This is a genomic window from Olsenella sp. Marseille-P4559 (assembly GCF_900605015.1).
Lineage (GTDB): Bacteria > Actinomycetota > Coriobacteriia > Coriobacteriales > Atopobiaceae > Tractidigestivibacter.
This window is the reverse complement of sequence record NZ_LR027573.1, coordinates 924,727-1,038,411: the sequence shown is the minus strand read 5'-3', so window position 1 is coordinate 1,038,411 and position 113,685 is coordinate 924,727. Positions and strand designations below refer to the sequence as shown.

The window sequence follows — 113,685 nt, the reverse complement described above, 5'->3', positions numbered from 1 at the left end:
CAAGATGGGGTAGGTTGCCTTTAGCTTGCTAAGCTTATTAGAAAGCTCTGTTGCTGGCGAGATGACGCTTCCTGAGAGCTGCGTAACCGCCACTACGCTGCCGATAGTCACAAAGCCCTTTACCACAAAGATGCCCGTGATGCCCATGATGATGAACTGTACGGCTACGCCAACGACACCTGAGAATCCACTGATACACACCGTCGTTCTGGTGAGACTCTCTTTATGACCCTGTAGAAATTTAGCGGCTTCATTCAGCTTCTCGAGGATAAACGACTCTGCGTGGAACGATTTTATAACCTCGTTACCTTGGGCTGTGTCGCGCACTCGTCCGTTGTAGGCTGCAGTGTCGGAGATAATTTGTTGCTGCTGGTCAGCTAGACGCTTGCTAAATAGCTGCGGAACCAGGGTAGGGAGAGCCATTCCTATGAGTGAAATCAATGCAATGAGCGGATTAAGGCATACCAGCAGAACGCAACCGATTGCTATGCTGAAAGCAGCATTCAATATGTCTGCCATTCCTCCCAGCCAGTCATTCTCAAGCGTGTCCATACTCTGTCCGAGAAGTGTGAGTTGATCTGCGCTACTGGAGGTCCCTGCAGTATTTTTGAACAATAGACCACGGGAAGCACCTTCGCGAATGCCAACCATGACATTCTTAATAATGGATGCCTTAAGATAGCCCACAATCACGCTTAGAATCCCAACTATAAGGGTATACAGGCAGGCAATAAAGATGAGGCGCAGCAATGCAGAGAGGTCACCCGTTGTTGCCGAATTGGAGATGGTGTCAAGCAGCAAGCTCAGCAGAAGGGCGACGCCCATAACCATGGCGCAGAGTAGAAAGTTGAGAAGACAGAGACCTGCTAGCTTACCGGCGCTGGCGTATCTTCTGATGTATGACAATCCCTGCATGGTCTCCCCTTCAGTCGCTAAACATAAATGCAGTTGTATGCCGTTAGGAATCCACTGGCAGAGAGAGGCCTTGCCAGCGGATTGATGAAGCTAATGCTTGATGATAATGATGACCCAGCCACTATTGACTTGCCCTGACAGATGCTCTGCTTGCCCCCTCATGTTCAACGCCCCCTTACGCCAACAATGGAATCATCGCAAGGAGGCATGCCTCACTCCATATCAGAGCATGTAAGTTTTAAATTACTCGAGATGTTAAGTACTGGATACTGAGCACCTAGTATCTCTGAGCATCGCCGCCTAGAGCTCTACATCCATGTGCTCTTGAGCCCATGAGCGGATGTCTTGTGTATAGTCGTCTTTGTCGCAGAGATCAAGGTAGTCGGCAACCGTGCGCATCATGTGCGTAGCTGCGGCAACGTCGCCTTCTCTGAACTTTGCACGGGCAAGGCCGGCAAGAATGATGGGCATCATAATGAGTTCTTCCTCGTCGAGGCTTCTTCTTCGTGCCTGCTGCAGGTAGAGGGTAGACTCGTCAAAATGCTCGCGTTTCTCTTCGATAATCGCAAGATTAACCATTACGTTGAGCCATGCAGTAAGGAACCGGTGGCCTTGTGCCTGTTGTCGTTTTAACGAGAGAAGTATTTCCTCGCTAAGACGAACTGCTTCAATGTCACGTCCTGCATAGTACAGGGCTGCAACCATGTGCGAGAGAATCTGCGCCTCGGTAGGAGAGAGCAATTCGTCGCGTAGGTCGCTTGGATCAATACCTGGCTTTGTGAGTCTTAGCCCCTGCTCTAACAGGGTAAGGGCGCGCATGGCATCGGTGGGGGTGCAGCCATTTCTAAGCATAGATGCACCATCGACTTCAAGGAGTCTTTGTCGTTCGGTGGCAGGCGAGCCATCGTCGATACTTGTCTGCAGCTCCTCAAGTAGAGCTCTGCCGCGCCTTGCGTCGAGACCATCGAAAGCGAGCCATGCATTCTGAATGCGCCTGTCAAATTCTCGCTGCTCTTTGCTGCCGGCGTTAACGTCAAAGAGCTGGTAGCTGCTCATGCCCAAGCGGTCCATAAGTGCATCGAGCACTGCCTTCGAGGGTGTTTGTAGCCCATTCTCTATGCGCGACACCGAGACGGGCGAGCAGATGCCCTCTGCAAGCTGTTCTTGCGTGAGCCCGCGTTCTTTGCGAAGCGTGCGAATGATGCCTCCAAGTGAATTCGCTGTCATATGCATGCCTCCCTTCGCGTGAGTGAAATGAGTGTGGGCCCATGCTTTTGACGGAATGGCCGTGCTTGACGCAATAGAACGTCGTTGCATCTCTACGATACGCTACTCTTGGAAATATGAGTCTTGCGCCAAACCAATTCCCTTGGAGGAGCCCGGGAGGAAAGATGCTGGACGGATTCGTGAAGGTCGCGGCAAGGACGCCCGAGGTCCGTGTTGCCGACGTGGAGTACAACACCGCCTCCTGCCTGCGTCATATTGAGGCCGCCGCCAAAGACGGCGCGCGCGTCATCGTGCTTCCGGAGCTCTGTACAACGGCCTACACCTGTGAGGACCTCTTCTGGCAGGGCGCCCTTCTCAACGCGGCCGAGAAGGCCGTGGCTACCATTGCCCGGAAGACCTCCCACCTGGACGCCCTTGTGCTTCTCGGCGCACCCGTGCGCGTGAATGCCAAGCTCTACAACTGCGCCGTTGTCCTCGCGCATGGATGCGTGCTGGGCATTGTTCCCAAGCGGGCCATTCCTACCTATAACGAGTTCTATGAGTCTCGCCACTTCTCGGTGGGGCCAGATGCCTGCGTGTCTGTGGATTTTGCGGGCTTTTCGGGCGTGCCTTTTGGCACCAAGCAGCTCTTTGCCTGCAGCGAGCTCCCACAGCTGGTAGTTGCCGCCGAGATTTGCGAGGACCTCTGGATTCCCAATCCGCCCTCAACCGAGCACGCACTGGCGGGCGCCACGCTGATCTGCAACCTCTCGGCCTCTAACGCAATCGTAGGCAAGGCAGGTTACAGGCGCAGCCTCGTGAGCGGGCAGTCTGCGCGCCTCATCTGCGGCTATGTGTACGCCTCGGCTGGCGGCGGCGAGTCCACGCAGGATTTGGTCTTTGGTGGGCACGACATGGTTGCCGAGAACGGCCGTATGCTCGCGGAAGCTCAGCCCTTTGGTAGCGGTGCCGCCACAAGCGAGGTGGACGTGGCCTTCCTCTGCGAGGAGCGCCGCCGCATGTCCACCTTTGTCGCTGCGCCGGCACCCGAGGCGGCGGGCTACACGGTCACGCACTTCTCGCTTACGCCCAGCCGCACCACGCTCACGCGCTTTGTTGACCCCCATCCGTTTGTGCCCGCAGATGCCGAGCGTCGTGCCGAGAGGTGCGAGGACGTCCTGAGCATCCAGGCCCGCGGCCTAGCCAAGCGCCTTGCGCACACACGCTCGAGCCACGTGGTGATTGGCGTCTCGGGCGGACTTGACTCCACGCTTGCCCTCTTGGTGTGCGTTCGCGCGTTCGACCTGCTCGACCTGGACCGTACGGGCATCATTGCGGTGACCATGCCCGGGTTTGGCACTACGGGCCGCACGCATGGTAACGCCACCATGCTTGCGGCTGCCCTTGACTGTGACCTGCGCGAGGTCAACATTTCCGACGCCGTGCGCCAGCACTTCTCCGACATTGGCCACGACGAGTCCATGCACGACGTCACGTATGAGAACTGCCAGGCGCGCGAGCGCACCCAGGTGCTCATGGACATTGCAAACCAGGAGGGTGGCCTGGTGGTTGGAACCGGTGACCTCTCCGAGCTGGCGCTTGGCTGGGCTACGTACAACGGTGACCACATGTCGATGTATGCGGTCAATGCCAGCGTGCCCAAGACCCTTGTGCGGCATCTTGTTCGCTACGTGGCCGATACCTGCGGAAACGACGAGGAGTCCCACGTTCTCTACGACGTTCTGGACACACCTGTCTCGCCAGAGCTTCTGCCTGCCGAGAAGGATGGCACCATCGCCCAACGCACAGAAGACCTTGTCGGTCCCTATGAGCTGCACGACTTCTTCCTGTACGAGGTCCTGCGCCGGTGCACGCCGCCGCGCAAGGCGTATCGGCTGGCGCGTCATGCGCTTGGGGACACCTATGACGATGCCACGATTCTCAAGTGGGAGAAGACCTTCTACCGGCGTTACTTCGCGCAGCAGTTCAAGCGCAGCTGCCTGCCGGACGGACCGAAGGTAGGTTCGGCGGCTGTCTCCCCCAGGGGAGATTTGCGCATGCCGTCCGACGCTTGCGCCACGCTTTGGCTGCGCGAACTCGAGGGGCTGTAAGAAGACGGGCCCACGGCGATGTGGGCCCGCGCTTCTCGGTGTGGGGTGTGTCGCGTGCGGCGCTACTCAAATACGATCGCGCCGGTCTCTGCGTCCATGGACCTCACGACGGCCAGCGACTGAACGTCGAAGCCCCTCTCGCGCAGGCGCGTGCCGCCGGGCTGAAAGCCCTTCTCGACGGCGATGCCGATGCCCTCGACAATGGCGCCTGCCTGGTCGCAGATCTCGATGAGGCCGTCGAGCGCGCATCCGTTGGCGAGAAAATCGTCGATGATGAGGACGTGCTCACCCTTGTCGAGGAAACGCTTGGCGACAATGACCGTGTTGTCGTTGCCGTGGGTGTAGCTGTGCACGCGTGCCACGTACTGCTTGCCATCGAGGTTGATGGACTGCGACTTGCGCGCAAAGACCACCGGAGCGTTGCCAAAGCGCGTGGCTGCGACGCAGGCGATGCCAATGCCAGACGCTTCGATGGTCAGAATCTTGTCGACGGGCCTGCCGGCAAAGCGTCGCGCCCACTCGTCACCCATATCCGCGTAAAGCGCGACATCGCACTGGTGATTGAGAAAGCTATCGACTTTGAGTACGTTGCCCTCGCGGACGATGCCCTCCTGCTTGATCCTCTCCTCGAGCTCACGCATGCAATCCCCGTTCCCTTGGCGCCTAACGTGCGTTCCATTGTACGCATTACGAGCATAGTTAATACCTGCGAGCTGCGGCATGTGAGAATGCGCCTCCGGCGTCACCGTGCCCGACGCACGTCTGCGCCCGACGCGACCCGCATCCATGGTTCCAACCCAGTTAGAAAATCTAAGTCTCAATTGGAAGATTTTTCTCATCGCGACGGTATAACCTCAATCGGATGGGTACATAGATGGACGTTGGATTGGATGACAGGACCACACGTCCGTCGTCACAGGTTCAAGCGCCGCACGGCGCCCTAAAAGGAGGTTCTTGGTTATGACTCTTAAGCCGCTGGGAGACCGCGTTCTCGTCAAGCCCGCACCCAAGGAGGAGAAGACCTCTTCTGGTCTGTACATCTCCTCGGGCGCTCAGGAGAAGCCGCAGCGCGGTAAGGTCGTCGCCGTGGGCGAGGGCAAGCGCGATCAGGATGGCAACCGCATCCCCGTTGACGTCAAGGCGGGCGACGAGGTGTTCTACGGCAAGTTTGGTGGCAACGAGGTCAAGGTCGACGACGAGGACTTCCTGCTCCTCCGCGCGGATGACATCTACGCCATCATCGAGGAGTAGCTCGCATAGAGTCGAGATGCTAGCTGGTAATTCACCCATCAGGGTTTATCTGGAAGGACAAGCACAACATGGCTAAGGACATTGTTTTTGGCACCGACGCCCGCACGAAGCTGGCCAAGGGCGTGAACACCCTCGCTGACGCCGTCACCACCACGCTCGGCCCCAAGGGTCGCTACGTCGCGCTCCAGCGCTCCTATGGCGCCCCCACCATCACCAACGACGGCGTTTCTGTCGCCAAGGAGATTGAGCTCACGGACCCCATCGAGAACATGGGCGCCCAGCTGGTGAAGGAGGTCGCCACCAAGACCAACGACACCGTCGGTGACGGCACCACCACCGCTACGCTGCTCGCGCAGGTCATCGTCAACGAGGGCCTGCGTAACGTTGCCGCCGGTGCCAACCCCATTGCCATCCGTCGCGGCGTCGACAAGGCCGTTGACGCGGTTGTTGCCGAGATGAAGGACTCCGCGATGGAGATCTCCACCAAGCAGCAGATCGCTTCCGTGGGCACCATCTCTGCTGGCGACCCCGAGATCGGCGAGAAGATTTCTGACGCCATGGAGGTCGTGGGCAAGGACGGCGTGATTACCGTCGACGAGTCCCAGACCTTCGGCATCGACATCGACACCGTCGAGGGCATGCAGTTTGACAAGGGCTACATCTCCCCGTACTTTGCCACCAACAACGACAACATGACGGCGGAGCTGGATAACCCTTACATCCTGATGACCGATCAGAAGATCTCCAACATCCAGGATGTCCTGCCCATCCTCGAGGCTGTCTCCAAGCAGGGCGCACCGCTGCTCATCATCGCCGAGGACGTGGACGGCGAGGCCTTGGCCACGCTGATTCTCAACAAGCTCCGTGGCACGCTGAACGTCGCTGCCGTGAAGGCCCCCGGCTACGGTGACCGTCGCAAGCGCATGCTCGAAGACATCGCCATCCTCACCGGTGGCCAGGTTGCCATGAAGGAGCTTGGCGTCCAGCTCGCCGACGTTACTGCCGAGATGCTCGGTCGTGCCAAGTCCGTCAAGATCACCAAGGACAACACCACCATCGTCGGTGGCGCCGGCTCCAAGGACGCCATCGAGGAGCGCGTTGCCCAGATTAAGAACGAGATTGAGAACACCACCTCCGACTTCGACAAGGAGAAGCTCCAGGAGCGTCTGGCCAAGCTCTCCGGTGGCGTCGCAGTCATCAAGGTTGGTGCCGCTACCGAGGTCGAGCTCAAGGAGATCAAGCACCGTATCGAGGACGCCCTGCAGGCCACCCGCGCGGCTGTCGAGGAGGGCATCGTCGCTGGCGGTGGCGTGGCGTTCCTGGCCGCGGCCCCCGCACTCGACTCCGTCAAGACCTCTGATGCCGATGAGAAGATCGGTGTCGATATCATCCGCAAGGCCCTCGAGGCTCCCGTGAGGACCATCGCGAGCAACGCTGGCTTCGAGGGTTCCGTTGTGGTCGAGAAGATCAAGGGCCTGTCCAAGGGTCAGGGTCTCGACTCTGCAACCGGCAACTATGGCGACATGATCGAGATGGGCGTTCTCGACCCTGTCAAGGTTACTCGCACCACGCTTCAGAACGCCGCCTCCGTGGCGTCGCTCATCCTCATCACTGAGGCCACAGTCTCCGATGAGCCCAAGGACACCACCATCGAGGAGGCTATCTCCAAGGCCGCCGCTGCTGGCGGCCAGGGCGGCGGTATGTACTAAGGGCTAGGGTAGCCCCGCGTACCGCTCCTTGGTCATACAATTTGACCGAGTGAACTTTCGGGCCCCAGGTGCCATGTGCACCTGGGGCCCCGCTTATTCTCGGCTCCGCAGAAAGGCTGTGAGGGCCCAATGACGGCTCGGCGCGGCGTGGTTTTGGAGGGCTGACGACGGTCATCGAGGTGCCCTTGGTCTACTTTTTCGGTTGGTGGCAGTTTTTCAGGCAACTCAGAAGTAGATACATTGGCTAACTTTGCAAAGCCGCAGCTAGAGAATTGTTACTATGGTTGTGATACAAGAGGTAATCGCAAAAAACTGCCACCAACCGTCAATATGAGACTCTGAATAGTTGCAAAAGGCTATCTAGAGGTTTCCGGCGAAGGGACAGGCTTCCTTCCGCGTGGCGCGCGCCTTCTCCGCTGTATACTTAAAATGCTGTGTGCTCACTAGCGCACCAGCGCAAACGTAACAAGCCGACAGGAGAGTCAATGGCCCAGAAGCGCGACATCCTCGATGATCTCATCGATATCCAAGATAGCTGGCAGGCAGTTCAGAACCCGTTTGCGGGCATTGCGGACTCGCTTGCCCAGGACCCTGGCCAGCGCAAAGTCTTCGATCCGGCGGACTACAAGGAAAAGCCCTGGTGCAACTCAAGCCGCTGCCTGCGTTGTGCTGCAGATCGCGATGACGTCTGCTCCACCTGCCTGGACGTATGCCCCACTAACTCGATTGGCATCCACAACAAGTCCGTGACCATCGCGGACAACTGCCGCAAGTGCGGTCTTTGCCAGGCGGCCTGCCCCACCGAGGTCTTCAATACGCGCCGTCACATGGCAAAGCAGCTCTATGACAACATTGCCCGTGCGGCCTCGGCATACGAGCAGTGCTATGTCACGTGTACGCGTGCCCTCAAGCGCCTGCCCAGGCCCAACGAGATACTCCTCCCATGTGTAGGCATGATTTCTCGTGACCTGTGGTTCTCCATTCTCGTGGACTACGCCAACGTGTCCGTCTACCTGCCGCTGGGCATCTGTGACCGCTGCCGAACCACGACGGGGGAGGCGTTTTACACCGAGGCCATCGGCACGGCGGAGGAGTGGGCAAAGTCGGCCGTGGGCCTCGAGGTCGACAAGGACAACCTCACGCACGAGTTCACGCGCGAGTATCGTCGCAGCCAGTTTGTGAGCTCGGCCATCCACGCCACAGAGGGCCTCGTGACGCGTTCTAACCCGGCCCTTGCCGGCGCACAAGCGGTGGCCAAGAAGATTACCGACCATGCTACCCGCCTGAACGAGCTGCAGCGTCAGCTCGAGAACGCCGTTGGCGCCAAGACCAACCAGAACCGCCAGCGCATTCTCACCCAGAACCGCAAGCTCATGATGGGCGGCCTTCAGCACGATCCGGAACTGGCAGCAGGCATTATGCTGGACGTGCCTGTGGTTGACCCCGATCTCTGCACATCCTGCGGTGATTGCGCCAAGGCTTGCGTTACCCATGCCATCGATCTTGATGACAGCGGCCACGTCCACACCATGGCTGCGTACTGCGTGAACTGCGTCGCGTGCGTGAGGGCCTGCCCCGAGGGTGCACTCTCCATGCAGGCCCAGGATGCCCGCGACCTGGTGATTCCCGACAAGAACGCTGAGGAGCTTGCCCGTCAGAAGACAAAGGCCAAGCAGGAGGCCCAGCGCCTTATGGAGCAGGGCAAAAAGCAGCTCGCCAAGGCAGCCGACACCCTCGAGAAGTTTGATGACAGCGAGAGGAAGTAAGAGGCCATAGGCAAAAAGCCGCAGGTCAAGAAGGAGAAGCATCGTGTCACTTTCCATTGGCATCGTGGGACTTCCCAACGTGGGCAAATCGACCCTGTTCACTGCGCTTACCCGCAAGGGCGGGCTGGCGGCAAACTATCCCTTTGCCACCATCGATCCCAATGTGGGCGTGGTCGACGTTCCTGACGAGCGCTTGCAGGAGCTTGCCAAGATCGTGAACCCTGCACGTATCGTACCGGCCTCCGTCGAGTTCGTTGACATCGCGGGCCTCGTGAAGGGTGCAAACGAAGGCGAGGGCCTGGGCAACCAGTTCCTGGCGAACATCCGCAACTGCGATGCCATTTGCGAGGTCGTGCGCTTCTTCAAAGATCCCAACGTCATGCGCGAGACGGGTAGGACTGGTGCATTTGTCGACCCCGTGGCAGACGCTGACACCATTCAGACCGAGCTTGTCCTCGCGGACTTGGGCTCACTTGACCGCTCAATTCCCAAGCTGGAGAAGGAGGCCAAGCGCGACAAGGAAGTGGCCCCGCGTCTCGAGGTGGCCAAGCGCCTGCGGGCGTGGCTCAACGAGGGGCATCGCGCGGCGGAGATGGACATGAGCGACGACGAACGCGTTGCTGCCCGCGACCTCTTCCTGCTCACCATGAAGCCCGTCCTCTACGTTGCAAACTGCGACGAGGACCAGCTGGGTGAGAAACCCCAGATCAACGACCAAGACGCTATTCCCATCTGTGCCGAGGTCGAGGCCGAGCTGGCTGACCTTGATCCGGAAGAGGCGGCTGAGTACCTCGAGTCCATGGGGCTTGAGCATTCCGGCCTCGAGGTGCTTGCGCGTGCGGCTTACCACCTGCTGGGCCTCCAGAGCTTCTTCACTGCCGGGCCCAAGGAGGTTCGTGCCTGGACGGTGCGCATCGGTGCCAAGGCTCCCGAGGCGGCAGGCGTCATCCACTCTGACTTCGAGAAGGGCTTCATCAAGGCCGAAACGATCAGCTACAGGGACTACGTCACGCTGGGTGGTGAGTCCGGTGCACGCGACGCTGGCCGTCTGCGCATGGAGGGCAAGGACTACGTAGTTCAGGACGGGGACGTGATGGTCTTCCGCTTCAACGTGTAGCGCTGCGGTGGCGCGACTGCCTTCACGAGGGACCCCGGGACATTCGTCTCGGGGTCCCTTGTTTGTGTGTATGCACTGCTCTACCGTTTGCCGAGTCGTCCGGAGCGGGGGGCGTTGCAAGCGCTGGATTCAGGTATTTTTAATGCATTAACCAGTGGCATCGGAGGCTGCTATGACGTATTGCAGGCTTGTGCTGAAGGTGCTGCTTCGAGAGCCTGTCCTCTGGGCAGCGACAGCATCATTTGCACTGCTCCTGTCGCTCAGCGCCTTAGTTCCATATCCCTTGTATGGACCTGGGCTCCTGCGGCAGGTACTGAGGATGAACCACGAAAGCCTGTCAACAAATCTGGCGAGCGGCGCGTTTGATGGAGCTCCCAACAGGTTGATCGATGATATTAACCAGCAGCTTGCTTATATGGAGGACGCCCTCAGCGCCGATACAAGCTCTGGCTTCTACGCCACGCTTGCAGAGTTGTATCGCGCGAACGAGGAAGAAGTGTCATCCGGGACGCTCGTGGGGTCAAGCGCACTAGAAGCCGAGGTGAATGTCAGATACGCCGAAGCCATGAGCGAGGCAGGGGAGACCCCCGAATACGACTCCTCGACTCAATTGCCGGCTCTTCTCTTGGCATCCGTGGCCCCGAGCACGCTGCCCCAGTTCGTATTGGTCATCCTGCCTCTGTTAATTGGCCTGTCGGTGTCTATGGTCACCGACTGGCGAAAGCTTCTTGGTAGCAGCACGGTCTCGAGAAGCATTGCTGTGCTCTCAAGGTGCATTGTCGGAGTCATTGTTTGTCTCGTGACCTTCGCGCTCTCCTGTCTACCGTTCCTCGCAATATCAACTTTGAAGAACGGACTTGGAAGCCCAACATATCCCATTGTGTTTCTAAGAGGGGGGGAGATCATACAGACGACTGCAGGTCAGGCCGCCTTGTGGACGGCGGTGCTCGTGTTCCTCTCCTGGCTGTTTCTCTCATCTGTGTGCATCTGTGTGTCATGTGTTGCGAGAAGTTCAATTGCTGGATTTTGCTGTGCCCTCGTGCTCGCACTTGTCCCGAGCGCTCCCTCTTACTACCTGTCTGACTCACTCCTGGGCTTTCCCTTGGCGTATATGCCGCTCTCATATTTCTGTCCATGGGTAGTTGCCGGAAGCGTGGGCTTGTTCCCATACGTGGACCTTACGCCTTCGATTTCTCTGGATCCATGGGTTGGATGTAGGGTTCTTGTTGTGTGGGGTGCTGGGGTAATCGCGTTTTCAGCCTTGCTTGCCCTGGTTAGGCAGAGCGTGGCTGCGAGGCAGACTCGGCCCTCTTTGGGAAATGGGATTTCTCTTCAGGAAGCGACAGTCTCCTACGGAGATGAAATCCTACTGTCGGATGTCTCATTCCGAATGGGGAAAGCGGAGGTGGTAGGGCTCATTGCCCCCAACGGAGCGGGGAAGACAACCCTGCTAGAAATTCTTGCTGGGCGAGAACGTCGCCTCAAAGCAGGTGTCGTGAGTATTGAGGGGGTCTCCCCAAAAGATGAGCAGGCATACGCATCCCAGATGTTCTATGCACCTAGTGACAAGAGGCTGATGTATCCCCATATGAGCGCAAGGTTTCATATTGAGGCAGTTCAAGCGCTCTATAACCATAAAGTTGGCACAGAGAGAATCGCGGAGTCTGTTGGCGCATCCGATTTTCTCGATAAGCCCGTGAGGGCCTTGTCGCAGGGAATGGTCCGCCAGCTTTCTTTGTGCATGGCTGCTGCATCTGGTACGCCATTCGTACTGCTAGATGAACCGCTCAATGCGCTTGACCCAAACAAGTCAGAGCTTGCCGAGAGTTGCGTCAGGGGTATGGCAGAGACAGGCTCCGGTATCGTCATTTCGTCTCATCAACCGGAGGAGATGGACCGCATCTGTGATAGGTTCCTCTTCCTTGAAAACGAGAACCTTACAAGTGTAGAGGTAGATGGCAAAGAGACGTGCAGGGACTTGTACCACAAGTTCTTTGGCAGCTTCGCGTAGGGGGAGCGATGTAATGGTTTCTTTTGCAGCCTAAAGAGGGGGAAAGAGAGATGAAGATAACCCTGTTCAAATGTCAGTATAACGTCTGGTAGAGAGCAGAGTTAACCCCTACGCGAGCCTTACGGTGCCCCCAGAGCTCTGTTCGGGGCACCGTTTCTTCCTCAGCAACGAGTTCTGGCGCACAAGATTGCGCCATTCAATGCGATTACGGAAAGGGGTGAACTGCGAGAAAGATGGTGTCGCGAACCTCGTTGTGCGGCCCGCGGCACCGCACCTACTTCCCCTTGTAGTCAGTTCCCAGCACAACCACTACGTCGTAGTTGTCAGAGTACGTACCGGGGTTCTCCATTGGCGTGACAGAAAGTCCCAGCGTATTGGCCACACCAAGGGCCTCTTCGTATGCGGTAGAACTCTTCGAGCTGCTGTACACAATCGTCGTGGTCGTGTGGGCGCTCGAGTCGGCATTGCCCGCAATCGAGGAGAATCCAGCGTTGGCCAGGACATCCGAAGCGTTCGAGGCGATGCCCTGGGTGGCCGTGCCGTTGAGTACCAGCACACTGCCAGTGTATACGGGCTCAGAGCTCGTGGTGGATGATGACGAGTCAGGGCTATCCACCCCCGAACCCACGGAGCCCGCAACGCCGGCAGTGAAGTCCTGCGAGGAGTCCGAGTACGGAGCCTCGCCCGCATTGACGCGCTGCATCATCGTCTTCCATGCGTCCGCATCGACGACCTCGTACCAAAGGTTGTTGATGTACTGCGAGGTCGTAGGTACAGAGCCGGAATAGATGTCATTGTCGGTGTCGAGGTCCTTGAACTGGTTGGCAAGGGACAGAATGTCTGTGGCGGAGAGGTCCGTGGTGACACTGCTTGCCAGCTCGTTGATAAGGTTGGGCCACTGGGTCGGGTCGCTCTCGAGCACCTTGCGGATAATGGCCGCGATGACCATGCGCTGGTTGGCGGAGCGGTAGTAGTCGCCACCACCGTAGGCGTCGTAAGCATGACGGCTGCGGCAGAGGCCAAGGGCCTCCTCGCCGTTAAGGGTCTGGGTGCCGGCAGGCAGGTCTATGCCCGCATATTCCATGTCAGAGGCAGCGACGGGAAGGGTGACCTCTATGCCGCCAAGGGTGTCCACGACAGAGGTGAACTCCTCGAAGTTAAGCTCTGCATAGTGGGAGATGTTCACGCCCGCAAACTCGGAGACCACCTGGACCATGTAGGACGCACCACCAAACGAGTATGCGGCGTTGATCTTTTGCGTCCCGTGTTCGCCCATGTCGACCATGGTGTCGCGGGGTATCGAGATGAGCGTGATCTTCTTGTTGGGAGGGTCAACGCGTGCAAGGATGATCGAGTCGGTGCGGTAGTTAGACTGGTCAGAGCCCCACTCCTCTGTACGCTCGTCATCCTGGTCAACGCCAAGGAGCAGCATATAGAAGGGGTCGTCGGTCTTTGTCGGCGCGACAAGCTGGCTGATGAGGCTCGAGTCGATGCCTGCGGATAGCTTGCTGTTGATGTTGCTGATGTACCAGGCAAGCGCCGTGCCCGCCACGGCTAAGACGGCAATCAAGGAGATGGCGACTGCCTTGAGCACTCGGTGGCCTTTCTTTGCCTGCTTGCGCTTGGAGACATAGTAGCCAACGCCATCCGCGCGGGACGCGGCGTGGTCCATCTCGTCCGAACCGCCTCCGCGCATGTGGCTCGCGTGGGTGCCGTTCGAGTTGTGGCTGGCACGGGAGCGGGAGCTTGCTTCGGCATGACGGCCCTGCACCAGCGGCGTGCTGTGGAGCTGGCGCGCGTTGGAGTGGGAGGAGCTGTGGTCGCTGTCCGTGCCGTAGCGCTCTGAGGAGAGACGGTCCTGCTCCTCGGATGACATGCTCCGGTGGTGCCTTCTTCTCTCGGCCAAGGGCCCCCCTAACCGTGTCTTGGCGGACATCGTGCGTTTCTGGCATGATACTGGTGCCGTTTGGGACATCACTACAACTGGGACATCATACGTGACGTGCGTGAACGCTCCATGAAGGGCGAGGAATAACGTCGAAGGACATGCAGCGTCCTCATTCCTTGGGGGACTTTTGGGGTGGTAAACGGTAGTATCCTCTAGAACGAATATGAATCTTGTCCGGCTGCAGCCGGAGATGGGAGACGCGCATGTCCGAGGCAAGGCCCAAGCAGTTTGTGGCGGTCTTCGACTTTGGTGCCCAGTATGGGCAGCTCATTGCTCGCAGGGTTCGTGACCTGCACGTCTACTCGGAGATTGTGCCCTGCGACATCTCTGCGGACGAACTTGCGGCAATGAAGCCCTCCGCCATCATCCTCTCTGGCGGCCCTGCCTCGGTTTACGCCGAGGATGCGCCTGACATGGACGCGCGTGTCTTTGAGCTGGGCATTCCCATTCTGGGCTTCTGCTATGGTGAGCAGATCATGGCCGTCAAGCTCGGAGGCGAGGTTGCTCACACCGACAAGGGCGAGTACGGTCCGGCAGCGCTGGTGCGCCTCGGCTCCTCGGCCCTTCTCGACGGCACACCCGAGGGCAGGCAAACGGTGTGGATGAGCCACCGCGATTCCGTAAGTCGTGCTCCCGAGGATTTCATGGTTACCGGGCGCACTGATGCCTGTCCAGTTGCCGTCATGGAGTGCCCGCACCGGCGCCTCTTTGCCACGCAGTTCCACCCTGAGGTGCGCCACACCGAGTACGGTACGCGCATGCTCGAGAACTTCCTCTTTGGCGTGTGTCACCTCGAGAGGAACTGGACCATGGAGGGCATCATCGACCAGAAGGTCGAGGAGATTCGCGAGCAGGTGGGTTCGCGCAAGGTCATTCTCGCCCTCTCTGGCGGCGTGGACTCGTCCGTGGTGGCCGCGCTTGTGCACCGTGCCATTGGTGATCAGCTTACCTGCGTTTTTGTCAATCATGGGATGTTGCGCAAGGGCGAGCCCGAGATGGTCGAGGAGGTCTTCCGCGAGCAGTTCCACATGCCGCTTGTGCACGTGCATGCCGAGGAGCGCTACGCCAAGATGCTCGCTGGCGTGACCGACCCCGAGAGGAAGCGCCGCCTCATTGGCACCGAGTTTTGGAAGGTCTTCTTTGATGAGGCCCAGAAGATTGGTGATGTGGAGATGCTTGCGCAGGGCACCATCTACCCGGACATCATTGAGTCTGGTGCGCGCAAGACCGGCGGCAAGGCAGCCACGATCAAGAGCCACCACAACCTGATACCGTTCCCCGATGGTGTGCACTTCGACCTCATCGAGCCGCTTGATCACTTCTTTAAGGATGAGGTCCGTGAGCTGGGCATCGCGCTCGGCCTGCCCGCAAAGATGGTATGGCGCCAGCCATTCCCTGGTCCCGGCCTTGCCATCCGCATCATTGGCGAGGTGACGCCCGAGAAGCTCGCCACCCTCAAGGATGCCGACGCAATCGTGCGAGAGGAGCTGGATGCGTACAACCAGCGACTCTTTGAGGAGACTGGCGACTGCAACCCTGAGCACGCCTGCTGGCAGTATTTTGCCGTGCTGCCGGATATTAGGAGCGTTGGCGTGATGGGAGACGAGCGCACGTATGCCAGGCCGGTGATTGTGCGCGCGGTTGAGTCCAGCGATGCCATGACTGCGGACTGGGCGAAGCTGCCCTACGACGTGATTGGCCGCATCTCGAGCCGCATTGTGGACGAGGTCGACGGCGTGAACCGTGTGGTGTACGACGTTACGCCCAAGCCACCGGCGACTATTGAGTGGGAGTAGGCTGATAGGGTTCTGACCTGCATTTTTGAGTGCCGCACTGTGCCGCTGAGTTTCGTTTCGTACGAGAGTCATGGCAAAGCCGCCAGCGATGTTGGTGAGTAAATACGATAACCGAGCCTCCGTTCCCGCGTTGGGACGGAGGCTTTTTCTTTGTCGTTTTACTCCCTTTCACCTGCGATTTCGCAATTTACTCCCCCGTGTTTCAAGACGGCAAGGCACGGTGCGGCATTCGGAGGAACGGGAGTAAGGATTCATCCCAAGTGAGTAGACGCGCGATTTTTGTCTCCGAGAGCCAAACGGGGCCGTTTCGGGGCCTGTGAAACTCAAATCGAACTCAATAGGCTTTTCGGCGGTCTTCTCACAGCGTTTTCCCAGGTGGTTAATGGGGAGTAAAGAATCTCGCCGCCTCAATGAAAACGGGAGTAACCAGGGGAAATGCCGCGGCGTACTGCCGCGTGCCGCCGTGTAAGCCACCGCGTCATTTACTCCCCAGGTGCGCCGGAAATGCCTTGGCATGCAATGGGGAGTAAAAACTCAGCTTACGCAGGCCCGAGCGGCGCTCGCCGCCTGGTCCACCGTCCTGATTCGGTTGCGTTGATCGCGAAATGCGGAGAGCCGCTACAGCGAGGCTTTCCAGTCCTCGTATTCGTCGGCGTCGATCTTGCCGTTTTCGAGCTGCGCGCGCTTCTCTGCCCACAGTTCGATCGCCATCGCGGCTTTGGGCGCGTGCGGCGCCTTGGGGTTCAGGGAGAGGCCCGTGCCGTCGGCTGCGGGCACGATGCCGAAGGAGTCCTCGAGCCGCACGAGCAGCGACATGAGGTCGCCCGCAGTCTCGACGCCGTAATCCTTGAGGGCGTTGACGGACACGCCGAGCGCCGCGGAGATGGACTCGAGCAGCTCGGGCTTCACGGCGCGGATGCCGCTCTCGTAGTGGCGCACGGCCCCCTCGGTCAGGCCGACCGCCTCGGCGAGCTGCGCCTGCGTCATGCCGCGCGACTTGCGGTACCGCCTTATGTTCTCGCCTACGGACATGAGCCCTCCTCCTGGAATTACGTACCAGCACATCTTATCAGCGTACGCAAATGTACGCAATTCTATTGACAGTACAGATATGTACGTTTACTCTGAATCTGTGAACCGTACGTATCCGTACGCCATTGATTGGAGGAGCCATGGACGAGAAGGTGGCGAAGACGCCGAGGCCGCACATGCTGGACGCCGACGAGGTCGCGGAGCTGCTGAGGATCAAGAAAGGCAGCGCCTACGAGGTGATCAGGAAGATAAACGCCGAGCAGGAGGCGCGCGGGCGCGTGGTCATCCGCGGGCGCGTTCGAAGCGACGTCTTCGACGCCCTGTACTTCCCGGAGGTGGACTGACATGCCCGTGTACAAGGACGACGGCAACGGCACGTTCTACGTGCAGTGCTACTACCGCGACGCCCGCGGCTCGAAGCGCCACAAGACGAAGCGCGGCTTCTCCTCCGAGGTGGAGGCCGCAGTGTGGGAGAGCCAGTTCAAGAGCCTTAACGGCGGGGCCATGGACATGACGTTCTCCGAGTTCGTCGAGGTGTACGCCTCCGAGGTGAAGCCGCGCATACGCGAGCACACGTGGATCACCAAGGAGTACATCATCAACGACAAGCTCGTGCCGTTCTTCGGGGACATGCGCATGTGCGACGTGAGGCCGATCGACGTCATCAGGTGGCAAAACGAGCTCACCGAGCACCGGGACGCCGACGGGAAGCCCTGGGCACCGACGTACCTGCGCACAGTGAACAACCAGCTCAACGCCATCTTCAACCACGCCGAGCGCTACTACGGCCTCAGCGACAACCCGGTGCGCAGGGTCGACAAGATAGGCTCGAAGAAGGGCGGCGAGATGCAGTTCTGGACCAAGGACGAGTACCTGAGGTTCAGCGAGGCCGTCATGGACAAGCCTCTCTCATTCCACGCCTTCGAGCTGCTTTACTGGACGGGCATACGCTGCGGCGAGCTCCTGGCGCTCACGCCGTCCGACTTCATGCTGGAGAGCTCGCGGCTGCGCATCAACAAGTCGTACCAGAGCCTCAACGGCGTTGACACCGTGACCGACCCCAAGACGCCCAAGTCCGTGCGCACGATCGTCATGCCCGCCTTCCTGCGCGACGAGATGGCGGACTTCATCGAGATGCGCGACGACGTCGCCCCCGACGAGCGCCTGTTCGCCGTGACCAAGCACTTCCTGGCCCACGAGATGGAGCGCGGGTGCAAGGCGTCGGGCGTGAAGCGCATCCGCATACACGACATACGCCACAGCCATGTGAGCCTGCTGATAGAGATGGGCTTCTCCGCGCTGGCCATCGCCGAGCGCATGGGCCACGAGGCGGTGGACATCACCTACCGCTACGCGCACCTGTTCCCCACGAAGCAGGACGAGATGGCCGCCGCGCTCGACGGGGCGAGGGGGTAAGAAGGATGCCGTGCGAGAACAGCGCCCGCAAGCGCAGCAAGACGATGGCGTTCCGCTGCACGCCCGAGGAGCGCAAGCTCATATGCGAGATGGCAGCCTGGAGCGGCATGAACAGGCAGGACTACATCATCGCCAAGCTCACCGATACCCAGGTCGAGGTGAGGCCCTCCGTGAGCGTGCAGAAGGCACTGAGGGACTCGATGGCGGAATTGGCCAAGGAGGTGCGGCTGGCGGCCTCCTACGGCGAGCTGAGCGAGTCCCTGCAACAGAGAATTGAGCACGTGATGAGGTTCTTCCTAGCGCTCGGCGAGCCTCTTGACGCGCCGACGGAAGAGACATCGCCACGAACTACGTTTTTGGAAGAGCCGGTTCCATCCGTCATCGATGCGGGTTCCGACACCGCAAGCATCTTCGAGATGGGACGCAGGTAGGGCCTAGCGCCAGACCTCCAACGCCTTGTCCGCAAGCCATTCGGCGCGATCGGCGATATCGCCCTCGTTCCAAGACTCCTTCTCTAGGGCGCCGGCCATGGTCGCAAGGCCGGCGGCGCAGAGGGCAAGGCCGTCCTTGTATCCTTTTCCCTGCTTCTTGGTGGGCCAATCGGCATCGCGGATGGAGGCGTTGAGCGAATGCGTGATGATGGCGAGGTTGCCGAGCGTGAGGAGCTTCCGGTCCCTTCGCGTGGCAGCCTCATCGTCGAGGGCTCCCCATTTGTTGCGCCACTTCTTGGGCATCATGTGCTCGAGGGTGTACTGGTTGAACCCGAGCAGGGCCGTGCTGCTCATGCCCGGACGAATGGCGCTTTCCAGCAGATAGAGGACGCCCTTGGACTGGAGGTTGTACAGACACGATTCCTCGAATGCCGCTCGAACCTCGGCGTCGCCGGGCATGTACGTCGTCGCCTCGTCATTGGCTTCGAGAGCCTTCCTCAGCGCCTCCGCGTCCTTCACCTCGTTCAAGATCAGCGAGGTGAACAGCCTGTTGTAGTTCTTCGTGGTCGCCTGAACCAGCATTCGGCGGACGATGTAGCTCTCAAGCAGGGCGTAGATCTTAGATTCCTCGCTCGAAGACTCCGCGTTCTTTCGAACGTAGAGCACGTACGGGATGAGCGTCGAGTTCTTGAGGCCGAATATCAGCACGTTCAGGCGCTCGACGCCGGAAGCGGAGGGGATGTCCGCGTCGCAGTAGCCAGGGTCGAACGTGGACTCGAACGCCTCGGCATACGCCTTCATGTTGTCGAGAATCTCGACCTTGTCGCCGTTGCAGTACCTGCCGATGAAATCCTTGTAGGACTGGAAGAGGTTCGAAGTACGCGAATAGAAGAGCTTGTCCTCGGTCGTGACGCCACGCCTCTTGTCCTGGACCAGAATCTGGAGGAACGCGTCGAAGAAGAGGTCGACGAGCGTGCGCTTGATGCGCCCGGTAACGATCTCCTGCTCCCAATACTCCCTCTTCTCAGCCGTGGGCTCGAAGACGTCTTCCCAGCACTCCTTGAACGCCTGCTCGTTCTCGCGGTTGAAGAAGTAGTTCTTAAGGAGCTCCGCCGTCGTCAGGTGCACCCCGAGCGAGTTGATGGTGTCGAATATCTGCTGCTCGTCCTCGCCCTCGGTAAGATCGATGCAGACGAACTGGACGTTCGACTTGATCGTGTTCCTGTCGACCTTCTCCGGGTCGATATTCTTGAGGAAGTAGTTGTAGGCAAGGACGATGGCCGAGGAGCCCTCGAGGGGTTCGCAGCCCGTGGCGCTGACGACCTTTTCGAAATCCTGCCGGTCGTACTTGCCGTGCCGCAAGGCGACATCGCCGGTCTCCAGGACGAAATCTCGCTCAAACAAATTGTTGGTGCCGTTTTTTGCACAGAGTGCCTTGAAGAAGATGACCATGGTCGTGAGTCGCTGCTGGCCGTCGATGACGGTGCGAACCTCGGAGACCTCGGACCAGGTGTTGCCGGAGGAGGCCTGCTTCAGGATGATGGAGCCCAGGAAATAGGGCCGCTTCGAGGCCGTGACGAACTCCATGTCGCCGAGGAAACGCTCCCATTGCTCTTCTCCCCAGACGTACGCCCTTTGGTAAAAAGGTATTTCGAGCAGGCGCGATCCGTTGAACACGCCGCTTATCGTTGCTTTTCCTGCATCCATCCTTAAAGCCCTATCTATCCTTTGCGGTTATTGCTGGCGGGGTCAATTTTATCAATACGCTGCTTGACCCTTTAATGTTCCCGGTCCTTGCCGTCTTCTCCCCAGAAGGTGCTCGAAGATGATGCGCAGGTCCTCGTCATCAAGGCAGCCGCCCTCGAGGCAGCCACGGTCGATGGTATCGATCATCGTCTGCCCCTTCTTCTTCGAGCGGTCGTAGATCACTGTGTCGAGGGATAGCTCCCTGCCGTCGCGCGTGAACATCTCGTGCATGAATTCGGCACTGTTCGCTTGACTTCAATCGCGTACCGCGTGCTCGAGCGGGCCGCTTCCCCTCGATATGGCGACATCCCAATGCTCGCAGTTAAGCAGAAGAAGTCGGTTCATGAACTCGACGCCCGAAAAACCGAGTCTCGCAAACGGCGGAAATAGAGGGTCATCTGAAAAGACCGCAGCATACTCACTGCTCAACGGCATATACGCGAGATGAAAATCGTACGAGTCGTCCTCGGGCCCGATGATGAACATAGGCATCGACGTCGTAACGAACCCTGAGCCGACGGGTGCCCTAAGGATGGAGAAGCTCTTCTCAAAAAAAGCCTTTCGAATACGGTTAACTGGCACAATATCATCGTTGGAGAAGAGCATGGTTGCGGCGGCGGCAAGCTCGACCACCGCTTGGGAATCCCCGCGCCAATCCGACCAATCGAGCAAGCCGAGCTCATAGGGTGTCAGATGAACGTTTCTGAGCAGCTCTTCGGCAGTCTCGCGTGACCATTTCTTGTCGACGCGCATACTGATAGGGTGCCGGACGATGATATTTGCTGCCAGCTCGCAAACGGCGGCTTTCCCATCAGAATACCCTTCGTCTTCGCACTGGTCTTCTTTCTGGCGTTCCAAAAAGCGATCGTAAAGCGGCGCGATGCGGCTCTCGAGCTCAGATAGCTTAACCTCGATGAGGTTCTGCGCATAGAATCTGTCTGTCGCATCGCCTGTCGCATCGGCATGCTCGACCTCATAAAGATCGCGCATGCTGCAAAGGTTCTCGCAATTCGTGCGGAAGAAGGAGCCCTTCTGTCTGCTGTAGGCATGAAGCTGCCCGGAGGAATCCGCGAAATGGCGCAGGTAGAACCGCGGCACCCAGTGCTGCTTTCGCGTCATCTTTCCGGGCAGCTTCGACATCCTAAGCCTTCACCGCCTCGTATTGGTAGGTCGTGCGCACGTTGTAATGGAAGTCGTTTCCGAGGTCCAGCGCCTCGAAGTGCTTCTTGGCGCAGCCGATCTTGATCTTCTCCGCGTCGCGCAGGGCGGGCTCGCCGTTCTTGCCGCCCTTGGTCTCGGTCACGAAGTACACGCGGCGCTCGCCGTCGGCCTCCTCGACGTACGCCCAGTCGGGGTTGTAACTGCCGAGCGGCGTGTCGATCTTGAACGCCGAGGGCAATTTCGCGAACACGAGAACCTCCTCCTGCTTGTCTAGAGCCTCGGCAAAGGAGCGCTCGACCCCCGCCGAGTCGTAGACCACGTAGTTGTACAGGCTCTTGCTCGTCATGTCCGGCTTCCACGCGTTCTGCCCAAGGTAGGCCGTGTAGTCGTCAAGCTCGAGGTCGCGCATGGTGTACCACTCGTCCTCGGGAAGGCGCACGTACTTGATGCCCTGGGCGATGAGGTCGTTCTTCACGCGGTTGATCTTGTCGCCGACCTGCGCGAGGAAGGTCGCGGGGTCGATCTCGAACTCGTCGAGGCGGCTGCAGCCCTCGAGGATCGCCTTGATGGTGCCGCGGGTGAGCCCGACGGCGTCCTGCAGCTCTGCGATCGGGTCGGGAAGGTCGTATTTCACCTTTCCCGAAACGGACACCACGGAGGTGCCCGTGCCCTCGGCGCTCACGCCCGCGTCGTCGATGCCCAGCGAGGCACGCTCGCTCGTCACCTGGGGCGGGCGCACGGCGAGCATGCCGTCGACAGCTTCGATGGCATGTTCGATGAGCTTGCCGGAGTCGACCTCGACCTGGAAGCGCGTGCGCTGGCGGATGCGGTCCCACAGGGCCTGGAACGCAGGGTCGAGCGTGACGTCCTTCTGCAGCTCGACCGAGACCTCCTTGGCCTTGTCACGGATCTGGACCCTCTGGGACTTGTGGATGATGATCGCCTCGACCTGCTCCTTGGCAGGCTCGAGCTCGGCGGGGAGCTCGACCTTGCCCTCCTCGGCGGCCGCCTTCAGCTCGGGCGTCACCGCGCCCTTGTCGTCGACCATGCCGGTCGCGACGAGGTGGTCGTAGACCTGCTTGGACTTCTCGTAGCCCAGGCGCTCCTCGACGCCATCATCGCCCTTGACCGTGACCTTCGTGAAGCTCTCCGGAGTGATGACGCCGAACTTGAAGTCCTCAGCCTCAAGCTCCTTCTGCAGGCCGTTGGCGAAGTCGTCGTAGCTCTCGTTCGCGATGACGGTGAGCACGTTCGCCTCTGGGTCGTACAGGCGCTCGCCATCCTGGTTCACGCACAGGCGCAGACCGCGGCCGATCTTCTGGCGCTTGGTCAGGTTGTCCTTTGTCTCGACGAGCGTGCAGATCTGGAACACGTTGGGGTTGTCCCAGCCCTCCTTGAGCGCGGAGTGGCTGAAGACGAAAGAGACGTCCTTGTCCGCGTCCTTGCCGTCCGGGAAGGAGATGAGCGTCTCCTTCTTCTGCATGATGAGCTCGAAGGCCCCGGCGTCGTCGGCGGTGCCGGCGGCTCCCTTGGAGTCCTTGAACTTGCCCTTCTTGTCCTTGGCGAAGTATCCCTGGTGCACGGCGTGGGGGTCGCGCACCAGCGGGGCGCCGACGGCTTCGTAGCACTCGAGCCACGTGCCCTTGCCGATCCCCGCCGCCTTTGCGATGCGACGAGGCGCCTTCGAGTTCAGGGCACCTGCGTACTCCTCCTCAAACATCAGGGCGTACAGGCCGCCGTGGACTTCGGGCTCGTAGACGCGGTATCGGTCGACGCGGTCGATGAAGAAGAGCGAGAGCACCTTCACGCCGCGCGGCCACAGCTCGAACTGGCGGGCCAGGTGGTCCTCGATGGTGCGGCGGATCTGCGCGCGCTTGACGACCTCCTCGTTGACGTCGCCCAGCGCCTCGCCGAGCTCGAGCACCTCGCCGTTCTGGAACTCTATGAACTCGTCGCCCACTGCGGCGCCGATGTTGTTGACCACCCAGCCGCTCTCGTAGTCGCTGTTCTCGCCGCTCTTCTGGTAGAGGTCGTTGCCGGTCTTCACCGTGACGGCCTTGCGCTTCTGCGTGCCGTCGGCCTGGCGCACGTCGATGGACACCTTGGCGGAGAACGGGTCGGACTTGACGGACTCGAGCCTCACGTACGCGCCGTTGAGGTTCGCCTCGGCCTTGATCGAGTCCACGCAGATGCCCTTCACCAGGTGGCGCTCGAAGGCGTCGACCGGCGTGAGGCGGTAGATCATGTTGTAGGCCTGCTTGTGCGTGGCCGAGTAGCGCAGCACGAACAGCGGGTTCAGGCTCTTGATGGCGGCCTTGGCCTGCTTGGTGTTGTCGACGCTCTGGGGCTCGTCGATGATGACGACGGGCTTGCAGGCGCTCACGAGCTCGCGAGGGCTGAAGCCGCCGGTGAGCTTCTCGCTGGGACGGTGGAAGAGGTTGCCCTCCTTCGCGGTGCCATCCTTCTCGAGGCCCTTGTTGAACGCGTCGATGTTGATGACCATGACCTGGATGGAGCTCGACGTGGCGAAGTTACCCACCGGCCCCATGTCCTTCGAGTCGTACACGAAGTAGTCGAGCGGCGTGCGGTCGTAGAGCGTCTCGAAGTGCCTGCGGGTGGTCTGGAGGCTCTTGAGGACGCCCTCGCGGATGGCCACGCTCGGCACGACGATAACGAACTTGGTGATGCCGTAGCGGCGGTTTAGCTCGTAGATGGAGCGGATGTAGACGTAGGTCTTGCCGGTGCCGGTCTCCATCTCGACGGTGAAGTCTCGCAGGCGCCCATCGGTGAGGACGTCGGTTGCCGGGAGGCAGCCCTCCTCCTGCACGGCGTGCAGGTTGTCGAGGAGCTGGCCCGGCGCCACGCGAAGCTCGTTGCCGTGGCCGACCATGAGCTCGCCGATTGCCGTCTGGCCTTTGCGGCCGGAATCGGCGGAGAATACGCTGCCAATAAATTGTTGTCCGCGGAACAGGTCGCAGGTTGCTTCGATGGCCTCCAGCTGGTGCTGCTGGTCGGATGAGAACTTGAACTCGAGCGCCGCCATGCTAGACCGTCCTCAATTCGATCTCACAGCCCATGCGCTCGCCGGCGTGCTTGAAGATCTGCACGGCGTTGAGCTTGAGGGTGTCGTCGAGGACGGAATCGAGGATGAGAACGCGCCTGGGCTCCATGTCGGCGATGGCCTCGAGCGCCTCAATGGTGAGGCCTCGGGACATGCAGCAGACGAGCTCGTCGCAAGCGACGGACCAGATGGGATAGCCCGCGGCTTCAGACTTCTCGACGGGCAGCGTGAGCTCGAGGCCCCATTTGAGCATCATCTCGAAGACGATATCCATATCGGAGCGATCGGGCTTGACCACGTCGAAGAGGAGCTGACCGGGCTCGGGCTTCTCAATGCCGGACTCATCGAGCTCGAACACACGGAAGCCGATGTCGGGAAGCTGCTTGGGTCCCTCGCCAAGCTTGAGTTGACGGTTGGATTCCTCGAGCTCGGTTTTGATTTTGTCGCCTGCGCGGCGAATGCGTCCTTCGCCTATGTCGCAGAGAGTCTCATACCCGTCCTTGTAGGCGTCGCGTTTCGGGTCACAAGGCTCTGGAAGCTGGACAAGGATAAACTGATAGCGATCATCTTTTCCGAGCTCCTGCAGGAACATGGCATGGGCGGTCGATGCTGAGCCTGAGAAAAAATCAAGCACAATATCACCCGTGCTTAAATGCTCATGTACGGTAAAGAAGCAAGCAACCGAAAACAATAGATAGACCGCCAGCACTACACTATTCCGAACCAAAGACCAAAAGATAAGCATTTTGAGAAAATCTAAACTTTTGGATTTTCCTACAATGCCGACTACGGCGGAATCCCTCCCACTCCTTATATATTTCTTTCTGTATACATTGAATTTGTATTTAGTAAAATGCAGACAACACCACGGATCGGCTTTTGGCTGGACAATTCCAACCAAACACCGCAGCAGACAGTAGAAACCATTCTGAACGTTAGGAAGCCGGTATGATTGTTACATATAAGGGGAAGAAAAATTTCTTTTAGATACTTGTTTTCCTAAAACTGATGTGATATAATAATTCAAGTCCAGAAAAGGAGTAAAAAATATGCGGCAAGGTATTCTTAAATAAAACTATAATCAAATAGTGGGAACAAAGGATTATGATAGTCCCTTTTGTAGGGGCTTAGTTTTTTGTACCCAATTTAAGAATACTTTTGCCTTATCAATTTTGACATATCCCCAAAAACAGCACTCACAAACAGGTGTATGCTGCATATGTGTATGTCCGCAAATTATCATCCCCAGTGGTAAAAGTATTTTACTGCTGGGGATTTTTATGCCCTTCGGGGCAGTAAAGGGAGGACAATCACATGAAAATAATCAATATTGGAATTCTTGCCCATGTAGACGCTGGAAAGACGACCTTGACGGAGAGCCTGCTATATGCCAGCGGAGCCATTTCAGAACCGGGGAGCGTCGAAAAAGGGACAACGAGGACGGACACCATGTTTTTGGAGCGGCAGCGTGGGATTACCATTCAAGCGGCAGTCACTTCCTTCCAGTGGCACAGATGTAAAGTCAACATTGTGGATACGCCCGGCCACATGGATTTTTTGGCGGAGGTGTACCGCTCTTTGGCTGTTTTAGATGGGGCCATCTTGGTGATCTCCGCTAAAGATGGCGTGCAGGCCCAGACCCGTATTCTGTTCCATGCCCTGCGGAAAATGAACATTCCCACCGTTATCTTTATCAACAAGATCGACCAGGCTGGCGTTGATTTGCAGAGCGTGGTTCAGTCTGTTCGGGATAAGCTCTCCGCCGATATTATCATCAAGCAGACGGTGTCGCTGTCCCCGGAAATAGTCCTGGAGGAAAATACCGACATAGAAGCATGGGATGCGGTCATCGAAAATAACGATAAATTATTAGAAAAGTATATCGCAGGAGAACCAATCAGCCGGGAAAAACTTGTGCGGGAGGAACAGCGGCGGGTTCAAGACGCCTCCCTGTTCCCGGTCTATTATGGCAGCGCCAAAAAGGGCCTTGGCATTCAACCGTTGATGGATGCGGTGACAGGGCTGTTCCAACCGATTGGGGAACAGGGGAGCGCCGCCCTATGCGGCAGCGTTTTCAAGGTGGAGTATACAGATTGCGGCCAGCGGCGTGTCTATCTACGGCTATACAGCGGAACGCTGCGCCTGCGGGATACGGTGGCCCTGGCCGGGAGAGAAAAGCTGAAAATCACAGAGATGCGTATTCCATCCAAAGGGGAAATTGTTTGGACAGACACCGCTTATCCGGGTGAAATTGTTATCCTTCCCAGCGACAGCGTGAGGTTAAACGATGTATTAGGGGACCCAACCCGGCTCCCTCGTAAAAGGTGGCGTGAGGACCCCCTCCCCATGCTGCGGACGTCGATTGCGCCGAAAACGGCAGCGCAAAGAGAACGGCTGCTGGACGCTCTTACGCAACTTGCGGATACTGACCCGCTTTTGCGCTGCGAGGTGGATTCCATCACCCATGAGATCATTCTTTCTTTTTTGGGCCGGGTGCAGTTGGAGGTTGTTTCCGCTTTGCTGTCGGAAAAATACAAGCTTGAAACAGTGGTAAAGGAACCCACCGTCATTTATATGGAGCGGCCGCTCAAAGCAGCCAGCCACACCATCCATATCGAGGTGCCGCCCAACCCGTTTTGGGCATCCATCGGACTGTCTGTTACACCACTCCCGCTTGGCTCCGGTGTACAATACGAGAGCCGGGTTTCGCTGGGATACTTGAACCAGAGTTTTCAAAACGCTGTCAGGGATGGTATCCGTTACGGGCTGGAGCAGGGCTTGTTCGGCTGGAACGTAACGGACTGTAAGATTTGCTTTGAATACGGGCTTTATTACAGTCCGGTCAGCACGCCGGCGGACTTCCGCTCATTGGCCCCGATTGTATTGGAACAGGCATTGAAGGAATCAGGGACGCAACTGCTGGAACCTTATCTCTCCTTCACCCTCTATGCGCCCCGGGAATATCTTTCCAGGGCTTATCATGATGCACCGAAATACTGTGCCACCATCGAAACGGTCCAGGTAAAAAAGGATGAAGTTGTCTTTACTGGCGAGATTCCCGCCCGCTGTATACAGGCATACCGTACTGATCTGGCCTTTTACACCAACGGGCAGAGCGTATGCCTTACAGAACTGAAAGGGTATCAGGCCGCTGTCGGCAAGCCAGTCATCCAGCCCCGCCGTCCAAACAGCCGCCTGGACAAGGTGCGCTATATGTTTCAGAAGATAATGTAACGTCTTGCGCAATGCAAGCGTTCATTGCTGGCTATTGCGAAATATCATTGATAAAATCAGTATCAGAGAGGAGAAACTATTTTGAACCAGGAACAGACGAATAGAACCGCAAGCAGGACTGTTATATCTGCGGCAGCTACAAGAAGCGTACCCGTGACTGTACGGCACACTTTATCCGCACCGACCTTTTGACGGCGGGCGTGCTTTCCAATCTCCGGCAAGTGACGGAATACGCCGCCAGGCATGAGAGCCGCTTTGTAAAGCTGCTCATCCAGCAGAACGAAATCGGCGGCAAGAGAAAGACCGCCGCAGCCACGAAGCAGCTTGAACAGGCCCAGACACGCATTGCCGAAGTGAACCGCATTATCAAGCGGCTGTATGAGGACAATGTAAGCGGCAAAATCAGCGACGAGCGTTTCATGGAGCTGTCGGCGGACTATGAGCAGGAGCAGCGGGAACTGAAAGACCGGGCTGCCGCTTTGCAGGAGGAACTTTCCAAGTCGCAGGCCGCCACCGTCAACGCCGAGAAATTCATGGGGATTGTGAGAAAGCACCTTGCTTTTGAAGAATTGACCCCCACCCTCTTGCGGGAAATGATTGAGAAAATCGTCGTGCATGAGTGCAGCTATGACGAGAACGGCACCCGCAGGCAGGACATTGAGATTTATTACAGCTTTGTCGGCAAGATAGACTTGCCGGAAGCCTAACGCCTGACCTATCCGACACAGCCCTAAGTGCCGGATAGGAACGGCAAAATTTTTTACACTTCTATTACTTCTTTATCGCACATTAGCAGATTCGCAAGGGTTATCAGGCGCTGAAGTAGTTTCGTCGGTTTCGGTCCATCGAAATAGCCCTTTCCGTCAAATAGAGATACGAGCTCCTTGGCGCCTTCCTGGCTGTGACCCACTTCTTTGTAAAACATGATTGAAGTTGGAGCCATTCCATCATATTTGAGCTCTGTTAGGAAACGCTTGATGCAAGGGACGCTGTCGCCGTTTGGGCCAAACCAAATGCGGTTATCCTGGAGTCTCTCGCGAAACGCGTTTCGCGAGAGACTCCAGCAGCGTCCTGCTGGAGGCTCTACAACACGCCCCGAGGGCGTTGTGATTGGATAGTCGGAATCTGGGCTGTAAGTCTTTACACTGAGGTCGCTTGGCTTCCAAACGCCTCGAGGGTCGTTGTCTGGATTCTTGTAGCGGGCGTTTGCCTCGTCTGTTCTCGGCAGGCGTCCAATCACAAAGCGCTCAATGGATTTGGCGTATACGAGAACATAATCATGGCTATTTGAAACGTATTTGGCGTCATTCTTGGGCGAGTAAGCTCGTTCCCAGATTAGCTGAGAAACGAAATTTGCCTCTCCGAACACCTCGTCACAGAGGATGCGCAAATTGCGGTCTTCGTTATCGTCAATCGAAATGAAAATGACGCCATCGTCGGTTAGGAGCTCTCGAGCCAGTCTCAACCTAGGGTACATCATCGAGCACCAGTCGCTATGGTAGCGGCCACTTGTGTCGGCGTTGGACTGGCCGGCGAGTCCCGCCTGCTCCTTATAGTTATCGACAGAGTTGCCGAAATTGTCCTTGTAGACAAAGTCGTGACCCGTGTTGTAGGGTGGGTCGATGTAGATCATCTTGACCTTGCCGTGGTAGCCGCGCTGTAGGAGCTTCAGCACCTCGAGATTGTCGCCTTCGATATAAATGTTGTCCGAGTCGAAGGACCCATCCTCTCCATCGCGGCTGCGGCTTTTCTCGATACGGGGACGCAAAGTAGCAGTGCTGGACATCTGCGACTGGCGGATGGCATCGGCCTTGCCGGGCCACGTGAACGCATAGCGCTCCAGGCCCTCGTCTACCTCGTCGCCAAGCTCCAGCCGCAGTTTGTCGAAGTCGATTCCGCTCTCGGAGAACACTTCGGGCATCAGCTCCTTGAGCTTATTCAGGCGGTCGTCAATAAGACTCTCCGATTCAAGAGTCATCTTTTCTATCTCGCCCATGAGGTCTCCTCCTAGGAAAGTTGAGATTTGATTAGTTGAACTATGTAGGGCATGGCGGCAATAAAAACGTCGGTGCCCTTGCCGGCAAGCCAGCTCAGGAGTTTGTCAAGCTTGCTGCCCCGTTTGCTTTTATCTTTTGTGTTGAGATCGCCCATCATCCCTTTGAGCAGCGTCTTCTCGTCATCGGAAAGCGTTGTCTCTGGCAATTTGTCAATCTGTTCAAAGGTTGCCTCTAACGTGACCTGTACGTTGCTCGTGGCGGATGCCGTGAGGCTGACGCTAGCGCCCTGCGCTTCGGCGATTTTCAGCTTACGGAGCTCCTCATCACGGAAATGCTTCAGTTTGTCGATACGTAGTTGCGTCTGTTCATCGTTGAAATCATTGCGATTGGAAGACCCATAGGAATAGGAGGCTAGTCCGTCCGTGTAGGAGTCGTAGCCCCTCGCGTTTGCGTAGACGTAGTCGATTGAGTCGTATACGGCTTTGAGCTCGTCGTCTTTCACGCCCTCTTCAAGAGCTTGCTCCAGTCTCCTGATATGCTGCGTTATAGTTGCGCAGAATGCGGCACCGAACGCTTTGTCGTCTGAGTCTTCCCGCTTTAGGCGCAGCTTCTGGAGAATCATCCCTAGGTCGCTTTTCGAGTAGCGAAATGAGCTTGAGGAATTGATATATTTTAAAGCCTCGGGGTTAGTGTAGTCGAGGTCGAAGACCTGCATGATTTCACGGCAGAGCGCATCAACATCCTCATCTGCAGCATCACTCAAAAGGCGCGCCGCTCGCAAAATATACTCATCTAGAACGGCCATTGCAGATCTCCTTTATCTCATCGGCGACCGCCCTCAGGCGTCGCTCCTCTTCCTTCATTTCCATCCTCAGCTTCGCGGACTCGTTGAGCGTTATGTCCTTCGACCGCCGCTGCTCCTTCAGCCGCTTGACGGAGGCTCCCATCTCATCGTAGCGCGACGTGAGGGCGATCAGCTTTTCCCGGTCTCGAGCGGGGCATACGGGGTAGAACCCCAGGCCGCCAATCGCGCGGGACAGCGCTACGGTGCGCGACAGGTCGACCAGGTACTCCCAGAGGTCGCCCTGCGAGAGCCGCCCGAATGCCAGCGCGCCTAGGAAGTCCGCGTATTCTGAACGGCCAGGATCGAACGCGCCCGTCGACTCGACTCGGTCGACGACCGTCGCGCCCTGCTCGGCCTGGCTCCTCCGCGTGAGGGCGACCGATATGCACGCGCAGCCGCCCGCCTCGACCAGGAGCACCGTCGGGTTCGGGAAGCACTTGTGCACGAGCTCCGCCACCTCGGCCACCGCCATGGTCCCGGCTGTCATCTCGCAACGGAGGAAGACGACGCTCTGCACGTTGCGCTCGTCGTCCTCGTACGGCGGGATGCGCGTCGTGGACTTCTGGACCGTGGCGAAGTGCTCGAGGCGCGCGACCTTGTCGAGCCTCTTCTGCTCGGTCTTGGTGAGCATGGCCTGCTTGACGAGCACCGTCTTGGGAATGCGGCGGCATCCCGCGAGCGCCGCTTCGGGCAGGCGCAGGATTCCGTTCCAGTCGATGCCGCTCATCGCAGCACCGCGAAACATACCAACGAGTAGTCGTTGAAGCCCATGACGGTGCCGCTGCCGACCTCTCCCAGGCTGAACAGGCTCTCGATGCCTTTGTCCTGCTGCGTTCCGGTGATGGCCGCAACGACATCGTCAAGCAGGTCGGTGTAGGCGTCCATCCTCGTCCCGTCGCGGGTCTCGCGGTTGAACTCGCGGCACAGCTTAGCGATGGGCTCGGGATGCCCAGAGCAGACGGCGCGCATGATGTCGAGCGCCGGCTTGGGCTGGGTGTGCTTCGTCATGACCTCGCCGTCGGCCGACACGTACACCACGTAGTACGGGAAGACAGGGTTCGTGTCCCTGGGATCGTTGCCCTCGTCGTTCTGCTTGAGGCAGAAGACCACGCCTGGCTTCACGTCGCTGCGAAGCTCGTCGGGGATGGGGGCCACGGCGTGCAGTCCCGCCGGCGAGTTCTCCAACGCGCCGGGATGCTCCTTGGCGTAGCGCTGGAGCTCCACGCGGAAGTCGTCGAAGGCGAAATCCGTGATCGAGATGCCGCCCGAGATGTCCTCGAGGTCGAGCACCTCGCTCTTGAGCTGCTGGAGCTGCCGGCGACGGTACTTGAGGTCGTTCATCTCTCCATTGCCCTTGGCCTCCAGCACGTTCTCCTCGCCGGTTGCCGACGCGTCGAGCAGCGCCATGCGCCCCTTCACGCGGCCCTCGAGCTGGATGTACTCGTCGAGCGCGATGTCCGGCCAGAAGTTGACCAGCTGGATCTGGGAGTTCTTCGATCCCAGGCGGTCGATGCGGCCGAAGCGCTGGATGATACGCACGGGGTTCCAGTGGATGTCGTAGTTCACCAGGCAGTCGCAGTCCTGCAGGTTCTGGCCCTCGGAGATGCAGTCCGTCGCGAAGACGACGTCGATCTCGCCGAGCTCCCGCTGGCTCTCCGGCAGCTCCTTTGAGACGGGAGAGAACCTCGCGAGGATGTTCTCGAAGGTGGTCCTGGGAAGCTTCAGCGAGTAGGTCCGGTTGGAGCTGCCCGCCACCTCGGCGCACTCGATTCCGAGCTCGCGCTTCAGCCAGGGCGCCAGCTGCTCGAAAAGGTACGCCGTCGTGTCGGCGAACGCGCTGAACACCAGCACCTTGCGGTTGCCGGGGTTGTACGGCTCGCTGACCTTGCCCGCGATGAAGTCGCGCAGCTTCACGAGCTTGGCGTCGCGCTCGGGCGTCACCGCGTCGGCATAGGTTAGCAGGGCCCGGAGCACCTGGATGTCGAAGTCGAGGTCCTGGCCCAGGCGCAGGGCGTCGACGTCTCGCAGGTCGACTCGCACCTTGCCGCCGGCCTCGAACTCCTCGGCATCGTCGTCGTCGAACCCGTCCTCGAGGCCCTCGGTGCCGTAGGCGACCCCCGACGCGTCGGCGTCGAGCCTCGCGCGCAGGTCGACGCAGCCGTCGAGGATTCGTCGCAGCGTGATGCGGAAGCTGTTCACGGAGGACTCCATGCGCTTGAGGACGTTGACGCGCATGAGGTTGGCCACCGCCGTCGTGCGGTGGACCTGGCTCTCGAAGTCCTTGCCCCACGTGTCCCCGTAGCGGTCCTCGTACTTGCGGCGCTGGTCGGCGCGCACGTAGGAGAGCACCTGGTACTGGGCGAACGTGAGCTGGGCGATCATGTCGTTGAGCACGGCAATCGGCGGCAGCTCGCCTTCTAGGTCAATGGGCGTCTGAAACGACAGGGGCGGCCGGCGCGCCGGGAAGGTACCGCTCGCGGCGCCGTAGTACTTCGTGATGTGCTTGCGGCTGCGCGCGATGGTCAGCACGTCGAGCAGCTTGAAGTAGTCGGCGTTCACCGCGTTCACGAAGCTCTCGGTCGTGCGCTCGGAGTCGGAGAGCTTGCTCCACTCGTTGAACCTCTGCTGGGCGACGCGCGTCACGTGGGTGATCGACGGGATGCCATCGGTATCGGCGAGGTACGCGTCGTCTCCCTCGGTGATGAGCTCGATCTGGTTTCGCAGGTCGAGCAGGCGGTTGTTCACCGGGGTGGCAGAGAGCATGAGCACCTTCGTGCGCTGGCCCGACTTGATGACGTCCTCGATGAGGCGCGTGTAGCGGTCGGTCTTGTCCGCGTCGGTGCTCTTGTTCCTGAAGTTGTGGCTCTCGTCGATGACGAGGAGGTCGAAGTGGCCCCAGCGCAGGTGCTCGAGGTCCACCTCGCCGCTCATGCCGTGGTAGCGCGACAGGTCGGTGTGGTTGAGCACCGTGTAGCTGAAGCGGTCGTCGGCCAGCGGGTTGCGGTCGTCGTTGTCCTGCGTCCACAGGGTCCAGTTGTCCCGCAGGCGCTTCGGGCACAGCACGAGGATGCGGTCGTTGCGCTCCTGGTAGTACTTCATGACGGCGAGCGCCTCGTAGGTCTTGCCCAGGCCCACCGAGTCGGCGATGATGCAGCCCTTGTACTTCTCCAGCTTGCGGATGGCGCCCACGACGGCGTCCTTCTGGAAGTCGTAGAGCTTGCTCCAGACCACGGACTCCTCGAACTTGAGGCCGGGGCGGATGCCGTTGTCCTCGTCGTCCTCCATGAAGTCGCGGAACAGGTGGTACAGGGTCAGGAAATAGATGAACTCGGGCGGGTTCTCGCGGTAGAGCGTCTCGACCTGGGCGGCCACCTGCGCGGTGACCTCCTCGACCATGGCAGGGTTGTCCCAGACCGACTCGAACATCATCTTGAGGCCGACGGCCTCGGTCGCGTTCTCGAAATGGCTCACGCAGGTCACGGTTCCCGGACGGCGCTCGTAGCCGAGGCCCTCCTGCGTGAAGTTCGCGGCGGCGCCCATGAAGGCGTGGTCGTCGCCGGATGGGTTCTCCACCACGTAGGTGCCGCCCGGCTGAATGGCGCCGGACGTCTTGGCGGACTTGAAGACGCCCTTCTCGCGGATCCACTCGGCGCATTCGCGGGCGAGCGCGCGTTGGTTTAGGTTGTTGCGCAGCGTGAGCTCGAGCCCCGAGCCGCCGACGCCGACCTCGCGCGCGCGGCGGGCTACCTCGAACTCGCGCGGCTCCTTCGAGTCGGCCATGCGCTTGATGAAGGTGGGCTCGCTGAACAGGAAGCGCACCTCGTCGACCTTGGAGAGCTCCTCTTTGAGCTCCCCGTAGGCGAACACGGTGAAATACGAGCTGATTATCGACAACTTCGCGCCGTCGTCGATGGATTCGCCGAGGGCGTCTCCCAGGCGCTCCGCGCCGACGTTGCTTAGCGACTTCACGCCTCTATGCCCCCTTTTTCGCGAGCTCTTCGATCATGCAGGTGCGCACGAAGGCGGAGAAGCTCATGCCCCGCAGGGCCGCCTCCTCCTTCGCCGCGTCGCGCAGGGTGTCGGGGATGCGCAGGGTCACGGAGACCTGGTCGCCGTCCACCAGGAAGCTTCTGATCTCGGTCTCGTCGGGATTGCTCTTGATGAGCTCCTTGTAGCTGTCGGGCATCTGCGCTCCCATCGCTCGAAATGCAATACAAATGCGTTTGCAGCATTATAACGCGACGGCACGCGGCGGCACTGGGAATGCGAGGACAGCCGATGTCCAGGCTTTATATGAGCGCGGACGGCGATGGACGCCCTGATCGGGCTTGGATGGCCGCTTTCGTTCGGGTCCTCATCTCTCGTTTTCGCGAGGTTTGGCGTTTGCCCATTCCTCGGCGTAGAGAACCTCGTTCTGAGCCTCCAAGATTCGCGCGGCGTCGCCGATGCGCTCGGCGCACCTCTCACTTATCGACTTCAGGGCCAGAATCCCCTCGACGTCGAGCGGGTCCAGCTGGTCGGCATGCGCCAGGGACTCGAGCAGCTGGTCCAGGCCCCTCGCCAGCCTCCCGGCATCGCACACGGCATCGATGAGCTCGATGCGCTCCAACTTCTCTTCGTGGCTCAACATCAGCTCGCCTCCTTCTCTCAACGGACGTGTCGCGCAGCACCGTAGCCGTTCCATGCGGAGAACCATCTCGCCGCCCGCGGTCCCGTGCGCATATCGGCCGCAAGCGGCACGGGAAAGCCGTCCGTCCCGACTCATGCCGCGGCGCCGCGACTCGGGAACCCGCCTCCGTCCCCGCCACGACGTCGTCGTCAATCCCCGCGGGAGCCCAGCAACCGCCGATGGGCCGCATCCCATGCCCGGAGGGTCTCGGCGCCCACGCCGGATTCCATGCCGCACGCCTGCGCCCCTTTGATCCGAATACCCGCCCCGGCGCTCCTTGGACGCGCAGGGTCGCACGCCGGCAGGCGGCCAGCAAGGGCCGCGACACTTTTTCGGGTTCTTCGCCCCATGCGCTCCGCGCGCGAACAACGCGAAAAACTGCCGTCGGGAGACTTCTATTTCCATGCCCGACTTCGCTTCCTCCCTTGCAGGCACGCCCGCGCTGCATGCGACTCACGCGGCGCAAGGCACGCCACAGGGGCGGGCCTCAGAGTCTAAGGAGCAAGACATGAACGACATGAAGGAAAAGGCGATGGGCGCGGTCAAGGCCTTCCTCGAGCGCAAGGGCTACGAGATCGTCGACGAGGCCTGGCAGGGACCCGAGGGCATCGGCGGGATCGACCTCGTGGCGGTGGACGAGGACGGGACCCTGGTCTTCGTCGACGCCACGGTCCGGATCGGGACGGACGGCTTCCCCGAGGCCCACAGGGCGCGCGGGCTGCGCGAGGCGCTGGCGGCGAGGTGGCTCGCCGGCAACGGCGACGACTACGCCGACACCCCGGTCCGCTTCGACGAGGTGGCGATGATGGTCGTCAAGGAGAACCGCGCACTCCTTCGCCACCACATCAACTGCTTCGGCGAGATGGAGCCGCTCTCCTAGGCGGCGCGCCCGGCCCCGGGCTCCCGGGGCCGGGCTTTCCCCCGAAACCGGCCCCTGTACCACGAAAACGTACATATACGTACGTTTTCGTGGTACACTCCGCTTGTCGGACAAATCCGTACGGTTTTGTCCCGACGCTCCGAGACTCGGGGCGCGCCGGACCGGATGCGGCGAGGCGCGCCCCACGCTAGAGAGGACGCGACCCATGCGCACGATAGCCATTTCCAACTACAAGGGCGGCGTCGGCAAGACGACGACCGCCGTCAACCTGGCGGCCATCTTCGCCGCCAGGGGCCTTCGGACCCTGCTCGTCGACCTCGACCCGCAGGCGTCTGCCACCGACTTCTTCGGCCTCTACGACCGCGCCGCCTCCGAGCGCCGCACCTCGGTCGAGCTGCTCTACGGCGGCGCGCCCGTGGAAGAGGTCGCTTACGCCGCCGGGGAGGGCCTCGACGTGGTGGCCTCGACCATCGACCTCGTCGACCAGAACGAGATGCTCCTGCGCGAGCAGCGCCTCAAGTTCGCCCTCGACGACGCCTCGGGCTCCTACGACGTCTGCCTCATCGACTGCAGCCCCGTGATGCGCAGGCTCGCCTTCAACGCCTACCTCGCCGCAACGGAGGGCGGCATGGTCGTCATCCCCGTGAAGCTCGACTCCACCGTGATGCGCGGCACGGCGCTCACCGTGGAGGCGACGCGCTCCATCGCGGACGCTCTGCGCATGCCCACGCCCAGATGGAAGATACTGCGCACCTGCGTGCCCGGCCGCATGACCAACGCCGAGGCCACGGGCGCGGCCGTGCTCGACGGGTTCTTCCCGGGCGAGCAGTTCGAGACGGTCATCCACGCGAGCAGCAAGGTCTGCGAGGGCAGCTGGCAATGGAAGCCGGTGGCGGCCTTCGAGCCGGGGAGCCGCCCCGCACGCGACTACGAAGCTCTCGCCGACGAGGTGTCCCGTGAGCTCGCCTAGCCAGGTGGCCGCGGGCTTCACCATCACGGGGCTTCTCGACGGCGCGTCGCGCACCCGCGGGCGCTACCCGGTGTCCGAGATAGCGGTGGCCGACATCGCCGACCACCCGGCGAACGCCGCCTACTCCATGGACCCAACGGGGATAGCCGAGCTCGCCGAGTCCATACGCGAGGACGGCCTCACCGACCTGCCGCTCGTGCGCAAGGTCGGCGACGGCTCGTGGCAGATGGTCTCCGGGCACCGGCGCAAGGCCGCCTACGCGCTGCTCGCCAAGGACGACCCCGCCTACGAGAAGATGCCCTGCCGCGTGATAGAGGGCATCGACGACGAGCGGGCGGTGACGCTGCTCCACGCCGCGAACTACTTCACCCGCGCGCTCACCGTGACCGAGCGCGCCGCAGCGACCGAGGCGCTCAGGGGCGACGCCGTGCGCCTGCGCTCCGAGGACCCGTCGCTTTCCGGCATGCGCGTCGACGACGTGAAGGCCGCCATCATCGAGCGGCAGACGGGCCGCAAGGTCTCCGGCAAGACCATCGCGCGCGAGGAGAGGCTTGCCCGCCGCATCGCCGAGGACCTCTCGCCCGAGTGGGCCGCCGAGGCCGACCGCGGCAACCTCAGCGCCGAGGCGGTGCGCACGCTCGCGGGCATGCCGAAGGAGCGCCAGGCGGAGATGCACGCCGCGATGGAGCCCTGGCGGCGCACCAAGCGCGAGCTCTCCGACTACGTGAGGAGCGAGGGCAAGACGCAGGCAGGCCCCGACGGCCGCATCGCGAAGGCCGCGAGGCTCGTCGCCGACTTCCTGGAGAGCCCGCCCGAGAGCCCGAGCCCGGCCGACCTCTCGCTGCTGCGGGAGATGGCGCTCATGACCGCGCCCTACACGGATGCGGGCACCGATGCCCGAAAGCGCCGCAGAAGGGCCTCAGGCCCGAAATCCAGCAAGTAGCCTATGGCGTCCGACATCGCGTCGGGCGTCCATAGCACTTGGGGACCGGGCGGCCTCGGACCCGTCATGCCGCGGGCCGTTCGGGAGCCCGCTTTCGCGAGGCCCGGTCCCAGAGGCGGCGCCCGAGCCGGGCCGCCGCCTGCGGGGGATCCCCCGCACCCCTAGAGAGACGCGCCCGCCGCGCGGCGGGCCCGAGGAAAGGAATCCGCCATGGAAGAGGAAGCCGGCGCCGCCAAAGGCAAGGAGCGCCGCGTCACGTTCCGCATGGAGGGAGGCGACTACGACGCGCTCTGCGAGCGGTGCGAGCGTGCCGGCCTCAGCAAGTCGGAGTACCTGCGCTACCTCGTTCGCATACCGCTGTCGACGGAGGCCAACGCGGGAGACGAGCACCGCATACTCGTGGACCGCAGAGCCCTGTGGGCGATGTCGCGAGAGCTCACGAAGTGGGGCTACCACTACAACCAGGCCGTGCACGCGATGAACCTCATCAACTTCCACGCCCGCCACGGGCACGTCGACCGCGACCTCGTCGCGGATAGCATCCCGACGATCGAGCGCGAGCTCGCCGACGTGAACGCCGCGGCCCGAGAGATGGCGGCGGAGCTCGGTCGCATCGGCGCCGACTCGCTCGTGGAGGGCTCGCCATGCCGATCCTGAAGCCGATAAGCGGCCACGGCTCGACGGGCGGCATCCGCCGCTACCTCGAGAAGGGAGGCCGCGCCCTGGCGCGCGACCTGTTCAACCTGAGCTACGACGAGCGCGACGCCGGCGCGCTGGGGGAAGACGCCAAGGAGGCCTGCGCCTGGGACGCCGAGATGGACGCCACGCGCGCCGCGTTCGGCACGGACGCACCCTGGAGGGGCAAGCCCGCGCGCACGTTCAAGCACTTCGTGCTCTCGCCGGACCCCGGCGACGACATCGACCTGGCGACGCTGCGCGAGCTCGCGTGCTCGTGGGCGCTCAGGCACTTCGACGACCACGAGATCGCCATCGTCTACCACGACGACAACGCCCGCGGCATACCGCACGCGCACATCGTCGTGAACAACGCCAACCTCCGCACCGGCTACCGCATGCAGACCCAGCACCCCGAGGACCTCAACCGAGACCTGCAGGACATGGCGCGCGAGCGCGGGCTGTCGGGGCTCTCCAACGACCGGGCGCCCGAATCTCCGTCGAAGGCGCGCGGGCGGGCAGGTGCGGGCGGGCCCAGGAGCCGCAGGAGCGTCTACCTGGGCCGGGCCGAGAAGGAGATCATGCGCTCGGGCGGCTACTCGTGGGTCGGCGACATCCGCGCCCGCGTCGCGCTCGCCAAGACCACGGCGCGCGACGAGGCGGAGTTCTTCGGCATCCTCGACGCCCTGGGCGTGCACGTCGCCGACAACTCGGCCAAGGCGCGGCGGGACGACTGGGTGTTCAGCCTGGCGGAGGAACCGTCCAAGAAGGTAACCGGCGAGCGCCTGGGGTTCGTCTACGGCAAGGAGATGCTGCGCCGGCGCTTCGAGCGCGAAGGCGCCTACCGCCCCACGGACGCGAGCGCCGCGCGGATCCGCGAGGCCGCCGAGCGAGCCCTCGAGCTCAACGACCTCTCGGAGCTGAGCAGGCTCTCCTCGGCGCTCGAGACGTGCGCGAAGTTCGACGTCGAGTCCATCGAGGAGTTCGGGCTCAGGATGGCGACGCTCGAGCGGCGCGGCCAGGCGGGCGGCGAGGGATACCGTCGCCTCGAGGCCGCCCGCGCCTACATGGCCGAGAACGGGCTCATGCCGCTCAAGACCCGCTACGGGGACGGTGAAGGGCGCGACGATGCCAGCGGCAATTCGCGCCAGTGCCACCGAGCGGACGAGCAACAGCGCATCCTCGCCGCCGAGCGGCAGCGGGCCCAGCAGGACCAGCGCAGGGAGAGGGGCCGGAGATGATGGTGAGGATAGAGTACGAGGGCGGCAGGACGACGCTGTTCGACACGCTCTCGTTCACGGAGGGGTCGCCGTTCTCCGGCGCGAACATGCTCACGGAGTTCGAGCTCGAGATGCGGGAGGAGCCCGAGAAGGGGCTCTGGCTCACGGCGAACTGGCACCAGGTGCGCGACGACTGGCGCGCCGACGCGCCCGCGGACGGGATACCGGCCGCGCGCAGGTCCCGTGGCTGGCGCTTCATGCTGGCCTCGGAGGCCGAGCTGGGGCGAGCCCGCCGCGTCCTGCTCGACGGCGACGAGGCGTTCGCCCGGGTGCGGGGCTTCCTGTGCGACGCGGCCGCGATCGGCGCCTGCTACCGCGAGCACGTGGGCCCTCCCTCAAAACCGCTGAAATCGCAGATAAGGGACCTGCAGCGCGCTCTGGGGAGGGCAGAGGTCCCGGGCGTGCCCGACGAGCTGGCGAGGCTGCTCGCGCAAGAGAAGGAGGAGGGCGCCGACGAGGGCGCCCGCAAGGTCAAGGAAGATTGGGGTGACGTCGATGAAGAGGCTTGGTAGGTTCCTCATGGCGGCGCTTAAGGTCACGCTGGGCTTTTTCGTCTGGCTGTTCCGTGCCGTGTTCAAGTGGGTGATGTGAGAAGAGGCGGGCAATTGCCCGCCTCTTTCCGTTGTGCGATTTCGATTTCCCACGGCTAGTCCCGGTCGTCGTCGCCGGCTGCGCAGCAGGCGTAGGCCGTGAGCGTGAGGAGCCCCATGAGGAGCCCTATTCCGAAGGGCGCGAATCCCATCCTTCCACCTCCTTCGCGTAGACGACGGTGCGCGAGTTGCTCGTCTGGTAGCTGCACGTCACGAAGGCCCAGGCCTGCGCGATGTCCGCCGGCTCTTCCAGGACGACCTCGCACTGGGACAATTTGTCCCCGAGGTAGGCGGCGAGCTCCGCCGCGTCGGCGAAGTCGGTCCGCTTGCCCTCCGAGCTCGCGTCGACCACGTCGGCCGCGAAGACCTTGAGCTCGATCGCCTTCTCGCGGGTGTAGACCCGGATGGTGCGGTGCCCCTCGGCGAAGTCGCGCGACGAGTACTGCGCGAGCGGCGCGAACATGGTGCCGTCGGACATGTGGTGCCCGTAGACGATGACGAGCGGGCTCTCGGCACCCTGCGCGCACCCGGCATCTATGTAGGGAGCGCCCCACGCGGATCTTTCGCCGCCGGCGTCGTGCGTGAGGTAGAAGTCGGGCGATTCGGGCCGGCCCTGGACGATCGGGTAGTCGACGGTCGTGCCCGGCACGCGCACCCAAGCGACGACGGAGGCGGGAAGGGCGTCCCAGTCGATGCCGCCTCCCGTCTCTTGAGCCTCCATTGTCGCGTCCTCTTCCGCAGTAGGCACCTCGTGCACCTCGTAAGGGTTCCTCTCGGACAGCGGCAGGACGGCGAGCGCCCCCATCGCCAGCAACGCCACGGCAATGGCGAGCGCCGTGGCGGCTTTCCCTTTGTTCATGTCCTCCCCCGTTCGCAGGGGAGGCCCCGGGCGAGCGCCCAGGGCCTCCGGTTCGGTATCGATGCGGCGCCGCTACTCTTCCGGCTCTTCGTCTGCCGCGTCCTTGCTTGCGCCGGCCGTCTTGCGCTTGCGGTACGCGAGCGCCCCGCCCGCACCCGCCGCAGCTGCCAGAGCGATGCCCGCGGCCACGGCGTAGCCGGTGCCGTCGGGGGCGTCGGCCCCGGTCTTGGCGTAGGGCTCCTCGGGGACCTCGGGCGTGCCGGGGTTGTCCACGACGACGCTCTGCTCGGCGGAGTCGATGTCCTCGTGGGCCGCCACGACGTTGCCGGCGGAGTCCAGGACCTTCTCGAAGACGACGAGCTCGTCTCCCTCGGCCAGGCCCTCGGTGTCGAACTCGAAGGTCACCTCGACGGTGCCGGAGGGTGCCTCGGGCTCGAAGGGCGTGCGCGCGGTCACCTCGTTGCCGTCCTTGTCGAGGAACGGCTCTCCGGTGCCCTTGTCCATGAGCGTGCCCACGGCGATGTAGGTCTCGCCGGGGACGAGGCCCTTGTAGGCCACCGTGTCGATGACCTTGGCCTTGCCGGCCTCGATGACCTGGTCGCCGTCGGCGGCGTCGGCCGCCTGCGTGCCCACCTCGACGGCGACGTGGACTGTCTGGCCCTCGTCGGAGAGGTCCGCGTGCGACGCCACCTCGGCCTCGTCCTTGCGTAGGCTCTCGAACGCGACCAGGTCGCGGCCGCCGAGCAGGCTCGCGTCGAAGGCGATCTCGACGTCCTGGCTGCCGGTCGAGAGCGCGGGGGCGAACTCGGCCTTGGCCTCCACGGGCACGCCCGAGGCGTCGGCCACGGGCTCGCCGGTCGCCTTGTCGACGAGGGTGGCCGAGAGCTCGTACTCCTCGCCGGCCTTCAGGCCCTCGTAGGCGACGGTGTCGACGACCTTGGCCTCGGCGTCGGCCGAGACGTCCTTGTCGCCGTCCGCCCCGTCCTTTGCCGTGGTGGAGATGCGCGGGCCCTCCTGGTCGTCGAGGCCCATCCACACGGCCTTCGCGACCGTCGAGTCGCGATCGACCCAGAAGCTCCTCGTGATGAGCTCGAGGCCCTCGTTGGCATCGCAGCGCAGCTCGGTCATGGTGTAGGCGCCGTACGGCAGGGCCGCCAGCGAGTCGTCGACCGGCGCCGAGGAGCCGTCCTCGCCGAGCGAGAACCAGATGCCGGCCTTCGGGTCCATTTCGGCGGGCTCGATCGGACCCTCATGGCCGAGCAGGGCGTCGTTGGCGTTGGTGTCCCTCGAGTGCCTGTTCCAGCTGCTCGCGGTCGACGCGTCGCCGTTGCGGTCCGTGACCAGCACGTGAGTCTCGCCGGTGGCCGCGTTCTCGATGGCGAACGGGACCATGAGGCCGGCGTTGTCGGACTCGCTCTTCTTGGAGAGCTCGAGGTCGTTGCGCACCACCTGGTCGCGGAACTCGAGCGCGGCGCCGTCCGCGGAGGCGCTCACGATCTCGCCGCCGGTGCGGACCTCGAAGGTGCGGGGCTCGCCGTCGGTCAGCAGGTAGCTCCCGTTCGTCGCCGTCTCCCGCACGTCGTAGGTCCCGTACGGCAGTGCGTCGGCCGCGGTCTGCGCGGTGTAGGCGCCGGCCTCGTCGTTCCATGCGGTGGTCAGCGTGGCCACGGCTTCGCCCGGCTCGCGCCATTCGCCGTCAACGAGGACCTTGTGCGCCGAGCGGTTCGTGACGGTGAACTCGATCCCGTCGAGGCCGGGGTGCTCGCCAGGCGCCTCCTTGTGGCCGCTGCCCGCGAGCGCCTCGGACGCCTGCAGCTCCTTGTCGGACTTGGTCACCTGCACGCCGCCGCGGAAGACCTCGTCGGTCACGGGGTCGCCCGTGAGGTCGCGCATCTCGTCGGCCTTCACGGTGAACGTGACGGAGGCGTCGCTGGCGTCGTAGCCCTCGGGCGCGCCGGACTCGACGATGCGGTAATTGCCCGCGGGGAGGGTGTCGGCGCCGGTCGCGGCGACGTGCGACCCGTCCTCGGGCGCGGTCTTTATCGTGGCGCATACCTCGCCGTCGGCGTAGTACTTGCCGCCGACCAGCACGTAGCGGCCGGTCTCGTTAACGACGGAGAAGCTCGCGCCGTCGAGCGAGGCGTCGCCCTGGGGCTCCGCGCCCGCCTCGGAGTCCGTTTTGGCGACCTTGACTCCGCCCGTGGACCAGCTGAAGCTCACGAGCGTCTGAGAGCCGCCGCCGGTCCTGACGCAGAATGCCTCGAACCCGGCGGATACCTTGCCGGCGCCCGCCTTCATCTTGGCGAAGGTCCCGCCGATCAGCTCGGATTTCGCCCAGGAGGCGAACTCGGCGCTCGTGCCGTGCGTGGCAGCCGACTCGGACCCAGAGTAGGCGTAGGCGATGAGCACGTGGCTCGCCGCGGCGTACTTCGCGTCGTCCCAGCCGCCGCCGTCGTACCAGCTGCCCGGGAACATCGACGCGTCGAAGCCGGGAGAGCCGAACGAGTACCAGATCGCCGCTGTCACGTCGCCGCTCGGCACGGGGCTCGTCGAGTAGGAGCCCGGCGCGGGCGTCGGGGACGAGGGCTCGGCGCAGTAGGCGATGTTCCCGTCGGCGCTCATCCACGTGGTGGCGAAGCCGCCGTAGGGGATCTTGCCGCCGATGGACACGTCTACCGTGCTCGGCGCGGCGTAGGCGGGCGAGGCCGCCACGGAGGCGAGCAGCGCCCCCGCCGCCAGGATGAGCGCCATGGCGCATCGGAGGAGCTTTTCCTGCAGGGTGCAGTCTTTCGCTGCGTTCATCTTTCCGCCTCCCTATCTCTCGACGCTTCGCTGTGCGCGGGGCGCCTCGTGCTCGGCGGCGCGGCTCGCCTGGCGGGCGTGCTCGGCGCGCTCCGCGAGGTAGCGCGAGCGCCCTGCGTCAACGGCCTCCTTGAGCTGCGCGGGCATGACCTTCACGGTGTCCTTGACCGCGCGGCCGTCCTCGTCGAGCTCGGGCTGGCCGTCCGGGCCCATCACCGTCTTCCTCAGCCACACCTCGCGGTTCGCGAGCAGCGGTATGTCCCGGAAGTCGGCCCCCTTGAAGCGGCTCTCGTTCACGAACATGGGGCTGAACTCGTAGCCTCCCACGTCCACGCCGTCGACGACGGTGCCCTTGGGAAGGGTCGCCGAGTTGAAGGTCCTGGTCTCGCCGGTCGCGCGGTCGGTGTACTCGATGCCCTCGCGCACGAAGCTCTTGTGCAGCGAGAGGTACACGTTCTTCCTCTCTTCCATGTCTTTCCTCCTTTTCGTTTTCAATCGGTCCTTGTCTTCATCCGCCGGGACGCGTGCCCCGGCGCGGTGCCCCTATCTCATGGCGACCGCCCCCTTCCTCGCTTTTCCGCTAGAAGCCGCTCACGATGTCGCGCGCCCAGGAGCCGCTCTTCACGAGGGCCAGGATGAGCAGCACGCACATGGCCAGGTACTGCAGCGCGTAGGTGAGCCCGTTTGCGACCGCGTCGGCCGGGGTGCCCGTCCCGGGGTTCGCCCCGGTGAGCCCGCCGAGCACGAGCGGGAACGATATGAGCAGCACGAGGATGATGACGCCGGCGATGCAGACCGCCCCGAAGCTCTTCAGGTAGCCAAGGCCTATCTGGCGCGTGGCGTCCATGCCGAGGAACGCCAGCGGGATCGGGGCGAACGCGGCCATGATGTAGAGCTGGAGCGCGCGGGCCCAGCAGACCACGAGGGCGACGACGTAGGCCGCCAGCACCACGACCCAGCTGATGAGGCTCACGACGAGCATGGCGATGAGCGACGGGATGTCGTCGTCGGTGGTGACGACGGACGCCTCGGGCAGGTCGAGCGCGCCTCCGGCGCCGAAGAGCGCCTCGACTCGGTCGATGGCGAGCCCGCAGACCTCGTAGATCGACGCCATCAGGTCGAAGCTGTTCTGTATGAGGAACAGGAACACGGCGAAGAACACGAGGAGGAAAACGACCTCCTTGACGCCGGGAAGGCTCTGGCTGCCGTCCATGCGCTGGGAGATCTCGATGAGCTTCAGGGTGAAGACCAGGCCGAGCACCCCGCACCCGATCGGCAGGATGGCAACCTGCCATACGCCCCGGGCGACGTCGTGCATGGTCAGGTCGCTCGAGCTCGTGAGCATGTGCGCGAAGTCGGCCGAGAGGATCCCGTTCGCGCCGATCGACCCGAGCACGCCCGTCTGAGCCTTGAACATCCAGTTGCAGCAGTCTCGCAGGAGGCCGCACAGCCAATCGTTGACGTCCCCGGCTATGTCGGCGTATGCCGGCTGCGCGGGGACGAGCAGGAGCGCGCAGAGGGCGAACGCCGCCGCGGCGGAGATGGCGAACGCCCTGCGGCGCTGCGCCTTGAGCGCCCGCACGGCTACATCGCCTCCAGCGAGCCGCCGCGCGAGACCACGGTGACCACCGTCGAGGCGGGGTCGTCGAGCGTGAAGGTCGTCGACGCGACGTTCCCGGCGTAGTCGAGCCACACCTCCTTGTCCCAGGTGGCTCCCGCCGCCTGCGGGGACACCTCCGCCGCCTTCCCGGCGACGGCCTCCTCGATGGCGGCGGCATCCGCGCCCAGCGCCTCGGAGAGGCGGTCGTCGGTGCCGGTCACGGAGAACGCTCCGTCTTGCGCCTTCTGGAGCGCGTAGGCCTGCGTCAGGAGGTCGCATGCCAGGGTGCGGGCGTCCCCGTCGCCCGAGACCTGGATGAGCGAGAGCCCTCCCGCCTTGTCGCCGGTTCCCTTGACCTCGATGGGCACGCTGAGCACGCCGCCGGCCTCGGAGGGCTCCTCGGCCGAGAAGAACCAGGCGCGCTCGGTGCCGCCCGCGCTCTCCACCATGGCGCCCTCGACGATCCGCAGCGTGGCTGTCGGGTCGTCGGCGCCCGTCCATGCGGTGTTCCAGAGCGCCTCGGCGCCCGAGGCGGCCTTCCCGGTTGCCGCGTCGGCGCCTGCAGCCGCGGGCTGCTCTTGCTCCTGGGGACTATCCTGCGCGCCTTCCTGCGGGGCGATGGCGCAGCGCGCCGCGCCCGCGCCGAGCGCCACGGTGAGCGCGCCTGCCGCGACGGCGGCCATGACCCTTGACTTTCCCTGCATTGGTTTCTCCTATCTCGCGGTGAGCGCGCAGCTGAAGCTGCCGATGCCGCTCGCTATGCGGCACACGTCGCCCGTTCGCGGCTCGTGTATGTACCTGTCGTCGCCGATGTAGATGGCCACGTGGCCCGAGCGGTAGAGGATGTCGCCGGGCTTCGCCTCCGAGAGCGGTATGCGCCTGAGCTCCTCGTACTGGGAACCCGTGTAGTGGCTTATGCGGATGCCCGCCTGCGCGTAGCAGTACTGCGTGAGCCCGCTGCAGTCGAGCGCCTTGCCGGGGGTCGAGCCTCCCCACACGTAGGGCACGCCGAGCTGGCTGTACGCCGCCTCGACGATCGCGTTCCCGTTCGCGGCCGGGTACTTCAGGTCCTCGACCGTCATGGAGTCGAGCCGGTAGAGGCCCCATTGCGCCATGATCGACTTCAGGGACTCGACGTAGGACGAGTCGGTCGCCCAGCCGGCGTCCTTGAGCCCCTCGGCCATCCTGTCCGAGTCGTGCCTCTCGATCGCCTCCCGGATGAGGGCGTTGCCCGAGTAGCGCTCCGCCTGCAGGAAGACCCTGCTGCGGAAGCGGATGCACTCGGCGTCGCCGGTGAAGCGGATGAAGCTCGCCGTGATCTGGGTGTGCTCGCCGGGCACGTACTCCTCGCTGGTGGCCCAGTTCGCCTTGCCGGCCACCTCGGGGCAGCCCGCGTAGCCCGACCACCACTTCATGCCGAAGAGGTTGTGGTCGCGCTCTGCGAGCTGGCTCATGCGGTCGCCCTGGCCGGACTCCTGGATGATCTGCGCGATGGTGCAGCCCGCCGGGTGCCCGTACTCCTCCTGGCACTCGAGCGCCGCCTCGACCATCTCGTAGGTGATGTAGGGCGGCAGCCCCTCGAGGCCCTGCTTGGAGGCCGCGTCGTCCCAGAAGCCGAACAGCGCGCTCAGCAGCTGCGCGACGGCGAGCGCGCAGGCGACGAAGGCCACGATGCCGGCCACCGCCCCGAGCAGGGCGGGCGCTGCGCCCGAGACCGCGCCCGCGATCGCGGAGGCGGCGCCCTTCGACCCCGCGGCTCGGGCCGCCTCGCCCGACGCCTGCGCGGCCGCCTGGGCCGCCTGGTGCTTGGCCGGGGCGGTCGCGCCGGCTGCCTCGGGGCCGCGCGCGCCTCCCTTTGGGGCGCCGAGCGCGGTTGCCGCCTTGCGGCTGCCTTGGGCTGCTTTCTTCGCCTTCCTCTGCCGCAGCCTTCCCGCGGCCTTCTTGGCCGCACGCCCCGCGTCGTACATGCCCGAGGCGCCCTCGAGCTCCTCCGAGTCGTCGAGCTGGGAGACGGCCTCCCGGGCGATCGCCAGCTTCGCCGCATCGACGCGCGAGCGCATCGCGGCCGCCGCGCGCCGGTCGCCGGCTGGTTGGGACAATTTGTCCCCGAGCCCGCCTTCCGGCGCGTCGGGCCTGGAAGGGCGCCCCTTCGCCGTTGCGGCGGGGCCTCCCGCCTCGTCGAGCGGGCCGGCGCCCTCCGAGACGTTTCCCAGGGCGTCGCGCTCGGTCTCCGCGACGTCGCCCGCGGTGAGCACGTCGCGGCGCTGCGCCCCGACCACCTCGAGCATCCCGCCGCCCTCGCTCGGGCCGGCCATTCCTATTCCTCCGCCTCTCGCGCCGCCCGGCGCATCTCGCGCTCGGCGACCTCTGCGGGCTTGGTGTTCCACAGGTCGTAGAGCGGGCCTTTCGGGAAGTCGTCGGTGATGGGCACGCGGATCCCGGCGCTGATGAGCAGGCCCTCGCCGGGCTTGACGGCGTCGCCGATGTAGCCGCGCTCCGTGGCGGAGAGCTGGAGCATCTCCGCCCATGCGTCGAGGTCGGCGGTGGACTGCTTGTGCAGCAGGAAGAACTCGGAGTTGAGCACCATGTCGCGGGCCTCGGCGTTGGCCAGCATGTGGCTCGTGTTCTGGCTGATGCCGGTGCAGATGAGGCCGAACTTGCGCCCCTCGCGCCACAGGCGGGCGAAGTACTCGACCACCGTCGGGTGCGCGAAGAGGCTCTGCACCTCGTCGATGTAGAGCCAGGTGTAGTTGGGGCGCGGCGGCGTTACCATCACGCGGTTGCGCACCATCTCGAGCGCCGTGATCATGCCGAACACGCGCATGTTCTGGCCGAGGCCGTGCATGTCGATGTTGGTGATGCGGTTGTCGAGCGCCACGTTGCTCTGGCCGTTGAAGAAGGAGAACGCGCCCTTCACGTAGCGCTCGTAGCGCAGCGCGATGTCGGCGGCCTCGGGCTCGGGCTGAGCGAGCAGCGCCGCGTGGAAGTCGCCGAGCGTGGGCAGGCGGCCGTCCCTCGCGCACTCCCGGTACGCCTCGCCGACGCAGCGGGCGATGATCGAGCGGTCGCGCTCCGGCAGGCCCTCGCGGCCCTCGGCCATGAGCGCGCTCGAGAGCGCGAGCACCGCGTCGGTCTTGTACGCGAGCTTGGCGGCGTCGGCGCGGTCCGCGACGTCGGCGGTGTCGAGGGGGTTGAGCACCGCCGAGCATCCCGGGGCGAGCTCGACGTTCGCGCCGCCGAGCGCGCCGACGAGGTTGCCGTACTCGCCGGCCGGGTCGAAGATCACGACCTCGTCCTCGGGGTGCGCGAGCACGGTGTTGGTTATCTCGCGCTTCACCGAGAAGCTCTTGCCCGATCCGGGCTTGCCGCACACGAAGCCCATGGGGCTCGCCAGGCGCTTGCGGTCGCACAGCACCAGGTTCCCGCTCTCCCTGGACTGCCCGTAGTAGCCTCCGCCCGCCTCGTCGAGGCTCTGGCTGGCGAAGGGCATCTGCATGGCCACCTGCCCCGTGGTGAGGTAGCGGCTCACGGTGACGTGGTTGTCCCCGAGCGGGAGCACCGAGTTGAGAGCCTGGCGCTGCCGGAAGTGGAGCGGCTCGAGGCCGATCGTGCAGCCCTGCGCGACGCTCGTCACCTGCTGGACGCGGCGGTCGAGCTCCTCGAGGCTGTCGGCCCAGGTGTAGACGAGGCCCGTGTAGACGAACAGGCGCTCGGACTTGTTGCGCAGGAAGTCGAGCAGCTCCTCGGCCTCCTCCTTCGAGAAGCGCAGCTCGGGCGGCAGGATCTGGTAGTCGTAGCCCTTCTTCACGGCGCTCATCTGCTCGTCGATGATCTCCTTGTCCATCCAGTCGATCTGGCGCTTCACGAGCGCGAGCGCCTCGCTCTGCGCGATGGGCTGCACGTGCAGCGTCACGTTGAGCGGCAGCGGCAGGTCGATGATGGAGGCGAGGTAGGTCTCCTCGATGACCGACCCGAAGCTGCGCACCGCGAGCACCGCGCCGTAGCGCCCGTCGCTGCGGAAGCAGTCGGACCTGCCCTCGGGCTTGAAGTCGAGCGTGGAGGGCATGACGAAGTCCTTCGTGCGCGCTCCCGACGTCGGGGACAATTTGTCCCAGGAGAACTCGAAGCGCGACCCCGGGCGCAGCTGCCCCTGCAAAAGCTCGAGCCTCTCGACGCCGTCGAGGGCGCGCGACGAGCAGCGTATGCGCGCGAGCGTCTGCTCCACGTCGCCCCGGATGCGCGCGAGCTTGGGCACCGCGGCGTCGACGTCGTCGGCGCCCACGGCGTAGGTCAGGTAGCGGTGGCGCACGAGGTTCGAGACGCCCTCGCGCATCTTGTCGTTGAGGATCCGGTTGTACTCTTCGGCGAGCCCGGCGGTGGCGCGCTCCCCGGGCTCGAAGAAGACCTTGCGGCCGACCTCGTCGGCGGGGATGGGCGCGTTCACTACCTGGAGCTGCACGTGGGAGTCCGCCGGGAAGTAGTTGAACAGCGAGCTCATCACGGTGAAGGCCGTCTCGCGCGCCTCCTTGCGCGCGGACTGGTAGCTGATGTCGGAGAACTCGACCGTCTGGCTGAACACCCCGGGCATCACCTGGGCGATGCCGTCCCTGTACATGGCGTCGTAGCCGACGTAGGCGGCCATCTCGCGCGAGCGGTCGCGCTCCCGGCGGCGCCTCTGCCGCTCGGCCTCCGCGCCCTTCGAGGCGTCCTTGCGCCCGCCCGTGCCGCCGAGGAGCAGCCCGAGGGTGCTCGGGCGCTTCGGCCTATTCTCCTTGTTGCTTCTTGCTCGGCTCATAGAGCTCGGCTCCTTTCTTCCTTGCCCTGCGCCTCGCGCGACGTCCCGGGCGGCCCGGGCGCGGCGAGCCCTCGGGGAGGCTCCCGGCGAGGCAGGGCTCGTACGCGAGCAGCTGCGGGGAGAGCTCGTGTGCCGCCAAAAGCGGCAGCAGCTCCTCGGCGCGCATGCCGAAGGGCCGCCAGAACCCGGCGAGCCAGAACGGCATGCTGCAGAGCATGATCGGGAAGGCCGCGTCCGCGACGTCGGCGTGCAGGCCCAGGTGGACGAAGGCCGCCGCCCCGACCGCGCTGCCGAAGCCGAGCGACACGCATGCGAGCGTGCGCAGGCTCATCTTCCCGACGATCTTCTCCTCGTACTCGCCGATGTCCTTCTGCACCGGTATCCGGAGCGCCATCCGCGACGCCCCCTATGCCGGCAGCCAGGACGTGTCCAGCTGCCCGAAGTAGACCGACGCGGCGATGATGATCGCGCCGCCGGCGATGGTGGAAATGGCGGTCGCGATCTGCGGGCCGCCCTGCTGCTCCCTGATGGCCAGGCCGAGCGAGACCGCTCCCCACACGACCAGGAAGCCGCCGAGGAAGGTCACGCAGCCCGACACGAGCTTGATGACGTTTGCGAGCATGCTGTTCTCCTTTGCTTTCGGTTGACGATGTTCCTTGCTGTTCCTCCCCCGCGGCGGGGGAGGCCCGCGCCGTCGCGGCCCCGTCACGAGGCGCCGTCCTTCCGCCTGCGGTACTCCGCGAAGTCAAACGGGCCGCGGCGCGCGGCCTCCTCGAGCAGGCTCGAGCGCGGGTGGCGCTCGAGCCGGTACTTCCGGTCCATGAGCGGCATGCACCCGTTCACGAGCACGAGCGCGTCCTCGCGCGGCATGCGCGCCACCTCGGCGGGCTGTATGAGGTCGCGCTCGGAGATGCCGCGGTTCACGGTCCGGGTCCAGCCGGCGCCCCGCGAGTCGCTCTGCGTCTCGCTCGCCACCGTCTGCTTGCCGGCCATCTTGCTGATCTCCTCGTTGGTCTCGTTCGCCTTGCCGCCCAGGTAGAGCAGCGTGTCGCAGGCGTTCACGATGGTCTCGGCGTTGTTGTCGCCGTAGGTCTCCTTCAGCTGCGAGAGCGACTGGACGATCATCGAGACGGCGATGTTCCTGCTGCGGGTGACGGCGATGGTCCGCTCGAAGTCTGGTATGCGCCCGATGTTGGCGAACTCGTCGAAGACGAAGTGCACCGTCGTGGGCAGCGAGCCGCCGTGCGCCTCGAGCGCCTCGGCGCAAAGCGCGCTCACGGCTGTGTCCATGAGCAGGGCGAACAGGAAGTCGAAGGTCGAGTCGGTGTCGCTCATAGACGCGAAGAGCGCGACCTTCGCGCCCTCGTCGCCCATGTGGGCGAGGTCGAGCTCGTCTTTGGAGGTGAGGTCGCGCACGGCGCGGATGGAAAGCGGCTTCAGGCGGACGTTGCAGCTCGAGAGCATCGACTTCATGGTGTCGCCGGCGGCCACGCGGAACTCGCGGTAGCTCGCGAGCGCGAAGTCGTCGGGGGGCGCGGGCTCGCGGACCTTGACCCACTCCCACGCGCCGTCCTCCTCGGCGAAGCCGCGCAGCGAACCGCCCTCCGCCGAGGCGCCGCCGCGCCTGACGTAGCGCTCGCCGGTCTCCAGCTCGCGGAACACCATGTCGAGCGGGCTCATGTAGCCCGGGTCGTCGCGGGCGTCGGCGAGCGAGAGCAGCGTGAGCAGCCCGTCGAGGTTCCGGTCGGCGGGCTCGCAGTGCATGACGAGGTAGGCCGTGAGCGCGGTGTAGACCAGGCGCTCGGCCTTCTCCCAGTAGGGGTCGCCCTTGTGGTCGGCCTCGCCCTCGGTGTTGGCGACGATGCCGCGGGCGAAGCGGATGACTCCCGCCTCGTCGCTTATGTAGGCTATGGGGTTGAAGCGCATGGAGCGCGTGAAGTCGATGGTGTCGAACGCGCGGATCTCGTAGCCGAGCTCCGCCAGCGCGCCGCCCATCTCGCGGATGAGCGTGCCCTTCGGGTCGGTCACGAAGAAGCTGGCGTTGGCCTGCAGGAGGTTCGGCTTGACGTAGTAGCGCGTCTTGCCGGTGCCGGGTCCTCCAACCACGAGCACGTTGTCGTTGGTGTCGGTGGAGAGGTCGAACCTGCGGCTCACGAGGCGGATGCGCGCGTTGTCGGTGAGGATGATGTTGTTGTCGGGGTCCTTGGGGTCGCCGAAGGGCGCGATGTCCTTGCGCGTGGCCCACCTGGAGCTACCGTGCTCCTCGCCGTCGCGCCGGGCCCCCTTGGTCCCCAGTGAGCGGGCCCAGGCGAAAAGTGCGCCGCACGCGCAGGCGGTCCCGGCGCACAGGGGAAGCGCCTCCGCGGAGAAGACGTGTCCCGCGCGGAGCGCTGCCGGGATCGCCGCCATGGCGGCCTCCGGGTCGAGGATCGGGTTCGCGCCCGACGCCGCTATTGCCGCGGCCGCTGCGTCTCCCATGGCGAACGCGGCTGCGGCCAGCGCGGCCGCCGCCTGCCACCTCATCTCTCGGGCCCCTCGATCTGGCGCGGGCCGCGGTCCCGGCCGATGTCCTGGCTGTGGGCCCTCGACGCCTCGCGCGCACGCTCCGCGCGCTCCGCCAGCCGCTCGGGCTCCTGGCGCCTCTCGGCGATCTCGGCTAGCCGCTCCCTCGCGCGGTCAGCGGCCTTGCCCGTCTCTTGCTCCAGCTGGCGGAAGGCCTCGTCGACCTCGGGGGCGTCCTCCACCTTGAAGAGCAGCCAGTCGCGGCCCTCGCCGGGGATGATGTGGTGCTCGACCGACGCGGCGCGCAGCTTGTCGGAGACGACCTCCTTGATCGTCGCGTACTCGGGAAGCCCAGAGAGCTCCTCGAGGCTGAGCTTCGCGTAGGTCGGCACGCCGTCGGCCGCGATGGCCTCGGCGCGCCCGCCGGCGATGGTCCCGCGGATTCCCGCGAGGCGCTCGGAGAGCTCCCTCGCGCTGCGCGCCATTGCCTCGGCGCCGGCCTCCTGGCCGATCCTCAGCATCCAGTCGAGCAGCTTGCCGCCCGCCTCGTCCCCGTAGTCGCTCGCCATCCCGCGCCTCCCTTCCAGTCGAGATGAAAAAGGGGCGCCTTCGCGCCCCGGTCGTCCCTATTCGGCCCCGACGGCCCTCTCGCGCGCCATTGGGGCGCGGGCTTCCTGCCCGGCGTGCGCGCGGCTCGCCTCGCGGGCGGACGCGGCGCGCTGCGCCAGCGGCTCGGGAGACTTCTCGTGCAGATGGGCCCACTCGCCGCTGCGGCACTGCTCCGGCGTCGCCTCGCACATGTCGCGCATGGCGCGCTCGAACCGCTCGGGCTCCTGGGCGATGGCGCCGAAGCTCCAGCTCTCGAAGCCGGTCCACGCGTCGCCGTCGCGCTTGAGCGTCCACCACTCGTCGCCGCCGTTCACCTGCTGGATGAACGCGAGGTCGCGGTAGCAGAACCCCTGGCGTATGGCCCAGTTGCCCGAGCCCAGCGCCTCGCGGAGCCTGTCGACGCTGTCCGTGCGGGAGAACTCGTAGGGGTACTCCTCGAGGAACGGGTCGTCCTGCCAGTCGAAGCCGCCGACCTTGAGCCAGCCGTTCTCCTGGCACTTCTCCACGAGCCCGTCGTGCTCGCGGCCGGTTATCCTCTCGAAGCCGTCCATGGGCCCTCCGCCTTTCGTTTGTTGCTTGGCGGGCGGCGTCCTCGCGATGGGGGCACGGTGCGAGTCGGAGCAGACGTGCGTGCTGGCGCGTCGGCGCCGCCCAAGACGTGTATAGCGATTTCAATTGCGTCGGAGGGCGGGGCCGCCCGCGATGGGTCGAGCTGGGTCGAGCCGTCCGCGCCTCCACGGGAAGCGCACAGGTCAGCCGCGCCGGCGCCTGTCCCTTCCGCCCAGGTAGACGGGCCTGCAGGTCTGGGAGATCCTGCTCGCGATGGCCTCTGCCGTGACGCGCTCGCCGCGCCTCGCGAGCCTGTCCGCCAGCGCGCCGGGCGCGTAGTTCGACGTGACGATGGTCGGGCGCATGTCCTCGTAGCGCGCATCGAGCACGCTGAACACGGTGCCGACGGACCATTCGGTCGCGTCCTCCTTGCCGAGGTCGTCGAGCACGAGGACGTCGCACTTGGCGTACCGCGCGACGGCGGCCTCGGTGCCGCCCTCGTCGAACGTCGCCTTCACGCGCTCGAGCATGCCCTTGGCGGTCGTGAAGGCGACCTCGTAGCCCGCCTCGGCGAACAGCCTGGCCATGGCGGAGGCGGCGTGCGTCTTGCCGGCACCGACGCCCCCGTGTATGTAGAGCCCGGCGCCACCGTTGCCCGCGAACGAGGCGATGTACTCGGCGAACTCGGGGCGGTCTGCCTCGGCGGCCCAGTAGCGCCTGGGGATGCCCGCGCGCGCGAGCACCTTCTCCCGGCGGGCCTCCTCCTCCTTGGCGGCGAGGTTGGCGCGCCTTCGCGCCTCGGCCTCCCGCTCGCTGACCGCGCCCTCGCACGGGCAGGGGGCGGCGGAGACCCAGGCGACCCTGCCTGCTAGCGCCGCGCCGAGCGGCTCGAGGGCGGCGCCGCAGTGCGGGCACGCCCTCGGCTCCGGCTCGTCGAAGGAGAGCCCGGCCGCACGGGCCTGCTCCAGGGTGATGAGTCCCGCTCGGTCCATCGGGCGCCCCTTCCTTATCTTCTGAAGTCCTTGTTGTCCCTTTTGCTTATTGGGTGGCATATCGTCAGGGGTTTCCCTGTCATCTCGTCAGGGGTTCGGGCTGCGAACCCTGACGGTTCGTCATCCTTGTTCGCGGTGAACCCTGTCATCTCGTCACCCTTTCGCGCCGGGAACCCTGACGAATCGTCAGGGGTTGCCAGCGCTCCGGGCGGCAGCCTCTCGCGCACGATGCGGTACCGCTTGGTTGCGTGCCCGCGCGCCGGGGCGTGCACGCCGCATTCCTCGATGAGGCCCTGCTCGAGCAGGTCGCGGATGGCGCGGTATGCGCTGCGCTCCTGCACGTTGAGGAACCGGGCCAGGCCGCCCTTGCTCTCGAAGTAGCCGCACCCGGCATCGCAGAAGCCGAAGATGCGCGCGTAGACGAGCAGGGGAAGGCCGGAGAGGCCCAGGTCCGCCATCATGAAGTGCCGTACCGTCGTGAACTCGCGCGGGGAGGGGCCGTCGCGCCCCCTCGGGCCTGCGGCCGCCATCGGCGCTAGCCCCTTCTGGGCGAGCCGACGACGCTGTTGCGCTCGACCCATGCGACGAGCTCGTCGTGCAGCACGATGCCGTCGCGCGTCTTGCCGCCGATGTAGCGGATTGGGAACGGGTCGTCGGGGTCTTTTGCGAGCCGGTACATGGCGTCGCGGCTGATGCGCAGCATCGCGCACGCCTCGTCGGCGCCGAATATCGCGTTGGTCGATGCGATGAGCCTCACCTGGCTCCTGCTAGTGCTCTTGGTCATGGTCGTCCTCGAGCTCCTTTCGTCTCGAGGCTCCCTCGCGTGCCCGGCCGCGGGCGGCTCCCGGGGCGGTCGCCGCCGTCATTTCCTGCCGCTCCTCGATTCGATGTAGGCGTCCACGGACGCCCTCGAAACCAGGAGCTTCCTTCCGAGCCTGTACGAGTCGATCTCTCCCGACCAGATGAGGTCGTACGCCTTGTTTCTGCTCGCCCTCATGTACTCCTGCATCTCGATCACCGTCATCCATTCGTCGCGGTCCTGGCTTCCCTCGGGCGCGGCGCATTCGGCTGCGCGTGCCATGGTTCCTCCAATCTTCCCGTGCGGCACCGCGCGGGCACGCCGCGCGACACCGTGTGCCTCTTCGTCTGCGCGACGATTGAACCGCCTGATGGCGATCTGCGCGCCCGACGGGAACGGAGACGGGTCGAGGTGGGTCGAGCTGGTCGGGCCTCCACGAAACGGCCATGAGCCACGTGCCTTAGCTCTCAGCTAAGTCCCTGAAAAGAAAAAGGCGCCCATGCGGGCGCCTGCCTAGGATCGAAGATTGTTCGGTTGTGGTCGGAATGCTCGTCTTCCGCGGTGCTGTCGTCCGGGGTCCGGCATCTGTCGTTCGCCTCTTCTGTCGTGTTTGATGTTGCGTGTTCTGCGAGCGACCTTGCGCGGGCCTGCCGGCCCGTTGCCCCAGGTGCACCCGGATAAATGGTACCCATCCGTTGGGACATGGCCTGTTGCGGTTGGCGATTCGGCTGAGCGGGAGCAGACGAACGGCGAAGGTATGCGCAAGGACGCCCCGTAAGGCTCGGTGGCCTTTGCGTTGCTTTTTTGGAACCCATCTGCAATACAAGAATTCCCTTGCTAGGCTGGGTTCTTCTCCGCCATTGCTAGATGGCGAATCCCCAAAGCCGGCGCGTCACGCCGCGAGCGGACCTTCTTATCGAGCGGAACAGAGAAAGAATGGGCTCGTAGCTCTTCTCGGAAGAGCCGCTTCTCGTCCCCCTAAGCAGGACGGCATCGTCAGTCCCGAGGATGTAGCTCCAGTAGAAACCGTCGTAGATCATCCACGGGCTTTCCCCGCGCTCGCCATAGTGGACGCCTTCGCCGATGGTGGCATAGGGCGCGAGCTTGGCCGCGGCAACCCTGAATCTGGCGGCGGGAAGGTCGCGTTTCCTGGAGACGTACTCGATTTCGCACCAACCCGTGACCAGATCGCAGCTCATGTCTATGTTGTCCTCGAGGGCAGGTCCCCACGTCCAGAACCGCGCCCACGTCGCCTTCTTGCCGACGCCTCCCGCAAGGGGCTCCTCACGGGAGACGGGCGCGGGGAGAAAGCCCACCTTGGGTTCGCCGTCGGCACCGTTGTACCATCGGGCGTAGGCGAAGCGGGTCCCGTAGAGCTTTGCGACCTGCTCGTCTTCGCGTGCCGCGAAAAGGCGCTCGAACGGTTCCGACTCCTCCTGCGGGATCAGATAGCCCCAAAGGTTGGGGCAGGCGATGTCCGTGTGGCCCTCCGGCCCGTATTCGGCCGGGTAGAACGTGCCGTCTGCCTGGTCCTGAAGCGTCTCGATTGCGTCGAGGATTGCGTCGTCTTCCCAAAACCAGCTGTCGCGCAGGCCCAGATACGCGCCCATGGCTATTTTCCCTGTTGCTTGGCGGGGAGGGGCTTGTCCCACTTTGCGGTATCGGGATTCCAAGCGGCTGTGAAATCGTCGTCCATTCCCTCGCAGGTGAGGCTTACGTTCCCTGCGGAGGGTTCAGGCTCCAGCTCGAGGAGAACTCGGTTGCCGCCCCTGCCGGTATTGAGCTCGAAATCCAGGGAGAACGAGAGCCCCGCGGCTTCGAACCCGCAGTATACGCTTAGAATCTCGGCGTCGAGGGCGGGTACGTTCTCATAGCTGAACCTGAGCTTCGGCGGGATGGTATGTGCCGGCAGCGCCTTGAAGAGGATGCCGGCAATGGTGTCGGCGATGATACCATCGTGCTCGTCTCGCCAGTCGCGGTTCTCCGGTGAGGCCTCGTCGTCGAACATCCCGTTTGCAGCGGCGTCTTTGCGGTGCCAGACGTCGTAGTCGAGGACGAACGGCAGCCCTTCTTCCTTATAGTACGCATTAAACTCACATCTCGTTTGCCATTCAAATTGTGCAGGGTTCATTTTCTCACCCCCTTTCGTTCCCGGGGGCGGGTTGGTGTTCCCCTTTCGGCTGCCCTCCACGGAAGCACCGAAATTTTGCCAACTCAAACAGCAAACTTTTTTCAAATTTTTTTGAGGACAGCAAAATGCGCCCGTCTGCAAAATGCAAACGGACGCAAAGGAATTAAAAAATGTATTTATATGATTATACAGTTCATATTCATGGGTAGAAATTTCCCCGGCGGTGGTCGGGCTTTTTTTGATATGTCAATGACCGTCGGATTTTGTCGATAGGGTATGTGCTTCATGGCGGCTACCTCCTTTTAGCCGCCGCTTTTAACAGTGATACCGCGTCATTTCATTAGAAGATAAAAAGAAACGGCGGCTTTGGTTTTTCAAAGCTGCTGCGGAAATCAAAGAACGACAAGCAACAGTTCTGATTTTGCTCCAATATGGTTATTGGGGGCACAAATTAAATCAAAAAAGAGCCGATAACAGCAGTATTTCAAACTGCATATTATCGGCTCTGCGTCTGTGCGTCTGGCTCTTTTAATTAAATTATTTTTGTTGTTTTTTGGCTTTATTATATGTATTAGCTAACTGTCCACAAGCTGCTTTAATCTTTCTACCATGAGAAACTCTCATGGTAACTTCAAGTCCTGTTTGCTCTAATTGATGTTTGAACGCAACCATTTCTTGTTTTTGTGGTGCTCTAATTTTTGAATTACTCGTCGGGTTGTATTGCAGCACGTTAATCATAACATTTTTGCCCTTAAACCATTTTGCAAGTTGCTTTATATCTGAGGAACGGTCATTTATACCTGGTAAAAGCAAATACGCAAATACCACTTTTCGATTATGCCTTTGTGAATAGGACAATGCTTGCTTAACAACATCTTCAATAGCGTACATGTGCATATGAGGAATGATGCAGTTTCTCGCAGCCTGTGTTGCTGCATGTAAAGATATTGTCAACTGAATTTTTAGATGTTCTTCGCGCAATTTTTTTAATTGATTAACTGGACCAACTGTTGATACGGTAATGCCGTCGGTTGGAAAGTTAAGTCCATTTCTATCTCGAAGAATATGGATTGCTGCAATCAAGTTGTCGTAATTGAATAAAGGTTCTCCCATTCCCATAAAAACGATACGATTTACTTTTTGACGTATCAATATGACCTGCTGCACAATTTCAGATGGTGTTAGATTACGAACGAAACCATTGCGTCCGGACTCACAAAAAATACAGCCAACAGAACAACCAACTTGCGTACTTACGCAAACAGTCCCACCATCTCGCCGTTTAATAAAAACCGTTTCGATATACCTGTTGTCTTTCAATTCATAAACATACTTTTCAGTATCGCTACTTTTATAGACTTTTTTTGTTGATATTGATAGATTTTTTTTGTGAAATGGCTGTTTATACAATTCCGCATATAAGGCTCTTGCTTTATCCTCTCCAATTACTTCCGACATTTCTTTGTAAGTAAATCCGTATGGGTCATTCAATATTTCCGTAAGTGTACTTTTAGGTAAGTGTTTCATTTAATATCCTTCCTTTTGTTTTTCAGAGTTTTTGATTATGATTTCTAATTTTTCAAAAAAGCCCATATTGAAAATGGGAAAAATCTTTTTTGATTTCAATGCTTATCGAATACGCATGCTATGTAACATAAACATTTCCCCCTTTTAATAATACTATACAAGACGATATTAGCAGGACATAAAAAAGTTGGAAGCCCCTCCTGCATGCATATCCGCGGATTAGGCCGACAATAGAGGTGTCCAAACCGCCAGCGGCCACGCCGCATTCATGGAAGGGGCTTCCGATGAGCAATGCTACCACTTTCGTAGGGCTAGACGTGCATGCCAGGCCGGTGAAGGCCTGCGCGTTCGTCCCGGAAACGGGCGAGACGATCAGGAAATCGTTCGGCTACGAGCCCGGCGAGATCGCCTCATGGGTGTCCTCGCTGCCCCAGCCCGCCAGATGCGTCTACGAGTCGGGAGTGACGGGCTTCCACCTTTGCCGCGAGCTGAACGCGATGGGCGCCGCCTGCGTGATCGGAGCCGTTTCCAAGATGCACAAGCCCGCCGCGGACCGCGGCCGCAAGACCGACAGGCGCGACGCGCAGTTCCTCGCGGTGCAGCTGGCGCTGGGCGTGGTCACCGAGGTGCACGTGCCCGATGCCGAGTGCGAGGGCGCGCGGGATTTGGCGCGGGCGCTGGCCGACGCGCGCGACGACGCCGTGCGCGCCAAGCAGAGGCTTTCGAAGTTCCTGCTCAGGCACGGGCTCGTCTACGACGAGAGGAACGCCGCCGGCCAGAGGCGCAACCGCTGGACCGGGGATTTCTGGGCGTGGGTGGGCCGCATCGACCTCGGGGACGCCGCCGCCATGGCGACGCTGGACCACTACTGCGAGCGCGTGCGCGAGGCCGACGCCGCCAAGGCCGCGCTCGAGGCGAAGGTCAAGTCGCTGGCCCAGCAGCCTAGATGGAAGCCGACCTGCGACGCGCTCAAATGCCTCAAGGGTATAGACGCGGTCACCGCGGCTTCGATCGCGTGCGAGGCCGACGGCTTCGCGAGGTTCGCCACGGCGTCGGGCTTCGCGGCGTGGGTGGGCCTGGTGCCCTCCGAGCACTCCAGCGGCGAGTCCCGATTCCGCGGCGGGATAACCAAGGCCGGCAACAAGCACCTGAGAAAGCTGCTCGTCGAGGCCGCCTGGCACTACAAGGGAGCGTCGAGGTCGCCGAAAGACCTGGCCAAGGGGCAGGTAGTCGACGCAGCGACCAGGCGACACGCCAACGCGGGCGTGAGGCGGCTCGTCGACAGGCGCCGCTCCATGGACGATGCGGGCAAGCAGAGCAGCGTGGCCAACGTCGCGGTGGCGCGCGAGCTGGCCTGCTGGTGCTGGGCCGTGGGCCGAATGGCGGAAGGCGCCTAGCGGGAGCGCCGCGCACATATCCGGGTCTTTCCCGGAATTCCCGGGCTCGACGGGCGTCGGCCTCCATCCTCGGATTTTTTTCGTGCGGCGGCGAAGCCGCCACGCACGCCAAAAGACAGACGAGACGGAGGGGCCGGCCGTAGCAACGAGATGCACCGGCGCATTCTGCGCGATGGGCGAATATTAAACTGCCAGACGGGCGTCGATCCGACACGCGCTGTCAACGGGGATTGCGGAGGAGATAGATTGGGCCAAGGGCGAACGAAATCGCCCTTGGCCCTTCATTGCCTATTGACAATGTCCTGCTCATATTATAAAAGGCGCCCACGAGGACACCTACAGGCTATCTTCGAACTACTTGGTTGGGGCAGACGGAGGAAAAAAATAGGGCAGAATCGCTCTCATGATCCCGCCCCGCAAACCCGAGGGTTTCTAACTGGCTCCATTATTCCGGGCTTCTCAGTTCTGTCATTGACCCAGGTATCATCCGTCTCCTATAGCGAGTGAATATAAAAATAGGGCAGAGTCGCTTGCGCAAGTCCGCCCCTAAAACCGTGAAGGTTTTGCTATCTGCAGGCTATTCTACCAACCCGAGCGATTCTGTCAACCTGCGAAGGAACTCGAGCGCGGAGCGAGCTGCGGCGTCGGGCCCCTTGTCGGGCAGCGCCTCGGTTTCGCCGTCGGCCCTGGCGAACATCTCGGCGAGCTCGGATGCGGCGCGCGAGCGCGAGGAGCCCTCGGGTACCAAGCCGGAGTGCGCCACGAGCACGGTCGCGACCTCCTGCATGGCCGTATTCCCCATCCACTTCCTCCTGGTCGCCTTGGGAATCCCCACGGCGGCGACCCTTCGGGAGACGCCGCTGGACGCCGAGCCCCGGGCGGCGCCCCTCTCGGCGAAGCAGTTGATCAGGCACGAGCCGTGCGCGGCGCAGTTGCGGACGGACTTCACGCGCTTGAGGTCGTAGTGGGAGGCCTCGAGGCGCCTGTCGCCCCATCGCCTGGCGCAGAAGCGCACGAAGTCGATGAGGGTGCCGAACGAGGTGAGCTCAAGGAAGGCCCAGGCAGGCATGTCGCCGGAGTACTTCGCGTAGAGGCTCGAGCTGTAGGGGCTGCGGCCGCTCATCTTGAGCTCGCGCAGGCGGTACTCCCTGTTTGCAGTGGTAAGCGATGCCATGTAGTCGGCCACGATGGCGTAGCCGTCCTCTCCACGGTCCTCCATCTCGCGAAGCAGTGTCACCTTCTGGAAATGCTCGATGTCGAGCGTCATGCCGAGCAGGGCGTGGCGCAGCTCCTGGTCGAGCGCCGCGAGCAGGCGCAGCTGGCCGAAGTCGAGGTCTACGTAGCGGCCGTCGCGCGGGCCTCCCTCGTATTTCGAGAAGAGTTTGCGGTAGGATGCGAGCTTGAAGAAGTTGCACTTGTCGCGCAGGTAGTCCGCGGCCTCTTCCTCGGAACACAGTTCGAAGGCTACGCCCTTCTGCTTGAGGTGCTCTATCTGCTGCTCGATCGTGAGGATCGGCTTCCTATCGTGGGGTTCGGCCATGCTCGGTCTCCTGTCATTGATTTGAGAATCCTATTCTACCAGCATGTTTGCCCTGAATCCTGAAGGCCCGTTCGCCAACTCATAAGCAAGCCACCTGAGACTACTCACTTTGTTCACGAATGGCGAAGACCTGCGACCTGGGGTTTTGCAAATGGCGCGCAAGCCACCCGCGTTAATTCACTTGCGATTGCAGCTGGCGGCTTGCGGGCAAAAGGGCGGTTGAGTTTCAAAACGGGCGTTTTCGGCGCCATCGAGCCTCCAAAGGCGACCCGCCGCGCACTTTGGGACAAAAACAAAAACTCAAAGCCCTGAGTTTGAAAAAAGTTTTTGAGGTTGTCCCAGCTTTTGTCCCCGAAGCCGACGAAACGCGACATCGCGTCATTCGGCGGCACGCGTTCCGTGTCGATGCCGAAAACTGGGTGTAACTGGAGTGACGGGACGGCAGAACCGACGCCATCGAGTGGGAGTGAGCTGGGCCTTCGTTCTATCTAGTTGCAAGCCGCCCGCCTGTTGGCAGTGGTTAGCATCTATTGGCACGACTAGGACGAAGCCACCCGGACTTTCCGAGAGTGAAACGTAGGAATCAGCCCCGAAACAAGACCGTTTCGGGGCTGATTCTATAGGCGTTAACCTGGGGAAATACTCTCGACAACCCTTCAAGAGGACGACGTGATGACATTCCCTGCTAAGAGGGGCGAACGGATGCCAAAACATGCCAACGCGGTGATGGAAGATTTCATCGCGTTTTCAAGCCAGAGGGGCATCTGGCGCCGTGCCATGTAGTCACCTTGTAGTCACCCCGCTTTTTCGCCCCCCTCTTTTTGAAAAGCCGCAGGTAGAAGCGAAGAGGGAAAAAACACCCGGAAACGCGCTTTCCGCCGCTTTTACGCCTATTTCCGGGCTCTAGAAACGTCGTTTTTCACTCTTCCCACCGCGCTAGCCGGCCAATTGCGGGGACGGATTGGGTCTCAAGAAACGGCAGTAGTAATGCGAGAGTGAAGATCGCGGTGTTCCCCGAAGCCCTGTCGCCGACGCGGCGGCCTTATCGGAAAGACGCAACGCGCCACCTTGAAGAGAGCGCGGCACCGTGTGCGGCTCTTGAGCGGACGGCGCGTTCGGGCCACTCCCGTGAACCGCCGCCCGCCCTCAGTGCTCGCTTGCCCCGAGCCCCTCAAGGACGGCAGTTGTCCGGACCGGGTCGCTCGCTCCCAGGAGGTATGCCGTGCTGCCCTTCGTGCGCACGAGGAGCCACGGGCCCGCCTCGGGGTCCAGGCACACCTTGAGCGGCCCGTACTCCTCGCTCGAGAAGTCGCCCTCGAGGCAGGTGTCCGCGGAGCCCCCGAACGTGCGCGTCATATCGGGGAGCCGGTGGAGCGCATCGACGGACTCGACGTCGCCGACGAAGATCTCGTAGCTCGTCAGCACGTGGCTCGCGCGGACCGTCTGCCCGGAGAGCTCCAGCGTGACCGGCGCCGACAGCTCCTCGGCGATGAACACGCCGGCCAGTGGCAGGCAGAGCAGCACGAACGCGAGCACTGCCGCTATCGCCTTGCCGGCGGGCCGCGCCAGGTTGACCGACGTGCCGACCCCGACGCGGTCGTTCACCATGAGGCTGGAGTCGTCGGGGTTGAAGTAGAGGAGCCCGAAGACCCAGCGGTCGTCCTCGTCGATGTAGAACCCTTCTCCGCTGCCCTTTGTGAGGCGCTCCTGAAGGCCCCGGACGCGCATCTCGGTCGCGAAGGAGGCGACGAACAGGGCCGCGGCGGGAAGCGTCATGCCCACGAGGTACAGAGTGGGCGAGCCTTGAAAGAGGAGCTGCGACCAGCTCACGAGCGAGAACGCGGCGGCCGCAAAGAGGCACACGCGCCCCCAGGCGCGCCTCCGGATGCGCGTGAGGGCCAGTGTGAGGGCCCCGTCGGCGTCCACCGCCTCGCTGCGGTCGCGGTAGCACCAGCGGAAGACCGCCCATGTCGCGAGGGCGCCCGCGGCGGAGAGCAGGTAGACCGGCAGGCCCCCGCGGTCGAACAGCGCGGGGGCCATGCTTGCCGAGACGGCGAGGAGAAACCACGCGTTCGAGGTGCGCGTTCGGGGCTGGGCGGCCGCCCCGATGTCCGCGACCGTCACGCGCCGGGGGCCGTCCTTCCCGTCGCGGCGCCACCCGCGCTCGTCCTTCAGGGCGGCGAGCCTCGCGTTCGCGCACGCGAAGACGACCTCCGGGGCTATGCAGGCGACGAGAACCCAAATGCTCCAACAGACCGCAAGCGACCCCGCGAGCGCGCGGACCGACCCCGCGGCGGCGCCCGCCAGTGCGACGGCAACGAGCGCGACGGCGCACGCGAGCTGCCGGCGACGATACCCCGAGAGGATGGCCGCTACCTGCCCGTCGCCATGCGCCTCGCGAGGCAGCGTCACGCCCACGGCGATGTTCTTCTTGAAGCGGGCGCTGTCCCTGAGCGCCAACCATATCGGAATGGGAAGCCAGCAGCACACAAGCCAGATCGCGGAAACGGAACTCATCGCAGACCCCTTTCTCTTCGGGAGGGAACCCCGTCCAATAGGCGCCCGCAGAGCGCGAGTACCTCCTCGCGCGGCATGCCGCCTGCAACGAGCTCGTCCAGCTGCAGCCGCAGCGCCTCCACGGCGCCGGGGCTGGGACCCGAGCTGGCATCCGGCTCTGCCACGAAGGTGCCGCCGCGCCGGTCACCCCGCACGTGCCCCTCCTGCTTGAGAAGCTGGTAGGCCTTGCTCGCGGTCATAACGTTGATGCCGCACTCCGACGCGAGGGCCCGGACGGTCGGCAGGCGCTCGCCCGGCGCGAGCCCGCCTTCCGCTATGGCCCGCACAATCTGATTCCGAATCTGCCGGTAGACGGGGATTGCGTCCGAGAAGTCCAACTCCAGGAGCATGGCGTGCACCTCCTGCGGTCAATGTAATATCTGTATTAGATACAGTAATACATTAATGCGACAATCGCAAGATAAGGAGAGAGAGCGGCTCCGGTCGTCACCCTCAGGTGATTTCATTGGGTTTCAGCCTCGGTACCTGGCCTTCCAGGCCTCGTATTCCCCTTCCGAGATCTCTCCGCTTTCCAGAAGGTCCCGCATGCGCTTCCATGCATTCAACGCCTGTGCGGCCTTCTGCGAGCCCGGCCTCGACGGGTCCGGGGCGACAGCGACGCCCGCATCGGTGGCGACCGGTTTCAACCCGAGCTCCCGCTCGAACCTGAACAAAACCTCGAGCGCGCCCCTTGCGCCGCTCACGCCCACCTCGCGAATCGAGTCGGCTGACACGTCCAGCGCTTCCGCGATCCTCTCGATCTGCTCGTCGCCCGGCGTCCTGATATCGCGCTCGTAGTTGCGTATGGCGGACTCGGTGAGCCCCACCTCCTCGGCGAGCTCCCTCTGGGTCATGTCGACGTCGTTGCGGTACCTTCGTATGCGCTCGCCAATGCTCACGGGTCCTCCTTGCTCCTTGGATGGGGAAAGCATATTACAGCACGCAACCGTGCGCAATCGATTGACAGCACGCTAACGTGCTGTTATTCTACTTCGATATACAGCACAAATACGTGCTGTATATCCATCCAGAACGATTGGGAGGAGACGGGATGTCGGTGAGACACGAGGCGAACGGTACCTGGACGGCACAGGTCTGGTACCGCGACTACAACAAGGACCTGCGGCACAAGACAAAGCGAGGATTCGAGACGGAGAACGAGACGAAGGCCTGGGAAAAGGAGTTCTCCGCGGAGGCGGAGGGGTCGGTGGACTCCACCTTCGCCTCGTTCTACGAAGTCTATTCCCGGGACGTGCGGCCCAGGCTGCGGGAGCATACCTGGATCACGAAGAAGTACATGATAGAGGGAAAAATCCTCCCGTGCTTCGGGAACATGCGCGTAAACGAGATAGAGCCCCTCGACGTAGTCCGCTGGCAGAACGGGCTCATGGCTCACCGCAACGAGAAGGGCGAGCCCTACTCCCAGACCTACCTCAGAACCATCAACAACCAGCTGTCCGCCATCTTCAACCACGCCGTGCGCTACTACGGCCTCGCCTCCAACCCGTGCGCGCGCACCACGAGGATGGGCTCGTCGAAGGGCGGGGAGATGCTCTTCTGGACACGCGACGAGTACCTGAGGTTCTCCGACGCCGTGGCGGACAAGCCGGAGAGCTACTACGCCTTCGAGATTCTGTACTGGTGCGGCCTCCGACTCGGGGAGCTGCTCGCGCTCACCCCTTCGGACTTCGACTTCGCCCGTTCGGAACTGAAGGTGACGAAGTCCTACCAGCGCCTCCGGGGACGCGACGTGGTCACTCCGCCCAAGACGCCAAAATCCGTCAGAGATGTCGTCCTGCCTAAGTTCCTCGGAGAGGAGCTGGAGCAGTGGGTCGGATCCCTCTTCTTGGACCCCGACGCGCGAATCTTCACGTTCACGAAGGCCAAGCTCCACCACGAGCTCGACCGCGGCTGCAAAGCGTCGCACGTCAAGAGGATCCGCGTCCACGACCTGCGCCACAGCCACGTCTCGCTGCTGATAGAGATGGGCTTCTCGGCGGTCGCCATAGCGGAGCGCATGGGGCACGAGAGCTCCGACATCACCTTCAGGTACGCCCATCTGTTCCCGGACAAGCAGAACGAGATGGCGCGCGCCCTCAACGCCTCGAAGGAGGGGTTCTGATGCCCTGTCCGAACGACCGCAGGGAGCGCAGCGTCACCGTCGGCTTCAGGATGACGCCGGAGCAGAAGCGCTGGCTCGACCGCGTCGCCGAGGAGAGCGGGATGTCCAAGCAGGACTTCATCATGGCGAGGCTGCGCGACGAGGCGATCGCCGTCGTGCCGAACGTCCGGGTTTACCGGGCGCTGCGGGAGCACATGGTGGAGCTGCTGCGGGAGCTGAGGCGGATCGGCGCGGGCGTCACCGTCGACGAGCGCCTGCACGAGGAGATCGAGCGGCTCACGCGCGAGTTCGTCGACCTGCGCGGAGAGACCGAGGCGTCCGCAGTCAACACCGAGCGCCTCGACATCCTGGGTATGAGGCGCCGCTAGAGCCCCCGCCGCTTCCGTAAACTGCCTCCCGTTTCCCGTATCGAAGAGCCGGGGCGCGCTTCACCGGGAGGGACTCGCTTTGGGAATGCGTTTCATACGGCGGCGGCCGGCGGGCAGGGTCACGGCGCAGCGGCATCCCCCTCCCGCGTTCTTCGAGAACCGCGCCTCCCCGCCGTGCGCCGCGGCGATGCGCCGCACGATCACGAGGCCGAGGCCGTGCTCGGGGAGGTCGGAGCCCGACCTCCTCCCGAGCGCCGCGAGCATATCTGCCCCAAGGCCCCGGCCGTCGTCACTCACGACGAGCACAAGCCGCCGGCCGAGCGGGGTGCCGGGGAGCCCGCCTCGGACATCAAGGGAGACCGTCACGCGGCAGCCCTGCGGGTTGTGCCGGAAGCTGTTCCCCACGAGGTTTACCGCCATGCGACGCAGCAGCGACTCGCTCCCGCGCACGCAGACGCCCTCGGCGGCAGGCGCCACGTCGAGTTCCAGCTCGCAGGCACCCGTCCCCTCGTCCAGGAAGCCCGCCGCCACCGACCGCAGCACCGCCGCCAGGCGCACGTCCCCGGCGTCGATGGGCTCCATGGCGTAGCGCAGCCGGTTCACCGCGTTGAGGTCGGCGAGCAGGCCTGCCGCCTCCCTCGACTTCGCCACGATGCGGGCCACCCGCTCCCGGTCGCCGGGGTCGAGATCGGGGCCCTCCATCAGGAGCGAGGCGTCGGCGATGACCGCGGAGAGCGGCGTACGCACGTCATGGGACACGGCGGCGACCCACTCGTTGCGCGCGTCGTCGCGCCGCTTCCACGAGCGCCGGGAGAGCGCGCTCACGAATACGACGAGCGAGACCAGGTTCACGCAGAAGAGCGCGACCAGGAGCAGCACCCCGCCGCTGAACTCGTCGAAGCCCTGCGAGAAGCTGTACTTCCAGGCAGAGCCCCTGGGGGACCCCACCACGACGAGCTTCCCATCGCGCCGCCAGCAGGACACGGGGTAGTCGTTGAGGTACCAGCGCGCGAAGGAAGCCACGTCCGCCGGGGTGTAGCGCGTGGGCACGTCGTCTGGCACGCCGAGGCCCCAGACCACGTTTCCCCCCTCGTCGATGAGCAGGGCCCAGCTGTCATTGTCGCGAAGCGCCTGCTCCATGTCCGGCGGGACGGCATACGCCCCGTCCCGCTCGACGATCGACTCGGACACCTTCGAGGCCTCCGGGGCGGTGCCGCCGCCCGCGAGGCCCTCGGCGTACATGGCGGCCCCCACGACGGCCATGTTGACCGCGAGGATGGCAACGGCACCGAGGACGCAGGATGCGGCCAAGCCCGCGACTCCCCTCAGCCGTGCGCGCAGCGGCCCCCTCATCGCGCCTCCTCGCGCATGAGGCGGTAGCCCAGCCCTCGCACCGTGACGACCCAGCGCGGGTGGGAGGGGTCGTCCTCGACCTTCTCGCGCAAGCGCCGCACGAGAATCGCGAGCGCGTTGGCGTAGCCGAACTCGTCCCCGTAGACGCTGCGGCAGAGCTCGTCCGTCGTCACGATGGAGCCGCGGCTCTCGTTCAGCCTCTTAACGAGCGCGTGCTCCTTCGCGGTTAGCGTCGACTCGACGGCGCCGAGGCGCCTCACCTCGCCCGTGGCCAGGTCCACCTCCACCTCTCCGAGCACGATGGCGGGCAGCGCGTCTGGCAGGTTGTAGCTGCGGCGCAGGACGGCCGCCAGGCGCAGCAGCAGCTCGGCGGGCAGGAACGGCTTGGCCATGTAGTCGTCCGCCCCCAGGCCCAGGCCCCGCAGGCGGCTCGCGTCCTCGTCGCGCGCGGAGAGGAACAGCGCCGGGGCGTCGCTCGTCTCGCGCACCCGGCGCAGCAGGTCGAAGCCGTTGCCGTCGGGCAGCATCACGTCGAGCAGGAGCAGCTGGGGCTGCCAGGTTGCGACCGTGATCAGGGCGTCGGCCACGGTCCCCGCGCCGTGAACGGACCGGTAGCCCTCGCGCTCGAGCAGCTCGGCCAGCTGCCCGAGCAGGGTCGGGTCGTCCTCGACCACCAGCACCCGCGCCTCGTGTATGTCTCTCATGCCGCCTCCCAACGCCGGCCCCCATTGTATCCCGGGGCGGGGTATCCCAGGCCCAGAGCACCCGCGCCTCACCCGAAACGAAAGGCTCGCGAAAGCTTGGGGACAGGCGAGAGAAAGGCGCGTGCCCCAAAATCCGAGCTGTCGCTAAAGCAGACCGAACGAAAGGAGCGAGCATGTCCACTTTGGCCATCGCCACAAGTGCGCTCACCAAATCATACGGTGGGGTGCGCGTCGTGGACGGCGTCGAACTCAAGGTGCCCGAGGGCACGGTATACGGCTTCCTCGGCCCCAACGGGGCGGGCAAGTCTACCACCATGAAGATGGTCCTCGGCCTCGCGCGGCCAACGGCCGGCGAGGTGGAGGTGCTGGGAGAGAGGATGGACCGGCGGAGCCGGCTCACGGTCCTCGCGCACGTGGGCTCGCTTATCGAGAACCCCAGCTGCTACAAGCACTTGACGGCGCGCGAAAACCTTGACATCATTCGCAGGCTCAAGGGGCTGCCCGCCGAATCGATTGATGAGGCGCTCGAGACGGTGGGCCTGGCCGGCACGGGCAAGAAGCTAGCTGGCCAGTTCTCGCTGGGCATGAGACAGCGCCTGGGCCTTGCCATCGCACTGCTCGGCAACCCCCGGATCGTACTGCTCGACGAGCCAACCAACGGGCTCGACCCCGAGGGCATCCACGAGATGCGGGAGCTCATCCGCAGGCTACCCCAGACGCATGGCACCACTGTCCTGGTATCAAGCCACCTGCTCTCGGAGGTCGAGCAGATGGCCGACTATGTGGGCATCATAAGCCAAGGACGGATGGTGTGGCAGGGGGCGCTTGAGGACCTGCGGGCTCGCGCCCAACGTCAGCTGGCGTTCCGTACGACCGACAACCGCCGTGCGTCCGCGCTGCTGGGAGCCGTCGAGCAGGATGGCTGGCTGGTCGCACCCTTCGCTGATGACGCCGTGGTGGCGCGCTCCTCCCTTGCGCTCGCACGAGAGGGCATTGGCATCATGCGGATCGAGGAGCGCAGCGAGGGCATCGAGGACATCTTCCTCACACTCACCGAAGGGAGGGGGCTGTAATGCGCGCGGTCATGCTCGAGTTCGCGAAGCTCAGGCGCAGGAGCATGTGGTTCGTCTGCCTCGGCACCGCAGCGCTCTGCGTCATGTGGATGGCGTCCGTCGCCGGGCGGGCCTCCCAGGGGTTCCCGGATGGAACGGCATCCCTGCTCTACATGGCCCCGCTCATCAACTCCATCGTCATGACCCTGTTCGCCGCCATCGTCGCATCGCGCGTATGCGAGGTCGACCACGAGGCGCAGGCACTGAAGGAACTCCTGTGCCTGCAGCGGGCAGGCACGGTGTTCGCCGCCAAGCTCGTCTGCAGCCTGACGCTCATCACCGTCGCTGTCGTGTTGGAGACCGTGGGCCTCGCGGCGCTGGCGTCCTACAAGGGCTTCACCGACCAAGTTGGCCTCGGCAGACTGATGACCTTTGCCATCTGTCAGATAGGGCCCGCCTTCATGGTGGCCGTGCTCGTGCAGGCCGTCGCCCTGCGCTGGGAGAACCAGTTCGCCTCGCTGGCGGTGGGCCTCGGCCTCTCGCTCGCGGGCCTGTTCAGCCTGTTCTTTCCTCCCGCCATCCAGCGCCTGGTCCCCAGCGGGTACTTCGGCCTGCTGTCGTGCGTGCTCATGGACTGGGACGCTGCCACAGGGACGACGTCCTTCCACGGCGTCCCCTTCCCGTGGGGCGACGCGGCCCTCTTGGCTGGCATGTGCGCCACGCTCATCGCCATCTCGGCATGGTGGTTCGCGAGAAAGGAGCTCTAGCATGAGAACGCAGGCCCTGCGCGCGGAGGTCACCAAGCTGCGTCGCGCGCCCATCTGGATCGCCTACGTGGCGCTCCCCCTCATCGCGGCAGTCATCGGCACCTTCAACTACCAGCAGAACCTGGGTCTGCTGACGCCCGGCTGGGAGAACCTCTGGACGCAGCACACCCTGTTCGAGCTCTACTTCTTCCTGCCGGCCCTCATCGGCGCGGGATGCTCCTGGCTCATGGGACTCGAGCATGCGGGCACCAACTGGAACCAGGTGCTTGCGAGCCCCACGGCGCCTTGGCGTCTCGTTGCCGCGAAGCTCGCCGTGGGCGCGGGCATGCTGGCCGTCGCGCTCGCCGCGACGGGGGTGCTGTTCATGGCCTGTGGGAAGGCCGTGGGCCTCCCGGGGCTCCCATCAGCCGACTACATCGTCTACCTGCTGCTCGCATGGGTCGGCGGTGTGTCCGTGGTGGCGGTGCAGCTGCTTGTATCGGCCCTCGTGCGCAGCTTTGCGGCGCCGGTGGGAATCGCCCTTGCGGGCGGCATCGCGGGCCTCATGCTCACGGCCAAGGGCTGGGGGCTGTGGTGGCCCTGGGCCCTCCTGCATCTGGCATCGAACAGCAATGGAGGAGGCCCGCTCGCTCCCTCCGAGCTGCCCGCCTTCCTCGCCATGGCCGCCGTCTTCACCGCCGCGGCCCTCTGTGCCTGCACCCAGGTCGTGGCGCATGCCGGGACACCATCGTCGTGAGCCTCGCAGGCGTCGGATCGAATTAGCCAAACGAAGAGAGAGGATCAAGCAATGGCAAGGAGAATCGCAACTATCGTCCTGGGTGTCCTTGTGCTGGGAGCCGTGGCTGGTGTCTTCTACCTCACGAACACCGACAACGCATCCATCTGGTACGTCCGGGTGGACGATGCGGCCGCGCAGAGGAAGGACGACGGCGACGAGGAGGTCTGGGAGTACACCCTCGATGCCTATGACGAGCACGGCGGGCATCGTCAGCTCGCCTTCACCGCCAGCAAGCGGCTCAGGGACGGCGCCTACCTGAAGCTCGGGTACATGCCCGTGAGGGAGGTGGTCTCGTGGGAGGAAGTCCAGCCCGATCAGGTGCCGGACGCCGCGCGCGAGCGGCTTGCCTAGCGTAGTCAGACGAACCTGTGCGGGCGTCATCGCCGGACGCCGCCTGCCGAAGGGGCAGGACGCTTCGTGCGCGAGGTCGTCGGCCCGCTATGGGAGACCGCCGCGGCCGCCGTCAACGCCGAGCGCCTCGACCTCCGCGGGATGAGCCATCGCTAGAGCCCCTGATTCGATTCCGACGGACGAATCCCGGAAGTCCTCTTCCAAGCTCCCAGGTGGCGCCTGGCACCGTGAGGCTCGAGTTCTCGGGCTTCGATGGCCTTGCGCGGAGGGCGGCCGGATCCCGCATGCCGTCTCGTGGGAGCGCTCCAGGGGAGGCCTCCTCGGAACGCGTGCCCGCCTCATGGCGTTCCTTTAGGCTCCCCACGCTCGCCGGGAACCGCTCCGGGCGCAAGGGCCGCGAAAAACTTTTCCGTCCGGATTCCCATGTTGGTTGACGGAAAACTCAAGCCCTCCGGGTTTTCGCTTGATCCCCTGCGCCCTCCGCGAACCCCGGCGAACTCGGAGCCGCAAGGCACGCCAAAGGGGCGGGCTGACAACCCGAGGAGGTCATCACCATGGAGGCAACCATCAACGAGAAGGCAATGAAGGCAATCGTCACCTACCTGGAGCGCAGGGGCTTTGAGATCCTCGAGAGCGGCTGGGCGCACGGCACCGACGGCGTCGAATTCATCGCCCGGGAGGAGGACGACCTGGTGTTCGTGATCACGGAGGTCGTCCAGGACGGCGGCGACGGGTTCCCCGAGGAGAAGGTCGACCGCGCGGCGCTCGAGAGGGTCGCGGCGGCCTACCTGGCGCAGGCGGCCGGCAGCGCCGACTACGCGGTCCGCTTCGATTTCGTGAGCATGCTCGTCCTCGGCGGCAGCCGAGCGTTCCTCAGGCACCACCGCAACTGCCTGAGCGAGGCGTAGCAGCCCACGCCCGGGCGCCTCGGCGCCCGGGTCCCTCCAGGGAGGGCTCCGGAGCCGATTGACGCCGGTTGTTCCGTCGGCGTCACGAGGAGAATGGCTATGTTGTGGAGCAGCGGATCAGGAAAGGCCCCTTTCCACGCTGTGCGTGCAAAAGAAAATGCCCGGCTAGTCAGCCGGGCATTCCGAGGCCTTGACATCTCCCTAGCTGCGGTCGGCCTCGAAGCCCAATGTGTTGCATGAGAGCCTTCGGGCGGGAGGCAGCGGGTTGGCTATTCGGGCTTCGGCTTTCCGGAAACAAGCCGATAGACCCCCGCGGCAAGGGCCCCGCCGGCCAAGGGACCCACGAAGAATACCCAGACGCTGGACAGCGCGGCGCCGCCCGTGAATAGGGCCGGGCCCAGGGAGCGCGCCGGGTTCACGGACGTGCCGGTGAAGTGGATCCCGAGGATGTGCACGAGCGTGAGCGACAGGCCGATCGCCAGGCCCGCCACACTCGCGTTCTCTGCCTTGTCGGTCGCGCCCAGCACCGCCATCACGAAGACGAAGGTCAAGACGAGCTCCACGAGCAGCGACAGGGCGACGTCTCCATCGTACAGGCCGTTTGCGCCGAACTTGCCGTTCCAGCCCATGAAGGCCCCCACGAGGGCGGCGCCCAGGACGCCGCCGAGGAACTGGGCGACCAGGTACCCGCCGAAGTCCCTGCCGCTCATGCGACCGGACAGGAGCATGCCGAGCGAGACGGCGGGGTTGACGTGGCAGCCCGAGACGTTGCCGATCGAGTACGCCATGGCGACGATCGACAGTCCGAACGCCAGCGCGGTCAGGACGTAGGCGGCGTCGATGCTGGCTCCGTCGCACCCCAGGGCAGCCGCCGTCCCGCAGCCTATCGTCACCAGGACGCATGTCCCGACGAACTCTGCGGCGTATTTCTTGAAGCCGTTCATAGGGCAACCTCTCTCTGGGACAGAACGTATCTGCCGGCTGGTTGGACCAGCCGGCAGATACGTCCGCGGTCCCGATGAATCGATGAAAAATAAAAATTATTATAATACAATAGAAGATGTATCTTCGCATAGCCTTCCTGCCGAGCGCCCTGCCTCGGATCGCATTTTGTGCATGTCCAGCCATTCGGCGGACTGCCTGGCCATGCGGCAGGTACCGCCGTTCGCGGCGACGAACGCATAGCGGTCGCCCGCGGCACCCATGTCGCCGCGGGCCTCTGCGAGCATGCCGCGGCGATGCTCCGTGCTCACCTTCTGCTGGCGCGTGGCGCTGAGCACCTGCATCGAGCCTAAGAGCTCGCTGCAACGCTGCCAGTCGCCGTCGCCCAGGGCGAGGTCGAAGTCGATCCACGAGGCTAGCAGGTCGGCGGTTCTGCGGAGCGCGCCCGAAGCGCGCATTTCCGAACTAAGGGCGGCTACCTGTCCGCGGACGTTCGCCAGCTCGTTCCGGTCGCCGCGGTGCCCTGCCACCACCGCTCGCACGTTGCATGCGAGCAGCCTGTTGGACAGGCCGAGCTTCTGTTCGGATTCCGCCTTGTCTGCCCATTGGAGGGCGACGTCGTCGCAGCCCAGCTGCGCCGAGCACATGGCGCAGACCAGCTCGTACGTGGGCGCTTCCTTGGGCCTCCTGCGCCTCTCCATCAGAAGGGACGCCGCGTCGAGCATCTTGCGGGCGTCGCAGTCGGTGGACATGATGCCCAGGAGCTTGCTGAAGTTACATCTGTTGAGGACCGTCGAGGCGAGCGAGACGATCAGGGCGTCGATCATGAACACGGCGAGGCCCTCGACGCCGGGCTCCAGCGATGCGACGCAGGCCGCGCAGGCAATCAATGCGGCGGCGGCCCCGGCAACGATGATCCGGTGCCTGCCTAGGAATTTCCGCGCGGCTTCCTGTGCGGTGGCATTCGCATAGCAAGACCCGCTGCATGGGGCTTTGGTAGATGTCGGCATGGTGTCCTTCTTCCTACGGCGATTGGCGAACCCCATCATCCTGGCGACGCCCGCACAAACGCTCCGGACGCTCGGGGCGAGCCCGGAGCACACAATCGCTTCGATGATCGTGATGGATGCGCCTCCCGTAACTGAACTGCCTCCCATTTCTTGGACAACGAGAAATGGGAGGCAGTTCAGTCGCCGAGGGCCTTTCCAATGCCGAGATCGCCGAAATCATGTCGATAGAGCCCGCGTCGGTCAAGCGCTCCGTCTCCCGCATCATCTCCAAGCTCGGCCTGGACAGCCGAGTCCAGGTCGCGGTCGCCTGGTGGCGCGCAGGAAGGTTCTGATCGCGCGAGGAAGGCTGGCACGGAAAGCCGCGCATCTGAGTCCGGGAGGGCACGCAGCCCCCGACAGCAGCCGGCCCCTCCCGGAAGACCCGCCTCCCGGGCCTTGGCGCTCGGGCATCGTTGTCGAGAGCGGGTTGCCGAGCTCCTTGAGCCTGCGCGCCATCTGCGACGGACTTCATGCAGTTCGGGCCTGCGGCCGCTGCTGAGAGAGCATGCCGGTGAGCAAAAGGTCCGGGCATACAGCCCGCCATGATCGCGAATGCAGCGTTTCCGCAGACCAAACGAGTCATCGCTATGCCGTGGGAATGCGGTCTCCCGAAGCGCCTGAGGGCTTATGCCCACTGCTGGCTTCGGGACGACTTAACGGCTTCGTTGGCGGAAGAGCGGGGACCCCGCACGTCCGCCATGCCAACTCAGCGAAAACGCCCATGCTGCCGATTGCCTCGGCAATCTCACCAACGCCCCCTGCGCTCCCTCCTCAGCAGCATGATGTCCGCAATCCCCGATGCCAAGATGGCTGTAATGCCTGCTGTGATTTTGTGCCTATACCTGTCTCCTACATCTGTTTTTAGGCAGCTCGCTGACGACGCTTGAGGTTCTCGCTGGTGTGGTGCTCTTCTGCGGCTACCGCGGGGCTGAACTTGAGGTCGTAGAAGTGCCCGAGCACAAAGTCGCGCACCTCGTAGTCCTTCGGCTCCGCGCCAAAGGTGACCTTGGCGACGGCAAGCCGGCCGTTCTCGACGCGCTCGAAGACGCCCACCCAAAAGGGCGCGTCGAACAAGACGGTCAGCGTGATGCTGGATCGCTCCATGGATTTCCTCCCTGTACGTGGTTGCGCAAGAGAACGGACAACCCAAGGAGGGAGGGTCACTTACCCCGCATGTGCGAGACGGCCGGGCTACCTACCGGCTCTAGCTGTTGTGTGCCATGACGTTGTTTACACCGACGATGCGTGACATCGGCGGGAGGCCGCCGCAGGCGCTGTGGGGCCTCTCCCAATTGTAGCGGTCGATGAAGGGGGAGAGGGCGGCAGCCCTCTCCCCCTCGCTCGCGTAGGCGCGCGCGTACTGCCACTCCTGCGCGAGCGTCCTGTTCGTTCGCTCCACCTTCCCGTTCCGCCAGGGGCTGTAGGGCCTGGCGTACCTGTGCGCGATGCCGGACGCCGCGAGCCACTCGCTGAACAGCCGCGAGCGGTATCCCGGCCCGTTGTCGGTCATCACGCGCTCGACCTCGACGCCGAGCCCCCGGTAGAAGTCCCGGGCGCGCCCCATGAACGCGACGCAGGTCTCCTTGCGCTCGTCGCCGAGCAGCTCGGCGTAGGCCACGCGGCTGCGGTCGTCGACCGCCACGTGCAGGCACAGGAGCCGGCCGCCCGAACCCCGGCCGTGGTCCAGCGCGCCGGCGCGGACGCGCTCGACGAGCCTCCGCCGCCCGCGGGGCGTGAGCCGTGAATTGGAATGCTGGAACAGGGGCCCCTCTCGCTGCAACCTTCGACAAGTCACAGCTTGGAGGAGTCCTCCCTTTTGTCACGTCATGTGTCAACAACCTGTTGGCACATGACATCTAGGCTACCTGATGTCTCGCGAAAACGCGCATCGCAAGCGGTGTGCAAGTCATTAGGAGGACTGCGTAGAGAATCGCCAGCGCAGTGGGAAGGTCGATTACCGCCGTCCCCGCCGCGTAGCTGACCATGCGGCTGAATGCGAAGTTCAGTCCCGCCATGGGCGTGAGGGCCCCAAGCTTCGCGAGCGGAGGGATGAAGAGGGCGAACATCCCGAGGAAGGCCACCGCCATCGGAATCACGGCCACCGGCATCGTGGAGCGCATCTTCGAAGACAGGAGCAGCGTGAGCGCCGCCATGCCGATCGCGACGAGATACCCCAGGCCGTAGACGGCGAGCATGGCCTGCCCGACTGTGAGCGGGTACGGGTTGTCGAACCCGAAGACCACCTGCGCCGGCAGATCCCACCCTCCGGCGCCGCACACGGCCACGTCGATTCCCACGACGACCGCCGAGCAAAGCCACCAGTAGGCTGTGACGAACGCGAGCGCCGCGACGGCCTTGGCGGCGGGGAGAGCCCTCCTGCCGCGTCTCGTCGGCAGCGCCACAGCGGCAGTGCGGTTCTGGTACTCTCCCGCGAGCACGCCCGAGAGGGCAATGCACAGCGCCACGATCGAGAGAGCGAGGAAGCTCGCCCAATCCAAGGCGTTCTTCCATGCGCCGGCGTAGCCGAATTCAACCGGCCACTGAATCTGGTCGAACATGCCGCGCCAATAGGACGCCTCGGCATCGCTGTAGGGGAAATAGTGCTCGAAGCCGTCGGACAGCGTGGCGTCTACCCTCGCAAGCGAGCCCTCTCGCAGGCTCGTCGCGCGCGGGCTTGCGCTATCGAGCGTGCCCACGATCTCGTTGTAGTAGTCGTCGGAGGCAACGAACCTCGTCTGCTGCCAGAACTCGAGACCGTACTGGGCGATCATCGCGTCGCTCGACAGGTCGTAATAGCCGGGGGTCCCCTCCGCGAGCTCGTTGGCGCAATCGAGGGTGGCTGCGTCTTTTGCAATTCGGGCGTCGTCGAGCACGCCGGCATGCGACTCCTCGTTGTTGCGATATGTCTGCTGGCCGGCGAGTCCCTCCACGGCGGCGCCCGTTGCGTAGTCGCGCGTGGTTGTGGTCGCCAGGTTCATGAAGGCCATGCCTGCCAGCAAGGCGAGCGCGATCAGGCACGCCGCCATGCCTGCGCGGTTGCCGATTATCTTTCTGAGTTCGAACTTGATGAGCTCTCCCATTGCGCGCTCCTAATGGATGCCCGCGTCGCGGAACGCGTGCAGGTACAGGTCTTCCAACGTGGGTTCGACTGTCTGCGCCCCTTCCATGGGCGAGGCGTCTGCCACCACGCGTACCACCGCATGCCCGTCTGTGGCATAGCGCACGTTGGCCACGAGCATATGCGCCGACATCTCCTCGGCGCGATGCGCCTCCACATGGCATTCCCACACTTTGCCCGCAGCCTGTGAAATCACCTGCTCAGGCGTGCCGTTCATGAGGAAGTTGCCCTCGCGCATCACGAGGATGCGGCTGGCGATGAACTCCACGTCGCCCACGATGTGGGTGGAAAGTATCACGATCTTGTTTTGGGCGAAGCTGGCGATGAGGTTGCGGAAGCGCACGCGCTCCTTGGGGTCGAGGCCGGCCGTGGGCTCATCGAGCACCAGGATGGCAGGGTCGTTTAGCATGGCCTGGGCGATCCCGAGGCGCTGCTTCATGCCGCCGGAGAAGGTCTTCACCTTGCGCCGCGCGTCGTCGGCAAGCCCGACCTCATCGAGCAGCTGCACGCTGCGGGCGCGGCCGTCTCGGCTGGAGAAGCCCTTGAGCGTGGCCATGTAGCGCATGAACTCGAGCGCCGAGAAGTCGGGGTAGTAGCCGAAATCCTGTGGGAGGTAGCCGAGCAGCGCCCGATACTCGTCGCCCATCGATAGGGCGTCGCGCCCGCCGAGCAGAACCTGCCCGCCGGTGGGGCGCAGCACGTCGCAGACCATGCGCATGAGCGTGGTCTTGCCCGCGCCGTTCGCGCCCAAAAGCCCCGTCACGCCCGGGGAAAGTTTGGCCGACACGCGGTCCACGGCTATCCTCGCCCCGAACTGCTTGGTCAGCCGATCCAATGTGAGTTCCATACTGCAATCCTTGTCTAGTGGTAGGTTTTCGCCATATGCGGTGAGAACGCGTCCAGCCCTGCAGAGACCGCGTGTACGAGCATCGCAACCTCGCGCACGAGCCACGCGAGCGCCACGGCGGCCGCGGCGATCCACGAGGCGAGAGAAGCCGTCCCGTACATGCCCGGCCATATGCTCGCAAAGGCCATGAGCATGGCGCAGCATGCGGCCACCCATGCCCAGCAGAGCACTGCGGCAGAAGAGGGCGCCGCCCTTCTCAGCAGCGCTAGCGAGCCGGCGCAGGAGCAGAAGAACGGTGGACAGGCGCAAAGCGCGACCGAGAGCGCGTTGGCGTCCAGGGAGGACGCGACCGCACCAACCATGAGGGCAACCACCAGTGACGACGAGCAACCCAGAACGATCAGGCGCGCCACCATCACGCTCACCGCGTTGCTGGGGCACGAGTACTCCAGCTCGGCCACACCGTGCAGCTTGCTCGCATGCACGCTGGGCATGCCGACGAGCACGGTTACGGCGGAGAGGACGCCGATGACGAGCTTCGCGAGGTTCGCGTCCGCGGTGCTGCTCGCCGCGGCGAGCATGAGCGCGACAATCCCCAGCTGCGCGACCCAAGTCCATAGAGGGATGTAGCGCACCTGGGATGCGACGAACTGGGCGAACCCCATCCGGCGGCCATGGGCCCTGCTCGTCCGCTCGTCCTCGGCGGCCATGGCCTGCGCGAGCGAGTCGATAGTGTTCGGGTCCGCCTCCTCCCGTTGGGCGGAATAGTGCTGGGAGAGCTCGATTTCGAGCCTCGCTCGCTCCGCCTTACCCATCAAGACCACCCTCCTTCAAGTCCTCTTCGAGCGTCTTCAGCGCTGCCTTGATGTGCCTGCGCGCCGCGAATCGGCTTATCCCGAGGGTCTGGGCGACTTCGTTTACCCCGAGCCCCAAGCCAAACCGCAGCTCCACGACCTCGCGCAGCTCGCCTGGCAGCCGCTCCAATGCGAGGTCGAGATCCGCCTCGCGTCCGTCGCGCTCGCAGGTGGCGACATCGAACTCAAGGCTCACCGTCTCCAGCCGCCTCTCGCGGCTGGCGTCGACGCATACGCTTCTCGCTATCCGCATGAGGTAGGCGATGGGCTTGCCGCGCTCGCGGTACCCCTGGGCACGCACGAAGCGCAGGAACGTCTCCTGCGCGAGGTCACCCGCCTCGTGCCCGGCGGGCGCGTGGCGCCTGCAGTACGCCAGCACGTCGTCGTAGCACTCCTCGGCAATCTCGCGCGCCCGGTCCGGATCCAGGCCGCCGATCTCCCGTCTAGGCAAGCCAAACCACCTCCCCTACCTACTACAACGTGAAAGCAGCCCGAAATGTGCGGCCCTTCGCGATATTTTTACGAGTATTCTCCCATGGCCGCCATGAAATGAGCTCAGGGGGGCGGGGTTCATTGTGTTCTGCGCCGGCTGTGGGCAAGATGGAAAACCTTGATTCCAAGGCTGCGCACACTCTGTCAGCCCGCTCACGGTATTCGATGCTTTGCTGATTTCCGCCATACAGGCTTTGTAGGGAATCATATGAGTATGCATACGGATCGGGGCATGAGGACGAGAAGTTGGACCCGATGCGGTCCAGTCAGGAGTCTGCAATGAGCTTTGCGCCAGAACAGAAGAAGGGGGGCGCTCGAAGTCCTCGAGGGGTGCGGCGGGAAGGTCACCCTCGCGATCCGCAGGCTTGGATATCCCTGCAGGCAGACCATGTATGCCTGGATCCGGGAGAACGATGCCGCGCATGTGAGGACGGCCGGCCGTCCTTTCAGCCACCATGACTCCGAGACGAAGGCAGAGGCCGTCAGGCTCGTGCAGGGCGGAATGGGCGGAAAGGGTGTGGCCGGGGCGCTCGGGGCGCTCAATGCAGCCACCGTGTACAGTTGGGCGAGAGCAGCCGAGAGGGAGGAGCCTTCCATGTCAGCCAAGCCGACCGCGAGCTCTGGAGGATCGAGGAGTCGTTCCGCGTCACCAAGACCGGGGGGCTCTCCTCCCGGCCCGTCTGCGTCTGGGCCAGGGAGCACATGAGGGCGCACTTCCTGACCTGCTACCCGGCGCTCCTCATAGTCCGTCTCTCGCAGGGGGCGCTGCCCTCGCATCCCTCCGCGGGGGCGCTGCTCGACGACATGCGCGCGCTCGACTGCTCCTACGCAGGCGGCGGCTGGTGGCTCTTCGACCACAGGACCGACCTCACGGACGAGGTCTTCGCGCTCGTCGGCCTGGACGCTCCCAGGAGGTGGATGCGCACCCGCGACGTCAAGGCGCTCTTCGCCAAGGGCAGGAAGATCGGCTGGGGATAGCGGGACGGACGGTGCGCCGTCCGGAAACATTCAACGCAAAAGAGGCCGTTTGACCAGGTAAAGTGGGTCAAACGGCCTCTTCAAACTGCAAAAGTCAGGATGTCTCACCATAGACCGACCCATGAGAAAAGCCACAAACCCCAGGTAAGCCCTGAAATTTGTGGCTTGAGACAGCTCGGTGACTAGTGGCTAAGTGTCAAATCCCTGTGTTGCCGATTCCGCCGTGCGCCCTCCCGAATTCGGCCGGCGTCACTCATCCGAGTGCGGAGTGCATCCTGATCCTATTGAAATGTATGCGTAAGGCGATATAATGACAATGTACTTACATTATGAAATGGAGGTAGTACATGGCGGCTTCATCGGTAACCATCCGCGTCGACAGCGATGTCAAGGAGGGGGCTTCCCGTGTAGCCGAGCACTTCGGCTTCGACCTATCTTCGGTCACACGCGCCTTCTACCTCCAGATGATCAGGGAGAACAGGATCCCCCTCACGCTGTCCGATCCCGAGCCGAACGACGAGTCGCTTGCGGCCATCAAGGAGACCGACGAGATGATCCGTTCCGGGAAGGGCGAGAGTTTCAGCTCCGGACACGACCTCATCCAGGCGGCACTCTCATGACGGGACACCTTCAGGCGAAGTTCACGCCCGCGTTCAGCCGCGACCTCAAGAAGAAGGCGGCCAAGCGGAACTGGGACCTGCGAGAACTCGAGGAGGTCGTCGACCTCGTAATCGCCAACACTTCGGAGTCCCAGGAAATCTTAAAGCAGAGGCACAACATGCACCGACTTTCGGGCAAATGGGCGGGTAGCAGCGAGTGCCATGTGGCGAACGCCGGCGACTGGCTCGTGATCTGGAGAACGGAGTCCGGTATCGCCTACTTCCAGAGGACCGGCTCCCATGACGAGCTGTTCCGCTGACTACCGGCATCGAGCTCACGGTACCGAATCACTCGCCAGGCCACCCGCTACCATTCTTCCTGGGGATTCGGGGAGCAGTTGCGCAGTGAACGCCTGTTTCGCAGCGATTTCGCGCCCTGATGCAACTACTCCCTAACGTCCCGAATCAGAGCCTGATTCGACATTGACTCGCGGAAAGCGCGAACGTGGTGACACCAGGCGGACGATACGATACGGCATTGCACGATACGGACGGTTTTCCGGCGATGTGACCATCGAGTGGGAGTAGGCCCAGCTAGCGCATTCTTTTCCTCTCTCTTAGCATCTAGTCGTATACAGTTGTATCTATTGGAACCGGTGCCCTCAAATGCGCATCTTCCGGAACGCCCCCTACAGCTCGTCGCTGGATGCCATGAGCTCGACGAGGTTGTGGTGCGTGACCCCGTCCCTCTCGAGAGGCAGTGGGTCCAGCGTGAGCAGGTACTGTGGGTAGTTGTCGCGCACCCGCGAGAACGGCCGGTACTCGCGCTCCTCGACGGCCCTATCGGCAACCGACAGGGACACCTGTATGTAGGCGTATCCCTCGTCGGCCCTTCGTGCGATGAAGTCGACCTCCAGCTTCCCGATCCGCCCGACGCTCACGCGGTAGTCCTTGTACTTCAGGTACGTGTAGACTGCGTTCTCGAGCAGAGGTCCGTAGTCCATGGTGGCATTGACGTTGCGGGCGAAGTAGATGCCCGTGTCGGCGAGGTAGTACTTCTCGCCGCCCTGCAGGGACCGCTTCGACTTCATGTCGAAGCGGTCGCAGCGGTAGAGCAGTTTCGCCTTCACCAGCAGCTCGATGTAGCTCGCGAGCGTCTCGCGCTTGATGGGGATCCCCTGTGTGTTGCGCAGGTACTCTGCGATGCCGGTCAGGTTCGTTGGCGCCGCGAAGTTGTTGATGATGTAGGTCATCACCTTCTCGAAGGTGGACCGGTTGCGTATCTTGTGGCGCGAGCGGATGTCCTTGTCGATGATCTGGCCGACGACCTCCTCGATGTAGCGCGCCTTGGCCTGCGGGTCGTCGAGCTCCAGTGACTTGGGGAAGCCGCCGTAGCGCAGGAACTCGCGGAACAGTTGTGCTTCGGGAGCCGCAGGCTTTCCCAAGAATTCGCGCATCTCGAGGTACTCGGAGAACGTGAGGGTGAACAGCTCTATCTCGATGTAGCGGCCGGTGAGGTTGGTCATGAGCTCGCCGGACAGCAGATAGGAGTTCGACCCGGTGATGAACACCGAGAACCCGCCATCGGCGCGGTAGGCGTTGACGACCTCCTCGAAACCCTCGACTCTCTGGACCTCGTCAATGAAGAGGTACACGGTGCCCTCGGTGCCGGACGGTATGCGCCCCTCGATGACTGCCTCGAGTTGGTCGGGCGTCTTGACGCTTCTCAGGCCACGCTTCTCTAGGTCGATGAAGATGATGTTTCCCGCCGGCACGCCGTGCTCGATGACCTCCTCGGCGACCGTCTCCATGAGGCAGGACTTGCCGCAGCGGCGGATGCCCGTCACCACCTTGATGATTCCCGTATCGTCGACGAACGGACGAATCTTCTCTAGGTATGCCTCGCGGCGATAGAGACGGTCTGCCATGCCCCTTCTCCTCTCGTTATTTCCGACTTAAGAGTAGCATATTTGCTATTTTTTTAAAAGTACTACCCTTAAACGGACAATATAGAAGCAGTTATTGCGAGGATGGGCGACGGACGGTACGCCCCGGCACCTGGGTCGAATGTCTAGAGAAGTAGTTGCCGGCAACTCGCATGCCCCTTCACCTTATCGGCGAACAGGTACTCAAATGCGTGAGTCAAGCATCGTTTCCCCGCTCAGGGCTTTACCTCCTAGTGAGTGAGATTTACTTCCCTAGCAAAGCCTGGGGAGGACTCGACGGCGCTCGTTTTTTGGCGTGAACTCAGCTGCTCGCCATCGTTCGGTGCTTTCGCAGCCCCGGCGTTTACTCCCCAGTGGGCTGCGTTTATTCTCGGCTATCGCGTGCCGAAGTGGAGCTTGGGACCGAGTTCCAGGTGAGTTCCGGTTTTTGGGGCGATTTCGCGGAGCTGGAAATAAAAATAGCCGCTGGTCAGACGGCTCGTTGAGTTCACGCTTCCCCGTTTTGCAAGGCAGATTGTCAAACTGAGTGCAACATCTCCCGGTAGATCTCGTCGGCCGTCCTGTACCTCAAGACCTTCTTCGACCTGTCATTAATCATCTGGAAGACGTGCTGGACCTCCTCGTCCGTGACCTTGGCGAAGCCCGTGCCTTTCGGGAAGAACTCCCTGTTCAGGCCATTGGCGTTCTCAACGATGCTTCTGCCATGGGTGGTGGGGCTCGCAGAAGTAGAGCTGGGCCCCTAGGCCTCGGTGACCTCCACGTGCCTCGCGAACTCCTTGCCCTGGTCGGGGCGATGGTCTCGAGCGGCCGTCCCTTGAGTGCCGTGACCTGGGTGTCTGAGTTCTTCCCGTGCTGCTCGTGGTCCTCTTCACTGCATACTCCGTGCTCGACAACAACCGGGTTGAGAGCCAGGCGAGCGAGGAGAATTTCGCCTCGTACGGGCCAGCCGAGAGCAATGACCCTAGCTTTGGCGAGCTTGTGGCGGTCAACCCGGATGTGGTTGGTTGGCTCACGCTCTATGGCACGGGCATCGGCCATCCGCTGGTCCAGGGTCAGGACAACGAGAAGTACCTCAACGCCAATCCTAAAGTACGCCTTCGCCATGACGGGGGATGCCACCAAAGGCTTCCCGCTCGGCGTTGGTAACGCTGCGGTTGCGGACGGTCTAACCTTCTCGCATGGCTTTGCTGGTCAGCCGGTGCCCCAGCCCGAACAGCCGGCACCCGCGGAGATTCTCGGCGTCAAGGTGCCGGTTATGGGAGACGCCACATGGGGTCTTCTCCAGGTGTGCGTTGCAGCCTGCGCCGGCGGGGTCTCGCTGCTGGTCCTTACAGCATACAGGAAGAAGAAGGAGCGTGCGAGCCGTGCGGGCCGGTCTGCGTGACGCCCGAACCGGGGTCGCTGCCTCTACGTTGTCGCGTACTTCTCGTCTAGCAGCAGCGGGACAAACAGCTTGGTAAACAGCGCAAGCCAGATGAGCGATATGCAGAAGCCGGCAAGAACGTCCGAGGCGTAATGGACACCCAGGTAGATGCGGCTGATACCGATAAGGGCAATCACCAGCGCAAACCCGATCACGCAAAGCCAGCGCACAAAGCGGTCGCGCTCGTAGTGCCACACCATCCAGGCGAGAAGCCCGTAGAACGCCATCGCCACCATTGAGTGCCCAGAGGGGAAGCTGTAGCCCGTCTCGGCAATGAGACAGAACCCATCCGGCCTGGGACGCTGGATAATCTGCTTGAGCAGGACGTTGAGTGCTGCGGCACACGCGAGGTTCACGGCTGTGCATACACCCGGACGCCTTCCAGGGGCAAACGCCTCCACGGTTAGCAGCATCACCAAGAGCACGACGGGCTGAGCCAGCTCGGAGATGGTCTCCATGATGGGCGTGAGCCACGGCTGGCGTAGCGTCTCAACAAAGAGCAGGTAGGCACCAGAGTCGAGCTTGGTGAGCTCGCCCTCGCCAACCTCCTCGAGAAGCCAGAGGAAGATGCAGATCGCAGCGGCGGCGAGAATGAGACGGAGGTTCTCTCGCACCAGCCTTCGAAAGGTGTGGCGCTTCTCCGCCAGGTGTTCGGGCATGCGGAATCCTCTCTGGGACCGACATCAAAAGGGGCAGACGCCAGAAGGGCATCTGCCCCGCGTAGCTCACAAGTCTAGGGCAAGTGGCGGCTGCCGGCCTGCCCGCACGAGAGTTTACAGGTAGGCCTCAAGCTCCTTCTTGAGTTCGGCCTTGGGCATGTTGCCCACCATCGTGTGGACGGGCTTGCCGGCCTTGAAAAGGATGAGCGTGGGGATGGAGACAATGCGGAACCTGGTAGCTAGGTCCGCCTCCTCGTCCACGTTGCACTTGTAGACGTCGAGCTTGTCGCTCAGCTCGCCAGAGACCTCTTCGACCACGGGGCCAAGGGCGCGGCAGGGGCCGCACCAGGACGCCCAGAAGTCAACGAGGACGGGCTTTGCGGAGCTGGCTATGACGGAGTCGAACTTGTCGGTAGTGATAGCGGCTGTAGCCATGTCTGCCTCCCAGCGGATGCGGACGCATTCGCCCGCGGTTTCGTGTCGAGACGGCTTATACCCGATTTACACTGGGTATGACATGAGGTGCAAAATGCTATCTCTATCATCGCATGCGAGCGGTCGGTTGCCCTGGCGAGTGGCACTGGGGCTGCGGCGGTTGCAAACTAGGCGAGCGACAGGCGGCACTGCAAGGAGGCGCGATGGCAACAGAGCGGGACAGGCGTCGCGAGGCGTACGTGGGCAAGGTCCGTGCAGAGCTCTCTGGCCTGGCGACCCATGGCGTGCACATGGGTGGCAATGCGTTCTCCGCGGTGGTTCTCGCCAAGGGCGAGCTCTCGCCTGAGGAGCGCGACGGGGCAGAGCTTCTCTCTGGCCCAGATGGCGTGGCGCTGAGAAAGTCGCTGGCAAAGCTTGGCTATGAGCCGGAGGATTGGTGCACGCTCTTCCTGCCGGCACCGGGGAGCGAGGGTGCCCTTGCGGCGTCTCTTGTGCGAGAGGCGCTCACGGCGCTCGACCCCGCGACGCTTGTGTGCTGCGATAGCGCTGCCGCCCAGGCCGTGCGTGATGCCTACGCCGACGACCTTGCCAACATGCATAGCTTCCAGGAGGCCATGCTCGAGCCGGGTTATGTGGTCTACGTGCGCGGAGTTCGCGTCCTTGCCTTGGGTGGCTTTGCCAATGCCCTTGGCAGCTCGCGCCAGAAACAGGTCATGTGGGCAAGGCTCAAGCAGATATCTCCTTTGGGAGAGCCTTTCTAGCATTCAGTTGACGTGCAGACGCGCTATCCTTGAACTGTATGTTGTCGACTACGACAAGGAGCACGCCATGCCAAACATTCCCGCACCCGTCGACGCAACCCGGACTGCTGCCTGGAAGGCACTTCAGGACCACCACGACAAGCTCGTTGCAGATGGCATTAGCCTTAAGGAGTGGTTCGAGGAGGACGCTGGCCGCGTGAGCAAGTTTTCCTATGACCTCAACGACCTGCACCTTGACCTCTCCAAGAACCTCGTGACCGAGGAGACCCTCGGGCTCTTGTGCGACTTGGCACGTGAGACGGGCGTCGAGGAGCGCCGCGCCGCCATGTTCGAGGGCGTCCACATCAACACCACCGAGGATCGCGCGGTGCTGCACTCCGCGCTGCGCCGTCCCGCTGCGGACGCAGGCAAGCTCGTGGTGGACGGCCAGGACTGTGTGGCAGACGTGCACGAGGTTCTCGACCGCATGTACGCTTTTGCCGAGCGCGTGCGCTCTGGCGAGTGGAAGGGCGTCACCGGCAAGGCCATCAAGAACGTGGTCTCCATTGGCATCGGCGGCTCTGACCTTGGCCCGGTCATGGTATACGAGGCCCTCAAGCCCTATGCAGACGCGGGCATTGGCGTACGCTACGTCTCCAACATCGACCCCAACGACATGGCCGAGAAGGTCAAGGGACTTGACCCCGAGACCACGCTGGTGATTGTCGTCTCCAAGACGTTCACCACGCTCGAGACCATGACCAACGCGCGCGAGGCAAAGGCATGGCTGCTGGGCGAGCTTAAGGCTGCGGGTGCCATCGATGGCTCCGAGGCCTCTGTTGCCGACGCGGTGAAGTGCCACTTCGTGGCCGTCTCCACCAACCTCAAGCTGGTCGAGGACTTTGGCATCGACCCGCAGAACGCCTTTGGCTTCTGGAGCTGGGTCGGCGGTCGCTACTCCGTCGATTCTGCGGTGGGCCTCTCGCTGATCATTGCCTTTGGCCCCAAGGTCTTCGACGAGTTCCTTGCGGGCTTCCACGACGTTGACCGCTACTTCTGCGAGACGCCGCTCGAGAAGAACGCTGTGGCGCTCATGGGCCTCATCAACGTGTGGTACTCGAACTTCTTTGGTGCCGAGAGCCACGCGGTCCTTCCCTACAACCAGTACCTACACCGTTTCCCGGCCTATCTGCAGCAGCTCACGATGGAGTCCAACGGCAAGTCCACGCGCTGGGATGGGACCGCAGCCACCTCCACGACGGGTGAGATTTTCTGGGGTGAGGCCGGCACCAACGGCCAGCACTCGTTCTACCAGCTCATTCACCAAGGAACGCACCTGATTCCGGCAGACTTCATCGCCTTTGTGAATACGCCGAACCCCGCCAAGGATGGCGAGCAGGACGTGCACGAGCTGTTCCTCTCCAATTTCCTCGCGCAGACCAAGGCGCTCGCCTTTGGCAAGACCGCCGACGAGGTCCGTGCCGAAGGCACGGCCGAGTGGATGGTGCCCGCGCGCTGCTTCTCGGGTAACCGCCCGACAACGTCCATCTTTGGCATTAGGCTCGACGCGCATGCGCTCGGCGAGCTCATTGCGCTCTACGAGCACATCGTCTTTGTCGAGGGTACGGTCTGGGGGCTCGATTCCTTCGACCAGTGGGGCGTTGAGCTGGGCAAGCAGCTTGCCAAGCAGATCACCCCCGCGTTCCATGACGACGCGGCCCTCTCGCAGCAGGATGCATCGACGCAGGCGCTCATCGCGTTCTATCGCGCGCACAGGGAGTAGGTTACGGGTCAGAGCGTGATTGCGTCTCGTTGGCGTGGCGTCCGCCTGCATCGGCCAGGCGGACGCCTTTTCGACTGCGCTGACGTTGGCGGACAGCTTTACGCCGTCGCCTAGCAGTTCCCCACATGGACGTGGGGAAGGCACTCTCGCGCAACGTCGGCAAGGCGCATCACGCACGAGATGGGCGTGGGGCGGGCATCGGCCATGTGCCAGCGCGGGAAGAAGCGCGTGACGTGCAGCACGATACTCCTGTCTATCTCGGCAAGCCATGCCGCCTCCTGGCGCATGGCGGCTTCGGAGTCGTTCAGGCCGGGCACGATAAGCGTCGTCACCTCAAGGTGGCAGGAGGGGCTGGTTCCCAGCGTCTCTATCGTCGCCCGAACGTCATCAAGGCAGCCGCCCAGTCCCTGATACCCCTCGGCCGAGAAGCACTTGAGGTCTATGTTTGCGGCATCAAGCAACGGTGCGAGAGCACCCACTACGTGGGTGGATGCACACCCGTTGGAGACGAGCACGTTGGTAAGTCCCTTCTCGTGGGCAAGCTCTGAGCAGTCTCGCACGTACTCCCAGCCAACCAGGGGCTCGTTGTATGTGTGAGCGATGCCAATGACCGTCGGGTCACGCCTCGCGCAGTCCTGCGCCAGGTCCACCAGCTCATGTGGTGAGACTTCGCGCCAGGGAACGCCGCCTGCGCCCCCCTGCGATATCTCGAAGTTCTGGCAGAACGGGCAACGCATGTTGCAGCCATAGCTTCCCACGGAAAGGACGCGGCATCCAGGGTGCCACTCTGCCAATGGCTTCTTCTCAACGGGGTCAACTGCGATGGAGGTGAGCCGGCCGTAGTTACCTGCTGCCACGCGCCCGTCCCTGCAGGTGCGCGCGCGGCAGAACCCCACGCCTCCCTCGGGGATCGCACAGTGGTGCCAGCAGACATCGCAGATGATGGGGCCGGATGTGCTGCTGGAACTCACGTATGCCTCACGACCTCGAATCGCTGGAGCTGGTACGTGTCGCGGCAAAGGTCGATGCCGCCCTTGCGTGCGGCAATGCTTATCTGCTCAGAGACGGTATCTATCCCGTCAAGGTCCGGCAGGAGCAGTCCGCGCCTGCCGTCTGTGCAGCTCACGATGACGCCATAGCGCTTGGGGTCGAGCTGGTCCATGGACTCCACAGGCTCGGGCGCGCCCAGAACGTCCACGTCGTAGACGAGCCTGCCCAGCTCGCTTGCGGATACGGGCGGGAAGCGCGGGTCGTGCTCTCCGGCGGAGATTGCATTCGCGCAGATCTCCTCCGCAAGGTTGTCCTGGACCGGCGCAATTGTGCCAATGCATCCGCGCAGCTCGCCGTCCTTCTTGAGCGAGACAAACGCGCCGGCTCGGGTTGAGAGAAGCTCCGTGGGAAGGCCGGGCCTCTCGCTTGGCGTGACGTGGCGCCGTTCGCGCACGTAGGTCTCAAGCGAGAAGCGTGCAAGCGAGACGTACGCGTCCTCTTTCGACTTGCGACGTGCGAGGTCTGCCTCGCAAAATGCCTCGTATTGCTCGAGAAGCGCACGGCTCTCGTCCATGCCCTCCTCGCCCACGGGCGTGAACGCGGCAACACCATAACCCACGCCAAAGGGACCCTCATAGGAGAGAAGCTCTGGCTTGATGGCCGTGCGGTCAAGGGCACCGGCCATGATCTGGAAGCTGCGCAGGCCACACTCGGCTGCACGCTCGGCAAAGCCGCGATCCATCGTGAGGAGGGAGAGCAGGTCCCCCGTTGAGAAGGCATGCGTGACCTTCTCGTCGAATTGCGGGCCCTCGGGCGCAAAGCCGTACGGGCCGCTCTCGAGCAGCTTGTGCGAGAGGTCACCAGACGCCACATAGACCACGCGGCGCCCAAGGTCTTTGGCGACACGCTGCACCAGCATGCCCATGCGGTAATGATCTGCGGGCGAGAGACCCGATATCCCCATGCGCACAACCTCGAAGTCCTTGATGTGGCGCCGGATGAAGTGGAGAGGAATCATGGTTCCGTGGTCAAGAGACGGGTCGCGTTCCCCCTTGCAGCCTGCGGAGAGGGACTCCCGCCTGCACGCACGGACAAGCGCATGCACGAACTCCTGGTCATACGTCGCCTCGTAGCGGGCTTGCGGCGCGCCAAACTGCCTAAAGCTACCCGAGGCACCGCGTCCCGGCGAGATGTGGATGTAGTCCGCATACATCACCGAATGTGGACTCGAGATAACAACCGTGTCTGGGGCAAGCTCCGCAACGCGGCGCCCCATCTCGTCATACGCAGCGACGGTGGCGGCAATCTCCTCTCGTCCAGAACCCACGCCTGGAATGATGAGTGGCGGATGCGGAACGGCAAAAGCTGCAACAATGCTCATGACAGAGACCCCCTTTGGCCCGCTACCAGAGTCCATACCCGTTGTAGGGCACATCGTACGCCCGCTTTCGGCGTATGGGCGAGAGCTGTTGGCAGCAGACGTGGGGCCGGAGAGCCTAGTGCTTGCCCTTCTTGGGCTCGTGGTCGAGGAGGAAGCGAATGAGCGCCTGGTAGCGGCCCTCGCTCATGGGTGCGCGCGGAATGTACACGTAGCGCTTGCTGCCAAAGTTGACGACCGTGGCCTCGTTGCTCGAGCGGGAGTGCTTGAGCTTTGAGAGGGGATACTCCGCCACGCGGTCGTCCGGGCCCTCATCGACAACCTTGTCCTCGGTCACCACGATGTGGTGGCGGTTGTTCTCGCCAACCAGGCCCAGCGTGCTCTTGCGCGCAAGGAAGGTGGCAAAGCGGCTCCAGTTGGTGGTGATAGATGACGTGACAACGGCAATGACCAGCAGGGATATGGTGAGCGCGATGTTGTCGCCCATGCTCACGAGCGCAAAGATGAGCAGGGCAAGCGAGAGGATCGCGACGCCGTTGAAGAGGTCCTTCATGCGGTCGGGACCGTAGAGGTTGGCCGCGCGGGCCAGCTCGTACTCGTTCATGTCATATGAGAGCGAGAAGAGGGGCTTGCCGTACCGCTTGTCGAGCTTGGACTGACGGGCGGCTTCCTCGGTCGCCTTGCGTGCCTTTGCGTTGGGCCTCTTTGCCATGGGTCCTCCTTGTTGCCATCGCATACGTGCAGCATGGTAGCGCATCGGGGCGCATGCGTGGCACAGCGGCGTGTCTGTGTGGCGTGTCGTCGGGCACGTGCGGGCCGCCTTGCCATGCGAGGTTGTGGACAAATTGTCTGCCACGTGTGCTTGGCCGATGGATTGAACCGTTCACGCCGCGGGCACGGTTGAGGGCGCCGTCTTGGGGCATGATATACCGTGAGCAGAGGCGCGCGGCGTGACTGGCATGGACCTTGCGCTGCGACCTGCGTGAGCTTCAAACAGCTTGGCAGCTGCCAAAAGTGGGGGCCTTCGGATCTGATCAGTCCGTGGGCCCCCGTCTATTGTCTGAGCTGGTAAGGCCCTGTGTCGGCTGGCTTCCGCCGTTCTAGGCCCTTCTTTCTCTCATCGCCGAATGTGTTGCGGACCGTCACACAATCGTGCACGAATGTGTGACGAGCGCAGGACGTCACAGAAACGTCGACGAATGTGTAGCGCGCTGCAACACATTCGTCGGCTGAATCGCTCCCCGTTGTCGCTACTTCGTCGAAATCGAATGGAACTCGTAGTTGTGGACGTGCCGCGAGATGGAATACTCAAACGGACGCCCGTCATCCAGGCAGCCGATTTGCTCCACTTCGAGCAAGGGCTCTCCCTCGGGGACGTTGAGGCGCTTTCTCTCCTCGGCCGTGGGCATTACCGCCCTGATGATGCGGTGCGCACTGGCAATCTTGAGGCCTAGGTCGTTCTCGATGAACGAGTAGATGGAGGTCTGCACGTTTTTGAGCTTGAGGTCCTGAATCACGTCGATGGGCATGTAGGTGTACTCGATGACGTGCTGCTTGCCATTGGCGCAGCGCACGCGGCATACGTGGTAGGCAAAGGAATCGTCGTCCACATCAAGAGCCACGGCAACATGGTGTGGCGGTCGCACAACGGAGAAGTCGTAGACCACGGTCTCGACCTTCTCGCCGCGTGCCTCGTGCTCTTTGAGAAAGCCCGTCATCTGGCCGGAGACGTCATTGGCGCCTGGGGTGGCGCTTGAGGTCTCGACCTTCTTCACGAACGAGCCTGATCCGCGCCTGCGGGAGATGAGCCCCTCCGTCTCAAGCTCACCCAGGGCCTTGTTGATGGTGATCTTGCTCACTTCGTACTGCTCGCACAGCTTGTTTACGGACGGCAGCTGGGAGTACGCGGGATACGTCCCGTTCTTGATAGCAAGACGCAGGTCATCAATGACGATTTGATACTTGAGCACGGCGGCGCACCTCTTTTCTCACATGAGTAACTGTAATGCGGCAAGGGTCCTCGCCGGCGCGAGGACCCCACTCACCGCTAAATATCTACCGCTTAAAGTAAAGCGATATTTCTGATTTATAGAACATTCTAAAAGATATAATCTGACATGTGAGATTAGGAATAGCACATGTATAAAGATGTGATTACCGGGCGCACGCCCGGAGAGAAGGGAGGGGGCAAGCGTTGGCACAAGAGAGCTGCAGGCTGCCGGATGACTTCTTCTTTGGCGCGGCCATGTCCGGCCCGCAGACGGAGGGCCGCTGGCGTGACGGTGGAAAGCTTGAGAACCTGTGGGACACGTGGTCCAACCTCAACATCACGGACTTCCACAACCGCGTGGGCTCCTACGCGGGCAACGACTTCTCCAGTCGTCGTCACGAGGACCTGGAGCTCCTCAAGTCCCTGGGCCTTACCTCCATGCGCACCTCTATCCAGTGGAGCCGCCTGCTTGATGCCGATGGCAACGTGAACCCGGAGGGCGCAAAGTACTACCACGAGCTCTTCGCGGATGCCCGCGAGGTTGGCCTCGAGGTCTTCGTGAACCTCTACCACTTTGACATGCCCACCCATCTGTTCCGCCGCGGTGGATGGGAGAGTCGCGAGGTGGTTGAGGCCTACGCGCACTACGCGACTCTGGCGTTTCGCACCTTCGGCAAGGAGATTCGCCACTGGTTCACGTTCAACGAGCCGATCGTTGAGCCGGAGCAGCGCTACACGAATGGCGAGTGGTATCCGTTCATCAGGAACTACGCGCGAGCCCGTGCGGTGCAGTACAACATCTCGCTTGCCCACGCGCTGGCCGTTCGCGAGTACCGCGCGGCAAAGGAGGAGGGATGCCTCCTCGACGACTCGCGCATTGGCCTTATCAACTGCTTCACGCCGCCCTACACGCGCGAGAACCCAAGCGACGCGGACCTCGAGGCCGTACGCATGACCGATGGCGTGTGCAACCGCTGGTGGCTCGACCTCGTGACCAGGGGGGAGCTTCCGCAAGACGTCATCTCCACGCTGGCGTCGCGCGGCATCGAGCTGCCCCGTCGCCCGGAGGATGACCTCATCCTCTCCGATGGCAAGGTCGACTGGCTGGGCTGCAACTACTATCATCCTGAGCGCGTGCAGGCGCCGGCGGCCGACGTGGACGAGAACGGCATCCCCCAGTTTGCGCAGCCCTACGTCTGGCCCGAGGCCGAGATGAACAAGAGTCGCGGCTGGGAGATCTATCCCCAGGGGCTCTACGACTTTGCTATGAAGACCCGCGACGAGTACCCAGACCTCGAGTGGTTCGTCTCGGAGAACGGCATGGGCATTGAGCGCGAGGACCTCAGGAAGGATGAGAGCGGCGTCATCCAGGACGACTACCGCGTGGACTTCGTCCGCCGCCACCTCGAGTGGATTGCCCGTGCCATCCAGGATGGCGCCAAATGCCGCGGATACCACTACTGGGCCGTGATCGACAACTGGTCGTGGGCCAACGCCTTCAAGAACCGCTACGGCTTCGTTGAGGTGGATCTTGAGGATGGATACAACAGGCGGCCGAAGAAGTCTGCCGCCTGGCTCAAGAAGGTAGCTACGACCCACGTGGTCGACTAGCTTTGCTTGGCTGAGACACCAAACGGAAAGGGGAGAGTAATGGCAGAAGATACCGTCCAGGACGATGGGAAGAAGTCGTTCCTCGACAGCTTTGCGGAGTTCTCTGCAAAGGTGGGCAACCAGGTTCACCTCAGGAGCCTGCGCGACGCCTTTGCGACCGTCATGCCAATCTACATCCTGGCGGGCATCGCGGTGCTCATCAACAACGTCGTGTTCCCGCTGTTCCTTGCCGGCGACGCGCTCGCGGCCGCCCAGTACTGGGGAAACGCCATCACCCAGGGTACGCTCAACGTGGCAACGGTGGTGCTTGCGGGCATCGCGGGCTACTGCCTCGCCAAGAACAAGCGCTTCGAGAACGCCATCGCATGCGTGGTCATCGGCATCGCCGCCCTATGCATCATGATGCCGCAAACCGTCAACAGCGCAGCGGCTTCCATCTCTGACTTCACCGAGCTCACGTACAAGAGCACGACCGATGCGAGCGCCGACGCCTATGCCGTGAGCCGCGACGAGGTCGAGAGCGGCCTCGCGATTCCCGAGGGCTATGAGCTCTCCTCGGTGAGTTCCAGCTCCGTCTCCAACGTGTTCTCCAAGACCTACACCGGCGCGAACGGCCTCTTTGGCGCCATCATCATCGGCCTCGTGGCTACCACGGTGTTCATCAAGCTCTCCCAGAATGAGAGGCTCCGTGTGAATCTGGGCGAGGGCATCCCGCCCGCGGTGTCCGACTCGTTCAACACCATGTTCCCCATGCTCATCACGCTCTCGATCTTTGGCCTTGTCGCCGCCCTGCTCCACGGCATCTGGTCGACCGACCTCATGTCACTGATCAACACCTGCATCGCCGCTCCTCTCAAGGGCTTTGTGAATGCAGGCCCGTGGTTCATCATCCTGGTCTACACGTTGGCCAACCTGCTCTTCTGCCTGGGCATTCACCAGTCCACGATCTCTGGCGTGCTGGCTGAGCCCATCCTCACCATCCTCATCACCGAGAACATGGCCATGTTCGCCGCCGGCGAGGCCATCCCAGCCGACCACTATATGAACATGCAGATCATCAACACCTTTGCCCTCATCGGCGGCTCCGGCTGCACGCTGATGCTCCTTGCCGACACCTTCCTGTTCTCCAAGAACAAGGCCTCGAAGGACATCGCAAAGCTCGCCCTGCTCCCTGGCATCTTCAACATCAACGAGCCCGTCATCTACGGCTACCCCGTCGTGTACAACCTGCCCCTGATGATTCCGTTCGTGCTCGTCCCCGACCTGTTCATCGGCCTGACCTACGCGCTCACCTGTGCCGGCATCCTTGCGCCCTGCGTGGTCATGGTCCCTTGGACCACCCCGGTCTTCATCTCCGGCTTCCTGGCCGTGGGCGGTGGCTCCGCCGGTGTGGTCGCCGTCATCTGGCAGGTCATCGAGTTTGCGCTCGGCATGGCCATCTACCTGCCGTTCATGAAGGTTTCTGAGCGCGTTCAGGCTAAGCAGGCTGCCGAGGCCGAGGCCATTGAGGCAGCATAGGAGCACATAGTTCTGCGGCGGCCGGGATGTCAGCCCGGCCGCCCGTTGCACCAAGAGAGGGAAAGGGAAACGCCCAACCGGTCACACGGAAGGGCACGTACGAGGGAGATTTGCCATGAAGACCATTCTGCTCGCCTGCAATGCCGGCATGTCCACCAGTCTGCTCGTTCAGAAGATGCAGAAGGAGGCCCAGGCCCAGGGGCTAGACGTCCAGATCAAGGCCAACCCGCTGAACAAGGCGCTCGAGCTTGTCGATGAGGCGGACGTCTTGCTCCTTGGCCCCCAGATTGCCTATGCCAAGAAGGAGGCCGTCGAGGCCGCCGGCGACAAGCCCGTCGCCGTCATCGCGATGACCGACTACGGCCGCATGAACGCCAAGAAGATCCTTGGCGACGCCATGAAGCTGATGGGCGAGTAGGGACAGCGTCCAGCACTGCAACGACCGTTGCGCATCTCGCGCAGAAAGGCACGAAATGGCTACCGAAGAAGAGGGGCTTGAGGTCACGCAGGAGGCTGCGTTCCAGATCATTGCCACGGTGGGCTCGGCAAAGTCCCAGTACATTGAGGCCATCCAGAAGGCCAAGGATGGCGACATCGAGGGCGCGAAGGCGCTCATCGAGAGCGGCAACAAGGACTTTAACGAGGGTCACACCGCTCACCTGTCGCTTCTCCAGCAGTCTGCCATCGACAACAAGAACGTGACCTTCTCGCTCATTCTTGTCCATGCGGAGGACCAGCTCATGCAGGCCGAATCGTTCCGCATCATCGCCGAGGACTTCATCGACGTGTACGAGAGGCTCGCCGAGAAGAAATAACCCGGGGGAGCCTGGCTACACCGCCCTCCCTCTCGCGCCCGTTGGCCTTGCGGTCGGCGGACGCTTTCCTGTGCCGTTGCGGCGTCGGGGCAGGTGCGCCTGCCAGGCCTGCAGTGCCCCCGCGGTATTGCCTTTGTCGCGTTTTGGTGGCGCAGCGGCAGCGCTGACGCTTCTTTGGTAGAGTGTTCACTAGCGCGTTGGATGGGTTCGGGTGACGCAACACCTCGAACCTGGTCAGGGCCGGGAGGCAGCAGCCATAAGGGGCCTCTGGCGGGCACCCGTTCCCATCGAGCGCGCTGTCATGCCCCACGGGTCGCGCGCATCACGGCCGCTGGGGCTTTTTTGTAGACCGATTTTTGTCCTGCCCCCTGCTTGAACTGGGAGTTTGTCCATGGGATTCGTTGACTTCATCATTAACCTACTCCGCGATCCGCGCGCGGCTATCGCTGGCTGGATTGCGGCTGGCCCCCTCACCGCGTATGGCTTCGTTTTTCTCATCATCTTCATCGAGACGGGCGTGGTGTTCTTCCCGTTTCTGCCGGGCGACTCGCTGCTGTTTGCGTCCGGGTTCTTCGCACAGGGCGGGGGGTTCAACATCTTTGCGCTTCTCGGCGTAGCGTGGGCGGCCGCCATCCTGGGTGACCAGTGCAACTTCATGATTGGCCACTTTTTTGGCACGCGAATCGTGGCCTCTGGCAAGGTCAAGGCCATGACGTCCGAACGCATGGAGAAGAGCGAGAAGTTCCTGGAGAGGTGGGGCCACCTCGCCATCTTCCTGGGGCGCTTCTTCCCGTTCATTCGCACGTTCGTGCCGTTTATCGCCGGCATGGGTGGCATGCACTGGCGCAACTTCGTCATCTTCAACGTGCTGGGCGGAATCACGTGGTCCACGCTGTTCACGCTGCTGGGGTACTTTTTCGGCGGCATCCCCGCAGTGCAGGAGCACTTCGAGCTTGTGGTTGTGGGGATTATCCTGGTGTCCGTGATTCCGGCGGTCGCCGGGGCGATTCGCGCTCGCATGGGCGCCAAGAAGGTTGCCGACGCGGAGTAGGGCGCGGATGGCGGCGGGAGGCGGGCGCTTGCGGGGTCGACGGTCGCCGCGCTTCTCGGACGTTTACGCATGTCTAAACGTCGAAATCCCGCGTCATGGACGTGGGGGCCGACTTTGGTGCGCCCTGCTGCCGGCTGGCAATGTCAAGATGTAGTTTGTGCCTATTGGTGTGTTCCGTGATGGGCGGGTGTCCTGCCGGCAGTTCCTGCGTGGTGTAATCGGGCAGACGCTTCAGCACTTCTCTGGCCAGCTTCGCTCTGGGTCGTACGCCAACAGTCTCGTTCCTACCATTTGGGTCATAGAGCTCCCCAAAGACTCGCCCAATATGCTGTCACCGTCGAAAAGCAAGCGTGACCCTCGAAAGCAACGTCCCGCAGACGGCATCAATAGCATGTTGTAGTACGAGATGTGCGTGAGGGAACATGGCCCACTCTCTATGGAGGACGGATGTCGAGGGACCCTGCCACTTGGTGGCGAGGCCATGATTTTGGTCAGTCGGAAAGGTCGGGATGCCATTCGTGCCATCTGGGGAGCAGCCTGTGCCCAAAGGCCTCGCCTGAGTTTGGTGGGTCCTATTCTCAGGTTGTGGCGGCGCTTCTCCCATATCCCATTAGCGCCACTGCGGCATCCGGCTCCCCTCCCGTTCCTTCCGGATGCATCCCGCAAGGGGCCTGGCGCCGAAGCTAGGCCCCATTTTTGTGCGGCGATCCCATTGGCAGCCGCCCGCATCCGCCGGGAGCCAAGGAGGCGGCTTCGGACTCCGCCGGGCTCTGGACGCTGTTGCGTGCTCGAAGATGTCTCAACGGCTCCGGTGACGGGGAGCCCGGTGGCGGCGCCAGCACAAACGCTACAGCACAAGCCAACAGTTGACATCAGGTGAATTTCAGGGGGGTTGGTATAGAGAACGTGGCGTGGCACACGCTCATCGAGCATGCGGAGGGCAACGTTGACACGGTCTACCTCGCGCACGACTACACCGATGACATGGCATCGGCAAACGAGCTGCTTGTAGATGTTGAAAATCCAGGCGAGTGGATTCGCTCCAAGGCCAGCGAGGTTATTGGTACGGAGTTTGAGATAGACCAAAGCACCGCTGCTGCTTAGCGGTTGCAGTTTGCGACGCATATCTAACCAGATGCGACCCCATCGGGTGCCGCCCTTGCCCGCTGTCTACCCTTATCGTCGAACAAGCGGCCATCGCGCCGGAGGGAACGTAAGGGGAGTGGGAATGGCTAAGAACACTACGAGAAGGAAGTTCATCGGCTCGACCATCGCATCGGTTGGCCTGCTGGGCGTCACCGCTGCCGCAAACGTCGCGGCGAACAAGTTCAGCTCGCTGCTCGACCACTACGTGGGTGGGCGTCCCGCAACGGTCGAGAAGGTCGCCGGGTCCGAGGACTGGGACGCCGAGTACTACACCGCAAACTACCGTGGCCGCAACCAGGCGACCGAGGCGGCGAATGAGCTGGTCACCATCATCGAGGGCGAGGGCATCGTCCTCATGAAGAACGACAACGACGCGCTGCCGCTCTCTACTTCCAATACCGTGAGCATGCTCGGCCGCACCGCAGCCGACCCCATCTATGGCGGCTCGGGCTCCGGTACCGTTGACGCATCGTCGTGCATCAACTTCCACCAGGGCATCAGCCAAGCGGGCTTCACCATCAACGACACTGCCTACAACTGGATCAACGACAACTACTCCAACTACGACAAGGCCAACATCACCATGGACAACCAGTCCACGGCCACCTACTACATTGGTGAGATTCCTTGGTCGGACTACAGCTCCGACGCCCAGGCGTCCATCAATGGTACTGTTGGCCTGGTCTTCATTGGTCGTGGCGGCGGCGAGGGCGGCGACCTCTCCCGCGACCTCAAGGGTGACGTTGACTCCGGCGTCTCGGAGAACTTCAAAGCCAACAGCGAGACAGCCAACTACGTCGACGGCCAGCACGAGCTTGAGCTCACCGTCGAGGAGAAGAGTGTCATCGCCGCCGCAAAGGCCGCCTGCACCAAGGTGATCGCGATTCTCAACCTCTCCACCTCCATGGAGCTGGGCCCGCTGATGAGCGGCGAGTACGAGGTCGATGCCATCCTCGAGGTCGGCTCCATCGGTGCCACCGGTGCCGCTGCTGTGGGCCAGGTGCTTGCTGGCACCGTGAACCCCTCCGGTAGGACCACTGACATCTGGGCTGCAGACTTCACGGCTGACCCGACGTTCAAGAACTTTGGCGGCAAGCGCTATACGGACGTCGAGAACTACTATCCCGAGAAGTCTACGGGCAACGCGTACTTCGTCGAGTACGCCGAGGGCCTCTACTACGGCTATCGCTACTACGAGACCGCTGCCATCGAGGCCGAGGCGGGCAACTACTCCAGCTTCGACTACGGCAGCGCCGTCGTCTTCCCGTTTGGCTATGGCCTCTCGTACACGACCTTCTCGCAGGTGCTCGACTCCGTGAGCACGGACAACGACCAGGTAAAGGTACAGGTCACGGTTTCCAACACGGGCTCCGTTGCCGGCAAGGACGTTGTTGAGGTGTACTACTCCGCGCCGTATACGAAGGGCGGACTGGAGAAGCCCGCCGTTGTCCTCGGCGGCTTTGCCAAGACTGACCTTTTCGACCCCGGCGCAAGCGTCTCGGTCGCCGTGGAGTTCCCCGTGCGTGACATGGCGTCGTACAGCTCTGACGACCAGGCGTACGTGCTCGATGCCGGCGACTACGTGATCAGCCTGCGCACGGACTCCCACACCGTTGTGGATGAGAAGACCGTCACGCTGGACGCCAAGAAGTACACCACCGACTCGGCAACCGAGGCCGCGATATCCAACAAGTTCGACGACATGACCCAGTACATGGAGAAGAACGTCAAGACCATGTCCCGCTCGGACTTCAAGGGCACGTTCCCCGAGGAAGCGACCGACAAGAGCGCTGCGGATTGCGGCGTCGAGCTGGTGGAGTGGAAGCTCGAGGACTACGAGGACCCCTCGGCCCAGATGCCCACGACTGGTGCAGACAACGGCCTGCAGCTCATCGACATGCGCGGCGAGGACTACGATTCCGAGGCATGGGATGACATTCTCGACCAGCTCTCCGTTGAGGACATGGCAACCTGTCTGAACGATGACGCCTACAACACGCCCCAGATCGAGTCCGTGGGCAAGCCTGCCACGGTTGATCCCGATGGCCCTGCCGGCTTCACCTCCCTCACGGGCCCTACGGGCAACTGCTCCTACTGCTCCGAGGTCGTCATGGCCCAGACCTGGAACGTGGGGCTCATGCGCCAGATGGGCCAGATGATCGGCCAGGAGGCTCTCGCGTCTTCCTGTAACGGTTGGTACGCACCGGCTATGAACATGCATCGCTCGCCCTTCGCGGGCCGCAACTTCGAGTACTACTCCGAGGACCCGTTGCTTGCCGGCAAGATCGGCGCGGCAGTGGTGAGCGGCGCTGCCGAGAATGGCTGCTACGCCTACATCAAGCACTTCGCGATGAACGACCAGGAGTCCTACCGTGTGCAGCACGTCTGCACCTGGGCAACCGAGCAGGTTGCGCGCGAGATATACCTGCGTCCGTTCGAGACCACCATCAAGGAGGCCACGTACGAGATGAAGTACATCTCGGACGACAAGGGCACCGTCTCGACCAAGACCATGCCCGGCTGCACCGGCGTGATGAGCTCCTTCAACTACGTTGGCGCGGAGTGGGCCGGCGGTCGTAAGAGCCTGTGCACCGAGGTCCTGCGTGACGAGTGGGGCTTCAAGGGCATGGTCATCACGGACTTTGAACTGTACGACTACATGGACAAGAACCAGGCTATCTATGCTGGTACCGACCTTCAGCTTACGTACTCGGCCATGACCGGCGAGTACGAGGGCACCAACACCGCGACGGTCGTCAACCAGATGCGCGAGTCCATGCACCGCGTGCTCTACACCGTTGCCAATTCCAATGCCATGAACGGCATGGTTCCCGGCTCCAAGATCACCTACGGCGTGGCGCCCTGGCAGTATGGCGTCTGGGGAGGCTCGGCTGCGCTCGTGGCACTGGCGGCGTTCTTTGGCTACAAGGCTGTGAAGAACCACAAGCTCATGGGTGCCGAGGAAACGGACGGCGACGCTGTGGACGTCCCCGAGGTCAAGAAGGGCGACAAGAAGGCGTCTGACGAGAAGTAGCGCGGAAGTTCTCCTCGCGTAACCGCGTACGGCCTGTGGCCCGCTCCCGGTTGGGGGCGGGCCGTTCTTGTATGAGGCGGAGACTCGAATCCCGTGGCCAGATCCCGTACCGACGCATGGGCCTTGGGCCTCTCGCCCGAAAAGTGAACACGAATTCGATTGGCGCGTACCTCGCTCTTGGGAAACCGCTGGATTGGGCGTTCCTAGATTGAATTCGTGCGCACTTTTCCTGGGAGGCGGTGGCCATCGGTCTATTGGGGTGGGGTGGGCCTATCCCCTTTGGCCGCAAGAATGCTGGCCATGGACATAGAAAATGCCCCGGAGCGGGCTCGCCGCACCGGGGCATCAGCGATGGGTTGGCAGGGAGCCTGCCTACGCCATTAGAACGCGGGAAGAACGTCCTGGCCGTAGGTGTCGGAGAGGTACTGCTTGAAGTCGTCACTCGTGAGGACGCTGACCAGCGCGGCGATGCGGTCGTCGTCCTTCTTCTCGGGCGTGGTCACGATGTAGTTGGCGTACTGCTCGACGGCCTTGCCGTCCTTTGACTCCACCGCGACGGCATCCTTCACGTGGAAGCCGGCCTCGATGGCGTAGTTGCCGTTGATGACGGCGAAGTCGACGTCTTGGAGCTGGCGCGGGACAGCGGCGGCCTCGACCTCAACAAACTGCAGGTTGTGGGGGTTATCGGCGATGTCGACCGGGGTGGCCTCGAGGTTATTGGGGTCCTTGAGCGTGATGAGGTTCTCCTGCTGGAGGAGAAGGAGCGCGCGACCCTCGTTGGTGGGATCGTTGGGAACGGCGATCTGTGCACCGTCGGCAATGCCTGCAAGGTCGGAGGACTTGCCGGCATAGATGCCGAACGGCTCGTAGTGGATGGCGGCCACGCCTACGAGGTCGGTGCCGTTCTCCTCGTTGTAGTTGTTGAGATAGTTGATGTGCTGGAAGTAGTTGGCGTCAACCTCGCCGGAAGTGGTCACCTGGTTGGGGATGATGTAGTCCGTGTACTCCTTGGTCTGAAGGTCGATGCCCTGCTCCTTGAGCTTGGGTGCCGCAAAGTTGTTGAGGATCTCCGCGTGGGGAGAGGGCGAGGCGGCGACGGTCAGGGTCTTGGTTGCCGCAGAGCCGTTGCTCGAGCCAGAGCTGCTGCTCGACGCTGAGTTGCCGCAGGCGGCAAGACCGGTTGCGGCGAGAACGGCAAAGCTGGTGCCAATGAAGCTCCTTCTGGTAATCATGGTGGATTCCTTTCGAGTGTTGTGAGACTGTTCGAGAGATGCCAAATGGCGTGCCGGCTAGCGGTGGTCGATCCTCTTGGCGATTGCGTCGCAGGTGCTCTGGATCACCTGGACGAGAATGACGATGAGAACAAGCGTGGCGATCATGACCTCGTCTTGGTAGCGGTAGTAGCCGTAGCGGATGGCGATGTCGCCCAGGCCGCCAGCGCCGACCGCACCGGCGATGGCCGTGTAGCCCAGGACCGCGATCAGCGTGATCGAGACGCCGCGGACGATGGAGGGCAGGGCCTCGGGGAGCAGCGCCGAGACCACGATGCGCGGGATGGACGCCCCGCAGGACTCGGCTGCCTCGATGGACTCGCGTGGCACCTCGGCGAGCGACTGCTCGACCATGCGGGCCACAAACGGTGTAGTAGAGAGCACGAGGGGAGGAATCACGCCCTGGACCCCAGTGGTGGTGCCGACGAGCGCGCGAGTCACCGGGAACATCGAGACCAACAGGATGATGAACGGGATGGAGCGGCTGATGTTCACCACCCAGCCGAGCACGGCGTTGAGGGTGCGCATGGGGTGCAGGCCGCGCGGCGCGGTGACGTGGAGAATCACGCCAAGCACTATGCCGATCACATAGGCAAGCGCGGTCGAGACAAAGAGCATCACGAGCGTGTCGGCAAGGCCTCCGCCGAGAAGCGCCCCGTACTGGTCCAGGAAGGAGCTCAGGCTACTCATCCCAACTCTCCCTTCCTAGAAGCTGACGGGTTACCTCATGCTGTGGGTTAGCGAAGACCTCCGCAACGCTTCCCTGCTCAACCACCTTGCCCGAGACAAGCACGGCTACGTCTTTGCAGATGTCCTCGACCACCTGCATGGAGTGGGTGATCACGATGATGGTGACGCCCGTCTCCGCATTGATTTGCTTAAGCAGCCGTAGCACGGACGCCGTGCTTGCGGGGTCGAGGGCCGAGGTGGCCTCATCGCAGAGGATGTAGTCCGGATGGCAGGCCAATGCACGCGCAATGGCAACGCGCTGCTTTTGTCCGCCTGAGAGCTGCGCTGGATATGAGCTTGCGCGGTCGGCGAGACCCACACGGTCAAGGTAGCCCAGGGCCTCCCTGCGGTTCTCGTCCGTTACCTTGCCCATGCTTGCCAGGTACGGGAAGCATACGTTCTCGAGAGCGGTCTTCTGGGCGAGAAGGCCAAAGCCCTGGAAGATCATCGCCACGTGGCGACGGTACTCTCGCAGAGCAGATCCCTTGAGGTTGGTGACGTTGGTGCCGTCGACCATGATGCTGCCCGACGTGGGTCGTTCGAGCAGATTGAGGCAACGTACGAGCGTGGACTTGCCGGCACCGGAGATGCCAATGATGCCAAAGACGTCACCGGTGGGGATGGTGAGCGACACGTCGTCAAGCGCGTGTACGCTGCTGCCGCTCTCGAAGGTTTTGGAGAGATGCTCTAGTGAAATCAAAGCTGCCGTCCAACTCGTGCCGTCTGCCTGCAGGGGGTGCGGGACCCTTTGCGGGGGCCACGCGCGAAAACGCCCGGTTCCTCTCGCCGGCTGCGACGCATCGGCAGGGCCGGCGGCGGGCTAGCGTAGAGGGTGCCCGGGCTTGGGCATCTGCTGGCGCATCAGCGCGAGGGTGGTATGTCCGCTAGTGATAAGCATACAGGTAACTGTAACTGCACCTGTGGCAGTTCTCAAATTCGAAATAACGGTGGCTGGCTATCGGGTAGGTAGATAGCTATATCTGAGGAAAAAAGTGAGACAAAGGGAAACCCCTCTTGTCTCATCGTGGCAGCATGATGTCGAGGTGAAAGACCCCTTCCGCTGCACGCGCCGCCAGGGTGCCCCCGTACCTCTCGGCAATTGCGCGCATGGAGCGCATGCCAAAGCCGTGGTCGAGCGTGTTGCCCTTGCTCGTGAGGGGAAGCCCACCCGAGAAGCGCGGGGCGGCATTCGGCCGGTAGTAGTTCTCCACGCTCACCGAGACGGTGCCCATGGCCTGTCGCACCACGAGGGATATGGAGCGCTTGTCCGCCCCGCATGCCGCCTCGATTGCATTGTCGAGCGCGTTGCCAAAGAGTGCGTAGATGTCCGCCGGTGCCATGAACTCCAACGCTGCCCCGTCTGCCACGCAGGTGAGCGTGATGCCCTCGCGCTGGCAGAGAAGGCTCTTCTCCGTGAGGATGGTGTCCAGGGCCTCGTTTCCCGTGCGAACGGCGGCGTCGTAGACGTCTACCTCGCGAGCCACATCGTCGAGGGTCGCCCCGTCCACAACGGTACCTCCTCCGGCGATCGTCCTTATCTGGTGGCGTAGGTCGTGGCATTTGAGGTTGATTGCCTCGATGGTCTCGCGGCTCTGCTCGTACTGACGCTCGCGTTCGGCAAGCACGCGCTCGGTGGTGTCACGCTCGGCCGCGAGCCGTCGGTTCACGAGAAGCTCGTATTCCATCCACACCGTGAATACGCACACAAAGCCATGCACCAGGCGCAGCATGGCAGCGTATGCCACGGGGATTCCCAACTCACAAAGGCCTTTGATGACCAGGTCAAACCCTATGACCATGAGGATGACCACGGCCATCATCACGATCATCGAGCGGTTGCCCACCTGCTCCAACCCGTGACGGCTCAGGCGGCGCGTGACGAGGGGGTAGGCCACGGCGTACGTGGCAATCGTCGCCGCCCAGGCCATGAGCGTGAACGCACTCAGGGGCTCCTCTCTCCCCAGGGCCGCCGAAGGGCCCGTCCCCCTCACGAGGAGCCATGCCATCTCGCCAATGCCGGAACCCAGGTTCTGTATTGCGTACCCTGCAGAGCAGCAGAAGAGCGACGCCCACACGCTCGCGTCCCAAAGGTAGGCGACGGCAGCGGTGCATGCCACGAGGAGCGCCGAGAAGAAGACCATCTGGATGGCGTATGAGGTCGCGCGGCTGGGGGCGGCGTCTCCGGCTGGCATCCACGAGCCGACGGCAGTGGCCGCTGCGCATGCGATGACTCCGGCGCACACAGCCGCGACGACGAGTGCCCGGCGCCAGAAATGCTCATGGGGCTCAAGTGCGCTCGCAAAGAGCGTGATGCCCAACGCGATGCGGAGGAAGAGGCCCGCCATACTCGCTAGGCCAGCAAGCATCGAAGGCATCACACGCTCCTCCCCACGTAGGCGGCGAGCGCCTCGAGCGCGGCCTTGCGCTGCGAGCGGCTGTAGTAGAGCTCCGTCCCGTCCGACATCACCACGGAGGTGGCCCGTATGCGCGCTACCTGCGCCATGTTGATAACGCAGCTTGCGGCGATCTTGAGAAATCCCTTGTCGGCAAGCTGTGACGCTGCATGCGTAATGGTGCCGCGCATGTGCAGGGGCTCCATCTCGCCGGCGAGGTGGTAGTGAAGGTCGTGCTTGACGATATCGATGTAGAGCACGTCTGCCAGGCGCACCACGCGCACGCCGTCCGCCGTGGGAAGCGCGAGGGTCTCGGCCGAGGAGCGCTTCACCACGTGCATCGCCCGGTCCATGCGCAGGGCAAAGTCGGCGTACTCCACGGGCTTGACCATGAAGTCGAGCGCATCCACCTGGTAGCCGCTCACGGCGTACTGCGCCAGGTTGGTCACAAAGACGAGCGGCGTCTCCCCGTCACGCTCGCGAAGGATCTGCGCGGCCTCCATGCCGTTGATGCCGGGAAGGTCGATGTCCATGAAGATGAGGTCCGCCGGGTGGCTCGTGCTCACGAACTCCATTGCAGAGGAGAGCACCGTCACAGTGAAGTCGAGACCCTTCTCGGCGGCGTAGCGGTTGAGGTGAGCGTGGAGCGCGTCCGCCTCTGCGGGCGTGTCCTCGACGATTAGGATCCTGTAAGCCATCGCTCGCCTTCCCAGCTTCCAAATAAGTCGCGCGCCTCATCCGATTATGACAGCGCATCCAATGCCCGCCTGCCTACAGACATCATAGGTGTCGATGAGCGGTCCCTAGGGTCAGGGGAGACTGCCGGGCAGGATGCTCGGCGCAAGGAGGGAAGTGTTGGGATGACAGAGGCAGAGAAGAAAACAGGCAAAAAGGCCGAGAAGCCCGTGAAGAGGCCGAGGAAGGCGCTCTTCGTGATCATGTGCATGGTCTCGGCCATGGTTGTGGCGGTGACGGTGCTGGTGGGCGTGGTGGTCTCGCCGTACTTTGACGTCGTGACAACGTTCACAACTCGTCCAGACACCACCTCGACCGAAGTGCAGTAGGCAAGCCAGGCCACTCGCGACATCACAGAGGAGGTCGAGGCGGAGGGCATCACGCTTCTCAAGAATCAGGACGGAGCATTGCCGCTTGCGGGTGCTGCCAAGGTCAACGTCTTTGGGTCTACGGCGGGAAACAACTTCTCCTACGGGGGAACGGGCTCCGGTTCTGGCGACGAGAGCAAGAACGTTACTTTCTACCAGGGCCTCGAGAACGCGGGCCTTACCGTGAACCCAGACCTTGGGCAGTTCTACAGCGATAACGCCGTCTCTCCCGAGACCGGCGACCGCCGCCTTGTTGGCACAGACTGGAACCTCTATGAGCTGCCGCAGTCGAGCTACAACCAGGATGTCATCGACAACGCCAAGTCATACTCTGACACAGCTATCGTGGTCATCACGCGCAAGGGCGGCGAGGGTTATGACCTGCCCCGCGACATGGCAGACTACGGGGGCTCCGAGACCGGTCGCAGCTACCTTGAGCTCACACCCAACGAGGAGGACCTTCTCGCCATGGTCGAGGAGAACTTCGACCGTGTGATTGTGGTTCTCAACAGCCCCAACGCTATGGAGCTGGGCTTTGTCGACAGCCCTCAGGTTGACGCCGCCCTGTGGGTTGGCATGCCTGGCTCCACCGGATGCAATGCCATTGGCAAGGTGCTCACGGGTGCCGTGAACCCCAGCGGACGGACGGTGGACACGTTCCCGTATGCGGTGGAGAGCGCGCCCAGCTACTACAACTTTGGCGCCCACGACTACTCTAACGTGCAAGGCTTCAACAGCGCCGTGTTCTCGGGCTCGGGCGATGCCGCCTCTGGTTCCGACAGCGCACACTGGGTTGACTACACTGAGGGCATCTACGTGGGGTATCGCTACTTCGAGACCGCTGCGGCAGATGGCTTCATCGACTACGACCCCACCGTGCAGTATCCGTTTGGCTATGGCCTCTCGTACACCACGTTTGGCGAGAGGATCTCTGGCTTCACCGATGACGGCACGACCATCACGATGAAGGTGGACGTCACCAACACCGGCAGCGTTGCCGGCAAGGATGTTGTGGAGGGCTACTACAGCGCTCCTTACACCAAGGGCGGCATCGAGAAGAGCGCCGTGGTCCTGGGTGGCTTCGAGAAGACCAAGCTCCTGGAGCCCGGCGAGACGCAGACCGTCACCATCAGCTGGACCCACGAGGACATGGCGAGCTACGACTACACCGGCGTCAAGGCCCAAGGCGGCGCCTACGTGCTCGAGGCCGGTGACTACCAGGTGAGCCTGCGTACCAACTCGCATGACGTGGTTGACACCCGCACGGTGACCATCGACCGCGACTATATCTACAACGACGCGAACGACGGTGCCCGCTCCACGGATGACACCGCCGCAACCAACCAGTTCGATGACGTCTCGTTTGGTGACGGCATCATGTACCTCTCGCGTGCCGACTGGGCAGGGACCTTCCCCACGATGGCGCCTGCCGAGAAGGAGGCGTCTGCCGAGGTCAAGGATGCGCTTGAGAACCCCGCTGGGCTCGACGACAGCGAGACCGAGGACGTCACCTATGGCGCGAGGAACGGCCTCACTCTGGCCGACATGGCCGGGCTCCCCTATGACGATCCGCTGTGGGACAAGCTCCTCGACCAGATGACGCTTAACGAGCAGAAGATGCTCGTCTCCAACGGCGGCTGGATGACCTTCTCGGCCAAGAGCGTGGGCAAGCCCGCGATCGTCGAGTGCGACGGCCCCAACGGCGTGAACAACATCATGGCCAATTACACGGGGACCCAGCTCACCGGCCAGAGCGTCCTTGGCTACACGTGGAACAAGGAGCTGGCGCAGCGCGTGGGAGAGCTCTTCGCACAGGAGGCAACGGCGCTCAAGGTGGGCGGCCTCTACGCTCCCGGCGCCGACATGCACCGCTCGGCCTTTGGCGGCCGCAACTACGAGTACGTGAGCGAGGACGGGCTTCTCACCGGCGAGATCGTCGCCGCAGAGGTCCGCGGGATCCAGTCCCAGGGCGTGTACTGCTACGTCAAGCACTTTGCCCTGAACGACCAGGAGACCCACCGTGGCGATGCGGGTGGCCTTGTAACGTGGGCGAACGAGCAGTCTATGCGTGAGATCTACCTACGTCCGTTTGAGCTTGTGGTAAAGGACGGCGGCGCCACCGCCATTATGAGCTCCTACAACCGCCTGGGTGCCACGCCCACTGCAGAGAGCTACGCCCTGCTTACACAGGTGCTGCGTAACGAATGGGGGTTCCGTGGCTCTGTGGTGACGGACTGCATCATGGCTGCCGATACGGTCGACATCAACCGCGGCCTGCGTGCCGGCAACGACCTCTACCTTACGTTCCTGCAGAATGCGAAGCTTACGGGCGACACCCTGGATACCGCAGCCGGCCACCAGGCGCTGCGCGCTGCCGCCCACAACATCCTCTACACCGAGGCAAATGCGTCAAAGGCGCTTTCGGTGGGGCTGTACCACCAGAGCCCGATCATCACTGCCGTCGAGGTCGCCCAGGCAGCCATCATCGCGCTGCTGGTCACGTACTTCGTGCGCCGCCACATGAAGATGAAGCGCTGGCGCGCCCAGCAGTAGTGAGACAAAGGGACAGTCCCCTTGTCTCGTAGACGAGGTGCCGGGGAGGCCTTGCCTTCCCGGCACCTTGCAACATGGGGTGGCCACCGCCCTTCGCCAGCCAAGGCTTGGCGTCACTGTCCGGCGGCCACCTGATTCCCACGTGAACGCGGATGGGCTCGCCATTCTCGCCAGCCCAAAAATACATTACAAACGTACCAAATATCAGGATGCAGGGCATTGGCATTGCGCAACGGCCTCATTGGAGACGTGGCGGGCGGCCATATCGAAGATGAGGGGGGCTTCTCCTTTCCTGCTCTTTGCCCATCGCTATGGGCTCGTGTCGTCGCGGGTATACTTGAACGTCTAAGGCGAGTCGCGGAGGTCCCATGGAATCGCTCTACACAAAGTACCGTCCAAAGACGTTCGAAGAGGTTGTCGGCCAAGAGCACGTGGTCGAGACCCTCAAGCGCGCGGTGCTCGAGGGCAAGGTGAGCCATGCGTACCTGTTCTGCGGACCGCGTGGTACCGGCAAGACCACCATGGCGCGCATCCTTGCCAAGGCGCTCATGTGCCAGCGCGGTGCAGGGCACCTTCCGGACGGTACCTGTGCGGAGTGCCAGCTCATTGCCGCGGGCGAGCACCCCGATGTGCTCGAGCTGGATGCCGCTTCTCGCACGGGCGTCGACAGCGTCCGCGAAGAGATCATCAGCCGCGTGAACTTTGCCCCCGTCCGCGGGAGCTACAAGGTCTACATCATCGACGAGGTGCACATGCTCACCCCGGCAGCGTTCAATGCGCTGCTCAAGACGCTTGAGGAGCCGCCGAGCCACGTCGTCTTCATCATGTGCACGACAGACCCGCAGAAAATCCTGGCCACGATTCTCTCGCGTGTGCAGCGCTTTGACTTCCACTCCATAGGTGCCAACGAGATGCAGGCCCACCTTGCATACGTGTGCAGCCGGGAGGGCTTCACGTACGAGGACGCCGCGCTCGAGCTTGTCGTGCGCCACGCACGCGGGGGCATGCGAGACGCGCTTACCTCACTTGAGCAGGTCTCGGTCTTTGGTGACGGGGCCATAACGCTTTCGGCAACGCAGGACCTCTTTGGCGAGGCCAACGGTTCCGTCTTGGGAGACGTCACCCTGGCGATTGCCAGAAGGGACGCGGGCACGCTCTTTGGTCAGGTCGCACGCCTCGTCGCCGAGGGGCGAGACCTGCTGCAGTTCACGCGCGAGCTGGCGGCTCGCGTGCGCGATGTGTACGTGACAGCCGTGGTGGGCGACCCGTCAAAGGTCATTGCCGCTTCCCCGGATGAGCTCGCCGGACTCTCCAAGACAGCGTCGGCCTTTGGCTCTGCTGACCGCATTGCGCGTGTGCTCTCCATCCTGGGCGAGGCCTCCGGCGAGATGCGCACGGCCACCAACCAGCGCCTTGCTCTTGAGATTGCGCTTACGAGGATTGTCCGACCGGAGTGCGACCTCACGCTGGAGTCGCTTGCCGAGAGGGTCGAGACGCTCGAGCGCCAAGTTGCCGCGCTGTCGGTGCCCAGTCGCGCCGGCGGCGTCGCGGCTGCGAGCGCGCCGGTTGCTGCGCCGGAGCCCGCGCCGGCTGCTGCACTGGAGTCCGCTTCGGCTCCGGTCGTGTCGCCACCGGCGCCCCAGACGGCGGTCCCGTCTCGACAGGCACCGGCGGTCCAGGCGGCTCCGCAGCCGGCACCTACCTCGGAACCTCATCCGGTACCGACGCCGCAGCCGGTCCCCGCACCGAGCTCCACGGCGGCAGTCGCCTCTCGTCCGTCGCCTGCACCTGCCGTCGGTGCCGCCATTACTGATGGCGCAACGCTGCAGCGCAACTGGAAGCGCGTGACCGAGGGCCTTATGTCCAAGTCGGCGTCCAGGGGCTCCCTGCTTCTCAACTCGAGCATCGTCTCGGACGACGGTGCGAAGCTCACCGTCTCGCTGCCAACGGGATCGCACTTTGCGGCACGCATGCTCGAGCGCGCGGACGTCCGTGAGCTCTACCTGCCCGTCGTGGCTTCCGTGTTTGGTCCGCGCGAAGTCATATTTGTTGAGTCGAGCCTTGCCAACCAGGCGATTTCCCAGCACGATTGTGCTGCGGCCTCTATGCCCGCGCCAGCACCGCAACCCGCGCCAGCTCCCGCACCGCAGGTAGCGGCGTCATCCTACCCCATGCCGTGGGATCCCGTTGAGGCCGAGCAGCCCCAGCAGGTCTCGACTGTGGCACCTGCCCCCGAGTCCCCGGCAGGCGAGCGGGTTCCGCATGACGATGCGGACGCGCATGCTCACGAGGAGGATGACGCTCCTGAGGCGGCTGCGCCTCTCGGGCAACCGGCGCCTGCCGGGGACTCGGGGGCAGGTGCCGCAGTCGAGACCTGCTGGGGCTGCTCGGCCTCAACGGGATCCCACGGCATGGGGT

General features: G+C 63.0%; 105 protein-coding genes, 1 other RNA gene and 1 pseudogene (1 of these 107 only partly in view). 45 read left to right on the top strand and 62 right to left on the bottom strand.

Translation table 11 applies throughout. The features are described 5' to 3' along the window. Positions 1–915, bottom strand: the 5' portion of a protein-coding gene (locus tag E0E00_RS04805; RefSeq protein ID WP_130811375.1) for an ABC transporter ATP-binding protein. 732 nt of this gene lie to the left of the window's left edge; 915 of the gene's 1,647 nt are visible here — the first part of the coding sequence; its start codon is at positions 913–915; the stop codon falls past the left edge of the window. 300 nt (positions 916–1,215) lie between these two features. Then, a complete protein-coding gene (locus E0E00_RS04800) occupies positions 1,216–2,148 on the bottom strand; it encodes a helix-turn-helix domain-containing protein (RefSeq protein ID WP_165443551.1) in 933 nt (310 codons plus the stop codon). A 158-nt stretch (positions 2,149–2,306) separates the two neighbouring features. Between E0E00_RS04800 and E0E00_RS04795 the strand changes: the two genes are divergently transcribed. After that, positions 2,307–4,232: an NAD(+) synthase gene (locus E0E00_RS04795; protein WP_130811373.1), complete on the top strand. Its 1,926-nt coding sequence runs from the start codon at positions 2,307–2,309 to the stop codon at positions 4,230–4,232. Positions 4,233–4,294: 62 nt separating this feature from the next. Here the strand turns inward: E0E00_RS04795 and E0E00_RS04790 are convergent, their stop codons facing one another. Next, complete coding sequence (locus E0E00_RS04790) at positions 4,295–4,873, bottom strand: xanthine phosphoribosyltransferase (protein WP_130811372.1); 579 nt, start codon at positions 4,871–4,873, stop codon at positions 4,295–4,297. A gap of 319 nt (positions 4,874–5,192) precedes the next feature. On the opposite strand from E0E00_RS04790, the gene groES reads away from it, so the two are divergent. From groES to E0E00_RS04765, 5 genes are all read left to right on the top strand, one after another. Beyond that, positions 5,193–5,483, top strand: a complete 291-nt coding sequence (gene groES / locus E0E00_RS04785; RefSeq protein WP_130811371.1) for a co-chaperone GroES — start codon at positions 5,193–5,195, stop codon at positions 5,481–5,483. 68 nt (positions 5,484–5,551) lie between these two features. Next, positions 5,552–7,192 carry a chaperonin GroEL gene (groL, locus tag E0E00_RS04780; RefSeq protein ID WP_130811370.1) on the top strand — a complete coding sequence of 547 codons (1,641 nt, stop codon included), beginning with the start codon at positions 5,552–5,554 and terminating at the stop codon, positions 7,190–7,192. 485 nt (positions 7,193–7,677) lie between these two features. Further along, positions 7,678–8,958 carry a 4Fe-4S dicluster domain-containing protein gene (locus E0E00_RS04775; RefSeq protein WP_130811369.1) on the top strand — a complete coding sequence of 427 codons (1,281 nt, stop codon included), beginning with the start codon at positions 7,678–7,680 and terminating at the stop codon, positions 8,956–8,958. A 43-nt stretch (positions 8,959–9,001) separates the two neighbouring features. Continuing rightward, positions 9,002–10,075, top strand: coding sequence for a redox-regulated ATPase YchF (gene ychF / locus E0E00_RS04770; protein WP_130811368.1), 1,074 nt, complete (start codon positions 9,002–9,004; stop codon positions 10,073–10,075). Between the two features lie 172 nt (positions 10,076–10,247). Next, entirely contained in the window at positions 10,248–12,086 is a 1,839-nt protein-coding gene (locus tag E0E00_RS04765) for an ATP-binding cassette domain-containing protein (RefSeq protein WP_130811367.1), read from the top strand. A 274-nt stretch (positions 12,087–12,360) separates the two neighbouring features. Here the strand turns inward: E0E00_RS04765 and E0E00_RS04760 are convergent, their stop codons facing one another. Next, the gene (locus E0E00_RS04760; RefSeq protein WP_165443550.1) at positions 12,361–13,962 is read right to left on the bottom strand and encodes an LCP family protein; all 1,602 of its coding nucleotides are present in this window, start codon (positions 13,960–13,962) and stop codon (positions 12,361–12,363) included. Between the two features lie 275 nt (positions 13,963–14,237). Here E0E00_RS04760 and guaA point away from each other — a divergent pair, with 275 nt between their 5' ends. Beyond that, positions 14,238–15,830, top strand: coding sequence for a glutamine-hydrolyzing GMP synthase (gene guaA, locus E0E00_RS04755; protein ID WP_130811365.1), 1,593 nt, complete (start codon positions 14,238–14,240; stop codon positions 15,828–15,830). Positions 15,831–16,448: 618 nt separating this feature from the next. Here the strand turns inward: guaA and E0E00_RS04750 are convergent. Next, positions 16,449–16,862: a helix-turn-helix domain-containing protein gene (locus tag E0E00_RS04750; protein WP_022349661.1), complete on the bottom strand. Its 414-nt coding sequence runs from the start codon at positions 16,860–16,862 to the stop codon at positions 16,449–16,451. A gap of 140 nt (positions 16,863–17,002) precedes the next feature. On the opposite strand from E0E00_RS04750, the gene E0E00_RS04745 reads away from it, so the two are divergent. From E0E00_RS04745 to E0E00_RS04735, 3 genes are read left to right on the top strand one after another with little or no spacing between them, the layout of a single operon-like run. Then, on the top strand, positions 17,003–17,206 hold the full coding sequence (locus E0E00_RS04745) for a hypothetical protein (protein ID WP_006681531.1): 204 nt from the start codon (positions 17,003–17,005) through the stop codon (positions 17,204–17,206). A 1-nt stretch (position 17,207) separates the two neighbouring features. Further along, positions 17,208–18,278 (top strand): site-specific integrase, encoded by a 1,071-nt coding sequence (locus tag E0E00_RS04740; protein ID WP_022349660.1) that lies wholly within the window; start codon positions 17,208–17,210, stop codon positions 18,276–18,278. Positions 18,279–18,283: 5 nt separating this feature from the next. After that, complete coding sequence (locus tag E0E00_RS04735) at positions 18,284–18,709, top strand: hypothetical protein (protein WP_022349659.1); 426 nt, start codon at positions 18,284–18,286, stop codon at positions 18,707–18,709. A 3-nt stretch (positions 18,710–18,712) separates the two neighbouring features. On the opposite strand, the gene E0E00_RS04730 is transcribed toward E0E00_RS04735, so the two are convergent. The 5 genes from E0E00_RS04730 to E0E00_RS04710 are packed head-to-tail and all read right to left on the bottom strand — an operon-like array spanning position 18,713 to position 25,311. Beyond that, positions 18,713–20,416 carry a DUF262 domain-containing protein gene (locus tag E0E00_RS04730; protein ID WP_130811364.1) on the bottom strand — a complete coding sequence of 568 codons (1,704 nt, stop codon included), beginning with the start codon at positions 20,414–20,416 and terminating at the stop codon, positions 18,713–18,715. A gap of 51 nt (positions 20,417–20,467) precedes the next feature. After that, entirely contained in the window at positions 20,468–20,686 is a 219-nt protein-coding gene (locus tag E0E00_RS04725) for a hypothetical protein (protein ID WP_022349657.1), read from the bottom strand. 24 nt (positions 20,687–20,710) lie between these two features. After that, a complete protein-coding gene (locus tag E0E00_RS04720) occupies positions 20,711–21,595 on the bottom strand; it encodes a DUF4238 domain-containing protein (RefSeq protein ID WP_022349656.1) in 885 nt (294 codons plus the stop codon). 1 nt (position 21,596) lies between these two features. Next, entirely contained in the window at positions 21,597–24,659 is a 3,063-nt protein-coding gene (locus tag E0E00_RS04715; RefSeq protein WP_033499421.1) for a type III restriction-modification system endonuclease, read from the bottom strand. Position 24,660: 1 nt separating this feature from the next. Further along, complete coding sequence (locus E0E00_RS04710) at positions 24,661–25,311, bottom strand: hypothetical protein (RefSeq protein ID WP_199408098.1); 651 nt, start codon at positions 25,309–25,311, stop codon at positions 24,661–24,663. Positions 25,312–25,991: 680 nt separating this feature from the next. On the opposite strand from E0E00_RS04710, the gene tet(W) reads away from it, so the two are divergent. Together tet(W) and E0E00_RS04695 are read left to right on the top strand one after the other, a co-directional pair. Further along, positions 25,992–27,911, top strand: coding sequence for a tetracycline resistance ribosomal protection protein Tet(W) (gene tet(W), locus E0E00_RS04700; protein WP_130811363.1), 1,920 nt, complete (start codon positions 25,992–25,994; stop codon positions 27,909–27,911). Between the two features lie 107 nt (positions 27,912–28,018). Further along, positions 28,019–28,618, top strand: a pseudogene (locus tag E0E00_RS04695) (DUF4368 domain-containing protein); the annotation flags it as partial. Positions 28,619–28,671: 53 nt separating this feature from the next. Here E0E00_RS04695 and E0E00_RS04690 read toward each other — a convergent pair. The 6 genes from E0E00_RS04690 to E0E00_RS04665 all read right to left on the bottom strand — a co-directional run bounded on the left by E0E00_RS04690 (position 28,672) and on the right by E0E00_RS04665 (position 35,382). Beyond that, a complete protein-coding gene (locus tag E0E00_RS04690) occupies positions 28,672–29,907 on the bottom strand; it encodes a site-specific DNA-methyltransferase (RefSeq protein ID WP_033499519.1) in 1,236 nt (411 codons plus the stop codon). A gap of 11 nt (positions 29,908–29,918) precedes the next feature. Beyond that, positions 29,919–30,713: a hypothetical protein gene (locus E0E00_RS04685; protein WP_033499420.1), complete on the bottom strand. Its 795-nt coding sequence runs from the start codon at positions 30,711–30,713 to the stop codon at positions 29,919–29,921. Continuing rightward, positions 30,697–31,479, bottom strand: coding sequence for a DUF4391 domain-containing protein (locus E0E00_RS04680; protein ID WP_033499419.1), 783 nt, complete (start codon positions 31,477–31,479; stop codon positions 30,697–30,699). The genes E0E00_RS04685 and E0E00_RS04680 overlap by 17 nt, the downstream gene beginning before the upstream one ends. After that, the gene (locus tag E0E00_RS04675) at positions 31,476–34,721 is read right to left on the bottom strand and encodes a helicase-related protein (protein ID WP_033499418.1); all 3,246 of its coding nucleotides are present in this window, start codon (positions 34,719–34,721) and stop codon (positions 31,476–31,478) included. Before E0E00_RS04675 ends, E0E00_RS04680 begins: the two co-directional genes overlap by 4 nt. 4 nt (positions 34,722–34,725) lie before the next feature. Beyond that, a complete protein-coding gene (locus E0E00_RS04670; protein ID WP_227561562.1) occupies positions 34,726–34,938 on the bottom strand; it encodes a YlcI/YnfO family protein in 213 nt (70 codons plus the stop codon). Between the two features lie 168 nt (positions 34,939–35,106). Further along, positions 35,107–35,382, bottom strand: coding sequence for a hypothetical protein (locus tag E0E00_RS04665; protein WP_052118776.1), 276 nt, complete (start codon positions 35,380–35,382; stop codon positions 35,107–35,109). Positions 35,383–35,929: 547 nt separating this feature from the next. On the opposite strand from E0E00_RS04665, the gene E0E00_RS04660 reads away from it, so the two are divergent. From E0E00_RS04660 to E0E00_RS04635, 6 genes are all read left to right on the top strand, one after another. Further along, on the top strand, positions 35,930–36,301 hold the full coding sequence (locus E0E00_RS04660; protein ID WP_096227021.1) for a YraN family protein: 372 nt from the start codon (positions 35,930–35,932) through the stop codon (positions 36,299–36,301). A 205-nt stretch (positions 36,302–36,506) separates the two neighbouring features. Next, a complete protein-coding gene (locus tag E0E00_RS04655) occupies positions 36,507–37,271 on the top strand; it encodes a ParA family protein (RefSeq protein WP_033499416.1) in 765 nt (254 codons plus the stop codon). Then, positions 37,258–38,214, top strand: a complete 957-nt coding sequence (locus tag E0E00_RS04650) for a ParB/RepB/Spo0J family partition protein (protein ID WP_096227022.1) — start codon at positions 37,258–37,260, stop codon at positions 38,212–38,214. The genes E0E00_RS04655 and E0E00_RS04650 overlap by 14 nt, the downstream gene beginning before the upstream one ends. 210 nt (positions 38,215–38,424) lie before the next feature. Further along, positions 38,425–38,871, top strand: a complete 447-nt coding sequence (locus E0E00_RS04645) for a CopG family transcriptional regulator (RefSeq protein WP_015540324.1) — start codon at positions 38,425–38,427, stop codon at positions 38,869–38,871. Beyond that, complete coding sequence (locus E0E00_RS04640) at positions 38,859–40,130, top strand: relaxase/mobilization nuclease domain-containing protein (protein ID WP_096227023.1); 1,272 nt, start codon at positions 38,859–38,861, stop codon at positions 40,128–40,130. The genes E0E00_RS04645 and E0E00_RS04640 overlap by 13 nt, the downstream gene beginning before the upstream one ends. Beyond that, on the top strand, positions 40,127–40,681 hold the full coding sequence (locus tag E0E00_RS04635) for a hypothetical protein (RefSeq protein ID WP_073293304.1): 555 nt from the start codon (positions 40,127–40,129) through the stop codon (positions 40,679–40,681). Before E0E00_RS04640 ends, E0E00_RS04635 begins: the two co-directional genes overlap by 4 nt. A 205-nt stretch (positions 40,682–40,886) precedes the next feature. On the opposite strand, the gene E0E00_RS04630 is transcribed toward E0E00_RS04635, so the two are convergent. The 19 genes from E0E00_RS04630 to rlmN all read right to left on the bottom strand — a co-directional run bounded on the left by E0E00_RS04630 (position 40,887) and on the right by rlmN (position 59,924). Beyond that, a complete protein-coding gene (locus tag E0E00_RS04630; protein ID WP_130811362.1) occupies positions 40,887–41,618 on the bottom strand; it encodes a class B sortase in 732 nt (243 codons plus the stop codon). Between the two features lie 72 nt (positions 41,619–41,690). Beyond that, entirely contained in the window at positions 41,691–44,420 is a 2,730-nt protein-coding gene (locus E0E00_RS04625) for a VaFE repeat-containing surface-anchored protein (protein ID WP_096227024.1), read from the bottom strand. Positions 44,421–44,432: 12 nt separating this feature from the next. Next, on the bottom strand, positions 44,433–44,891 hold the full coding sequence (locus E0E00_RS04620) for a DNA gyrase (protein ID WP_073293310.1): 459 nt from the start codon (positions 44,889–44,891) through the stop codon (positions 44,433–44,435). A 109-nt stretch (positions 44,892–45,000) separates the two neighbouring features. Then, the gene (locus E0E00_RS04615; protein WP_200831540.1) at positions 45,001–46,002 is read right to left on the bottom strand and encodes a hypothetical protein; all 1,002 of its coding nucleotides are present in this window, start codon (positions 46,000–46,002) and stop codon (positions 45,001–45,003) included. A gap of 2 nt (positions 46,003–46,004) precedes the next feature. Beyond that, entirely contained in the window at positions 46,005–46,724 is a 720-nt protein-coding gene (locus E0E00_RS14670; RefSeq protein ID WP_197678260.1) for a hypothetical protein, read from the bottom strand. 9 nt (positions 46,725–46,733) lie between these two features. Continuing rightward, positions 46,734–48,080: an NlpC/P60 family protein gene (locus E0E00_RS04605; RefSeq protein ID WP_242622129.1), complete on the bottom strand. Its 1,347-nt coding sequence runs from the start codon at positions 48,078–48,080 to the stop codon at positions 46,734–46,736. 257 nt (positions 48,081–48,337) lie between these two features. Next, on the bottom strand, positions 48,338–50,815 hold the full coding sequence (locus E0E00_RS04600) for a VirB4-like conjugal transfer ATPase, CD1110 family (protein ID WP_073293312.1): 2,478 nt from the start codon (positions 50,813–50,815) through the stop codon (positions 48,338–48,340). Further along, a complete protein-coding gene (locus E0E00_RS04595) occupies positions 50,784–51,209 on the bottom strand; it encodes a PrgI family protein (RefSeq protein ID WP_073293314.1) in 426 nt (141 codons plus the stop codon). The genes E0E00_RS04600 and E0E00_RS04595 overlap by 32 nt, the downstream gene beginning before the upstream one ends. Positions 51,210–51,221: 12 nt before the next feature. Continuing rightward, positions 51,222–51,437: a hypothetical protein gene (locus E0E00_RS04590; RefSeq protein ID WP_006234636.1), complete on the bottom strand. Its 216-nt coding sequence runs from the start codon at positions 51,435–51,437 to the stop codon at positions 51,222–51,224. An 83-nt stretch (positions 51,438–51,520) separates the two neighbouring features. Then, positions 51,521–53,338, bottom strand: a complete 1,818-nt coding sequence (locus E0E00_RS04585) for a VirD4-like conjugal transfer protein, CD1115 family (protein ID WP_075279310.1) — start codon at positions 53,336–53,338, stop codon at positions 51,521–51,523. After that, entirely contained in the window at positions 53,335–53,886 is a 552-nt protein-coding gene (locus E0E00_RS04580; protein ID WP_075279311.1) for a hypothetical protein, read from the bottom strand. The genes E0E00_RS04585 and E0E00_RS04580 overlap by 4 nt, the downstream gene beginning before the upstream one ends. Before the next feature lie 57 nt (positions 53,887–53,943). After that, positions 53,944–54,477: a hypothetical protein gene (locus E0E00_RS04575; protein WP_006234633.1), complete on the bottom strand. Its 534-nt coding sequence runs from the start codon at positions 54,475–54,477 to the stop codon at positions 53,944–53,946. Positions 54,478–54,678: 201 nt separating this feature from the next. Further along, positions 54,679–55,467, bottom strand: coding sequence for an ATP-binding protein (locus tag E0E00_RS04570; RefSeq protein WP_075279312.1), 789 nt, complete (start codon positions 55,465–55,467; stop codon positions 54,679–54,681). A 14-nt stretch (positions 55,468–55,481) separates the two neighbouring features. Then, on the bottom strand, positions 55,482–55,997 hold the full coding sequence (locus E0E00_RS04565; protein ID WP_075279313.1) for a hypothetical protein: 516 nt from the start codon (positions 55,995–55,997) through the stop codon (positions 55,482–55,484). A gap of 5 nt (positions 55,998–56,002) precedes the next feature. Continuing rightward, positions 56,003–56,251 carry an AlpA family transcriptional regulator gene (locus tag E0E00_RS04560; RefSeq protein WP_071129839.1) on the bottom strand — a complete coding sequence of 83 codons (249 nt, stop codon included), beginning with the start codon at positions 56,249–56,251 and terminating at the stop codon, positions 56,003–56,005. Between the two features lie 78 nt (positions 56,252–56,329). Beyond that, positions 56,330–56,548 (bottom strand): helix-turn-helix domain-containing protein, encoded by a 219-nt coding sequence (locus tag E0E00_RS04550; protein WP_101677789.1) that lies wholly within the window; start codon positions 56,546–56,548, stop codon positions 56,330–56,332. A 581-nt stretch (positions 56,549–57,129) separates the two neighbouring features. Next, the gene (locus tag E0E00_RS04545; protein ID WP_101677790.1) at positions 57,130–57,876 is read right to left on the bottom strand and encodes a hypothetical protein; all 747 of its coding nucleotides are present in this window, start codon (positions 57,874–57,876) and stop codon (positions 57,130–57,132) included. Positions 57,877–57,878: 2 nt separating this feature from the next. Further along, the gene (locus E0E00_RS04540; protein WP_130811361.1) at positions 57,879–58,397 is read right to left on the bottom strand and encodes a hypothetical protein; all 519 of its coding nucleotides are present in this window, start codon (positions 58,395–58,397) and stop codon (positions 57,879–57,881) included. Between the two features lie 537 nt (positions 58,398–58,934). Further along, positions 58,935–59,924: a 23S rRNA (adenine(2503)-C(2))-methyltransferase RlmN gene (gene rlmN / locus E0E00_RS04535; protein WP_130811360.1), complete on the bottom strand. Its 990-nt coding sequence runs from the start codon at positions 59,922–59,924 to the stop codon at positions 58,935–58,937. A gap of 284 nt (positions 59,925–60,208) precedes the next feature. Here rlmN and E0E00_RS04530 point away from each other — a divergent pair, with 284 nt between their 5' ends. Next, positions 60,209–61,321, top strand: a complete 1,113-nt coding sequence (locus tag E0E00_RS04530; RefSeq protein WP_130811359.1) for an IS110 family transposase — start codon at positions 60,209–60,211, stop codon at positions 61,319–61,321. A gap of 577 nt (positions 61,322–61,898) precedes the next feature. Here the strand turns inward: E0E00_RS04530 and E0E00_RS04525 are convergent. From E0E00_RS04525 to E0E00_RS04505, 5 genes are all read right to left on the bottom strand, one after another. After that, the gene (locus E0E00_RS04525) at positions 61,899–62,861 is read right to left on the bottom strand and encodes an Abi family protein (RefSeq protein WP_075844146.1); all 963 of its coding nucleotides are present in this window, start codon (positions 62,859–62,861) and stop codon (positions 61,899–61,901) included. A 113-nt stretch (positions 62,862–62,974) separates the two neighbouring features. Beyond that, positions 62,975–63,235: a hypothetical protein gene (locus tag E0E00_RS04520; protein ID WP_123220199.1), complete on the bottom strand. Its 261-nt coding sequence runs from the start codon at positions 63,233–63,235 to the stop codon at positions 62,975–62,977. Positions 63,236–64,007: 772 nt separating this feature from the next. Next, on the bottom strand, positions 64,008–65,378 hold the full coding sequence (locus tag E0E00_RS04515) for a DUF5808 domain-containing protein (protein ID WP_130811358.1): 1,371 nt from the start codon (positions 65,376–65,378) through the stop codon (positions 64,008–64,010). Then, on the bottom strand, positions 65,375–65,767 hold the full coding sequence (locus E0E00_RS04510; RefSeq protein ID WP_130811357.1) for a GntR family transcriptional regulator: 393 nt from the start codon (positions 65,765–65,767) through the stop codon (positions 65,375–65,377). The genes E0E00_RS04515 and E0E00_RS04510 overlap by 4 nt, the downstream gene beginning before the upstream one ends. Positions 65,768–65,890: 123 nt before the next feature. Beyond that, on the bottom strand, positions 65,891–66,316 hold the full coding sequence (locus E0E00_RS04505; RefSeq protein ID WP_242622128.1) for a helix-turn-helix domain-containing protein: 426 nt from the start codon (positions 66,314–66,316) through the stop codon (positions 65,891–65,893). Positions 66,317–66,468: 152 nt separating this feature from the next. On the opposite strand from E0E00_RS04505, the gene E0E00_RS04500 reads away from it, so the two are divergent. Together E0E00_RS04500 and E0E00_RS04495 are read left to right on the top strand one after the other, a co-directional pair. Then, positions 66,469–67,539: a site-specific integrase gene (locus E0E00_RS04500; protein ID WP_130811355.1), complete on the top strand. Its 1,071-nt coding sequence runs from the start codon at positions 66,469–66,471 to the stop codon at positions 67,537–67,539. Next, the gene (locus E0E00_RS04495) at positions 67,539–67,907 is read left to right on the top strand and encodes a DUF1778 domain-containing protein (protein ID WP_130811354.1); all 369 of its coding nucleotides are present in this window, start codon (positions 67,539–67,541) and stop codon (positions 67,905–67,907) included. The genes E0E00_RS04500 and E0E00_RS04495 overlap by 1 nt, the downstream gene beginning before the upstream one ends. A 60-nt stretch (positions 67,908–67,967) precedes the next feature. Here E0E00_RS04495 and E0E00_RS04490 read toward each other — a convergent pair whose 3' ends face one another. Next, positions 67,968–69,260 carry a sensor histidine kinase KdpD gene (locus tag E0E00_RS04490; protein ID WP_130811353.1) on the bottom strand — a complete coding sequence of 431 codons (1,293 nt, stop codon included), beginning with the start codon at positions 69,258–69,260 and terminating at the stop codon, positions 67,968–67,970. Then, positions 69,257–69,964 (bottom strand): response regulator transcription factor, encoded by a 708-nt coding sequence (locus E0E00_RS04485; protein ID WP_130811352.1) that lies wholly within the window; start codon positions 69,962–69,964, stop codon positions 69,257–69,259. Before E0E00_RS04485 ends, E0E00_RS04490 begins: the two co-directional genes overlap by 4 nt. Positions 69,965–70,137: 173 nt before the next feature. On the opposite strand from E0E00_RS04485, the gene E0E00_RS04480 reads away from it, so the two are divergent. The 5 genes from E0E00_RS04480 (at position 70,138) to E0E00_RS04460 (ending at position 73,820) form a co-directional block, all read left to right on the top strand. Beyond that, on the top strand, positions 70,138–71,037 hold the full coding sequence (locus E0E00_RS04480; protein WP_130811351.1) for an ABC transporter ATP-binding protein: 900 nt from the start codon (positions 70,138–70,140) through the stop codon (positions 71,035–71,037). Continuing rightward, complete coding sequence (locus E0E00_RS04475) at positions 71,037–71,783, top strand: ABC transporter permease (RefSeq protein ID WP_130811350.1); 747 nt, start codon at positions 71,037–71,039, stop codon at positions 71,781–71,783. Before E0E00_RS04480 ends, E0E00_RS04475 begins: the two co-directional genes overlap by 1 nt. Before the next feature lies 1 nt (position 71,784). Continuing rightward, on the top strand, positions 71,785–72,519 hold the full coding sequence (locus E0E00_RS04470) for an ABC transporter permease (protein ID WP_130811349.1): 735 nt from the start codon (positions 71,785–71,787) through the stop codon (positions 72,517–72,519). A gap of 51 nt (positions 72,520–72,570) precedes the next feature. After that, a complete protein-coding gene (locus tag E0E00_RS04465; RefSeq protein WP_130811348.1) occupies positions 72,571–72,912 on the top strand; it encodes a YxeA family protein in 342 nt (113 codons plus the stop codon). A gap of 554 nt (positions 72,913–73,466) precedes the next feature. Continuing rightward, positions 73,467–73,820 (top strand): YraN family protein, encoded by a 354-nt coding sequence (locus tag E0E00_RS04460; protein ID WP_130811347.1) that lies wholly within the window; start codon positions 73,467–73,469, stop codon positions 73,818–73,820. A gap of 269 nt (positions 73,821–74,089) precedes the next feature. On the opposite strand, the gene E0E00_RS04455 is transcribed toward E0E00_RS04460, so the two are convergent. Continuing rightward, a complete protein-coding gene (locus tag E0E00_RS04455) occupies positions 74,090–74,764 on the bottom strand; it encodes an MIP/aquaporin family protein (protein ID WP_130811346.1) in 675 nt (224 codons plus the stop codon). Between the two features lie 99 nt (positions 74,765–74,863). Next, a complete protein-coding gene (locus E0E00_RS04450) occupies positions 74,864–75,811 on the bottom strand; it encodes a hypothetical protein (RefSeq protein ID WP_130811345.1) in 948 nt (315 codons plus the stop codon). A gap of 125 nt (positions 75,812–75,936) precedes the next feature. Between E0E00_RS04450 and E0E00_RS04445 the strand changes: the two genes are divergently transcribed. Continuing rightward, positions 75,937–76,104, top strand: coding sequence for a response regulator transcription factor (locus E0E00_RS04445; RefSeq protein ID WP_130811344.1), 168 nt, complete (start codon positions 75,937–75,939; stop codon positions 76,102–76,104). A 568-nt stretch (positions 76,105–76,672) separates the two neighbouring features. Here the strand turns inward: E0E00_RS04445 and E0E00_RS04440 are convergent. The 6 genes from E0E00_RS04440 to E0E00_RS04415 all read right to left on the bottom strand — a co-directional run bounded on the left by E0E00_RS04440 (position 76,673) and on the right by E0E00_RS04415 (position 81,081). After that, positions 76,673–76,915: a YjdF family protein gene (locus E0E00_RS04440; protein ID WP_130811343.1), complete on the bottom strand. Its 243-nt coding sequence runs from the start codon at positions 76,913–76,915 to the stop codon at positions 76,673–76,675. Positions 76,916–77,015: 100 nt separating this feature from the next. Further along, positions 77,016–77,606: an integrase core domain-containing protein gene (locus E0E00_RS04435; RefSeq protein ID WP_130811342.1), complete on the bottom strand. Its 591-nt coding sequence runs from the start codon at positions 77,604–77,606 to the stop codon at positions 77,016–77,018. 61 nt (positions 77,607–77,667) lie between these two features. Then, positions 77,668–78,891 (bottom strand): ABC transporter, encoded by a 1,224-nt coding sequence (locus E0E00_RS04430; protein WP_130811341.1) that lies wholly within the window; start codon positions 78,889–78,891, stop codon positions 77,668–77,670. Positions 78,892–78,900: 9 nt separating this feature from the next. Next, entirely contained in the window at positions 78,901–79,776 is an 876-nt protein-coding gene (locus E0E00_RS04425) for an ABC transporter ATP-binding protein (RefSeq protein WP_130811340.1), read from the bottom strand. 14 nt (positions 79,777–79,790) lie between these two features. Beyond that, positions 79,791–80,591 carry a hypothetical protein gene (locus E0E00_RS04420; protein ID WP_130811339.1) on the bottom strand — a complete coding sequence of 267 codons (801 nt, stop codon included), beginning with the start codon at positions 80,589–80,591 and terminating at the stop codon, positions 79,791–79,793. Continuing rightward, a complete protein-coding gene (locus E0E00_RS04415; RefSeq protein WP_130811338.1) occupies positions 80,584–81,081 on the bottom strand; it encodes an RNA polymerase sigma factor in 498 nt (165 codons plus the stop codon). The genes E0E00_RS04420 and E0E00_RS04415 overlap by 8 nt, the downstream gene beginning before the upstream one ends. Before the next feature lie 602 nt (positions 81,082–81,683). On the opposite strand from E0E00_RS04415, the gene E0E00_RS04410 reads away from it, so the two are divergent. The 3 genes from E0E00_RS04410 to E0E00_RS04400 all read left to right on the top strand — a co-directional run bounded on the left by E0E00_RS04410 (position 81,684) and on the right by E0E00_RS04400 (position 83,019). Then, positions 81,684–82,100, top strand: coding sequence for a hypothetical protein (locus E0E00_RS04410; RefSeq protein ID WP_130811337.1), 417 nt, complete (start codon positions 81,684–81,686; stop codon positions 82,098–82,100). A 347-nt stretch (positions 82,101–82,447) separates the two neighbouring features. After that, positions 82,448–82,720 carry a type II toxin-antitoxin system RelB/DinJ family antitoxin gene (locus E0E00_RS04405; protein WP_130811336.1) on the top strand — a complete coding sequence of 91 codons (273 nt, stop codon included), beginning with the start codon at positions 82,448–82,450 and terminating at the stop codon, positions 82,718–82,720. Next, positions 82,717–83,019: a type II toxin-antitoxin system YafQ family toxin gene (locus E0E00_RS04400; RefSeq protein ID WP_130811335.1), complete on the top strand. Its 303-nt coding sequence runs from the start codon at positions 82,717–82,719 to the stop codon at positions 83,017–83,019. Before E0E00_RS04405 ends, E0E00_RS04400 begins: the two co-directional genes overlap by 4 nt. Positions 83,020–83,388: 369 nt before the next feature. Here E0E00_RS04400 and E0E00_RS04395 read toward each other — a convergent pair whose 3' ends face one another. Beyond that, a complete protein-coding gene (locus tag E0E00_RS04395; RefSeq protein ID WP_130811334.1) occupies positions 83,389–84,627 on the bottom strand; it encodes an ATP-binding protein in 1,239 nt (412 codons plus the stop codon). 867 nt (positions 84,628–85,494) lie between these two features. Here E0E00_RS04395 and E0E00_RS04390 point away from each other — a divergent pair. Further along, positions 85,495–85,791 (top strand): hypothetical protein, encoded by a 297-nt coding sequence (locus E0E00_RS04390; protein WP_130811333.1) that lies wholly within the window; start codon positions 85,495–85,497, stop codon positions 85,789–85,791. Next, positions 85,748–86,029: a hypothetical protein gene (locus E0E00_RS04385; protein ID WP_130811332.1), complete on the top strand. Its 282-nt coding sequence runs from the start codon at positions 85,748–85,750 to the stop codon at positions 86,027–86,029. Before E0E00_RS04390 ends, E0E00_RS04385 begins: the two co-directional genes overlap by 44 nt. A 23-nt stretch (positions 86,030–86,052) precedes the next feature. On the opposite strand, the gene E0E00_RS04380 is transcribed toward E0E00_RS04385, so the two are convergent. Both E0E00_RS04380 and trxA read right to left on the bottom strand, forming a co-directional pair. Further along, a complete protein-coding gene (locus tag E0E00_RS04380) occupies positions 86,053–86,727 on the bottom strand; it encodes a phosphatase PAP2 family protein (RefSeq protein ID WP_130811331.1) in 675 nt (224 codons plus the stop codon). Between the two features lie 114 nt (positions 86,728–86,841). Beyond that, a complete protein-coding gene (gene trxA, locus E0E00_RS04375; RefSeq protein WP_130811330.1) occupies positions 86,842–87,162 on the bottom strand; it encodes a thioredoxin in 321 nt (106 codons plus the stop codon). A gap of 203 nt (positions 87,163–87,365) precedes the next feature. Between trxA and E0E00_RS04370 the strand changes: the two genes are divergently transcribed. Continuing rightward, positions 87,366–87,923: a hypothetical protein gene (locus tag E0E00_RS04370; protein WP_130811329.1), complete on the top strand. Its 558-nt coding sequence runs from the start codon at positions 87,366–87,368 to the stop codon at positions 87,921–87,923. A gap of 67 nt (positions 87,924–87,990) precedes the next feature. Next, a complete protein-coding gene (gene pgi / locus E0E00_RS04365) occupies positions 87,991–89,685 on the top strand; it encodes a glucose-6-phosphate isomerase (protein WP_130811328.1) in 1,695 nt (564 codons plus the stop codon). 110 nt (positions 89,686–89,795) lie between these two features. On the opposite strand, the gene E0E00_RS04360 is transcribed toward pgi, so the two are convergent. From E0E00_RS04360 to E0E00_RS04345, 4 genes are all read right to left on the bottom strand, one after another. Beyond that, entirely contained in the window at positions 89,796–90,656 is an 861-nt protein-coding gene (locus E0E00_RS04360) for a radical SAM protein (RefSeq protein ID WP_242622127.1), read from the bottom strand. Then, complete coding sequence (gene amrA, locus E0E00_RS04355; RefSeq protein WP_130811327.1) at positions 90,653–92,056, bottom strand: AmmeMemoRadiSam system protein A; 1,404 nt, start codon at positions 92,054–92,056, stop codon at positions 90,653–90,655. The genes E0E00_RS04360 and amrA overlap by 4 nt, the downstream gene beginning before the upstream one ends. 115 nt (positions 92,057–92,171) lie before the next feature. Beyond that, on the bottom strand, positions 92,172–92,765 hold the full coding sequence (locus E0E00_RS04350) for a hypothetical protein (protein WP_130811326.1): 594 nt from the start codon (positions 92,763–92,765) through the stop codon (positions 92,172–92,174). Between the two features lie 538 nt (positions 92,766–93,303). After that, the gene (locus tag E0E00_RS04345; RefSeq protein WP_130811325.1) at positions 93,304–94,023 is read right to left on the bottom strand and encodes a GntR family transcriptional regulator; all 720 of its coding nucleotides are present in this window, start codon (positions 94,021–94,023) and stop codon (positions 93,304–93,306) included. A gap of 224 nt (positions 94,024–94,247) precedes the next feature. Between E0E00_RS04345 and E0E00_RS04340 the strand changes: the two genes are divergently transcribed. The 8 genes from E0E00_RS04340 to E0E00_RS04305 all read left to right on the top strand — a co-directional run bounded on the left by E0E00_RS04340 (position 94,248) and on the right by E0E00_RS04305 (position 103,218). Then, positions 94,248–95,654: a glycoside hydrolase family 1 protein gene (locus E0E00_RS04340; protein WP_242622126.1), complete on the top strand. Its 1,407-nt coding sequence runs from the start codon at positions 94,248–94,250 to the stop codon at positions 95,652–95,654. Positions 95,655–95,693: 39 nt separating this feature from the next. Continuing rightward, positions 95,694–97,172 carry a PTS sugar transporter subunit IIC gene (locus E0E00_RS04335; protein ID WP_130811324.1) on the top strand — a complete coding sequence of 493 codons (1,479 nt, stop codon included), beginning with the start codon at positions 95,694–95,696 and terminating at the stop codon, positions 97,170–97,172. A gap of 115 nt (positions 97,173–97,287) precedes the next feature. Beyond that, positions 97,288–97,590, top strand: a complete 303-nt coding sequence (locus tag E0E00_RS04330) for a PTS sugar transporter subunit IIB (RefSeq protein ID WP_130811323.1) — start codon at positions 97,288–97,290, stop codon at positions 97,588–97,590. Positions 97,591–97,645: 55 nt separating this feature from the next. Next, the gene (locus E0E00_RS04325; RefSeq protein ID WP_130811322.1) at positions 97,646–97,987 is read left to right on the top strand and encodes a PTS lactose/cellobiose transporter subunit IIA; all 342 of its coding nucleotides are present in this window, start codon (positions 97,646–97,648) and stop codon (positions 97,985–97,987) included. Between the two features lie 198 nt (positions 97,988–98,185). Next, an RNA gene (gene ffs / locus E0E00_RS04320) (signal recognition particle sRNA small type) lies at positions 98,186–98,281 on the top strand. Between the two features lie 97 nt (positions 98,282–98,378). Beyond that, complete coding sequence (locus E0E00_RS04315; RefSeq protein ID WP_130811321.1) at positions 98,379–99,038, top strand: VTT domain-containing protein; 660 nt, start codon at positions 98,379–98,381, stop codon at positions 99,036–99,038. Between the two features lie 906 nt (positions 99,039–99,944). After that, the gene (locus E0E00_RS04310) at positions 99,945–100,142 is read left to right on the top strand and encodes a hypothetical protein (RefSeq protein ID WP_130811320.1); all 198 of its coding nucleotides are present in this window, start codon (positions 99,945–99,947) and stop codon (positions 100,140–100,142) included. 124 nt (positions 100,143–100,266) lie between these two features. Further along, a complete protein-coding gene (locus E0E00_RS04305; protein WP_165443548.1) occupies positions 100,267–103,218 on the top strand; it encodes a glycoside hydrolase family 3 C-terminal domain-containing protein in 2,952 nt (983 codons plus the stop codon). A gap of 380 nt (positions 103,219–103,598) precedes the next feature. Here the strand turns inward: E0E00_RS04305 and E0E00_RS04300 are convergent, their stop codons facing one another. The 5 genes from E0E00_RS04300 to E0E00_RS04280 all read right to left on the bottom strand — a co-directional run bounded on the left by E0E00_RS04300 (position 103,599) and on the right by E0E00_RS04280 (position 108,309). Then, on the bottom strand, positions 103,599–104,450 hold the full coding sequence (locus tag E0E00_RS04300) for a MetQ/NlpA family ABC transporter substrate-binding protein (protein WP_130811318.1): 852 nt from the start codon (positions 104,448–104,450) through the stop codon (positions 103,599–103,601). 57 nt (positions 104,451–104,507) lie between these two features. Further along, positions 104,508–105,179 (bottom strand): methionine ABC transporter permease, encoded by a 672-nt coding sequence (locus tag E0E00_RS04295; protein WP_130811317.1) that lies wholly within the window; start codon positions 105,177–105,179, stop codon positions 104,508–104,510. Further along, on the bottom strand, positions 105,172–105,918 hold the full coding sequence (locus tag E0E00_RS04290; protein ID WP_130811316.1) for a methionine ABC transporter ATP-binding protein: 747 nt from the start codon (positions 105,916–105,918) through the stop codon (positions 105,172–105,174). The genes E0E00_RS04295 and E0E00_RS04290 overlap by 8 nt, the downstream gene beginning before the upstream one ends. Before the next feature lie 319 nt (positions 105,919–106,237). Next, positions 106,238–107,593 carry an ATP-binding protein gene (locus E0E00_RS04285; protein WP_130811315.1) on the bottom strand — a complete coding sequence of 452 codons (1,356 nt, stop codon included), beginning with the start codon at positions 107,591–107,593 and terminating at the stop codon, positions 106,238–106,240. Next, positions 107,593–108,309: a LytTR family DNA-binding domain-containing protein gene (locus tag E0E00_RS04280; RefSeq protein ID WP_130811314.1), complete on the bottom strand. Its 717-nt coding sequence runs from the start codon at positions 108,307–108,309 to the stop codon at positions 107,593–107,595. Before E0E00_RS04280 ends, E0E00_RS04285 begins: the two co-directional genes overlap by 1 nt. A 162-nt stretch (positions 108,310–108,471) precedes the next feature. Here E0E00_RS04280 and E0E00_RS04275 point away from each other — a divergent pair, with 162 nt between their 5' ends. The 3 genes from E0E00_RS04275 to dnaX all read left to right on the top strand — a co-directional run. Continuing rightward, positions 108,472–108,675 carry a hypothetical protein gene (locus tag E0E00_RS04275; RefSeq protein ID WP_130811313.1) on the top strand — a complete coding sequence of 68 codons (204 nt, stop codon included), beginning with the start codon at positions 108,472–108,474 and terminating at the stop codon, positions 108,673–108,675. A gap of 21 nt (positions 108,676–108,696) precedes the next feature. Continuing rightward, entirely contained in the window at positions 108,697–111,267 is a 2,571-nt protein-coding gene (locus E0E00_RS04270) for a glycoside hydrolase family 3 C-terminal domain-containing protein (protein WP_371683378.1), read from the top strand. A 368-nt stretch (positions 111,268–111,635) separates the two neighbouring features. Further along, positions 111,636–113,685, top strand: a 2,050-nt coding sequence (gene dnaX, locus E0E00_RS04265) for a DNA polymerase III subunit gamma/tau (RefSeq protein WP_130811675.1), incomplete at its 3' end; no start/stop codon positions are given.

Bases quoted from the DNA above. Each gene is read 5' to 3' on its own strand.
- E0E00_RS04800 (WP_165443551.1), bottom strand. From the start codon at position 2,148: ATGCATATGACAGCGAATTCACTTGGAGGCATCATTCGCACGCTTCGC.
- E0E00_RS04795 (WP_130811373.1), top strand. From the start codon at position 2,307: ATGCTGGACGGATTCGTGAAGGTCGCGGCAAGGACGCCCGAGGTCCGT.
- E0E00_RS04790 (WP_130811372.1), bottom strand. From the start codon at position 4,873: ATGCGTGAGCTCGAGGAGAGGATCAAGCAGGAGGGCATCGTCCGCGAG.
- groES (WP_130811371.1), top strand. From the start codon at position 5,193: ATGACTCTTAAGCCGCTGGGAGACCGCGTTCTCGTCAAGCCCGCACCC.
- groL (WP_130811370.1), top strand. From the start codon at position 5,552: ATGGCTAAGGACATTGTTTTTGGCACCGACGCCCGCACGAAGCTGGCC.
- E0E00_RS04775 (WP_130811369.1), top strand. From the start codon at position 7,678: ATGGCCCAGAAGCGCGACATCCTCGATGATCTCATCGATATCCAAGAT.
- E0E00_RS04765 (WP_130811367.1), top strand. From the start codon at position 10,248: ATGACGTATTGCAGGCTTGTGCTGAAGGTGCTGCTTCGAGAGCCTGTC.
- E0E00_RS04760 (WP_165443550.1), bottom strand. From the start codon at position 13,962: ATGTCATCCGAGGAGCAGGACCGTCTCTCCTCAGAGCGCTACGGCACG.
- guaA (WP_130811365.1), top strand. From the start codon at position 14,238: ATGTCCGAGGCAAGGCCCAAGCAGTTTGTGGCGGTCTTCGACTTTGGT.
- E0E00_RS04750 (WP_022349661.1), bottom strand. From the start codon at position 16,862: ATGTCCGTAGGCGAGAACATAAGGCGGTACCGCAAGTCGCGCGGCATG.
- E0E00_RS04745 (WP_006681531.1), top strand. From the start codon at position 17,003: ATGGACGAGAAGGTGGCGAAGACGCCGAGGCCGCACATGCTGGACGCC.
- E0E00_RS04740 (WP_022349660.1), top strand. From the start codon at position 17,208: ATGCCCGTGTACAAGGACGACGGCAACGGCACGTTCTACGTGCAGTGC.
- E0E00_RS04735 (WP_022349659.1), top strand. From the start codon at position 18,284: ATGCCGTGCGAGAACAGCGCCCGCAAGCGCAGCAAGACGATGGCGTTC.
- E0E00_RS04730 (WP_130811364.1), bottom strand. From the start codon at position 20,416: ATGGATGCAGGAAAAGCAACGATAAGCGGCGTGTTCAACGGATCGCGC.
- E0E00_RS04725 (WP_022349657.1), bottom strand. From the start codon at position 20,686: ATGCACGAGATGTTCACGCGCGACGGCAGGGAGCTATCCCTCGACACA.
- E0E00_RS04720 (WP_022349656.1), bottom strand. From the start codon at position 21,595: ATGTCGAAGCTGCCCGGAAAGATGACGCGAAAGCAGCACTGGGTGCCG.
- E0E00_RS04715 (WP_033499421.1), bottom strand. From the start codon at position 24,659: ATGGCGGCGCTCGAGTTCAAGTTCTCATCCGACCAGCAGCACCAGCTG.
- E0E00_RS04690 (WP_033499519.1), bottom strand. From the start codon at position 29,907: ATGGGCGAGATAGAAAAGATGACTCTTGAATCGGAGAGTCTTATTGAC.
- E0E00_RS04685 (WP_033499420.1), bottom strand. From the start codon at position 30,713: ATGGCCGTTCTAGATGAGTATATTTTGCGAGCGGCGCGCCTTTTGAGT.
- E0E00_RS04680 (WP_033499419.1), bottom strand. From the start codon at position 31,479: ATGAGCGGCATCGACTGGAACGGAATCCTGCGCCTGCCCGAAGCGGCG.
- E0E00_RS04670 (WP_227561562.1), bottom strand. From the start codon at position 34,938: ATGCCCGACAGCTACAAGGAGCTCATCAAGAGCAATCCCGACGAGACC.
- E0E00_RS04665 (WP_052118776.1), bottom strand. From the start codon at position 35,382: ATGTTGAGCCACGAAGAGAAGTTGGAGCGCATCGAGCTCATCGATGCC.
- E0E00_RS04660 (WP_096227021.1), top strand. From the start codon at position 35,930: ATGAACGACATGAAGGAAAAGGCGATGGGCGCGGTCAAGGCCTTCCTC.
- E0E00_RS04655 (WP_033499416.1), top strand. From the start codon at position 36,507: ATGCGCACGATAGCCATTTCCAACTACAAGGGCGGCGTCGGCAAGACG.
- E0E00_RS04645 (WP_015540324.1), top strand. From the start codon at position 38,425: ATGGAAGAGGAAGCCGGCGCCGCCAAAGGCAAGGAGCGCCGCGTCACG.
- E0E00_RS04640 (WP_096227023.1), top strand. From the start codon at position 38,859: ATGCCGATCCTGAAGCCGATAAGCGGCCACGGCTCGACGGGCGGCATC.
- E0E00_RS04635 (WP_073293304.1), top strand. From the start codon at position 40,127: ATGATGGTGAGGATAGAGTACGAGGGCGGCAGGACGACGCTGTTCGAC.
- E0E00_RS04630 (WP_130811362.1), bottom strand. From the start codon at position 41,618: ATGAACAAAGGGAAAGCCGCCACGGCGCTCGCCATTGCCGTGGCGTTG.
- E0E00_RS04625 (WP_096227024.1), bottom strand. From the start codon at position 44,420: ATGAACGCAGCGAAAGACTGCACCCTGCAGGAAAAGCTCCTCCGATGC.
- E0E00_RS04620 (WP_073293310.1), bottom strand. From the start codon at position 44,891: ATGGAAGAGAGGAAGAACGTGTACCTCTCGCTGCACAAGAGCTTCGTG.
- E0E00_RS14670 (WP_197678260.1), bottom strand. From the start codon at position 46,724: ATGCAGGGAAAGTCAAGGGTCATGGCCGCCGTCGCGGCAGGCGCGCTC.
- E0E00_RS04605 (WP_242622129.1), bottom strand. From the start codon at position 48,080: ATGCGCTCGCGCGTCGATGCGGCGAAGCTGGCGATCGCCCGGGAGGCC.
- E0E00_RS04600 (WP_073293312.1), bottom strand. From the start codon at position 50,815: ATGAGCCGAGCAAGAAGCAACAAGGAGAATAGGCCGAAGCGCCCGAGC.
- E0E00_RS04595 (WP_073293314.1), bottom strand. From the start codon at position 51,209: ATGGCGCTCCGGATACCGGTGCAGAAGGACATCGGCGAGTACGAGGAG.
- E0E00_RS04590 (WP_006234636.1), bottom strand. From the start codon at position 51,437: ATGCTCGCAAACGTCATCAAGCTCGTGTCGGGCTGCGTGACCTTCCTC.
- E0E00_RS04585 (WP_075279310.1), bottom strand. From the start codon at position 53,338: ATGAGGTGGCAGGCGGCGGCCGCGCTGGCCGCAGCCGCGTTCGCCATG.
- E0E00_RS04580 (WP_075279311.1), bottom strand. From the start codon at position 53,886: ATGGCGAGCGACTACGGGGACGAGGCGGGCGGCAAGCTGCTCGACTGG.
- E0E00_RS04575 (WP_006234633.1), bottom strand. From the start codon at position 54,477: ATGGACGGCTTCGAGAGGATAACCGGCCGCGAGCACGACGGGCTCGTG.
- E0E00_RS04570 (WP_075279312.1), bottom strand. From the start codon at position 55,467: ATGGACCGAGCGGGACTCATCACCCTGGAGCAGGCCCGTGCGGCCGGG.
- E0E00_RS04565 (WP_075279313.1), bottom strand. From the start codon at position 55,997: ATGGCGGCCGCAGGCCCGAGGGGGCGCGACGGCCCCTCCCCGCGCGAG.
- E0E00_RS04560 (WP_071129839.1), bottom strand. From the start codon at position 56,251: ATGACCAAGAGCACTAGCAGGAGCCAGGTGAGGCTCATCGCATCGACC.
- E0E00_RS04550 (WP_101677789.1), bottom strand. From the start codon at position 56,548: ATGGCACGCGCAGCCGAATGCGCCGCGCCCGAGGGAAGCCAGGACCGC.
- E0E00_RS04545 (WP_101677790.1), bottom strand. From the start codon at position 57,876: ATGGGCGCGTATCTGGGCCTGCGCGACAGCTGGTTTTGGGAAGACGAC.
- E0E00_RS04540 (WP_130811361.1), bottom strand. From the start codon at position 58,397: ATGAACCCTGCACAATTTGAATGGCAAACGAGATGTGAGTTTAATGCG.
- rlmN (WP_130811360.1), bottom strand. From the start codon at position 59,924: ATGAAACACTTACCTAAAAGTACACTTACGGAAATATTGAATGACCCA.
- E0E00_RS04530 (WP_130811359.1), top strand. From the start codon at position 60,209: ATGAGCAATGCTACCACTTTCGTAGGGCTAGACGTGCATGCCAGGCCG.
- E0E00_RS04525 (WP_075844146.1), bottom strand. From the start codon at position 62,861: ATGGCCGAACCCCACGATAGGAAGCCGATCCTCACGATCGAGCAGCAG.
- E0E00_RS04520 (WP_123220199.1), bottom strand. From the start codon at position 63,235: ATGTCGCGTTTCGTCGGCTTCGGGGACAAAAGCTGGGACAACCTCAAA.
- E0E00_RS04515 (WP_130811358.1), bottom strand. From the start codon at position 65,378: ATGAGTTCCGTTTCCGCGATCTGGCTTGTGTGCTGCTGGCTTCCCATT.
- E0E00_RS04510 (WP_130811357.1), bottom strand. From the start codon at position 65,767: ATGCTCCTGGAGTTGGACTTCTCGGACGCAATCCCCGTCTACCGGCAG.
- E0E00_RS04500 (WP_130811355.1), top strand. From the start codon at position 66,469: ATGTCGGTGAGACACGAGGCGAACGGTACCTGGACGGCACAGGTCTGG.
- E0E00_RS04495 (WP_130811354.1), top strand. From the start codon at position 67,539: ATGCCCTGTCCGAACGACCGCAGGGAGCGCAGCGTCACCGTCGGCTTC.
- E0E00_RS04490 (WP_130811353.1), bottom strand. From the start codon at position 69,260: ATGAGGGGGCCGCTGCGCGCACGGCTGAGGGGAGTCGCGGGCTTGGCC.
- E0E00_RS04485 (WP_130811352.1), bottom strand. From the start codon at position 69,964: ATGAGAGACATACACGAGGCGCGGGTGCTGGTGGTCGAGGACGACCCG.
- E0E00_RS04480 (WP_130811351.1), top strand. From the start codon at position 70,138: ATGTCCACTTTGGCCATCGCCACAAGTGCGCTCACCAAATCATACGGT.
- E0E00_RS04475 (WP_130811350.1), top strand. From the start codon at position 71,037: ATGCGCGCGGTCATGCTCGAGTTCGCGAAGCTCAGGCGCAGGAGCATG.
- E0E00_RS04470 (WP_130811349.1), top strand. From the start codon at position 71,785: ATGAGAACGCAGGCCCTGCGCGCGGAGGTCACCAAGCTGCGTCGCGCG.
- E0E00_RS04465 (WP_130811348.1), top strand. From the start codon at position 72,571: ATGGCAAGGAGAATCGCAACTATCGTCCTGGGTGTCCTTGTGCTGGGA.
- E0E00_RS04460 (WP_130811347.1), top strand. From the start codon at position 73,467: ATGGAGGCAACCATCAACGAGAAGGCAATGAAGGCAATCGTCACCTAC.
- E0E00_RS04455 (WP_130811346.1), bottom strand. From the start codon at position 74,764: ATGAACGGCTTCAAGAAATACGCCGCAGAGTTCGTCGGGACATGCGTC.
- E0E00_RS04450 (WP_130811345.1), bottom strand. From the start codon at position 75,811: ATGATGGGGTTCGCCAATCGCCGTAGGAAGAAGGACACCATGCCGACA.
- E0E00_RS04445 (WP_130811344.1), top strand. From the start codon at position 75,937: ATGGGAGGCAGTTCAGTCGCCGAGGGCCTTTCCAATGCCGAGATCGCC.
- E0E00_RS04440 (WP_130811343.1), bottom strand. From the start codon at position 76,915: ATGGAGCGATCCAGCATCACGCTGACCGTCTTGTTCGACGCGCCCTTT.
- E0E00_RS04430 (WP_130811341.1), bottom strand. From the start codon at position 78,891: ATGGGAGAGCTCATCAAGTTCGAACTCAGAAAGATAATCGGCAACCGC.
- E0E00_RS04425 (WP_130811340.1), bottom strand. From the start codon at position 79,776: ATGGAACTCACATTGGATCGGCTGACCAAGCAGTTCGGGGCGAGGATA.
- E0E00_RS04420 (WP_130811339.1), bottom strand. From the start codon at position 80,591: ATGGGTAAGGCGGAGCGAGCGAGGCTCGAAATCGAGCTCTCCCAGCAC.
- E0E00_RS04405 (WP_130811336.1), top strand. From the start codon at position 82,448: ATGGCGGCTTCATCGGTAACCATCCGCGTCGACAGCGATGTCAAGGAG.
- E0E00_RS04400 (WP_130811335.1), top strand. From the start codon at position 82,717: ATGACGGGACACCTTCAGGCGAAGTTCACGCCCGCGTTCAGCCGCGAC.
- E0E00_RS04395 (WP_130811334.1), bottom strand. From the start codon at position 84,627: ATGGCAGACCGTCTCTATCGCCGCGAGGCATACCTAGAGAAGATTCGT.
- E0E00_RS04385 (WP_130811332.1), top strand. From the start codon at position 85,748: ATGACGGGGGATGCCACCAAAGGCTTCCCGCTCGGCGTTGGTAACGCT.
- E0E00_RS04380 (WP_130811331.1), bottom strand. From the start codon at position 86,727: ATGCCCGAACACCTGGCGGAGAAGCGCCACACCTTTCGAAGGCTGGTG.
- trxA (WP_130811330.1), bottom strand. From the start codon at position 87,162: ATGGCTACAGCCGCTATCACTACCGACAAGTTCGACTCCGTCATAGCC.
- E0E00_RS04370 (WP_130811329.1), top strand. From the start codon at position 87,366: ATGGCAACAGAGCGGGACAGGCGTCGCGAGGCGTACGTGGGCAAGGTC.
- pgi (WP_130811328.1), top strand. From the start codon at position 87,991: ATGCCAAACATTCCCGCACCCGTCGACGCAACCCGGACTGCTGCCTGG.
- amrA (WP_130811327.1), bottom strand. From the start codon at position 92,056: ATGAGCATTGTTGCAGCTTTTGCCGTTCCGCATCCGCCACTCATCATT.
- E0E00_RS04350 (WP_130811326.1), bottom strand. From the start codon at position 92,765: ATGGCAAAGAGGCCCAACGCAAAGGCACGCAAGGCGACCGAGGAAGCC.
- E0E00_RS04335 (WP_130811324.1), top strand. From the start codon at position 95,694: ATGGCAGAAGATACCGTCCAGGACGATGGGAAGAAGTCGTTCCTCGAC.
- E0E00_RS04330 (WP_130811323.1), top strand. From the start codon at position 97,288: ATGAAGACCATTCTGCTCGCCTGCAATGCCGGCATGTCCACCAGTCTG.
- E0E00_RS04325 (WP_130811322.1), top strand. From the start codon at position 97,646: ATGGCTACCGAAGAAGAGGGGCTTGAGGTCACGCAGGAGGCTGCGTTC.
- E0E00_RS04315 (WP_130811321.1), top strand. From the start codon at position 98,379: ATGGGATTCGTTGACTTCATCATTAACCTACTCCGCGATCCGCGCGCG.
- E0E00_RS04305 (WP_165443548.1), top strand. From the start codon at position 100,267: ATGGCTAAGAACACTACGAGAAGGAAGTTCATCGGCTCGACCATCGCA.
- E0E00_RS04300 (WP_130811318.1), bottom strand. From the start codon at position 104,450: ATGATTACCAGAAGGAGCTTCATTGGCACCAGCTTTGCCGTTCTCGCC.
- E0E00_RS04295 (WP_130811317.1), bottom strand. From the start codon at position 105,179: ATGAGTAGCCTGAGCTCCTTCCTGGACCAGTACGGGGCGCTTCTCGGC.
- E0E00_RS04285 (WP_130811315.1), bottom strand. From the start codon at position 107,593: ATGCCTTCGATGCTTGCTGGCCTAGCGAGTATGGCGGGCCTCTTCCTC.
- E0E00_RS04280 (WP_130811314.1), bottom strand. From the start codon at position 108,309: ATGGCTTACAGGATCCTAATCGTCGAGGACACGCCCGCAGAGGCGGAC.
- E0E00_RS04275 (WP_130811313.1), top strand. From the start codon at position 108,472: ATGACAGAGGCAGAGAAGAAAACAGGCAAAAAGGCCGAGAAGCCCGTG.